The organism is Colwellia sp. MB3u-55 (assembly GCF_014076785.1).
Lineage (GTDB): Bacteria > Pseudomonadota > Gammaproteobacteria > Enterobacterales > Alteromonadaceae > Colwellia_A.
Map to the genome: position 1 here is coordinate 173,014 of NZ_JACGUS010000122.1, position 115,343 is coordinate 288,356.

The window sequence follows — 115,343 nt, forward strand, 5'->3', positions numbered from 1 at the left end:
AATCGTTCTTTGGAGCCTAAATTTAAACTAGTCACCACTTTCAAGCCATTTACTGAGTTGCCCCCTACTTGAAGCTTTTTTAATAGCCAAGCAACAATAACGATAGCAACGAGTACCGCCAATAATGAAACTATCATGCTACCGGCATCAATATTACCCATAACATGTCGTCCTACTTCGACGGTCGCCGGTGCTGTTTGCGCTATAACGGGAGCGTCGTCTTTTTCAACGACGGTTGTTGCGACGATACTTTCTTGAGCATGGCCCAAAAAAGTAAGTAAGCTTAACAAGCTCAAAAGTAAAAAACGCATCAGTATTACTTCAACTTTTTAATACGTTCAATTTGACTAATAACATCGGTTAATCGAATACCAAACTTATCGTTTACCACAACAACTTCACCATGGGCAATTAACGTACCATTGACTAACACATCGAGGGATTCACCCGCAACTCGGTCAAGCTCAACAACAGAGCCTTGGTTTAACTGTAATAAATTACGAATACTAATATGACTACGTCCAACTTCCATTGAAATAGTCACAGGAATATCTAAAATTGCATCAAGTTTACGTTTTTCATCACCCGTTATTGGTGCATCTTCTTCAAGCTCTTCTAACTCAACAGTTTCGGCTTTGGCTGCAGCTTTGGCTTGTTCATCCATCGCTTCATCCCACATGCCTAAATCATCGTCTTTATCACTCATGCCATTGGCCTCAAATTTATTTTCTTGTTTACTGCTGCTTTAATAAAATTATTAATAATCGAAATCGTCTTCTAAAAGATGTAATTCAGCGTCGCTATCTAAGCGCTTACCTCCTTTAGTTAATATCGTTAATTCGTTTTTCACTGATTCAGGACGTTTAATTTTTTCAGATATTTTAATCGCAACATTATCGCGACTACGGCCTAGTTTTGCTCTAAACGACGGTAAACCTTCAATTAATACCGTAATATGTTCTGGCATCTCAATAGGAATAATATCGCCCTTCTCTAAGTCCATAATCTTTTGTAAAGGTAGGTCTACAGAGATAAATTTAGTGGTTAATTCAACGGGAACGTCCATTATTTCATCGCGTAGGGCTTTCGACCATCGCATGTCGGTATCTTCTTTATCACTTTGCACACCGGCATCAAGTAGCTCACGGATAGGTTCGAGCATTGAGTAAGGCAAAGCAATGTGAAAATCACCACCACCACCATCAAGTTCAATATGAAAAGAGCTGATCACTACCACTTCGGTAGGACTAACAATATTGGCCATCGACGGGTTAACTTCAGAATCTAAATACTCAAAAGAAACATCCATCACGGGTGACCAAGCTTCTTTGTAATCTTCAAAAATTAACTTTAACAGCATTTGAATAATACGACGCTCTGTTGGCGTAAATTCACGACCTTCAATCTTTGCATGGTAGCGACCATCGCCACCAAAAAAATTATCGACTAAAATAAAGACTAGCCGCGCTTCCATAGTAATTAATGCGGTGCCTTTTAATGGGCGAAAACGTACCATATTTAAGCTTGTGGGCACGAATAAGGTATGAACATATTCGCCAAACTTGATCATCTGAATACCATTAATTGATACTTCAGCAGTGCGGCGCATCATATTAAATAAACTGATACGCATATGGCGCGCAAAACGTTCGTTAACCATTTCCAGTGTTGGCATCCGGCCACGAACAATGCGATCTTGTGATGAAAAGTCATAGTCAGACGTGCTGCCAGCTTCACGGGCAAAGTCTTCAACTAGCTCCTCTTCTTCAACGTCATCAACACCGTGTAATAGCGCATCAATTTCGTCTTGAGATAATAAATCACTCACTGAATAGTCTCTTTAATTAAATGCATTGTTTTATCGCATAGCCTTATTGCATTACAAAACCGGTAAATAATACTTTTTCAACCACATTGCTACCTTCAACTTCTTTCATAATTTTATGAACTTCTACTAAAGATTTCTGTTTCAATGAGGTTTTTCCGGCACTGGTTGCTAAATCATCGGCATTTGATTGAGAAAAAGTCGCCAGTAAAGTACTTTCAATTAATGGTACATGCTTCTTTGCAGCTTCTTCATTATCAGCGCCGCGAACTAATAACTGCACTCTAATTTCTACAAATCTGTCGCGGGCAGCACCGGGAACATTAAAGCGAAAAGGTCTTGGCATAGGTACATAAAGCGCAGAGCCTGTAATGGCAGTAACACTTTCAGCGGCTTCGGTTTCAGTGGCACTATCACCGTCTAGCTCAGCATCAAGTTGCTCTTGAGAAACAGCATCATCTCCAGCCAGAAAAAAATAAGCCGCTCCACCGCCAACAGCCAATATTACAACAGCAGCAATGATAATGATCATCTTCTTTCTTTTGCCTTTACCGTCTAATTCTAATTCTTTACCTTCGCCTTTATCATCAGCCATCATCAAGCCTTTATTATCTATTTAAATGTTAAAATTACTTTCGGTCAACTATATCGTTGAATGGTCAGCGAGCCAATGAGTTTTGTCATTTATGCGTAGTAATCTATACCAGTTGACGAACCTTTAACCAAATGCAGCGTTTGAGTATCACTTAAATCTAAAAATTCATTCTCGTTACCGTTACCGTTACCTTGGCGACCTTCACCGAGTTCTTCTTCATTCTTTTGTTTACTTTGCTGTTCGACATTCGCATCACCGACATTCACGCCACTTTCAGCAAGCATCTCTCTTAATCGCCCTAAATTTTGATCGAACACTTCTTTAGCCTGCTGATTTTGAACAGTAAAATTAACAACCGCTTGCTCATTTTGCAGATTTATTTTTACGTTCACATTCCCTAATTCTTGTGGATCAAGACGAATTTCAACCTGCTGAAGCTTTTGGTTCATCATCACCATGACTTTATCATTCAATGCGCCAGTAAAGTCTTTACGGTATACCGATAAGGCTTCATTTTGTAACGCTGTCACTTGCTTGGCATTGGTTGCTGATTGGGCTGTCGATTGCACATGGTCACTGGTTAATTTGGTGATCATCTCCTCCGCAGAAGCCGTAGATTTGGTTACTTCATTATTGGCTCGATGCATATCTCTATTAAGAGTATTCTCAATACTTGTGCTTATTTGTTTCTTATCAAATATTTCATTAATGGTTTTTTCTTTGACTTGAGCGTCATTGTTAGCCACTTTATCAAGCTGAGTTAAGCTTTGTGGCTGCTTTTGGTTTTGTTGCTCTGCAGATTGATCTTTAGCTAGCTCTTTAAATTGTTCACCGGCATTTAAATTTTGTGTTTCAAGGGTTTTCTGGTTTATCTGATTAACCGCACGACTATTATTTGCGTTTTTTTCCTGAGCTTGTTTTTCACCTGGAACAGCTACACTTGAAAAAACAATATTATCCGTATTGACCTTCTCAGCATCAATTGCTATTTCGTTAACCAAGCTTTCATTTTTAAGGGTTACAGGTAATACCGCTCCAGCCAACTCTTTATCGACCGACGTTTTACTATTGCTGATACTTTGATTACTATTGTCAGGAATTACAGCTTTGTCCTGATTGGCGTTAAGTGCAGCTTTAATTTGTTCAAGTTCAGTATCCGTGGGCGCTTTTTCCATATCCGCTAATAGCGCTTCAAGATCACTTAAAGGCATCGCCTGTTTCGATACATTATTGGTTTTATCTACAATAGGCTCTGCTTTTAACGACGTTTCGCTTTGAGCAGGAGGAACGGTTTGAGTGGAAAGTTGGCTATTAATATTCGTTGTTTTTAGTGAGGGATCTTGCCCTTCACTGTTTGTTTTTTTCTCCAATAATGCGGATAAGACTAATTCAGCTTCCCCTTGCACAACTTTATCAACAACGACTTTGGGTTCGCTAACTAGGTCAACTTTCTTTGATGGCATTTCACTGTTAACCTTTACTGGAACGGTTAATGATTTAGCTAACTCCGGCGCAACGCTATCTTTTGCTAAGATATTATCACTGGTCGCTACATTTTCTTGGCTATTGCCACCAAGCACTTGCCTTAACATTGCTGCTAACTGTGTTTTTTCTTGTTGATGACTACCAGCCACAACTATTGATGGTTTTTCATTAAGTTGTGATGGTATCACACCATCATTTTTCACCGTATCATTTAATAGTTGTTGTGACGCAGATAACAACGACATTAATTGCTCGGTACTCTTATCTGTATTTTCAGGTGCGGTGGAATTAGTATCAAGATTACTTAATCCGCTAGCTTTGTGTTCCGGTGTCTCTTCTTGGCTATTTTCTACTCGAACATTTTTTTTACGTGTCGCTGTATCATCATAAGGTAATCTTTGTGAAGCTTCGCTTTGGTTAATTTCTGTATTAACGTTCTCATCAGAAACTCCACCCATTTCCTTTTCTTTTGGTTGAACATCCGTTTTTGAAAATTTTTCTTGGGATGCTTTCTTTTCAGCATTAATTTCGCTAGCAAGTTTCATGTTATTGCCACTTGCCTGTTGCTTTTTGCCGCTTTGTTGACTTTGATAATGCTGGTCAACCATTTGTGCAAAATCTTTAGATGAATTTTTGGATGTGCTAATCGCTCCTGACTGAACAGGGCTAAAGTCCTTACTTGGCGAGATATCTATGGCTAATGGAGTAACTTGCGGCATAGTAAACCTTTTTATTTCAATGGTAAATTTGAGCTATATTTACAATGATGACAACGTCGTTTATTGCGAATACTTTTTATATTAGTTAAATAAGCAAGTATTGTTCCACTTAGAAATTACAATTTAATTCACTTTATCCCCGCATTTTACGACGGACAAATTGTTGAGTAGCAATTTCATCAAACATTTTTTGTTCTTGCTTGTTAGCGATAAGAGTCAGCGCTTGTGTTTTTTTATCAAGCAATAGTTCTACCGCTTGAATTTTTTGTCGCTGCGCTAGCCAGAGCTGTTTGCTCTTCTCCACCATCGCCTTACTCTGCATAATCGCAATATCAACTTGCCCAGCAGCATAATCGAGCTTAGCAATAAAGGCATGAAAATGACTAAACGTCGCGCTATCAATACCCACCATAGAGCGAGCATTCAAACGTTTCATATATTCAAGACGATAGTCACTGACACTTTGTAAACGTTCAAGATTTTGTTGGTATTCAAATTCAGCAGTTTGCAGTGCTTGCGCTGCTTTTTTTTCTTTATCCTGTTCATAGCGATGTAAGGTATTCAGTTGCTTTAATGGCATAACGTCCTCCTAAATAATGCTAAACAGCTAATAAATTTTTCGAAAATAGTGTTAACGTTATTATGTTTAGGCATTTTGCTGGCCTTGTTTTGCTTGCGCGTGTGCTTGCGCTGCAGAAAGTATTTCTTGAAGTTGCGTTAAGCTTTGATCGTAAGGAATAATTTCCAACATTTTTTGTTGCAGGAAGAACTTGATCACCGGCATTAAATCAATGGATTGATCAATGCGAGGATCATTACCACGGCTATAAGCGCCAATAGCAATCAAATCTTTATTTTGCTGGTAGAGTGAGTAGACTTGCTTTAGTTGCCGAGCAAGTTGTTGATGCTCATCACTGGTCACCATCGGCATAACACGGCTAATCGAGCCTTCAATATCAACAGCGGGGTAATGCCCTGAATCGGCTAAGGCACGAGATAAAACAATATGTCCATCTAAAATAGCACGCGCCGCATCAGCAATCGGATCTTGTAAATCATCACCTTCGGTTAATACGGTGAAAAATGCGGTAATTGATCCCTGACCATCGCCACCATTACCGGCTCGTTCAACCAGTTGGGGTAACTTTGAAAAGACCGAGGGCGGATAACCTTTGGTTGCCGGTGGTTCACCAACAGCCAGTGCTATTTCTCGTTGCGCTTGGGCATAACGCGTTAGCGAGTCAACCAGTAACAAGACATTCAGACCTTGATCACGAAAGTACTCAGCAATTTGTACGGCAGTTTCACAGCCTTTTAAACGCATTAATGGCGAATTATCGGCAGGCGCCGCAACAACAACTGAACGCGCTCGCCCTTCTTCACCTAAAATTTCTTCGATAAACTCTTTAACTTCTCGACCACGTTCGCCAATGAGCCCCACAACGATAACATCAGCAGTTGTGCCACGTGTCATCATACCTAACAAGACACTTTTACCAACACCTGAGCCAGCAAATAAGCCCATACGCTGACCAATACCAACCGTTAAAAAACTATTAATAGCGCGTACACCAACATCAAGTGGTTCAGTAATACCACGCCTTGATAACGGATTAATCGGCTTATTGTTTATTTGATAATTGCCTGAGTTCTTGATTGGCCCTTTGCCATCGAGTGGTTTACCAACACCGTCAACGACACGGCCGAGTAAATCCATTGAAAAGGGTAAGCGAGCTTTAGTTGTTAGTGGCACAACGCGTGCACCCGGTAAAACGCCTTGTAAGCTTTGCTCTGGCATTAGAAAAGTTATGTCTTTGGAGAAACCAACAATTTCAGCGATTAAATCGCCTTGCGCCGTTTCGACTAAACATTGGCTGCCAACTGCCGCTTTTACGCCAACAGCTTCAAGCGTTAATCCAACTACTCGGACTAAACGCCCAGCAACAGAGACTTTATGCGGGTGCACAAACTCTTGGCAGTTTTTTAGTCTTTCATTAAGGCGAGAAATATCAACCATAGCGGTATTTTGACTCTTTTGTACAAGAAATTACTGATGTAGTGCATCTTGCAAAAACGAGTCCAATACTTCTTTTATTCGAGATTTAACACTAAGGTCAATATTAGAGGTGCTATTTTCAATTTGACAACTACCCGGAACTAATTGCGGAGCAGCGAGTAAACGCCAACCTTGCTCTTGCACATGTTTAGCGCCAAATTGCTTTTCAACACGCTTAATATCGTTGGGGTGTAATAAAATTTGCGTTTGTGCTTCTTGGCTAGGTAACGCTTTTATACCTGCAGAAATCGCAGCAATAATAATATTAGGATTAGTTTTAGCTTCTTCTAAGGTAATCGCTTCAGTGAGTTCTACCACAAGATGAAGTAATTGTTGTTCAACATTTTTTTCGACATCGAGTAATGGCTTATGAAGCTGTTCAGTAAGTGACGCCCATGCAGCTGATTGTTCATCGATACTTTCTTTTGCTTCAGCTAAGCCAGTTTCAAGGCCTTCTTGGTGACCGAGTACCACACCTTCTTCATGGCCAGAGACTTTACCTTCTTCATAACCTTTCGCAAAACCTTCTTCCTTGCCTTGATTAAGGCCTTCATCAAATGCAGCTTGACGAATATTTTCAATATCTTCTGCCGTTAATGGCGCGATTTCTTCTTCAACAAAATCTTCAGGGGGCTCGAAACGCCAAGCGACTTTCTTTCCCATAGCATTGGTTGTTTCATCTTTAATTTTATTTTCAGATTCAACTGTCGGCAATGACCAAACATCGGTTTCTTGTTCGGCATTATGTTTAATAACTTCAGCATTCGATTTATTTAATAATTTCATAATATTTTATAACAGTAAGTTTTGACTGACCTAAAAATATAAGGTTTATAAGAACTCATCACCACCACCAGCGCCACCAAGCATAATTTCTCCAGCGTCAGATAATCGTCGAGCAACAGATAATATTTCTTTTTGTGCGGCTTCAACTTCACTAATACGCACAGGTCCCATAGCTTCAAGGTCATCTACCAGCATTTCAGCGGCACGTTTGGACATATTAGCCATAATTTTTTCTTTCAGCACATCATCTGCGCCTTTAATTGCTTTCATCAACGCATCTTGTTGTACTTCACGTAATATCGCTTGAATACCACGGTCGTCTACATCGGCAAGGTTTTCGAAAACAAACATCAAGTCTTGAATTTGTTGACTCATCTCTTCGTCATGTTCACGAATTGAATCCATTAGCATACCTTCAACATTGGTATCCAAATAGTTCATAATGTCAGCTGCTGCTTTCAAACCGCCCATTTTAGCGGCTTGTGCACCTGCTTGACCGGCAAACTGTTTTTCCATAATTTCATTAAGTTCTTGTAATGCTGCCGGTTGAACTTCTTCAAGGTTGGCAATACGCATCATTAAATCTAAACGCACTTTTTCGGCAAACTGGCTCATAATTTCAGCCGATTGATCAGGGTCTAAATAGGAAAGTACAATGGTTTGAATTTGAGGATGCTCGTTACGAATAATATTAGCTACTTGTTTTGAGTCCATCCATTTCAATGAATCTAAACCTTTTGCACCGCCTCCCATGACAATTTGATCAATTAAATTACCGGCTTTGTCTTCACCTAATGCTGCAGTTAATGCCTTGCGAACGAATTCTTCACTTTGGAAGCCAATGGTACTGAAGTTTTGTATTTCATGGATAAAGAGCTTATGAACAGCGGTAATTTTTTCTTGGGTGAAATCTTCCATGGCAGCCATAACCATGCCCACTTGTTGAACCTGCTTAGGCTCTAAGTGTTTTAATATTTGCGCGGCATCTTCTTCAGATAAACTTAGTAATAATATCGCAGCTTTCTCTGCACCATCTAGTTTGTCAACGTCAAACCCCTTAGGTGCAGGGGCTAACTCTTGCATTTCATCACTCATCTTCGTTCAACCAACTTTTAACCACTTGAGAGGAAAGTTCAGGCTCATTAGCAACAAGCGCTCGAACAGCTTTTAGTATATCTTCATCGCGATGTAAATCAGGTAATTGTAAACTACCATCAGGTGCAAAACCTACTGCCGCCGCATCAAAATCTGATGTTAGCATATCCATGGTTTCATCACCCAAATCAATGTGGCTATCAAGTGATTTATCACCGTAATCATCAGGTGTTTGATCAGGGTTAATAAGACGTTTAAGCATAGGTTTAACAACGGCAAGTATCAATACAATAATAACTAATGCGCCCATACCTAATTTGAAAAACTTTAATATATCCGGATTCTCATAGAAAGGAACTTTAGGAGCATCCTCAATAATTTGACGAGAAAATGGTAAGGTAACGACTTCTAATACATCACCACGTTGTAAATTAAAACCAATACTCCCTTGTAATAAGCGACGAATATTTGACATTTCTTCAACAGATCTCGGTGAATCGGTAATGACGCCTTCAGCATCAGCAGTTGCCAAGTAATCAAGTGCAACAGAAACGCTTACTCGACGAACGACACCAGCTTGCTGCTTGGTATGGCTAATGGCTTCGTCTAATTCATAATTTTTTGTTGATTCAAGGTGTTTACGACCAGGCATTGATCTTTGTTGTGCACCACCATTAGCATTTTCTGGAATATTTGAATCAAGTGGTGGTTGATTGCTTAATGCTCCTGGAATACCACCCAGTAAACCACCGATAGTGCTGTCTTCCACTTTCATTTCACTACGCAATGCTGGTAAATCTGAATTATAACGACGCTGCATTTCTTCACTTGAGGTGAAATCCATAGTCACATTAACTTGTGCGGTGTAGCTCCCTAAGCCAACGACAGGGATGAGTATGCTATCTATTTTGTTTAAATATTCATTTTCTCTTTTTTTCTCCATTTCAAATTCTTTGCGTGAGCGAGAAGAAACAGAGGTTTGTGAACCAGAATTAAGTAAACGACCATTTTGATCTGTCACTGTAACTCGGTTAGGCTCCATCCCCTGAACGGCAGAAGCAATAATATCAACAACAGAGTCAACTTCTTCTTCAGATAACATCCGCCCTTTACGCATAGTTAATACCACAGTGCCCGATGGGCTGCGGGTACGTTTAGCAAAAATATTTTCACGGGGTATCGCCAGTAAGACTTTTGCTCTAGAGATAGATTGCAGTTCTTCAATGGTGCGAGCCAATTGCTGCTCACGAGAAAACTTGAGACGTTCTGTTTCAAGGCGCTGACTGACACCAAAACCCATATCCTGCATAATAATTTCACTACCTTCTGTTGGTTCATCAGATAAACCTTCACGGGCCAGTAAAATTTTAATTTCTTGATATTGATCACTTTGTACTGAAATAGTGTTGTTTGCTTGACGATAATCCACTTGGTTAGCGTCTAGAAAGTCCATTGTTTTGATTAATTGTTCGGTAGGTTGTTTGGCAAGAAATCTATATTCGGCTTGATTGGCCCACATAATAACAAAAACAGCAATAGCTAAACATATTGCCAATGCCATAATTAAGGTGACTTGGCGTAATAAGTCGACATTACCCATAGCAGAAGCAAAGCCTGATTTTTGCTCATCAGCCATATTATCAACACCATCACTTGCCATTAGCCCGGTGCCGCCATCGCCAGCAACCATTGAATTATTATCAGCCACTTAATTTCTCCACTACCACTTGATTTTATTACGAAATACTATCTATTTTATACAAAGGTATTGTTAAACTGGCATATTCATTATTTCTTTATATGCTTCAACAAACTTATTACGTACTTGTACGGTGGCATCAAAAGCAATACCGGCTTTAGCGGAAGCAACCATGGTGTCAGCAAGCGTAACGCTACGGTCGCCCATTTCAAAAGCTATTTTCTTTGCTCCAGACTCTTTTTGAATATCATTGACATTATTCACCGCATCTTTAAGCATATCGCCAAAATTACTGGTCGACTTGTTTAGCGCTGGAATAGCGCTGTCTTCCATGCCAAGGTTATTGCCCATTTTTTCAAATGAAGCCCCCTGCAACGAAGAGTTTCCAAGCGACATACTTTGCATTTGTGCGTATAAAGAATTGGTATCGATATTCATGAGCTACTCACTTGTGTCAATTTTTTGCTACTAAGCCTATAAATAACGGTTTAAGTAACGATATAACGATGATATTGCAAGCATGGTGCCAGTATGAGAATTAAAGAATTATCGAGGCTGTGGAAGGTTTAATCAGTGGAAACTGCAGATAGCAGTAAAGCCAATATTTTAAATGAAAATATTGGCTTTATAGGAATATTACCGTTTTTAGCGATTGTTAGGCTGGTATTTGAATGCCCGAATCACGCATTCTTGCTATTTTATAGCGTAGCGTTCTTGGGCTAATGCCTAATCGTTCAGCAACATCTTTACGGCTACCTTGGCAAGCGGTGAGGGTATCAAGAATAATTTGATGCTCTTGTATTTTTAATTCATTACCAAGCATGTCTTCGCTATTATTTTCTAACGCCACATCAGTAATAATTTCACTGTCGAAATTTTCAATTAACAAGTCACCAGCATTAATAATCTGGTCGCTATGCAAAATAATGGCTCGTTGAATAACATTGTCTAATTCACGAACATTGCCTGGCCAATCGTAACTCATCAGTTTATTTCTCGCCGAAGCGGTTAGTTCTGGAATAGCCATGTTGTTCGCTAACGATGCTTGAGTAATTAAATGTTTGGCTAATGGCACAATATCATCTCTGCGTTTATTTAATGCTAACCACGTTAATGGAAAGACATTTAAACGGTAGTAGAGATCTTCACGGAAGATACCATCTTTTACAGCCACTCTTAAATCACGGTTGCTGGTTGCGATAACACGAACATCAAGCTTAATAGTTTTACGACCCCCTAAGCGTTCAACTTCTCGCTCTTGTAAGACCCGTAAAATTTTTGCTTGTAAGCCGAGATCCATTTCTGTGATCTCATCTAATAAAATGGTACCGCCCTGTGCTTGTTCAAATTTACCCGGGCACGCTTGAATGGCTCCGGTAAAGGCACCTTTTTCATAACCAAATAAAGTCGCTTCCAGCATGTTCTCTGGAATTGCAGCACAATTTATAGCAACAAAGGGCTTATCACTTCGGTTCGAGTGATAATGAACGTATTGTGCTAATACTTCCTTACCAGAACCACTGGGGCCAAGCACCATAACAGAAGCATCGGTGGTCGCGACTTTCTTTGCTAACGCCAATAGTTCAATACTTTGTGCGTCGGCAACCACAGGTTCATAGCGACTAGTCACATTCAATGGCACATATTGGTTGACCATATTGAGCAGCACTTCTGGTGCAAAAGGTTTTGCCATATAGTTACAGGCCCCATCACGCATCGCTTGAACAGCATCATGAATCGTACCGTATGCCGTCATCATCAGCACAGGTAAATTTGGCCAGTTTCTTTTAATACTATTGAGTAGTGTTAAGCCCGACATACCATCCATTTGCACGTCACTAACGACGAGATCAACACTTTGTTCTTTAAGCGTGAGTAAAGCATCTTCACCTGATTGAGCTTCAATACATTGATAACCTGATAACTTTAAAGTATCCATCAGGGCTTCACGTAATCCTGCATCATCTTCAACAACTAATATTTTACTTTGATTCATTAGTGTTCTCCCCGTTAACATTGTTTGTGTCTAGAATAGGTAAGTGAATACAAAAGTGCGCGCCCTCTCCTGGCTTACTCACTAAGCGAACGTCGCCTTGATGAGCCTTAGCAACTGACTTTACCACCGCTAAACCTAAGCCGGTTCCCTGTGCCCTTGATGTATAAAAAGGTTCAAAGATTTTATTGGCAAGCTCTTCACTAATACCTTGACCATTATCTTGTACACTAATATAAGCGTATTCATTTTGGCAGTAGGTGGTAATAGAGATCTCCGCACCCTGCTTAATAACTTGTAAACTGTTGTGAATTAAGTTTTCAATAGCACCGCTTAACGCACGTTTATTACCTAAGATTTGGCAATCATCATCACAAAGCTTAATGTTTACTTTCGCTTTGGCCTGAACAATTAATGCTTCTACGGCGTTAACTGAATGGGTAATCAATTTATTAATTGAAAGTGGTTCAACAACTTTTTGCTTGCCACTTTTTGAAAACAACAACATATCGTTAACTTGTTGTTCTAGGTCGTGCAAGCGCGCCATTAATTTGTCTTGAAAGCTACTTCGATCGTCTGAAGAAAGCTTTTTATTTTTTAAATTTGCGCCATATAACATAGCAGCAGAAAGCGGTGTGCGAATTTGATGAGCAAGCTTTGAAACCAAATGACCTAATGACGATAAACGCTGCATATGGCTAAGCTTATCTTGTAATAAACGCGTTTCGGTCAAATCAGTGATCATAATTAACTGGCCAGGTTGATCACCTAAAGCAGTAATTTCTAATTTAACTCGGCGGCCGTCTTTTAATGACACTTCATGCCAATCGTCGGCACGAGGTTTAAACGAGCGTTTAATAACATCAAACCAAGCTTGACCAAGAATCGGTTCATCGAGTAACAAACTAGCAATTTTATTGGTTTTAATAACAATACCGTTACCATCAAGCATTATCATCCCGGTCGGCATAACATCAATAATTTGCTCAAGTTGATTAGACTTTTGACGAAGTAACGATAGCTCGCCACGGTATGCTTCACTTTCTAACGTATCGCTATGGGCAAATGACTGCGGAGTAAAAGCAAACTTAGCTTTATGAAACAGATTATCGTCCACACAATGAATGGGTGTAGACAATTTAGAAGATGCTGATGAATGTGAAACTGCAACGGCCATATACTTTACTCAATTTAGAAATACCAACTGAATAAAGCATTAACTATGCCAAAGAGGTTTTTTATTAATTTACATGATGTTAGAAGCTATTTTTAGAACAATTCTTGCCGTCAAAGATTTGGCTTTACTGTCTAAAAGCATTCAATTCAGCCAAAGATAAAGACGCTAACCCTTGCGATACTTTCCAGTACAACGGCTGTTGTGATAACGGATATAACATTCAATATCTATGATTAACCTAGGATATTAGTTAATGTTTTTTTGTAAGTTATACTTACGCATTTTTTCAACTAATGTGGTTCGACGCATCCCTAATAATTCTGCCGAGCGTGCAACAACCCAATCATTTTTTTCAAGTGCTTGGTTTATCATCGACACTTCAAGGTCCGCTAAGTATTCTTTTAAATTCAAGCCATCGTTTGGCAAAACATCAACCACAGATGCTTCATCTGGTTGGTCATCAAAACTGCTGGTATCTTCTTCGTCATCATAATCAAAGCCAGAAAATAGCTCATTTATCGCATCACGTTCTTGCAACTCATCAGGGTATTCAGGTTGATACTCTTCAACATCGATATGACGATACTTTGCCGGTAATTCACTGACATTAACCACTTGCTCAGCAAACATAATGATCATACGTTCAATTAAGTTAGATAATTCTCGAACATTACCTGCCCAAGCATGTAATTTTAAAGATTCAATCGCTTGCTCAGTAAAACGAACACTTTGTCCTTGCTCTGCTTCAAAACGAGAAATAAGTTCTTTAATCAATAATGGAATATCTTCTTTTCTATCACGTAATGCCGGTGTTTCAATAGGAAAAACATTAAGACGATAGAATAAATCTTCGCGGAATGTGCCTGCGGTGATCATATCTTCTAAGTGCTGATGGGTTGCAGCAATAATACGAACATTGGTTTTAATACTCTTAGCGCCACCGACACGCTCAAAAGTACGTTCTTGCAGAACACGAAGTAGCTTCACTTGCATGGGTTGAGGCATATCACCTATTTCATCAAGAAATAACGTGCCCCCCTCGGCCATTTCAAAACGCCCTTTACGAGTAGAAATAGCGCCCGTAAAGGCACCTTTTTCATGACCAAATAATTCACTTTCCAATAATTCACCGGGTATAGCGCCACAGTTAACCGGAACAAAAGGCCCCTTAGCGCGGTCAGATAAATTATGAATATTACGTGCGACAACTTCTTTACCCGTACCTGACTCACCTAAAACCAAGACACTGGCTTGCGTACAAGCAACTTGTTCAATTAAAAAGCGCACTTGTAACATAGGTTCACTGGCGCCCACCAAAGAGCGGAATAACAAATTAGGGCCGTTGTGGTTTCGCTTTGAGGGTAATTGGTTATGGTATTGATGACAGTGGTGTACTTGCTCAGTAAGCTGAGCATAATTTAAAGGCACCGCTAAACTGCCTAAAACATTAACAGCACCACTTAATAAAGTAGCGTCGAGTACATCATGAAGGATAAAAGGTGTTTCAGGGTGTTTTTTAACAAAACCGACCAGTAAATCACTGACCTTGCCACACAAAACCACCGTAAGAATATTATCAGTTTCTTTAAAATACTGCTCAATATCATCTTCAGGACACACATGAAAATGTTCACCGACAAATGATAATACGGTCGCTATTTGATCGCGTCTGGCAATGTCGTTATCAACGACAAGTACATGTTTTTGACCCTGCATATATCTAAAAAAACCATATTTTTGTTATCTATAATTTTATTCTAGCGAGATATTCTAAACAAGCAACAAAAGATTGACGCTAATTGGTCATTAATTTGACAAAAAATAAGAGATATATAATTTAATAATAAAAATAGTAATGAAACTAGCGAAAAACCATAAGAATCAATAAAAAATAATTGATACGCTATTGTGTCTTATTGTAACTAGGCACATAATTTGCTTATTAAAATATATATTATTAGCAAGTCATTCGTTTACCGTGGCTATTAAAAATAAGCTAGAATTTGTGGGGATAAATATGACAACTATGTTTGATAATAAGAGTATTCTTATTACTGGCGGTACAGGTTCGTTTGGCAAGCTTTATGTTAAGACATTACTTGAACGATATAACCCTAAAAAAATCATAATCTATTCAAGAGATGAGTTGAAGCAGTCTGAAATGCAACAAGTTTTCAATCAACCTTGTATGCGTTACTTTATTGGCGATGTAAGAGATGGGAACCGCTTAAGAAGAGCAATGAAAGGGGTTGACTTAGTCATTCATGCAGCTGCATTAAAACAAGTTCCTGCCGCTGAATATAACCCCATGGAATGTATTAAAACAAATATTAATGGTGCTGAAAATGTCATTGAAGCGGCTCTTGATAATGATGTAGAAAGGGTTATTGCTCTATCCACCGACAAAGCCGCGAATCCGATAAGTCTTTATGGTGCAACGAAATTAGCTTCTGATAAGTTATTCGTTGCAGCGAATAACATGAGTGGCGGTCACAAAACATTATTTTCAGTAGTACGTTACGGTAATGTTGTTGGTTCTCGTGGCTCAGTGGTTCCCTTTTTTCAAAAGCTTGTTAACGAAAAAGCCCCCATCACGGTTACCCATGAAGAAATGACTCGTTTTTGGATCACTCTGCAACAAGGTGTAGACTTTGTTTTGAAGAACTTTGAACGCATGCTCGGTGGCGAAGTTTTCGTTCCTAAAATCCCTTCAATGCGAGTGATGGATTTAGCAAAGGCGATGGCGCCTAGATCAACTATCGATATTATTGGCATTCGTCCCGGTGAAAAGTTACATGAAATAATGTGTCCTGCCGACGATTGTTACCATACTTATGAATATGATGACCACTTTGTTATTGCTCCAAGTATCAGCTTTTCAAGTAGAAGTAATGACTTTACACACAATGCCTTAAATGAAACGGGGGCAGTTGTTGAACCTGGGTTTGAATATAATTCAAAAAATAACAAGCACTTCTTAACCGAAAAAGAACTTATCAGTTTTAATCATATGGCTGAAGAATGATCCCTTACGGTAAACAAAAAATCAGCCAAGAAGACATCGATAGCGTTATTAGTGTTCTTTCTTCTGACTTTTTAACTCAGGGCCCTCAGGTCCCTTTATTTGAAAAAAAGCTAGCCAATTATTGTCAGACTGACTTTGCCTGTGCGGTAAATAGCGCAACGTCTGCATTGCATATAGCTTGCCTTGCATTAGAGGTTCAAGCTAATGATATAGTTTGGACTTCGCCGATTTCCTTTGTAGCTTCGGCTAATTGTGCGCTTTATTGCGGAGCATCTATTGATTTTGTCGATATAGATATTACTACCGGAAATATTTGTGTATTGGCTTTAAGAGCAAAGCTAGAGCAAGCTAAAATTACCCATACACTTCCGAAAGTAATTATCCCTGTGCACTTGGCTGGACAGTCATGTTTGATGCAAGAAATTAAAACATTGAGCCAACAATATAATTTTGCCATTATTGAAGATGCTTCACATGCAATTGGTGCGTATTATCAAAATAAAGCCGTTGGAAATTGCCAGTATTCTGACATTAGTATTTTTAGTTTTCATCCAGTAAAAATTATTACCAGTGCAGAAGGAGGCATGGCATTAACCAATAACCCAGAATTAATTGAAAAGTTACGTTTATACCGGAGCCACGGTGTTACTGCTGATCCACAGCAATTTAAAGGTGAAAGCCACGGTCCTTGGTATTACCAACAAATAGCTCTCGGCTATAACTACCGAATGACAGAGCTGCAAGCTGCGCTTGGTGTTAGTCAATTAACTCAATTAGATGTTTTTGTTAAACAACGAAACACCTTGGCACATGTATATGACCAAGCTTTCGCTCAAACCGACCTAACACCATTAACACCAACCGCAGATAACTATTCCGCTTATCATTTATATATAGTTTTACTTCCACAAGCTGATACAAAACAACACCATAAAATGATCACACGATTAAGAGCCGCAAAAATTTTTGCTCATGTTCATTACATTCCTATTCATACTCAGCCTTATTATCAAGAGTTAGGTTTTAACTGGGGGGATTTCCCTATCGCTGAAGATTATTACCATCGTGCTATATCGCTCCCCTTATACCCAGAACTAACGCGTGAAGATCAACAATATGTTATTGATACTGTAATAAATTTATTATGAAACTCGCCTTAGGTACAGTTCAATTCGGTATCGATTACGGTATAAGTAACCGACAAGGGAAAGTAGTCCTCCACGAAGTAGAAAACATCTTATCTTTGGCGAGAGCTCATGGTATTACCACCCTAGACACGGCGGCCGCTTATGGTGATAGTGAGCAAGCTATTGGTACATTAAATGCTAGTAGCGGCTTTTCCATTGTTACGAAAATTCCCACTTTAGCAAAGGTCACGTCGACCATAAGTGATTTGCTAGAAATCAGTTTAGCCCATCTTAAAACTAAGCAAGTACAAGCTTTGATGTTTCACAGCGCTAAGGATTTATTAGGAGCAAAGGGTGAACATTATTATCAGCAAGCGAGCATATTAAAACAGCAAGGAAAAATTAATCAGCTTGGCGTGTCTGTGTATAACCCTAAACAATTGGATAAACTGATGCAAAAATTTGATCTTGATATCGTTCAAGTGCCATTAAACTGCATGGACCAACGCTTTACTAACACTGAACTTCGCCAACAATTACAAACAAAAAAGATTGAAGTACATGTTCGCTCTGTTTTTTTACAAGGCTTGTTACTGATGCCATTACCTGAACTTGCCCCTTACTTTCAGCCATTCCACCCTCAGTTAAATAGTTTTCATGCTTTATGTAAACAATTAAATTGCCAGGCGTTAACGTTAGCTTTATCAATTATTCATCAAAATCCATTTATTAATAAGGCAGTCATAGGTTGTTGTTCAACACAACAACTTGAACAAATTATTGAGCATTATTATTTAGCAAAGAAACTCAGTAAAACGCACAAAAATGCCATTGCACAACTATCCTGTAGCAACGAAGCATTAATTAATCCGAGCAACTGGTCGATACAATATAAGTAACTATTTATCCATAAAAGTAATGAACCAAAATGACAGTTAATATAATTTTACAAGCAAGAATGAACTCTAGCCGTTTACCTGGAAAAGTATTAATGCCTATTTTAGGGCAACCTATACTAGCACTTCAAATTGCACGTTTAGCTAAAGTAACTCAAGTGAACAAACTTATTATTGCCACCAGCACAGAGCCAAGTGACGATGCGATTGATCGTTTATGCGATACACTCAACATCGCGTGTTTTAGGGGAAATTTAAACAACGTACTTGACAGGTATTACCAAGCTAGTCTGCTTTATCCGAGTGAACATATCGTTAGGATCACCGGTGACTGTCCATTAATTGACGCCCAAGTTATTGATCATGTTATTTTAGCGCATTTAACTGGCGGCTTTGATTACACCAACAATTGTGAACCAGCCACTTTCCCTGATGGCTTAGATGTTGAAGTGATGACAAAAAAAACATTGAAATCTTCGTGGTTACAAGCCGTTAAACCTTCTGAATTAGAACATGTCACCCTCTTTATTAGAAACCATCCAGAGCAATTTAGTTGTGGCTCATACCTACATGAATGTGATCTTTCAGCACATAGATGGACAGTTGATGAACAAGAAGATTTTGAATTAGTTGAAAGAATATATAATGACCTATACCCAAAAAACAACAATTTTAGTTTCCAAGATATATTAAAATACTTAGCAAAACACCCTGCTTTATTGAAAATAAACCAGGATTTCACCCGCAATCAAGGGTTATTAACATCACTCAAAAATGATAAAGAGCAAGGTTATGCCTAGAAAATACGAACAATCAAATACATGGTTAACTCGCGCTGAAAAAACTATTCCTTTAGGATCACAAACCTTCAGCAAGAGTCAGATTTCTTACCCTAAAGGTGTTTCTCCTCTCTTTATTAAACGCGGCCAAGATTGCCAAGTATGGGATGCTGATGATAATCAATATACTGATTTTGTCAGCGGTTTACTTTCAGTATCATTAGGCTATTGCAACGAGACTGTTGATAATGCCGTTATTAAGCAAATAAAATCTGGCGTAACTTTTTCTTTACCACATCAACTTGAAATGCAAGTTGCTGAAAAACTGGTTGAGTTAATTCCCTGTGCTGATATGGTACGATTTGGTAAAAATGGTAGTGATGCAACCTCTGCAGCCATCAGACTTGCTCGCGCTTATACTGGTAAAGAACATATTGCGGTATGTGGTTATCACGGCTGGCAAGACTGGTACATAGGTTCAACAACGCGAAGTTTAGGCGTACCAGAAAGCACTAAGTCGTTAACGCACACTTTTAAATATAATGATATTTCATCACTAGAACAAATATTCAGACAGCAAGAAAACAAAATAGCCGTGGTTATTTTAGAGCCGATGAATACTCACTTTCCTCAAGATAATTTTTTACAAAAAGTAAAAGAGCTATGTAAGAAACAAGGTGCGGTATTAATTTTTGATGAAACCATCACCGGATTTCGTTTCTCGATGGGCGGTGCGCAGGAGTTATTTGATGTAACGCCAGATTTAGCGACGTTTGGCAAAGGAATGGCCAATGGTTATCCTATTTCTGCGGTGGTCGGTCGAAAAGATATAATGATGCTTATGGAAGATATCTTTTTCTCGGGTACATTTGCAGGTGAAACCTTGTCGTTAGCCGCAACACAAGCAACGTTAAACTTTATGGAACAACATAATGTGATTGCACATTTAACGGCCATGGGAGAAAAGTTACAAGCAGGTTTAGAAAAAATAATTGACGACATGCAAGCCCAAAAATGGCTAAGCTTAAGCGGTCACCCTGTTTGGTCATTTTTAAACATAGCTGAACAAGGCCGTTATAGCGCCATCGAATTAAAATCATTATTTTTGCAAGAAATGGCGAGAAGAGGAATTTTGCTAGGTGGAGGACATAACTTAAGTTACGCCCATAAATCAGCTGATATTGACAAGCTATTATTAGCTTATAAAGCCGTGTTACCTATTTTAGCCAACACCATTAAAAAAAATAATTTTGATAGTGTTTTTAAAGGTGAGTTATTACAACCTGTATTTAAGGTGCGTTAAGTATGACTCCCTTAATTTTAAAATATAACAAGCTGAGTAAATAAAGTACTTATGCATATTGCTTTTCGTGTTGATAGCTCAACTATTATTGGATACGGCCACGTGATGAGGTGTTTAACCTTAGCGCACGCACTTGTATACGAGTTAAAAACGATACCACAAAAAAATGTTGATGATAATTTATTAATCAGTTTTCTCTGTCGTGATCATCAAGGTCATATCAATCAGTTAATCCTAGATTCCGATTTTAACCTGCTGCAACTGCCACCTGTTGAACAAAAAATTAATCAGCAATGCAGTGATAGCTGGCTAGGTGCTACTTTTGAGCAAGATGCTCAACAATGCATTACCCAAGTTAAACAATTACCCAAAATTGAATTATTCATCGTTGATCATTATGCGATTGATCATAAATGGCATAGCTTAATGAAGCCTTATTACCAAAAACTGTTAGTGATAGATGACTTAGCAAACCGTTCCCTCGCCTGTGATTTTTTACTAGACCAAACGTATAATCGTAGTAAGGCAGAATACCAAGCGTTAGTGCCAAGCCAGTGCCAATTTTTAGTAGGGCAAGACTATATTTTACTTAGAGATGAATTTTCATTATTAAAGGATCAAGCACTGCTCCGACGAAAAAAACGTATTGATGAATATAACAACGAACTAACACCAACTAATATTCTTATTACGATGGGGGGTAGTGATCCCGATAATTTATCACAATTAGCTTTGCTCGCTGTAGGTGAGCTTATTGAAGCACTACCTAAAATCACCGTTAATCTGGTGATATCAAGTCAATCAATACATGTAGACTCCTTAACAACGTTTTGTAATGAACATTCTTGGATCTATTTAATAGTTAATAGTCAAAATATGGCCGAATTGATGCTATCAGCTGATATAGCTATAGGGGCAAGTGGAGGGACCGCTTGGGAGCGCTGTTGCTTAGGTTTACCTTGTTTAACGACGGTTAATGCTGAAAACCAAAAGGTAATCGCAAATAATTTAGCCCAAGCGGGTGCAACTATTAACTTAGGTTGGTATAAAAACATTACGATTCATACTATCGTTTCAGCCTTAAATAGTTTACTTAATGATACAAGTGCCTATGAAAAAATGAGTGATTGCTGTTTTGAAGTATGCGATGGCAAAGGTGCAGCTAGAGTTGCAGCTAAACTTGTAGAAAAAACAACCAAACACCTTATAGTTATCCCCAAAGAGATAATATTTCATGCAGCAAAAGCAGATGATTGTGAATTAATATACGGTTGGCAATCCAATAAAAACATTAGAAAATACTTTATAAATCCAAAAACACCAAGCTGGCTAGAGCACATGCAGTGGTATAATACCTGCTTGCTAGATCCAAACAGAATACTCTACTTACTCCACAATGATCAGGGTAGTAGCGTTGGTTTATTACGACTCGATCAATTAACAAAAAATAAGTGCAATACGGATATACCGACATACGAAATATCTATTATCATTGCTCCCGATCACCAGGGTAAAGGTCTGGCAGTAAGTACCTTAACAAACCTAAGTCAACTTAAACAAAATGCAACCTATATGGCCACAATACACAATAAAAATATTCAATCACAAAAAGCCTTTACCAAAGCCGGATTTAAAAAAGTTTCTCCGTCATCTTATCAGCTGAATGTAATCAACTTTCGATCTGATAATATCAAAAAACTAGGGCCTAATAATTAAATGAAAATATTAATGAGTGCTGCTGGCTCGTCGGCAGCGACAGAAATAATAAGGCATATTAAACGTCTAGGTCATTATGTTATTGGTATTGATGCAAATCACCACAGTGCCCCCCTCGCTATAAATATTTGTGATGAGTTTTATTTATCACCATTGTGTAAATCTAACGATTTCATTCCATTTATTAACAGTCTTGTTAATAAATTTGACTTGTATATTCCATTTATTGACGAAGAATTAATTTTGTTATGTCAACATCCTGACTTACTAAAAACCGCCTTTGATAAAATATTATTAAACCCCCAAGAGACGGTGTTAACTTGCACAAGTAAAATAAATTTCCAGCAACAGTGCCGAGTGTATGGTTTGCCCGTGGCTCCATTAACAACGTCTGCCCCCGCCATATTTAAACCTAATTATGGGCGAGGTAGTAAAGGTATTTTTTATATTGAAGATAATGAATTGATTCCTTACTTTTTAAAACAAGATGGCGTTATTCAAAACGTTATTGAAGGTGTTGAATATACTATCGATGTACTTACTGATAATGACTCAAAATGGGTCTTTGGTGTTGCAAGAAAAAGGCTTGAAACTGCAGGGGTGTCTAGGGTTGGCGAAGTTGAACAGAATGAAACAGTACTTTCGCTAGCAAAAGAGTGTTGTGCTACTTTCAATTTTATAGGGCCCATTAATATACAGATCATGCTTGATAAAAATAACATACCACACTTAATAGAAATAAATCCTCGTCTGTCAGGTAGTTTAATATTTTCTACTTTAGCGGGTTTTGATATTATCGATTTAGCTCTTAAATTATGGTCAAAAGAAACAATCAATATTCCTCACCCTGATGAAATAAAAAATAAAAAATTCATTCGTTATTGGCAAGAATACTCATGTTAGCTGAACAGTTATTTGAACAATTAGCGGAATTTGAGGAAATAATCTTCGATTTAGATAATACACTTTACCAACAAAAAGACTTTGACCGTGGTGCTTTTGAAGATATAACTGCCGCATTAAAAAAAGAAAGCCAGCTAACACTTGACGGTATGGAAGACTTTTTAATGACTCATAAAAAATTTAAAGGTAATAAATACAATAAATTATTTAATGATACTTTAGACAAATACCACTTATCTCAGTCCTTACTACCTATAATGCTTACAAATTACTTTTCGCATAATGGGCGCTATATAAACAAAGAAAGTGGTTTAATGCCTTTAATAAAAAAACACCTCGTCAACAATAGAATATTTGTGGTGACCAATGGACCAATAATGGTACAGGAAACTAAAGTTAGGCGTTTAGCGTTAGAAGAGTACGCCACTATTGTTATCTGTTCATCTAAAGAGCCTCAGCAATTAAAGCCTAATAGCTATGCTTTCGATGAACTATCTAAAAAAAACTATTTCATTAAACCAGTAATGGTTGGTGATGATCACTCTACCGACGGTTTATTTGCCACTAATGTAAATATCCCTTTTATTCACTTTGATATAACCCAAGATGACAAATGAATATAAATAATTTTAAAATTTCTAAACAAAACAAGCCCTTTATCATCGCTGAAATGTCAAACAATCACCTGTGTGACCTTTCAATAGCCAAAAAAATCATTGAAAAAGCAGCAGAGTGTGGCGCTGATGCAATAAAAATTCAAACGTATACCGCTGACTCTCTAACGATTGAGTGCGATAAACCAGAATTCATCATTCAAGATCCATTATGGAAGGGGCAAAGCTATTATCAATTATATAAAGATATAGCTATGCCAATGGAATGGACTTCGATTCTTTTTGAACATGCTAAAAAGCATAACATTATTATCTTTAGCTCTCCTTTCGATGAAGAATCGGTTCGCTTATTAGAAACAGTCAATTGCCCTCTCTATAAAATAGCCTCTTTTGAAATTCAAGACTTCGCTTTATTAAAAGCGGTAGCGCAAACAGGTAAGCCTGTCATTATGTCGACCGGTATTGCAACACTTGACGAAATAAGAAAAAGTGTTAGTTTTTTAAAAGAACATGGGTGTTCGGATGTTGCTATTCTTCACTGTATAAGTTCATACCCTTGTAGTTTCGAACAAATGAATTTATTAGCAATAAAAGAGTTAGCGTCACTTGATTTACTTTACGGCTTATCTGATCACAGCTTAACGAACATTCCTGCTATTGCCGCCGTAGCAATGGGAGCAACGATTATAGAAAAGCACTTTACCTTAGACCGTGCATTAGGAGGGCCAGATGCAGCGTTTTCAATCAACCCAGAAGAGTTGACATCTCTGGTCAATGAAACTGAATCTACTTGGCTGGCTTTAGGTAATAAAAATATATTTAATGACACTAAAAGGCCAGGAAAACATCATGGTAGATCTATTTATGTCACTAACCCCATGAAAGCTGGCGATACTCTATCAGAAAAAAACACTCGTATCATTCGACCAGGTTTTGGTTTGTCTCCAATATATTACGATGAAATTTTAGGTAAAAAAGTACGTACTGATATCTCTTTTGGTAGTGCTTTAACATGGGAACATATTCATGAGTAAAATAATAATTGCTATTGTCGCGCATCCCGATGATGAAGCAATAGGCTGTGGCGGCACTCTGGCAAAACACAAAGAACGTGGTGATAAAATTCATATCATCTATATGACAGATGGGGTATCCGCCCGAATTAATTCAGAAGATACAGACGTTAGTATTCGTAATGAGATGGCGCATGCCGCTGGAGCATTTTTAACTGCAAAGCAATATTTTTTTAATTACCCTGATAACAGAATGGATCAAGAACCACTAATCGACATTGTTCAATCCATTGAGTCTATTTTAGTACAGGTATTACCTGATATTATTTACACACATCATTTTGGCGACTTGAATGTAGATCACCAAATAGTACATCAAGCAGTCATTACCGCGAATAGGCCACAGCCAGGTACAAAAGTGGCTAGCATTTATACATTTGAAGTTAACTCGAGTACTGAATGGGGAATAAAAAGCACAGCAAATAATTTTTTACCAACCAGTTTTATTAACATTGCAGAGCAATTAGCAGATAAAAATAGACTATTAGATATCTATGCAAAAGAAATGAGACCCTATCCTCACACTCGTTCTAAAGAAGCTATAACAGCATTAGCGGTGGTAAGAGGGACAAGTGTTGGCGTAAGTTATGCCGAAGCATTTATGCTTATCAGAGAACTTAACTAACCCTGAGTTTAAGAATGAATATAATGCACTACTCACATATAAATAAAGGTTCATTATGAATTGTCCAGTTTGTCATTCTGAAAACAACAAACATTATCTTACGTTAGATAATAGCCCTGTTTATCAACATCCCGTTCCTGACCCTAGCGTTATTCCACCTCCCTACTCCGTTAGCTTAAATTACCTCAGATGCATTGATTGCTCACACGTTTATCAGCAAGAAAATTACCAAAATATATTAGAAAAAATATACTCTTATCATTATTACACCCCACCTCCAAGTGATCTGGGTACAACATTAAGAGACGATTTCCTCCTGTTTTTGCAAACACTGCACTTAGACAAAGAAAGTATATTTTCAATATTAGAGATTGGATCCTCTAGTGGTGAAATGCTTACCACATTAAAAACTGAATTCTCAGCAAAATATGCCGATGGCTTTGAACCAAATATTGAATCTGCTGAAGCAGCTAAAGAGAAAGGGCTAAGAGTCTTTACTCATTTTTTTACAAATGACTCGGTAAAGGTATTAAATGAAAGTTATGACTTAGTATATTCACGCCATGTCATAGAACATATTTTTGATTTCGAAGATTTTTTTAAAGCGACAAATATGGTCAGCCATGCCAATACACGATTGCTCATTGAAACACCTAGCCTTGACTGGGCAATACACAATAGTTCAACCATCGCTTTTCACATTGAGCATATTCATGTTTTTTCAGAATACTCTTTAGTAAAGCTAGCGAATAAATTTGGTTGGCATAAAGAGTCAAGCACCATTACTGATGCTGGCAATCTCATCGCGTCATTTACTAAGTACAACGTAATGGCTAAACAGCCGGTTTTTACTATACATATTGAAAATATGCAAAAGAGAAATAAGGCCGTTTCGATACATATTAGTAAGATATCAAGAAATAAAAAAACGATTTTATGGGGCGCTGGAACTTGTGGTATTTCACTCATTTCTAATGCTAATATCAACCCAGCTTACCTCATCGATGGCAATCCAGATAAAGCAGGTAAATATTTTTGTGGCTTTGACAAAGCTGTATTATTTGCTCCGACAGTAATTAAAGAATTAATAGAAAAAGGTGAGGATATTAATATGCTTGTTATCATATCATCTTCATTTTATTTCGAAATAAATGAAATTTTACAAACACTAGGCTGGAGAGGTGATGTATATATTCCTGAAATATTTTAAAATATATAATGTTAAATTTTATGTATCCTTTGATTAGTCAGGTAAAAGTACAGATTATATGCTCAACTTCTGGATTAGATCAGGAAGATGATAAGGATACTATGAATTATCTACAGTACAATAATAGCTATGAGTGGCGGCATAACAATTGCATTTAACACTCGAACTGAAGAAGTATTACTTGAATGTAAATTATCAGTAATTAAGTACTTATAATGAACACTTATTTATCAAGTTTACAAAGTAATCTAACTAGCTAACATTACTTTTTTATTGATAAGTCCATTAGGTCTGAAAAAACACTCTATTTATATTTCACTTTGGGCTTAAAGCATATATGGGTATAGAAGGTTTTCTATTTATAGACAGAGCTCCTAGTAAAGGTGAGCGTATTCTTGGTGTTCGAACATTTATGTTGAACTAACTTCTGTAAATTATTACATAATAAATCTAGGTTAAATTGTATGACTAAGCATGTATTAGTAGTTGGTGGTGGGATAGTTGGTATTACAACTGCTTATTTTAAAGCCTTGAAAGGTTATAACGTAACTTTGGTTGAAGCATCAGATGAAATTGGTGGCTTACTTAAAAGTAGTCCTTCACATTTTGGTAGCTTTGATTATGGTGTTCATATTGCGAGTCGCACAGGCGAGCCAGAGCTAGATCATTTTTTATTTGGGAATAATAATGAACATCTACATTCATTCGACACTCAACAGGCAGGTAGTTTTTTTAACAATCAGCTTACTGATTTCTCTCCTTTTCTAAACCTTAACTCTTTAGATCAGCAACAAGCAAAAATTGCTGGCTATGAGCTTATCAAAGCGCCGACATTAACTGATTTTGATGATTTAGAGACCGCATTAAAAACACTATATGGTGAAACTGCCTACCAACACGCCTTCCTTCCTTATGTTAGAGCTACTCTCGGCACAGAGCCGTCAGAGCTTCCTGCTAATTACATAAACTTTTTTGATATGTATCGTGTCGTTGCCTTTGATGAACAAACCACCTGTGCATTAAAGCATGTTGACTATATAAACGAGAGACTTGGTTTTCAAAAAGCAACGCCTGGAGTGGAAAAGTATTATCCAAAAGAGGGAGGAATTGCGAGTTGGACAAAAGGACTTTTTCAACAAATTCTTTCCGCTGGAGTCAAGGTTTTACTTAATACTACCGTAACGTCTATTGACTATAAAAACGATAAAATACGTGTTTATTATGGTGATTGTGATCAATCCGTTGATGAACTAATTTGGACTATACCTTCCGCGCTATTGCCTCACTACCTTCCTATTACTAGCGTTATTAAAAAGCCTACATTTAGAAAAACTGTATTGTTTGATTTTGTTTATGAACTCCCCGTGTTGACGAGCTGTAAATATATTAATAATTTCTCATCAACCCATGTATCGACTAGACTCACTTGCTATCAAAATTTGTTACCCAAGAGTGAGTTTTATGCGATTACCGTAGAAGTGCTTGTGGATGAAATAAAAGATAATGTGCAGTTATTGGCTAAAGTATCGGCTGAATTGAGCGAGATGGGGTTAATTGAACAAACGAATACCTGCATTTTTAGCCAATACCGTGCTATTAATGAAGGTTTTCCGATTATGACTAAAGAAAATGATAAATTACTCAGGCAACTAAATTTAGAGATATCAACCAAGTACCCCAATATTAAATTATTAGGGCGTAGTTCATCAAAAGGTTTCTTTATGTCAGAGTTATTGATTGATGCTTATATGAGTTGTCAGTGAGTATATAAATAAAAATTTTATTCAAAAGTTAAAATGGCATTTGCTTCAATATGTATTTCATTACTAAAGCCCTCTTTAAAAAAACCGATGGAATTTTCTTTTTTTGTCGGCATGTGTGTTTCAAATAAATGATGGCGATTTCCTAAAAAGTATCGCTTAACACCCAGTGCTTTCATATATTCAATGGCTTTAAGTTGAATAACATGACCCAATGGTAAGTCAAACAAACTTCTGTCATAAACACCAACACTGTATGAAACTTGTAATGGGCTGATATTAAAAAGCGCCATACCAACTAAGTTTTCATTATCATCATGCAACGTAATACAAAATGCTTCATGATTATTAATCATGGCTTGTATCATTATCCAGGTAGTGATCGGGCGAGTATCCTTACCAGAGGTCTTGATGTGAAACGCTCTAAACTGAGCTAGTAATGTATCTGGCATCTGCGTATGTAATTCGCACTGCCATAATTTTAACCCCTTATTAATTAGTGAGCGATAACTTTTTCTAAACGTTTTTTTTATATCATCAATTGAACCAGTAATATCGGCAATTAAGTATTGCTGATAGTCAATATCTTTAATGACAGGTAAAAAAGTACGCTGCCATAAAATATCTACAGTAGGGCTGTATGACAATTTAATGCATTGATTACTCTTTAAACTGAAGGTTTTTAATAATAAAAAGCATTGTTGATAGATTTTTTTAATTGTCTTTTTGCTTGCACCACACGTAAAGAGTGGCGGGATAATATTTTTACAGTTACTTTGCAAAGTCATAACATTATCCACTGAATATAATGTTAATGGCCAAATGGCTACAGGTACATTATTTTCGTAAATTATAAAAGAGCAATCTTGTGCGGTTAATAGATAGGCGTTGTGATAACCGATTATTGAAACCAAGTATTCAGACGATGCGTAGTCACTCAGTGAAAAGACTCTTTGCCAATCAGTCGCGCCATCTTCTAAATACACTATATTTGAAAAGGTCTTATTGGCCAATGTTTTAAATGAAGTGCTATTATTTACCATTATTCTGACCAGTCTGCCTGACAATGGCAGGGTAATAGCCAAACTTTTTCACAGCTTTGGTGTTGATAATTATAATAGGTTCGTTGCTGTTCAATAACATTAAAAGGCACTAACGAGTATAATTCTTCCTCCGTATATTTTGATTTCGAAATAATAATATTGGACGGTAATCGTTTGCTTGAGTTTTCAATCGTTAATGCTAACTCTGGAAATACCTGGCTAATATGAGCTACATTTGTTTGTATTTTTTTTGAAGAACTTTCAACTAAAGCTTGGATGCTTTCTTCTATTATTGGTACTAGCGTTGGTTTTGCTTGCAGAGTAGCCTCTTGAAATGAAGGTGTATTAATAGGTTCGATAGACGAACCTATATCCTGCTCCATCCTAGTCCGTTGCTTGATTAATTTTTGATAATCAGTATCTTGTTGACAAATAACGATAGCACCTACTGATACAGGGCAAATTTTAGGTAACGAAATAAGACAAAAAGGGGCATTATTTGGAAATAATTCATTCTGTTCGTTGGTAAGAATAAGCGAATCCACTGCATCTTCCACTAATACATTTTGATATATTTGATTATTTACCTGTGTTTTATGACCCCATTGATGATAGATAACTTGCCGATCAGAATGTTGCGGAAAAATCGTTGTGGGGGTGCTTTGCTGCGATATCGCTGAAAGTACACAATGTGATGAAAAAGGTTGTACAAAAGTTAACTGCGGCCTTGATAGGTCTCGAACAGCAGATATAGCCATAATACTGACTCTAGCTCGGGAAAAATAAACGACTCTATATGGCGCATATAAAGCAGAAAAATATTGCTCTATTTCGGTTAGTACCGCTTGGTCACTGATAACCGTTGTACTATTAATATCAGTCTGGGGCCACATCCAAATTTTTTTCATTACCACTTCCTAACAAGTATATCTTCACGTGTATTAGAAAAAGGAAGCTGTTTATTTTGTGGTACCAGATAGGTTTCGTAGCCCATCTGACGATACCTCATCATTAGCATCATCACTAATGAATCATCTAAACTACCGGCTTCAAATTGGTTCCAATTGACTTCAGGAATAGACTCTTCACCACTCCAGTCTTTATGAAATGCTTTTCCTTCCTCTGACGACAAAAAACGTTTCTTTTTGGTTGCATTAGGTAAGTCAGCAAGTAATAAAGTACCACCATTGTTTAAAAGTTTGACTAAAGAATCTGCAAACATAATAAAGTCACTTTCGAGGTAAACACAGTGAAATACACTATAAACAATTATGGCATCTGCTTTATTTTGATAAGCCTCTACAAAAGGTTTATCGGGGAATTGTGTATTTATTTTAGTGACATTATCTAAATCAGGTAATAGGGATAACATCTCTTCACTATCAACCAGCACCAAATTATTATTGTGCTGTTGGCTGTTCTTAATGAGTTTTTTTACTGGGTCTGAACAACCGCAACCAATATCAATAATAAGCGTATTTTCTTGAGTAAGAGCGGGTAGTTTTGAGCAAATATCGTCAAAAATATTAAGTTCATCGTCACTCTGCTTCAAATAGCGCCCACATTTTTCGGTGTTGGTTAAGCTGCTATCCGCCGCTTTTTCTTTATAATAATCAAAATACTTCACAGTTTTTCCTATTATCAAGTTATATTTACAAGTGAAAATCACACTAAGTTTACAGTAAGATATTTAGCGATACTAGATGTAAGCGCTCAAATTATTGATCGCTGGAACGAGTATGTAACCATGTGATATAACAGTAACCGACTATATTCTCACTTAGGGTATAAAGCCCTAATAATTTGTAGTGATAATTAATAAATTAGATAGCTTAACTAGGGTGATTGATTTAGCTGATCACATAAATCGTAGATAATTAGCAATTTATAATCAGCCAACGTGTAATCAATGAAGAAATGAACGGTACTATTATCGCTTATACTTTACACCAACAAATTTATTTATAGAAGTAATGACGAATGTCGGATATAAATCAAAGAGTGAATTATGAAAATTTTAGATTGTACCTTACGTGATGGTGGTTATTATAATAACTGGGATTTTCCCTCAGAGGTTGCTGAAGCTTATTTTCAAGCTGTAGCAAAAGCGAAAATTGATTATGTCGAATTAGGTTTAAGAAACTTCCCTAAAGATGATTTTTTGGGCGCATATGCTTATACAACTGAAGATTACCTTAATACACTTCGATTACCGACTGGTCCTGTTTATGGTGTTATGGTTGATGCTAAAACTATATTAGCCAGCTCATTAAATATGGCCGAAGCTATTGATATATTATTTGTTACTGCTTCAGAAAGTAAAATTGGTTTAGTACGAGTTGCCGCTCACTTTGATGAAGTTGAACAATGTGGCCCTATAGTAAAGTACCTAAAGCAATTAGGTTATCTGGTAAGTTTGAACCTAATGCAAGCAGGAGGTAAGGCTTCAAATATTGTTGCAGATAAAGCACGTCAAGCTAACGAATGGGGTGTATTAGATGTTCTGTATTTTGCTGATTCTTTGGGGAATATGGACGGGGATGAAGTTGAACGAATTGTTAGTGCACTTCGTCAAGAATGGACTGGGCCTATTGGGATCCATACTCATAATAATATGGGCAAAGGATTAGACAATACATTAAAGGCGCATCGCTTAGGTGTAACGTGGTTAGATACCACCATTACCGGCATGGGACGTGGTGCGGGTAATACTCAAACAGAATGTTTATTAGCGGTTTTAGATACATCCAACTCCCCCTATAACCCGAAACCTATCTATGAGTTAGTTATTCGTTATTTTGAATCCATGCAAAAAAACTATGGCTGGGGAAGTAACTTACTCTATTTTTTAGGTGCTCAGAATGATGTTCACCCAACTTACATTCAAAATTTACTCTCAAATACACATTATGGTACCGATGAAATAATTGGTGCCATTGACTATTTAAGTAAATTAGAGGGCACAACTTCTTATAACGGTGCAGAGCTAAATTCAGCCTTATCATTTAATTTCAGCAAAAATAAAGTATCGGGGACAACCGCTGTAAACTCACTATTCAATGACATACATGTCATGGTGATTACCAATGGGCCGAACACTGAAAAGTACGCTGACGCGATTGAATTATATATACGAAATCAAAAACCTACGGTTATTTCAATTAATATTTCGGCTGCTATTTCAGCGGATTTGATTGACTACTATGCCCTATCGCATAATTCAAAATATTTAGCGGATTTAAGTCGTTATACCGAGCTAAACAAACCACTCATATTACCAAAACATCGTTTTTCAGAATCTGAATTAGCGCTGATTAGTCATTGTGAGATCATTGATTATGGCTTGGACGTTAATAAAGATGAGCTATCCGCTAAAAAAACACATGCCGTAATACCTTTCGACATTACCGCTGCCTATATCTTCGCAATGTTAGTAGAGTCGAAGCCTAGTTCCATAAAAGTTGTTGGCTTTGATGGTTATGAAAAAAATGATCCGCGCCAGCAAGAAATGCTCACAATATTTGGCTTATATACTGAAATATACATCCACAATCCTATTATCTCCTTAACGCCAACGAGTTACCCTATTAACAAAGGTTCTATTTATGCACCAAATATCTGATTATGATATTTATATCTTTGATTGTGACGGCGTAATATTAAACTCTAATCAGTTGAAAATTGACGCGATGGAGACAGCGCTTAGCACGCATTTCACTAAAAAATCAGAAATAGATAATTGTATTCATTACTTTACGAATAATTTTGGTAAGTCTAGGTTTCATCATATCGATGTATTTTTGTTAAAATACTTAACGGTAGTAGACGAAGATCTACAGCATTATCGTCAATCACTGCTGAGTTCATACGCTTCAATGTGTAAGAAACTCTATTTAAACGCTGATATAACACCAGGGTTTTTGAACTTTATAAATGGGCTACAGGGTAAGAAATTTATCGCCAGTGGTTCTGAACAAGAAGAGCTTAGAATTGTATTTAAACAACGTCAGCTCGACATTCTGTTTGATGGTATTTATGGTTCTCCAACGTCTAAATCAGAAAATATAAAGAACATATTACAATCATCCCCAAGCAGTACGAGTAATAGTCAGGGTAAGAATCATGCCATTATGTTTGGTGATGCTGTTTCAGACTTACAAGCCTCTATTACTAATAATATAGAGTTTATTGCTTATTTACCTTTTTCTAATGTAAAACAAAAACTTAATTTATTGTCCATTGAACATGGGTTCTCTTCATATAACTCATGGTCAGAAATCATCTAGTATTTGTAATAAGGTTTTTTATGAAGTATGCAGTCGTTATCCCCGCTCGTTATCAGTCAGGTAGATTTCCAGGTAAACCGCTTATTGATTTATTAGGGAAACCTATGATTCAGCATGTATGGGAGCTATGCTGTAAAGCCGTTGGCAGTGAACATGTCTATATTGCCACGGACAGTGAGTTGATTAAAAATAAAGCTGAATATTTTGGTGCTAAAGTGATTATGACTTCGGATACGTGTATGACAGGTACTGATCGTTTAGCAGAGGCCAATAAAACACTCGATTGTGACTTTATTATTAACGTTCAAGGCGATGAACCGTTAATAAAGCCTGCCGATATAAATACACTCATTCAAGCTTATCTAGCGACTCCACATACGGTTATCAATGCGATGTGCGCTATAAAGGATGAAGCTGAATTTCGTTCATTCAACGTACCTAAAGTTGTTACCAGTAAATCTGGACGCCTACTTTATATGAGTCGTTCACCGATACCTATCACTAAAAGCAACGATTATCACTTTGGCTATAAACAAGTGTGTATTTATGTTTTCTCAAAAGTACATCTTGAATTTTTTTCTTTACACACTGAAAAAACACCTACAGAACAAGTTGAGGATATTGAGATTTTACGGTTCTTAGAAAATGATATCCCAGTACAAATGATTGAAGTAAAAACATCTAGCGCTGCCGTTGACGTGCCTGCTGATGTTGCTAAAGTGATTACTTTATTGTCAGTGAAGTGATTTTTCGTTACAGACATCTATATGTTGTCATTGAAGAATAAAACAATACATTCAATACATAATTTATATACAGGGCAAAATATTAATCAATATGACCATCAAAACCTAACTTCATAATGGGATATACTTAGGTAATTCATACTTTAGAATATCGACTAAATAGACATGGTCACGACGTTGCTGAGCATCATACATAATAGGTATTATTTTCGATAAATTAGCTACCGTACTACTGTCAAGTGAAGAAGATAGTCGTAATAGTTCACCAAATACGGTATCCAAACATTTATTTGCTTCACCTTCTTTAGCATGGAGTAATAATAAGGTTGCTTCATCAATTAAATTAGATAATTTTTCTGTGTTAACTAACGTTTCTCCCATGAAGTAGCTCCTTTAATTGATGTCCCTTTAATTAGTGCGCCTTTACTACTACCATTATAAAAATCGACACCTTTAGTTAACGCTATATAGTCTTCCAAATCACGTAGGTAACCTCGATAACATAACAAGGTTGGTACTCTTTCATTTTCGCCATTAATAACCCAGTGTTTGGTCTGCTCTGCCGTTTGTTGAGACGTAACTTCTTCAGGAGAATTTTTATAGGGCGTATGTATTTTGTTTCCAGGAAAGGAAAAATCAGCACCTAAGAGTAATACTTTCTTTGCCCCCATTTTTACAGAGAGGTCAATACTCGGATGAATAACACTGCCACAACAATATAATCGACCCCTTGGGTATAATTCATTGACCGTATTATATAATTGGCTCATTGAGTACGCTGTATATTTTGGTCCTTGCCAAAAGGACAATAAATCACTTTTTACGACTGGAAAATAAACTAATGGTGTATTTATAAAAATATCACCATCCAAACCGTCAAAAGATCCTTTGTCATTAGCATCAATCGATACAATAATATCAGGTATTACCCCCGCTTTTACCAAGGATTTAACCGCGGTATCTACCCCTATAATGGTAAATTTTTTTCTGGTAGCAGATTGTTTTAACCAGTTAATATGCACGGCTAAGCTAGGCCCTGCAGCACAAACAATATAATCAGTTTTAGAAGAAGTATTCAGATCGGTTGAAAAGAGTTCACTTACATCTTTTTCTTTGGCTATGCAGTCAATATTACCCATAATTTTTTGTTGTAATGCAGTATTTAATATACCTTGAGACTGCTCAATATAATCATTATCAAGCGCTAAACACAGACGATCCCTAATATGAGCACTGCTATTTGTTGATAATTCTAATTCAGCAGGTAAAGCAATAAAGGGGGTTTCAACTTTATTCGTGTCTTGAGGTAGGCTTAAGTTAATGCGTGGATCCGAGAGCCATTCTTTATGATCAAAATAAGTAAGGCTTGCTTTAAATAACGATAAGTTAAAAACCATCACATTTAACCGTTTCAGGTGAGTACTTTCAAGCAGTGTGCTTTGAACGACACCTAACCCTGTACCGTAAAGTGTAACATTAGGTGTGTTAATAGGCAGCTGACTAATTTGTAATCTAGCCTCTTCACTTTGGTTATAACTGCTGGCAACTTGTATTTTGTCAAATACAAGTGAAAGTTCTTCATCTTTTACTAACTCTATTTGACTTACATCAAAATGACTTCTTGTTAATTTCTGCGCTATTTCTGGCCATTGCCGACTTATAATCGCTAAGTTATCTATAAAAAAATCCAAAACATTCCCTACTTATTTATTGTTCCTTAGCTTAACTATCCATTTACCATCTTTTATATAATGGGCTTGTTCAGCATTTTCTTTATAATGACTTGACGCTTTTCCAATAAACTTGCAATAAAAACCCAAGCCCTTATTAAAGTTTTCAATCGCTATTTCTATATTGGCGGAGCTATAAAGTAATTGCGTTAACACAACCTGCATATGCATGACGGTACCTATTAACAAAGAGTGTGCATGCTCCGTTAATGCTTCCATGACCACGGTATTATTTATTAACAGTGCGGTTGCTTCATTAAAGGTATTAACGGGTTCACTGTTTAGGATAACTAACCTTTGGCACACACCTTCAAAATATTCATAATCTAAATCAGTAACTAATCGTTCGAATAATATATCATCATCAACATATCCACTTATCTGGTGAATACTTTCAATAACTTGTGTTTTATCAATCGGTAGGCTTTTATCTAAAACCCCTTCAAGTTGATCCACGTTCATGGGTACACTACCTTTAATAGCGGCACCATCACTTAAATTAATACAGTGTAAATCATCAAACGCTAGTATTTGTCGGCTTAAAGCGCTATTGGATTGATAAAAAAACGAATCACAAATAAATTTACCACCAAAATTTCCGTCCACTTCGATAGCCTTCTCAATATCTACAGGGTATAAATCTAAGTCTTGTTCGTCAGCATTATAATACATGCTTTTTTTGCTATGATGATTACCACCTTGTTTATGCCCTAAATCGATACCAAATAAATGAAACGATTTAAACCCCAAATTATAGCCCATCACTAAGGCGGTATTCGCCACGGTTGGATTGATATAGTGATACGCTTTAAATAATGTCGCGCCCACTTCATCGCGTAATAATAATGACGAAGAGGGTTCATTGGCTTTTGCAGCCATAATTGAACGTTTAAACATTGAGAAAACAGCTGGGTGTACTGTTGTTGGCGCAAGAAGTACGATACTGTCTAAAAATTCGCTAGGACAAGACAACTCTACTTTTTCAGCGACAGGGAATGTTCTTTCTTGTTCACAATGAAAATCAGGGGTTATTCCATATTTATATAATGCGCTTAACGCACTACCACAGCTGATAATAATGGCTTTATTTTGCAACGCCTTAATAGTATCAATACCTTGGTCTAATGACGGTCCATTACCGACAATAAATACAGGTAAATGGGTATAGTCTAAATTATTAACAGCACACTTCTTAAGCAGAGGTACTTTATTTTTAATATTTCCAAGCGTATGCCCAATGGCCATTACGGCATCATCAAAAAAGCCCCAACCATGTCCCATTTCTAAATATCGGCGATTAAATTCACCTAATAGTGTATCTATTTCATCTGATTTGTAATGGATATAGCCCGCTACATTGGCCATTTGATATCGACCATTCATGGCTGACTTTTTCATCACGTCATCAAAAAACGCTTCTTTTTGAGGACCCAATGATAAATGAAGTTGACATCCATTTTGATCAAAGGTAGTCAATACAAATTGCCAATTGATACTAAACAAAGAGAGAAAAAACAGATCTAAATCAGGCTCAATAATATATATACATGCAATATTATAGTTTCGGGCAAACATTTCTAGGTGATAACCAGCGCCAACACCAAATATAATAAGAGAGCTTAATTGATTTGTTGTACTTCTGCTCTGCTGTGTTTCACCATCATTCTTTTTAGGTAATAAGGCTAACATTGCATCGAGATAATCGACGTGAATAAAGTCAGCCTCATTTTCAGATAATACATTAAAATTAAATTTCTTGATATTAGGAGATAGGGTAAATTTATCAAATTGCAATTGTGTAGATAACACAGAAGGATAAGAGTAAAAAGGTTGTCCAGTTTCTACATTTATAGCATTTACAAAACCATCAGTTGCATCAACGATATATTTTTCAGGGATATAATCTTTAAAAAATTTATAAATTTGAGGGTGATACTTTTCAAATGCCAATAAATTACTTTGATACCGAGACATTAAATTTTCATCAGAAGATACAAGTAAAGACATTTTATCTGCTAATTTTTGCAAAGCAGCTTCATGTTCTTGTATATGTGAGGAATTTTTTTTAAGTTCTTCTATCTCTTGTTCAAGAGAGGCAATACGGTCAAATATTTCATTTTCATTTTCATTTTCATTTTTCAAAGTATTATTCTCAAGTAAGTTTTTTATAATGAAGAATCGCTTTTTTAGCTCTAACCTGTTTAATTGAATCTTTTTTACTTTGTTCTCTTAATTTTATAATTTTGCAACAATTAGCCTCATCTTGCTGCTGAATCCATTGTATTAATTCAGTAAAGTTGGAGGATAATGCATCATGATTATTTTGAGAAGATTCTTGGTAGATTATTTTTAACTTTTCCAATAAAGCATGACGTTCTACAAGCACACTGAGACACTGTTCTATTTCTTCACATAGAACTAAACTAGCAGCTTTAAGAGTTAATAAACGGATCTCTTCACTAAGTTGGGTGAACACAAAAACTAACTTATCTAACTTGAACTTTTGATTTCAGTAGAGTGTGCCCTTCTTCTTTATCACTTTCAGGAATATTTTTCCATGCATCAGCTAATGGTTTTAATAAATCAACAACTTCATCAATAATACCACAATCTAATGATACGCTTACTTGAGTTAAACGATCGATACAATAAGCATATAGCTCATTAAAATTTGTTGAAATTTCAGGCTCTGATTCCATATCTAAAGAATCTTGTAATGAACGTAATATACTCATAGCTTTATTGAGTTCTTTTGACTTGACCTCAAGTTCTTTACGATTAATGGCACCTTTAGCAATTGAAACACTCTTAAAAATCCCATCAAATAGCATTGAAATAATGCTATGAGGATCTGCAGAATTAATAGCACTGACCACATTTATATTTTGATATGTTCTTATATTATTACGCATACTCTCACCTTTATATTATGTTCTTTAGCGATATTACTCTGCATATACAGATAGTAACTGTCAATTAAGCCCTAGTTATTATCTGGTAAAGCAAGCGCTGATGTTAGAAAAGCACCTGTGGCGTTATATTGAGAAACTGTCGCATCTAAAAAGCTAAATTGATTTCTTAACGTTTCTTCATACGATCGTAAACGAGCTTGTAATTCACTAAATTCATCAGCAATACCACTAACGCGTTCATTTAAAATAGTTACTCTTTGTGTCAAAACACCATCGCTACCAATATAACCATCGATCATATCGGCCATTTGTGTGGCGATACCTGTAGGTGATGCAAAAAGCTCGCCAAGTTCAGTTAACTTATTCTCTAAGGTATTATCTAGCCTTTGCTGGCCGCTGCCAAAATTTTCATAACTAAACGTAGACTTCTCAAGTTTACCATCTCGGTTGAGCTCTAAACCTATATCACTCAAGCTTTCAATTGACCCCGTCAAGCCACTTACCGCTTGTATCACTGTGTCCGCTAACTCTCGTTTAACTTGTCTAACATTAGGATCAAAAGCTAATCGTCCTTGCTTAGCAGCACCTAAACCAATCAACTCATCTGCAAGTGCATTATAACCACTAATAAACTCCTCAATCAGTGCGTTTGCGTTTTCTTTATCTTGGGAAATAGAAAGCTCTGCAGGCTCTCCAGCTACTGTCAATTCTTTGACAGTAATAGTAATATCTTCAATAGTATTCTTAAATTCATTCGTACTACTTGTCACCGTAGTACCGGGTGAAGTATCAGAAGCGTCAATAACAATTCTAGCATCTTGAGCGATACGCTCTACCGAGTTGTTCGTTGATATACTATCAAGAGAAGCATCAGAGCTTGTTACCGACAAGGCGTTTGCAGCACCCGTAACTTGAGAGTCAAAGACTAAAAAAGACCCTGAACTACCATTAATTATATTGGCAGTAACACCAAAGTTTTCACTTTGCGCATTTATTTTGTCACGAATTGCAGAGAGGCTGTCTGCGCTTTCAATAGCCACATCAAAGCTATCTGTACCATTACCAAATGTTAATGTACCTGTGCCCACAAAGTCAGCAGAGCTGGTAAAGTTCTGTGAATGCAAACGTGTACCAGTCGCTAACTGTTCAACATCAATAGTGAAATCGCCATTACTGGCAGAGCCATTACTGGTTAAGTCAATAGCACTAGTTGAGGAAGTAATAATTTGTTTATTAAATGCATCACTTTTGGTTAACTTTGATAAGGTGTCATTAAATGTAGACATTGCAGATTTGAAGCTACCAACCCCTGAAAGTTCAAGCCCTAAGCGTTCTTCTTTTTCTTGTAGCCTTAATTCCTGAGGAATAGCTTCGGCATTAATGTAAGCCTCAACAATGCTCTCTAACTGCAAGCCTGAGCCTATACCTAAACTAGTAATATTAGCCATTATATATTCCTCAATGTTCAAACCTTTAATCTACTAATAGAACTTCTCAGATGAAGCCATTAGTGCTTTATACGTGACTATCGATAATCAAACCCGAAATGTTTTCAACTTCCTGATGAAGTTCTTTGATTCGTTCAGCCATTGAAATAATTTTTTCACTGGGAAACTGATTAATTACCTCATTTGTTTCTTTGTCAATCATAGTAATCACCATCTTTCCTGCGTTATTATCTCGAGAAAAAGCAACTTGTTTTAGTGTACTGTTAATAAATGAAGAAACAACTTCAATTGCTTCTTCGACCTCTGTATTAGATATTTCCTCTTTTACTTCTATTGATTGTGATTTTTGAACAATAGACTTTTTATCTTGTTCAGACTTACTTGTTTGTTCAATCAAATTATCATTTTGTTTAGCAGCATTACCTTGCTCTAAAGGCTGAGCGACAAAGCTATTTTCCACCTTAGCAGGAATTGCACTAATATTATGATTCATAACATTCACCATATCCATACTGTCTAAATTAAAAAGCAATAAAGGGCACTTACTAGTAAGAGCCCTTTAATTATGCCATTAATTATTTAACCTCGTTATTATTACAGTAATGATAACGCTATTTGTGGCTGTTGGTTAGCTTGGGCTAACATTGAGCTTGACGCCTGTTGCAACACACTATTTTTCGCTAGAATCGCCGATTCTGCAGCATAATCGGTGTCTTCAATACGTGAACGAGATGCTGCTACATTTTGCGCGGTATTATCATTAGAACGAATAGCCGAACTAAAGCGGTTTTGCTTAGCACCTAAGTCAGCACGAGAGGATGTGGTAGTTGCTAATGCTGTATCCATCAAAGTAATCGCTGCTTGAGCATTGACAGCACTATCTATACCACCAGTGGTTAAACCAGAGAAATCCGTATCCATTGATACAGAAATAACTTGGTTAGCATCAGCGCCTACTTGAAATTCTGCAGAGTAAGTACCGTCTAGTAAAGCTACCCCACCAAAACTTGTTTGGCTGGCAATACGTACAATTTCATTTTCTAACTCTGTATATTCATTATTAAGTGCTGTTCTGTCAGCGGTACTGTTCGAGCCATTCGAGGATTGGACAGCCAACGTACGCATGCGCTGTAAAGTATTCGTTACTTCATCTAAGGCACCTTCAGCAGTTTGCGCTAATGAAATACCATCGTTAGCATTTCGAGAGCCTTGATTTAAGCCATTCACTTGTGCAGTTAAACGACTAGATATTTGAAGGCCAGCAGCATCATCTTTTGCGCTATTAATACGTTTACCTGAAGATAAGCGCTCGTATGAGGTACCTAAGTCATTTGTAGCTTTTGACAATTGGCGTTGTGAATTTAATGATGCGATATTACTATTTACTGATAAAGCCATTGTAAACTCCTGAGTGTATACACTCTTATATATTAATTTATATTAAAAGTTACTCTAAATTTTTATCAGTAACTTGTCGTACAATTGTTATCGGGTCTACATAAAATAACTTTAACCTTTTTTGTAAGTAAATTAGAAAAAAACCAACCTAAACCCATTACCTTTTGAATTTAAATGATATTTTATAAAAAAAATTATGAAATATATTTAAATATCTAATAAGTCAGCTATTATCCCCTTACAAAGCTGTATGTGACATGGGGGATAATCAAACCTTAATGTTATAACAACTTAATGCAGGTTTTGCATTATAACTTAAAAGGAATTTAACAAAATCATCTTCAAACACCTCACACATACAAGTATCTTATAAGTCGACACTACCTTGGAGTACTTCAATTTACTAGCTTGTATTTCAATAAAATCACACACTACAACTTGAAAGTATAACTTTTCTTCGTAATCAATTAATACTTTTGACTAAAAGAACGTTTAGATACTCTTTTTAACTATGTGCTAAACTCATTTTATAGCTTTATTAGATAATTCACCACTACCGCTGTGCCAAGTTACGGTTAGCTGTGTACCTATAATTTCCTATCTCTTTATTCACATTCTACTGTTAGCTGTTGAGCATTTTCCATTTTAATTACATATCCCTTAGCTAAGTTGACTCTATTCTTTTTTAAATTAACATGTTTAATAACTTTGCTAGGCATAAAAAAAACCTCAACGAGGCTTTAATATTTACTCATCAGGCTAAGTTTATTGTAATAAGCTTAACGCAATTTGTGGCTGTTGATTAGCCTGGGCTAGCATTGAACTCGATGCTTGCTGCAATACACTATTCTTTGCCAGTATAGCAGATTCTTTAGCATAATCAGTATCTTGAATTCTTGAACGTGACGCTGACACATTTTGTGCGGTATTATCATTTGAGCGAATAGCAGAGCTAAAACGGTTTTGCTTAGCACCTAAATCTGCTCGAGACCCAGTAGCCGCTGCTAAAGCGACATCCATATTTCCAATAGCTATTTGAGAATTTGCGGCTGAATCTACTGATCCCCCTGTACCAATACCAGAAAAATCGGTTGAAATTGAAACAGAGATAACTTGGTTAGCATCAGCACCTACTTGAAATGATGCCGAATATGTACCATCTAACAAATTAACCCCACCAAAACTTGTTTGACTCGAAATACGTATTAACTCATTCTCTAGCTCAGTAAATTCTGTATTTAAGGCTACTCTGTCCGCCGTACTATTAGATCCATTCGCTGACTGAACAGCTAGCGTTCGCATACGCTGTAAGGTATTAGTAAACTCATCTAACGCGCCTTCAGCCGTTTGTGCTAATGAAATACCATCATTTGCATTTCTTGATGCTTGATTCAAACCATTTATTTGTGCAGTTAAACGGCTTGATATTTGTAAACCAGCTGCGTCATCTTTTGCACTGTTAATGCGTTTACCTGAAGACAACCTTTCATACGAGGTACCTAAATCATTGGTTGAATTTGCCAACTGACGCTGGGAATTCAACGATGCGATATTACTATTAACGACTAAAGCCATTGTTATCATCTCCTAATGTAAGCGTATAGTTCTTTGCCGATAACAACATCTTTAAGAACCGTACTGTATATTTTTTGACACATCAATAATAAAGCATATTGTATGCCAACACTTTTAAATGTAATTAAATAACGATAAGTCCTTCATTTTCACAAACATTTGCTGAGCGGCCTGAAGTGCTACTTGAGATTGCTCAAAAGTAGATATCGCTTTAGCAAAATCTAAATCTTCAATATTTGATTCTCCCTTTGATAAAACAAGCTCGTTATCAAGGTGATGCTCTTTCTGTTGTTCAATAAGGGACCGTCGAACACCGGCATCAACTTGACGTGATGTCATATGATTAAGAGCATTATCTAATTGTGATAATATCTCTTGATAATCAACCGCACGTTGAGTCTCACTCGTACTCCCACTTTGATTCATCCAATCAGTAGCAGCTTTAATGGTGTCAAAAATACTAATATTTTCTTCTGGTGATAAGGTAAATTGGTCATTGGGCAATGGGTTGCCGCTTATTTGAACTTCAACACCGTTAAAGGCAATTTCTTGCCCAGCTATATACGGAGCAGTAGGATAGACCGTATTATTATTGCCATCAGTTACAGTTAAATCGTTAGGCAAAGAAAAAGTAAAGGTGTAACCCGGAGGATTATTAACGTCGTCATACTGGCCAGGAGTAGCGATTACAGCTTGTGAAACATGGATACCCGAAGTGTTCGTCGTATAACTTGGAGTAAAGTCTCCTATTGAATTAGGTACATCCATAAAGGCCTCATCTCCCGCTTGATTTGTTGCTACCATCACGTTTCTAGAAATTTGAACTTCTCGAACGCCACTATCACCTAAGTAATTAACGCTTTTGTCAGGTTGCATAGCAAAGGGTTCTTTATCAGTTTGAAAACCAGCAAAGATATAACTACCTGTTTCATCTTTACTATTGGCAATATTAAGTAATTGTGATTGACTATTACTCGCTAATTCAGCCAAAGCATTTAGGTCGCTATCTGATAACGTGCCATTATTCGCTTGAATAAAAAGCTGTTTAAGCTCTTGCATTAATCCTTCTGCATTAAGAAAAGATACTTCTTGAGAGCTGTTTCTATTTTCGGCTTGGGTAATATTGCGTTGATACTTTTCAATATTCTGTAAACCTTCCTTATAACCGGCTAATGTACCAAAATATACCGCATCATCTTTTGCAGTTAGAATTCGCTTTCCACTTGAAATATATCCTATTTGTTCATTTACATCAGACGATTTATTAGTGATTTGCTGAGTATTTTGAAAATAAAATTGAGCTGTAGATACACGCATATATAACTCCTACCTAGACGCTTGTAGCAAGGTATCGAAAATGGTATTAGCAATTGAAATGATTCGTGATGATGCTTGATAAGCTTGTTGAAATCGCATCAAATTTGCTGCTTCTTCATCAAGGTTTACACCAGAAATCTGTTGGTTTCTGTTATAAGCTTGAGTATGTAAAGCTTCAGCAGTTTCTGACACTAATTCAGCTGAACTTGCTTTAGCTCCGACATCAGATGTTGAAATAGCTAAACTTTGACTGAAAGTTTCTTGGCCAGAATTTAAGACTCCCTTTTCTTGAGTCAGCGCCATAAAAGTGGCATTAGCTCCATTACCTAAACCAAAAGCATCGCCAACGGTAAATTCTTCTGGTGCTAATGCACCTTGACCTTTTGGCTGACCTGTAATTTCAATTTGAAATGCAGCGGGTGATGCAGAAGGAGGCATTCCAATAACAGCACTATTACCCGCTAAAAAAGTGCCCGAGGCAATTGCACCAGCAACTGATGGGGGAGTTGGTGGAGGAGATAAAGGGTCAGCGTCATAAACACGATAAGAAAAAACACCAGCAGAGCTTTCATAAACATCAACTAATAATCCCTTATTGGTTGTATCAGCGAATGTTCTTGCGGTAACAGGATCGGTAACGTTAACAATACTAATTTTACCATCACTGACATTATTATCGGAAACAGCCACACCTACAGAGGTACTAGCGGCAATGTTTTTACCATCATTTAGCGTTACGGCCATTAATGAAGCACTATTTTTTGTCAGTCTGATGAGGTAACTATCATCAATGGCAGGTGTTCCTGATAATTCTGTAAATTCAAAACCATAATCAGGATTTGACGTTGTATAAGTGCCAGAGCCTGGTGCTCCAAGATTTTGTAAACTACCATCATTCATATTTGTCATGATGTAATTTGTACCATCAAATCGAACTTCGAATTCATCCGTTGGTATTTTAGAAATGTCGGTAATATTGACACTGGCAGACAAACTTCCAGCATTCGTTGAAGGTGAAAGTACACGCCCGGCTTGTAAAGCAGTGGAATTTATATCGGTAAAGATATTAAGTCCCTGTTGAGCATTTAAATCTAAGCCTCCGGATTGTGATTGATTTAAAGTCTCTGAAATAGCCATAGCCATTCGATCAACTTCACGTCTTAGTTGCGATAAATGCTCATCTCTAAGCTCAAATTTAGCTGCCAACGAACCTCCGAGAACAGAACCATTAAGCGCAACTGAACTATTAGCTCCAACAATTCTAAGCTCTGTAGCTTTAGAATCAGGATCTCCTGAAACAACACTTAATGATAAAGGTGTTATTCCCGCAACTAAAGTCGCGCCATTACCAATCATTACTGTCATAACACCATTGGCATCAACGATTGTATTAACAGAAGTATACTCTCCAAGTTCATCGACCAGTTGATCACGTTTATCAAGCAAATCATTTGGTTGACCATGCAAAGTTAAATCTTGGCTTTGTAATATTTGCTCATTAATTTTTGCCAACTCACCTGAAATTTTCGAAATAGCATTCGCCATTTGTACTATTTCACCATTCGCTGATTTTTCTAATTGTTCAATATTGTCATTTAATGTATTAAAGTCACTTGCTAAAACACCTGCTTGATTTAACGCAATACTACGTAGACCTATATCACTTGGGTTATCAGCAATACTATTCATTGTTTGGTAAAACTTTTCGATTGAGCCATTAATTGCAGCACCCGAAAAAGACATAATTTCGTTAAGTTGATCTAAGTCTTTATGCAAGGTATCTGCATTACCTAAATTACTTTGATTACTAAGTTGCTCTTTATAAGTAAATTGATTGTAGATGCGTGAAATGTCTTGAACATAAGTGCCTGAACCAACAAAGTTACCCCCACTGTATAATCCAACCGAGGAGTTTTGTTCTGCGCGTTGTCGGTTATAACCTTCGGTATTAACATTGGAAATATTATGACCCGTTGTCGCCAGCTGCTGCTGTGCGGCAAGTAAACCACTAACACCTGTGTTATATAAGTTAACCGACATGACTTCACTCCTAACCTAACCAAAACTCAATGCATTTATATGCTGAGCGCTTATTTACTTATTTAGTAAACTGGTTACGGTTCGTAGTGTTCCCTTAATTTTTTCTGCGTATTTGGGATCCGTCGCATAACCAGCACTCTGTAGGTTATGCAGGAAGTGTTCCACATCGCCAGCTTTGTCTAATGCATTTTTATAGCGTTCGCTGTTTGAGAGAAACTGCATGTAATCATTAACGCTGTCACTAATGGTTTCATAAACGCGAAAGGGTTCACGTTTTTTAACCATAGCACCTTGCTCAAATTCAAGGGTTTCCTTATTAATTTTGTCGCCATCCCAGCGTTTATCGGCTTTAATGTTAAACAAGTTATTAGAGCTTTGACCACTTTCTGTTTTGATGATTTTTTGTCCCCAGCCAGTTTCTAATGCGGCTTGAGCTATAACAACTTCAAAGGGAATATTTAACTTTTCTTCAACGCGTTTAGCATCTTCGGTTAATGCCATAACAAAGTCTTTAGGTTGCTGATACTGAGGCTCTTGCATGGCAAGCATTTCATAAACCGACGGTTTGTTATCTAACGAATTTGCCGTGTTAGACGAAGAAGGCGCTCGTTGTGGCATATCAAATAATGCTTGTCGATTATTAGTTGAACGATCACCTGAGTCATTAGTTTGACGATCCTCGGCCGAAATAAGGATCCCTGTGTCGACAATTGACTTGCCTTTATTATTATCTTCGCTGAGTAAGCCGTTGCTTTTACTGAAGCGATTATCACTTTGTAAAAATGACTGCGGGGTAAAACTTTCAGTGTCACCACCTAGCTGGCGAACGATTAAGTCTGATAAACCTAAAGAGCCGTTATTTGATAATTCTAATGACATTTGTTGGTCATGCATATCACGATAAAATTTTGTACTTTCTGAATTAAAGGGACTATCTGACTCTAAAACGTCTTGTGCTTTACGCATACTTTTCATCAACATTTGCATGAAAATCGCTTCAAACTGCTTAGCCGCTGTTTGTAAAGCCGCATCTTTTGAGCCTTTATCAGTTTCTTTAGACTGTTGGCGAATAGAATTCAAGCCATTGATGTCTAAAAAATTCTGAGAATTAGCGGTCACAGATGCTTGCGGTGCCAATGAAGTTAGTGAAGATTGAGTCGGTGTAATCATAAGCTTTATTGATCATTAAATAATGATCAATTCTCCTCGTAATGCGCCCGCTTGTGATAGTGCTTCAAGAATTGCCATAACATCACCAGGGCCGGCACCAATTTCATTAATCGCTCGAACGAGTGTGTCTAAACTTACCCCCGGATTAAAAACAAACATCCGGTTATCATCTTTATTAACGTTAACAATAGATTGATTCGTTACCGCCGTATTGCCATCAGCAAAAGCATTAGGCTGTGACACATCTCGTGTTTCATTAATCGTTACCGTAATACCACCATGAGTAATAGCCGCAGGCAATAAGCGCACATCAGAACCGATCACGATAGTACCGGTACGGGAGTTAACAATAACTTTCGCCGCCGGACGTGAAGGTTCGAATTCTAAATTTTCTAAGGCAGCCAAAAAGCTGACTCGTTGGCTCGCATCTCTCGGTGCATTAACTTGAATAGAGGTTGCATCAATAGCGCGAGCAATAAAAGTGGCGGGGTCGTTAATGTTAGCAAACTCGCTATTAATGACTCGCTCTAAACTTCTCGCACTACTGAAATCAGAATCTCTAAGATTAAAGGTAATATAATCGCCAGAAGTAAATGGTGAAATAACTTCACGTTCAACCATAGCACCATTAGCAATACGGCCTACGGTTGGTGTATTAACAATAACTTTTGAGCCATCTAAACCTTCAGCACCTAAACCGCTAACGACTAAACTGCCTTGAGCAACGGCATAAGCATTACCATCAATACCCATGAGAATAGTTTGTATTAATGTTCCACCACGTAAGCTTTGCGCACTGCCCATTGAAGAAACTGTAATATCAATTTTTTGGCCAGGTTTAGTAAATGCGGGTAACTCAGCATGAACTGCAACCGCAGCAACATTTTTAATTTTTGGTTTTAAATTAGCCGGCATAGTAATACCAAAATTACTTAACATGGTTTTGAAACTTTGCTCGGTAAATGGACTTTGTTCGCCTGTTCCAGGTAAACCCACCACTAAACCATAACCTATCAATTGATTACTTCGGACACCAGCAACATCGGCTAAATCTTTAATTCGCTGTGCAGAGCTCATCGAACTAAACAAAAATGTTAGCACCAAGATAGTAACTTTCATACTTCTGAAAAAAGTGTTCATAATAATACCTATTGAAAGTTTATGTTCAATTAACCCTAAAGGGGCCACCAAGAGCTCGTAAAGAAACTTGATAACCAACCTTGTTCTTGTACATCAGCAAAAGTCCCAGTACCTGCATATTCAATGCGCGCATTAGCGATTTTACCAGAAACAATGGTGTTACTAGAGCTAATATCTTGTGCGCGAATAACACCGGTTAAGCGAATAAATTCGTCACCGTTATTTAAAGTCATCCATTTTTCACCACGGATCATCAAATTGCCATTGGGCAAAACACGCAAAACATGTACAGAAATATGACCGTTTAAGCTATTACCTTGGTTAGACTTTGAATCACCACTAAAGTCAGAGCCTTGGTTATAGCCAAATTGAATGGCATTATTTTTAAAGTTTACTGCAGCGCCGCCTAAACCAATAATAGGATCTAAACTGGCACTATTTTCTTTACTCAACTCTGTTTTAGCATTTTTCTGTGCTTGTGTACTTTCACTTAACGTCACTGAAATAATGTCACCAACACGATGAGCTTTTGAGTCAGAATAAATATTATTAACGTAGTTAGCTCTAAACAGTGAACCCGTCGGGATAATAGAGGCTTCTTCCATTTCGGGTAAAATCGGCGCAAAGTCAGGATCGTCAGGTAACGTTTTGGCCTGTTCAACACTGGCACAACCCGTTATTGATAAAAAGAAGATAACTAAGACTAAGTGAATTTTCATAAGAGATTCCTTAACGCTATAACTGCTGATTAATATAACTAAGCATTTCATCAACTGCTGAAATTACTTTTGAGTTCATTTCATATACCCGTTGACTTTCAATCAAGTTAACAAGTTCTTCGGTGGTATTTACATTCGAGGTTTCTAGCGCGCCTTGCACTATCATGCCAAAACCTTCTAAACCTGGAACCCCTTCTTGTGGAGCACCACTAACCGCTGTTTGAATGTATAAATTTTGCCCTATTGGCTGCAAACCGGTCGGGTTAACAAAGTTAACTGTATTAATTTGACCGATAACAGCAGGATCAGGTTGCCCCTGAAGAGTTACAGAGACTTCACCATCTTGAGAAACAATAATACTCAACGCATCAGGCGGAATAGTTATTTGTGGTTGAATTAAATAACCCGCGCCCGGTGTAACCATATTGCCCTCTTCATCCATGGTAAATTGACCATTTCTTGAATATGACGATGTACCGTCAGGGAGTTGCACTTCAAAAAAACCTTCACCTTGGATCATTAGATCTAAAGCGTTATCGGTAGTTTGCATATCACCTTGGGTATGAATTTTTTGCGTAGCCACCACTTTTGTACCCGCGCCAAGCATTAAGCCTGAAGGCATCTCTGTATCTTGTGCAGAGCGACCACCTGGCTGATTAATCGTTTGATAGAGTAAATCTTCAAATACGGCACGACTTTTCTTAAAACCTATAGTACTGGCGTTAGCTAAATTATTAGAAATTACCGCAATATCTTTTGTTTGCGCATCTAACCCTGTTTTACTTATCCATAATGCTGGGTTCATAAATCACCTCAAAAATTATTTATTTAAATTAGAAAGCACGTAATAAAGATGCTGAACTTGCATCAACTTCTTCGGCTGTTTTCATGAGTTTTAATTGCATTTCAAACTGACGTTGCAAAGAAATCATCGCGGTCATCTCCCCAATAGGGTTTACGTTACTTGCTTCAAGCATGCCGTTTTCGACTTTGACATTGACGTCAGCATTCTCATTTAGTCCATCTTTTCGACGAAACAAGCCATCAGCACCTTTTGCTAACTCTTGCACCCTCGGGTTAACCATTTTTAGACGACCCACTTCTTCTTGAAGAGAACTAGGTGCTCCTTCAGGCTGAACCATGATGGTGCCATCTTTACTGATATGAATATTATTGACTGGTAGAGGTATAAATATCGGGCCAGTATCTCCTAAGACAAGCTCACCTTTAGAGGTTTCTAAAGCACCTTCTTCGTTGAGTCTAAATTGGCCATCACGTGTATAACCTTCAGTACCATTTTCAGCTTGAACAGCAAACCAACCCGGCCCTTGAATGGCAAGATCTAAATCTCGAGAAGTTTGCATCAAAGAACCACTGTCAAAGTTTTGGCTGGCATTTTCTGTCATGGCAAACACACGAGAAGGCAAGCCTTCGCCAAAAGCTTGCATTGAACGCGCCTGTGCTAAATCGGCTTTAAAACCCGTAGTCTTAGCGTTAGCAAGGTTGTTAGCATTAACGGCAAGCGAATGCATATTTTGTTTCGCACCGCTCATTGCGATATAAAGCATTTTGTCCATAACAGATCTCTAAAATTGTATCTTACAATGAGAAATGCAATAACAGTGCCAGAAGAAATATGACAAGAAAAGGAAGATGAAAAAGTAATCATTTTATCATCAACAAAAAGGAGACTACTAACGTTTTAAAAGACAAGTAGTTAAAGACTGTCCGCTGCTCGGGCATTGACATGTAAAAAAGTATTAATGCGATGAAATCATGGATGCCTAAGAATGGCTATGTTTCGCTCTAAATCTATACCGTTCACCCTGAATATAAAAAGAGATAAAACATTTTACGTTTTATCTCTTTTATTTATCATAGACGACATTATTTTAAAAATTTATTTATCGAATCTGTAAAATAGTTTGGTTTAGCTGGTTATCAACTTCTAGTGCTCGAGAGTTAGCCTGAAAATTTCGCTGTGCTGAAATTAAGTCGATTAATTCTGTGGTTAAGTTAACGTTTGATTGCTCTAATGCCGATGAATTAATAGTACCAAAAGTACCTGAACCCGCCTCACCAGCCAATGCTTCACCAGAACTAATACTTTCTTTCCATGAAGTATTACCGATTTGTGTTAAGCCCTGTTCATTCGCAAAGTTTACTAAAGCAATTCGTGATAATGGTTCTGAAGTACCATTACTGTATGTCGCTCGAATTAAACCATCACTACCAATATCTATACCCGTTAATCGACCAACCGCTAAGCCATCTTGCTCAAGCGAAGTCACTTCAAAGTTTGAAGCAAACTGCGTAGGTTCATTTGGATTAGGGCCAAGAGGGTCTAGATTGAAATTAATTTTCACAGTTTGAGTTGGATCAGCACCATTTGATAATATCGTTGCTCCAAGTGGAACTGTAACAGCACCACCGTCACCTGGCATAGGTAATTGTGCAACGAAATCACCTGAAGAATCAAAGTACATACGCATACCAGTAACACCGCCACCTGCTGATAATGGACCTGAATTACCACCACCTTGTGGATTTAATATTGGTGTTCCAGGGGGTTCTGTTGGATTTGGATCTGTCTGTCCACCTGGATCAGCCAAGTCTACGGGTATACCATCAACGCCAGCAAACATCATCCACTGATTAGCATTAGTCGAAGGGTTATCTTTAATAAAGTAATAAGTCATTATATGACTATCACCTAATGAATCAAAAATAGTCACCGAAGTTGAATGGTTAAAAGTCAACGGATCCTCGGGATCAAAGTTACCTGGCGCACTACTAATCCAATCACCACCAGCAGGTAAGTTCATTCTTACATCTACTTCACTGGTTTTCTGAGGAGCACCAGAGGCAGTAGGGATACGAATAGGCTCCGCTGTACTTAAACTTACTGACGCAGAGGTGCCGTCAGGGTTAACTGGGAAACCTAATAAATGCTCACCCGCAGAGTTAACAACAAAATTACTGTCGTTTAATTTAAACTGACCTGCCCGGGTATATGACGTTTCCAAAGAGTCAAGTTCAGGTACTGTTGCATAAAAACCATTACCCGTAACGGCTAAATCTAACGCGTTATTAGTAAACTGAATACTACCTTGCTGAAACTGCTGAGCGACATCTGCCGTCAAAACACCGTCACCCACTTTTGTTTTACCCGAAGCAAGTAATGATGCCGCATACACATCAACAAATTCCGCACGCGACTCTTTAAAGCCGGTGGTATTAACGTTAGCGATGTTATTTGATGTAACATCCAAATCTTTTTGAGCAGCGTTTAATCCGCTCAACGCTATATTAAATGACATAATTGCACCTCATATAAAAAACTGTTTATCTTAATTATTTCTAATTTTCGAGTATTCACTCTTCATTGAAATAACAGTGGCTTAAATTTATTTAGTTCGAAAAACTATTAATTTAACCTTCTGATACTTCCACCACATCTGCTAGTGCCATGGAACTGCCACCATTAAGATTTAATAAAATATTTCCACCTGCACCGGCTAACGTCACACTATCAACTTTACGATAGGTCATCGCTTGTAATTCTGATGCTTCACCTTCCACTAATCCTGCAATTCTAAAACGATAAGCACCTTGTGGAGCGGACTCGCCATTTGTCATCTTGCCGTCCCAATTAAAGGTAAACTCACCTGCAGCCACACTGCCAACAGGGACTGTTTGAATAAGTTCTCCAGCGGTGTTTTCAACATAAATATTTACATTACTTGCCGCTTTATCCGTGACCATTTTGCCTTTAACGGCTTCACCTTCAGCCATACCAAAAACATTATCATCAACTAAAACGCTGCGACCCACTAACGAGGAGGCCTGTAATGCTTGACTCGATGACATGGATGCAGCAAATGAGGTAAATTGTTCATTTAGTGTTGCCACACCGTCAGTCGTTGAAAACGCGGTCATTTGCGAAATCATTTCATTATTTTCAACGGGCTTAGTTGGATCTTGATGAGAAAGCTCTTTGGTCAGTAACGCAAAGAAATCTTCTTGCGTTAACATACCATTGCCATTATCCGTCTTTGTAACATCTTCCTTTTGCCAGCGCATGCCATCTAAAGGTTTACTTCCGCTTACTGTTTCCATATTTTATCCCACCTTTAATTGTTACTTGCCAAGCTGTAAGGTTTTATTCAGCATATTTTTTGCTGATTCAGCCAATTGAACATTTGTTTGATATGAACGTGATGCTGAAATCATATTGGTCATTTCTTCAATCACGTTTACATTGGGTTTATAAATGAAACCATCTTTATCTGCCATTGGGTGTCCCGGAGAGTGCTGAATATTTAAAGGCTGATCGCTTTCAACAATGCCTAAAACTTTGACACCTACGCCTGAGTCATCTTGTCCTGCGGCAGCTTTTTGCATCTCTGCGGCAAAAACCGGATGCCGTGCTCGATAGGTTGCATCAACACTACTGCTAACGCTATCAGCATTAGCAATGTTACTTGCGGTGGTATTTAAGCGAACAGATTGAGCGCTCATACCCGTGCCAGATATAGTAAATACGTTAAATAGGCTCATAATTATTGCCCTGCTCCGGTGATGGCTTTTTTCAAGCCTTGAATCCTGCCAGTAAGAAATTGAATACTGGCTTGATACTGCATTGAGTTTTCTAGATACAAGTTTCGTTCCACTTGTGCATCTACTGTATTACCATCGCCAGTATCTGGTTGATCGGGTGTTCTAAATTGCACACCATTATTGGTTGCAATGCGAACATCAAAATGCTTTTCGTGGGTTCGTGACATACCTGATTGTTGCTTTTGAGAGGCTTGCGCTAAGGCAGACTTAAAGTCCATGCCCTTGGCTTTATAGCCGGGTGTATCTGCATTAGCAATATTACTAGCAATAACTTCTGCACGTTTAGAACGAACAGCAAGTGTTTGTGGGTGAATGCCCAGTGCTTTTTCAAAAGTGATAGCCATAGTGTTACCTCCAAATCAATGAAGATAACTATACAATTTCTATGCCAACGGGGATTTGAGTGGAGTATATTAAGTCTTTTTCTGGTAAATGATACCGGGATTACAGCGAACCATATCAAAGTTTTGGTTTAAACCCGTCAAGGATTCTGAGGCGCCAAGAAAGAGATAGCCGTTAGGGTTTAGCACGCCTTCAATTTGAGATATTATTTGCTTTTTAATTTCTGGTGCAAAGTAAATCAGTACGTTACGGCAAAAAACAATATCAAACTTACCCATTAAACTATAACTATTTAGGAGATTTAGTTGCCTAAAGCTAACCATTTTCTTAATCGAGTCTTTGATTTTCGACATACCTTTATCGCCATTTTCAAAAAACATTCTTTTACGTTCGGCTGATAAACCTCGTGACAACGCTAAATTGTCATAATGGCCATACTTACAATGCTCAAGCATAGTATTGGAGATATCAGTGCCAATAATTTGAACACCTCCCGAAAATGCAGCAGGATTACTTTGCTTAAATTCTTGAACTGCCATCGCAATAGAATAAGGTTCTTGACCTGAAGAACTTGCTGCTGACCAAATTTTCAAAGGCGTTCTTTTATTTTTAAACTCAGGAAGTAAGCGTTTTTTCAATAGTTCAAAGGGGTACTCATCACGAAACCATAAGGTTTCATTAGTCGTCATAGCGTCGATAACCGCGGCACGTAACTGCCTTTCAATTGGACTGAGAGTACGAGTGACTAAATCACCTAATGTGGTAACATCAAATTTTGCCATTAAAGGGGCTAAACGGCTTTTCACTAGGTATTGTTTATTTTCACCTAAGACAATGCCACATTGTTTCTCTAGGAAGACTCTAAACTGATGATAACTGCTATCATCAAGCTGTCGGATTGACACTTCTATATTCCGCCTTAAATTATTATTATCATTTATTAACGATAGAATACGCTAAAAACAATGGGTTAATTAGCATTATTTTCTAGTTCATCTTTCTTTAACCATTTTTTTACTGCTATGGCTAATTCATCAGGATGAAACTTTGGAATAAAATCTTCTGCACCTACTTTAGCAACCATAGCATTATTAAAAACTCCGCTTAGCGAAGTATGTAAAATAACCGGCATAGCTTTCAATCGGTCATTATTTTTAATCTCAGCGGTTAAGGTGTAACCATCCATTTCAGGCATTTCTATGTCAGAGATAAGTAAAGCGACTTTTTCAGTAATGGATGAATGACACTCGGCTTCTATAGCGAGTAATTGATCTAAAGCGTCTTGGCCATTTTTAGCTAACAACATTGTTAAGCCTAAAGGTTCTAAAGCTCTTCTCACTTGATTTCTAGCTACGGTTGAATCATCCGCGATCATAATGACTCGCTCGCCAAGACTCACTCCAACACTCGCATCAACAACATCTTCACTTAAATCTGTTGAAATAGGATTAATTTCATTTAAAATTTTCTCTACATCTAAAATAGAGACCATTTTTTTGTCTATTTCTGTAACAGCGGTCAAATAGCTCGATTTACCAGCGCCTTCTGGAGGAGGCATAATATCTTTCCAGCTTAACGTGACGATTCTCTCAACACCGCCTACTAAAAAGCCCTGCACACTGCGATTGTATTCTGCAATAATGACAAAAGAATTTTCATCTGGCACTATTTCTGGGCCACCTGTCGATTTGCTCAAATCGATCACTGAAATGGTTTGGCCACGAATATGGGCAACACCTTTAATAAAAGCGTCTTGTCCTGGCAGTAAGGTTAAGCGCGGACAAGGCATAACTTCACGTACTTTAAAAACATTAATACCAAAACGTTGCGGTCCGACTAAACGAAAAAGTAATAATTCAAGTCTATTCTGTCCAACCAACTGAGTGCGTTGATTTACTGAGTCTAAAATTCCTGCCATACAAACCTCATTTTACTTAATTCACAAAAAGGCACACTTCTTGATTGTGCTTATAGATATATGTTGAACGTTCAATTTTTTGACGTTTAGTGCGTATTCGTCTGCTTCTAATTATTGTTACACTAATACATAAATTAAGCATAGACGAGTATTTTAATTTCCCTAGCAAATAGTTGACAAATTTATGAGCATATTCAAGATATTTATCATTCTTTCGCTAATCTCAGCGTTTTTTTCAAATATAGCCTTTGCCCAAACGATGGACAGACAGCAAATTCAAGATTTTGTTACACAATTTATAAAAAATAATACACCATTGCCAAAGCAAGGAAAGATAAACGTTTCAGTCTCTACTTTAGATCCCAGAATTATTATTCAACCTTGTTTAACACCTTTAATCGCAAATATACCTGAAAATCATAATGGTAGAAACGTAAATGTTAAAATAAATTGCGACGACCCATCGTCTTGGTATCTTTATATTCCTGCAAAAATTCAAGTGGTCATACCGGTAGTTGTTGCAAAAAGTATCATTAGTAAGGGCAGTAGAGTTGATAGTTCAAATGTCACCATTGAATATCGCGATAAATATAGAATTCGTGGTGAGAGCTTAGATGATACCAGAATCGTTATTGGTACCCGAGCTAAAAGAAAGTTGAGGGCGGGTGTCATTCTAACTAAAAAAAATATTTGTTTTGTTTGCAAAGGCAGCCATGTCACGCTTATTGCGCAATCGAATACGTTGACAATAAAGACCTCCGGCATAGCCCTTGAAGACGGGGGGCTTGGCGAGCAAATAGCGGTTGAAAATGAAGGCAGTGGTAGAACGGTAACAGGGCGAGTATCGGCTATCAACGAAGTGATAATTAATTTATAATAATGGTTAAGTTATTAGGCTGCTTGCCGATAACAAGATAGTGAATATCAACCCGTTATCTATAGGATAGTATTATGGCTATAAATATCAATAACTTGTCAAATAACAGTCAAGTAAAGCAAAAGCTTGATCAACAAGTACAAGTCAAACAGCAAGCCACACAAAATGCAGCAAGTAGTGAACAAGGAAGATCTGTAGGTAAAGATTCAGTCTCTTTAACACCACAAGCTCAACAGTTAAATGAGTTACAAAAGAAAGCGAATGACGCACCAGCCGTTGATCAGAAAAAAATCGATCAACTCAAAAAAGCCATTGCAAATGGTGAGTATAAAGTTGATCCTGAAAAGCTTGCTGCCAGTATAGCAAATTTCGAATTTAAACTAGGCTAACAGTTTACTGTTAACCTAATCACAGGAGTTACACCTGATGACAGCGTTAGCAGCAGAGCAATTAATTGCTCAACAGTTACATAACCTACAGCAGCTTGATGAGCTGCTCAGCGTTGAAAAAGAAGTCTTACAAAAACAAAGCCCACAAGCATTAACTGCCGTTACCGAGCAAAAAGAGGCTTTGCTAAAAGCCATACAGCAACTTGATGAACAAAACGCTCAAAATATTATTTTGAAAAACGAAGTTAAATCAGGTATTCATCAGCAAGAGATTGCTGAAATTGAAGCTATTTTACTGCGTTGTAAAGACAAAAATCAGGTTAACGGTCAAATCATACAGCAATCTTCACTTGCCGCTGAACGCATGAAAAACTCCTTGCTTGAGAATCATAACCGCTCATCAATGACCTACAATAGTAAGGGAAAGAAAAGTGGTGGCCTTAGCAGTTTAGGCATTAAAGCTTAGTAAAAACAACACGCTAATTAACAAAAAAAGCCTCAACTTAATAATAAGCTGAGGCTTTTTTACAGAAAAAACTAAAACGACTTTATTAAACTAGTTTAGCTTGGCCGCTCATCTCCCCTTTGGCAACTACGATAGCTGAGCGTAAACTTGTCATTAATGATGAGTAAGCTAAGCAAGCCTAACCAAATAGTTTCCCTAGTTTTTCTTTTGCTTTATCTTTGAGCTTATCTTTTTGTTTATCTTCAAACTCTTTCTTTTTCGCTGCGACGATATCTGAGTTAATCAGCTCATCTAATGCTTTATCACTATCTCCGATGAGTGCTTCAACATCCATTAGAGACTCAGCTTCCTTATTACTTACCCCTAAAGCTTGAGTAAGCTTAGTGCTTAACCCTGCTTTAATGTCAGATTTGAAGCTTGTTAATTTAGTTGATACCTGCTGCACCATTGAATCTTTTAATTGGTTATCAAGTGGCGATGATATAGATAACGTCGGAGCCGTTATTTTACCTTTTGCAGTTATGGTTAATGCCAACGACTTAAGAGACTGAACTGTGTCAATAAAGAGTGTACTTAACTTCGAAGTGCCAGCACCACTATATTGAGTGTTAGCCAGGTTAAGTTTATTTTCACTGTCAATTTGGTCATCGATGAATGAAAAAGCCCCCTTACCTGATAATAAGCCACTGTTAAGATCTAAAGTAAAAGCACTTGATTTTTGTAGTGAAACATCTTTTAAGTTGACGTCGACAAGTTGCCACTGCCCCTTACCTACTAAAACATCTTGCTTATCTAGTGAGAAAGCTAACCCTAAGGTTAATTTCCCCAAGCCCTGTACGTTGTCGCTTTTAACGTTAATAACACTATTATTACCTCGTACCCAGTGCTGATGCGTCAATTCTTTGCCGCTAATTGCAAATTCACCTTGTGGCAATATTAAAGAAAAATTTGCTTGTTCAATAAGTACATCAGGCAAAGGTTTTTCATCATTAAACTGCACATAACGACCTTGATCGCTAGCTACTGGTGCTTCTTTATCAACTTTTGAAGATTTAATTAACGGTGCTATATTTCGATAAACGGTATCAGCATAGCCAAAGTATTCTCTTGCTTGCTCACCAAACAACAAGTGAGCAAAATCAGCACCATCGACACTATCAAGTTGGTACTTGCTCTCAATGTTTTTCCAATCGGCGCTTGGCGCATCTTTTAAAGCTTTAGTTTGTTCACTTAATAATGTTTTTGAAGCGCTAACTTGCTGCTTTGCTTTTTTCATGACCGCTTGGTCAGCTTCAAACTTTGTTTTTAGCACGGTAAAATTTTTATTAAGCTTTTCAAGATCGGCTAAACTTTCTATCTTAATATTAGCAAGTTGCTCTACTTGCTTTTTATAGTCTGCTAACGCGTCTTTAGTTGGGAGTGTTTCATAAGCAGCTTGCAGCTTTATCTTTTCGATTTGATAACTTTGCTCTAAAGCTTTGCCACGCTTGACTGTTAGCAAATCACTATTATTAAGTAAATCTTCAGCTTTAGGTAGGCTAACATCAAGTTTAGGCAACATTGAATCACCTAAGCCGTCACTGCCATTTTCAGTATCGTCACCAAGTCTATAGACTTCACCGACCGACTGCCTAGGCTGATTGATTCTTAACTCAGCAACATTTAACTCGCTAATATATAACTTACCAAATAAATATTGCCAAACATCAACACCGGCAGAGGCTTGTGAAAAACTCACCAAATTATGGCTAGGTTTTTCAGGATCGGTTGCTTGGAAACCTTCAATACTCAGTGTTAAGGGTAAATAGTTAATTTCAACTTCGTTAACATTAACTTCAGCACCTAAATACCATTCACCTGATTTTTCTATACCTTTCTTAACTAAAGCGTCAGCAAATAAATAAATAAAAGCGATCAATAATCCCATAACCACAAAAAAACCGACTAGCCCTTTCCAACGAATAAAACGACTCATTACAACTCTCCTTGGCCAGAAACGTGGCTATAAATACAGTAGAACTTTGATGCTTTTAATGCCTTAACAATACGGAACTTCTCAAAGAAGGCTTTAATATGTAGTCGATACTTTTCAATTAAAAAGTTACTCAGATAATATAACGGCACTGCTAATAAACAGCCAAGCACCAAAGCACCCAACGTATAAGTATGGTGGAGGTGGCCTATTTTAAATAACGAAGACTGATATAAAGCATCAAATAAAGGGTGTAATGACTTTGCTGTTAGTAATGACTCACCAACAGTAACGATCAATGATGATAACAAATAACTTAACCCTTTAAAGAATCCCCAAGCGACTATAAAACCACCGATATTGACTCTTAAAAATAAAACCACGAATATAAAAGCAATATTATGCAAGGTAAGCAGTGGCGATAGTCCAACGATAAAACCTAACGCTATGGCCAATGATATTTGCCGAGTAGAGCTTTCTGAGTTCAGTGCATTGAACAGTTTAGCGAGTAATGTAAGCATTCCTTTTCCTTTTTTGTGTTCTCTTACTATCTATTTACCACTTAAAGCTTAGTGGGTTAAGTATAACTAAGTAAATAAACTAAAGCAGGCTTATACATTAGCGCTACTATTGCGTTTCTTTACGGGTATAAACAAAATCATTACCTTGACTCATTTCTTCACTATATTGATAGCCAGCAACATCAAAGGATTTAAGTTGTTCAACCTCTGTTAAGCGATGTTCAATAATATAACGTGCCATTAAACCTCGTGCTTTTTTGGCAAAGAAACTGATCATTTTAAATTGACCATTTTTCCAATCTTTAAATGCTGGAGTAATTATTTCACCTTGAAGCTTTTTTTTATTTACTGATTTAAAATATTCATTAGAGGCAAGGTTAATTAACACTTTATCACCCTGCTGGGCCAATGCTTCATTGACATGGTCAGTAATAATGTCTCCCCAAAACTGATACAAGTTGCTGCCACGATCATTCGCTAACCTTGAGCCCATTTCTAAGCGGTAGGCTTGCATTAAATCAAGAGGTTTGAGTAAACCGTATAATCCTGACAAAATTCTCATGTGTTTTTGTGCGAAATCAAAATCATCTTCATTAAATGTTTTGGCGTCTAATCCGGTATAAACATCACCATTAAACGCTAATACCGCTGGGCGAGCATTATCAACAGTAAAAGGCATTGACCATTCACCAAATCGAGCAGCGTTTAACCCAGCAAGTTTATCACTAATGCCCATTAAGGTTGATATCTCTGCAGGTGTTAATTTTTGGCAATGGTCAATTAAATCTTTACTGTGCGCTAAAAGCTCAGGTTGAGAAAATTTATTAGTGGGTAATGGTGACTCAAAGTCTAAGTTTTTAGCTGGAGAAACAACAAGTAGCATAACGGTCCCGTTTAATACAATATCAAAATATATAACCCATATAATACAATAAATCCGCTAAACATGAAGATAAATGATAAGCCAATTACCGTCATAGTTAAAAAAATGTCGAACATACTTGCTATATATTGAAAATTTGTTACAAATATAGTCATATTAGGCATTACATCAAAGGTTTATCACTTTTTCAGCCATTTATGTTGTAATAATTCTCCAATTTTAAGTTTTTCGTAAAAAGGTAAAGGACATGACTAACCAGCTTTCTCAATTAAAAAAAATGACTACAGTAGTTGCTGACACCGGTGATATTGAAGCAATCGCAAATTTTCAACCACAAGATGCAACCACAAACCCATCGCTATTATTAAAAGCAGCATCACTTGAAGGTTATCAACATTTACTTACCGAAGCGGTAACATGGGCAAAGGCACAGTCATCAAATACAGAACAACAAGTTATTGATGCCGCTGATAAACTATCAGTATTAATTGGCTTAGAAATTTTAAAAACAGTACCAGGTCGTATTTCAACAGAAGTAGATTCACGTTTATCTTTTGATACTCAAGCTTCAATTGCCAAAGCGCATAAGCTTATGGCGATGTATAAAGAAGCAGGCATTAATAACGATCGTATCCTTATTAAACTGGCATCAACTTGGGAAGGTATTAAAGCGGCAGAGCAACTAGAAAAGGTTGGTATTAACTGTAACCTAACTTTATTGTTTAGTTTTGCTCAAGCACAAGCTTGTGCCGAATCAGGGGTTTATTTAATCTCACCTTTTGTTGGCCGGATCTTAGATTGGTACAAAAAGGATAGCGGTAAAAGTGAATACGCAGCGGATGAAGACCCTGGTGTGATCTCGGTAACTAGCATTTATAACTATTACAAAGGTAAAGGTTATAAAACGGTGGTGATGGGAGCAAGCTTTAGAAACATAGATGAGATACGTCAACTTGCCGGATGTGATCGTTTAACGATAAGTCCAAACCTGTTAGACGAATTATCGAAGTGTAGTGACCCGCTTGAGCAAAAATTATTTAGTGAGCAACCTAAATTAGCCGCTCAAGAAAAATTATCAGAAAGTAGTTATCGTTGGGCAATGAATGAAGATGCTATGGCCACAGAAAAGCTTGCTGAAGGGATCAGAAATTTTACCCTTGACCAGATAAAATTAGAAAAACAGCTTGCTGAGTTACTTTAATAGCTATTTTTCATACGGTTAGTTTAAAATAAAACCTAAAAACAGTTACTTTATCACCAAGTATTATCGGAGTTTATTGCTTTAATTATTTGCTTATCATCTTGAATGTGTTATTAAAAAGGTGCTGTTAAATAAAAAGGAGTGTTCTATGGATAAACTTGAACAAGTAATGGGCTCGTTTGGTAAAAGACCTAAGTCCTCAGAAAGCACTAATAAGAAAAGAAAATGGCGTGAAATAGAACTTATAAAAGAAAGATTCCAATTAGAAAAAGAGCTAAAAGCCTACGAAGACTCGTTAGAATTTATGCTGGAAGATTTCTAGTTTTATTTCAAATGAAAAAACCCAGTTTTTAACTGGGTTTTTTATTGCTTGAAATACCATAAATGTAAAAGCTAAACTTGCTCCAGAACATACCCCGTAGGTTTAACACCAAAAAACGCCTTTATCTGTTCAACAAGCAAGTAGTTAACCGGCACTAAAATCAAGGTAATAAAATAGGCTAAAAAAAATGCCAAACTTAGTTAACTCAGCTAATATTCCCATCCAAATAGGGATATTACCAGGTATTCGCCCTGCTCTTTTTTCACTCTATGAAGCGAAAAAAATACCTAATGATTCATCCGCTTGTTTTGTACTCATCATTATTAAGTTCTAGTAATATCAAGGGCAATATTTATAACATAATGTCTATTAAAAATAGTTTGATATAAAACTTGAATTTAGTGAGGTGATAATCATTTAATTGAAAATAATTTTTCTATTAGAACAAAAAAAAGCCCACAATTGCTTATGGGCTTTTTCGTCTCAATAAAGAGAAATATGGTGCCTTGACCCGGAATCGAACCAGGGACACGAGGATTTTCAATCCTCTGCTCTACCGACTGAGCTATCAAGGCAGTTTGAAATTCTAAAGAATATCAAAGTGGCGCTATAGTATAGGGTAATAGTGGTTCAGGCAAGCATTACCTAATCACTTTTTAATTATATAGTGGTTACCACTGAAAGTTTACAAATTCAGGAGTTTAAATAAAAAAACCAACATCAATGTTGGTTTTTTAAAAGTAAAATTTCTAAGCGTGCCTAGGTGAAGATTGCCACCATTCCCCAGAAGAAAATGATAGATAAACCTGCACCAACCGGTAAGGTAACAACCCAAGAGACAACAATATTACGCACAACCGTTAAGTTAATTGCGGCAATACCACGAGCCATACCTACACCTAACACAGCACCGACTAATGTTTGTGTGGTTGAGATAGGTAAACCTGTACCTGAAGCGATAACAACTGTACATGCTGCTGCTAGTTCAGCGGCAAAACCACGGCTTGGCGTTAAATGTGTAATGCCATTACCTATGGTTGCAATAACTCTGTGACCAAATAATGCAAGACCAGCAACAATACCAAAACCACCTAGTGGTAAAATCCACCATGCGATAGCTGACTTAGCTGCAATTTGACCGTCATTACCAACAATACTTACTACCGCAGCTAGTGGACCAATCGCATTAGCAACATCATTTGAACCATGAGCAAATGCCATTGCACAGGCAGTAACGATCATTAATACCGCAAATACTTTTTCTACGTTGGCATAATGTGTTTTCTTCGCAGCACTTTCATCAAATTCTAAACGGTTTATGAATATTTTACCTATAATAGCGACAATAACTGCGGCAATAATTGCATAGACATAACCCTCAACAGAGCCGATGTCTAAGCCTAAATGCTTCAAACCTTTCTTAATAGTGACTAAAGCAAGTACGAAGCCCGCTAAAAACATGTAAAAAGGTACCCAACGTTTAGCTTGAGTTAATGGATTATCTGTATCAAAAATTAATTTTTGTGCACTGTTAAAAATAATAAATGCAATAATACCTGAGATAAGTGGCGTAATTATCCAGCTACCTACTATACCGATAACCTTAGCCCATTCAACAGCATCAACACTAACACCAACGGCAGCAAAACCAACAATGGCGCCAACAATTGAGTGTGTTGTAGATACTGGCCAACCTAAAATAGAAGCAATAAGTAACCAAGTAGCAGCAGCAAATAATGCTGAAATCATACCAAAAACAAGTAATTCCGGACTATCAACAAAGTAAGAAGCATCAATAATACCCTTACGAATAGTTGAAGTAACTTCACCACCCGCTAAATATGCACCAGCAAATTCAAAAATCATCGCGATGATAATAGCTTGTTTAATCGTTAGCGCTTTAGAGCCAACTGATGTACCCATTGCGTTAGCCACATCGTTTGCACCAATGCCCCACGCCATAAAGAAACCAACAACGCCGGCAATAATGACCAACATAGGGCCATGTGTTAATAATATATCCATGAATAAGCCTTATTTTCTAGCCAGTAAAATTTCTAAACGAGCACCAACACGTTCGGCTAAATCGGCTAAATCACCTATCCATTCAATAATTTGATATAAAAACATTACATCAATAGGATTTAAGTCATTCTCAATCGCCAATAAGTCGCTACGCAATTTAATTTGCATGCCGTCTGTATCATCTTCTATTTCATCTAATTGGTTAATCATCTTCTCAACCAATGCGACTTCTCGACCACGAAAACCTGTTTCTAATAAGTCGTCTAATTCATTAATCGCGTCAGCTGCTTTTTCTGCGGCTTCAATATTTCGAGCAACATACGCCACAAAAGAATCTTGTAGTGTTTCTGGTATTATCAGTTTGCGTCCTAAAATACGTCCGGCAATATCTTTTGCTTTATTAGCAATTTTGTCTTGTTGTGAAAGTAACTCTAACAAATCAGCACGATCAACAGGCATAAATAAGCCACCCGGAAGTTCAAGGCGTATTTCGCGTTTTAATTTGTCTGCGTCGCGTTCATATTTTGAGATTTTACTGCGAAGTTTCCCTGCTTTTGACCAATCTTGTTCAGCACAAGCAGCAAAGAAAGGAGTTAGTTGATTACAACACTTAGTGACCAATCGAATGTGTTTTTCTAATGGTTTAATAGGTGATTTTGCAAAGACACCTAGTATTGAATTTCTAGCCATAATTTATTCCCAGAGCCAAATTGCTCTTTGTTATTATTCGTCGCGGATATTAACCCATTTAACACGATCTTCAAGCGTTTTATCACGATCACCTGACAATTCCTGTGCTTTTAACTAGATATAGCTATGATTTGTCGAAACATAACAGGTATATAGAAAGTTATTTAAACGTAGCGGCTTTTTTCAAATTTACAAAGATTTAATATCTTCCGCTGTTGTGTGGCGAACATCTTTTCCTTTGACAAAATAGATAATGTATTCGCAAATATTTTGACAACGGTCACCAATACGTTCTAAAGCACGAGCTGACCAGATAACACTCATTATTTGTGGGATAGAACGCGGGTCTTCCATCATGTAAGTCATTAATTGGCGCATTAGCGCCTCGTATTCACGATCAATCTTCTCGTCATTGCCATGAGTTAAAACAGCTGAGTCGACATCCATACGTGTAAAAGCATCAAGAGTTGCTTGTAAAAATTCTAAAACCTTACGACCTAAATTATCTAAATTAAGTAATAGCGCTTTTTGCTCTCCAGAGAAGTTTTCGAGTGCTACCCGAGCAATTTTCTGTGCTTCGTCGCCGATACGCTCTAAATCAGCAATTGTTTTTACAATAGCCATAATTAAACGTAAATCGCCAGCAGCTGGCTGACGCTTAGCTATGATGCGTGTACATTCATCGTCAATACTGACTTCTAGGGCATTAATTTTATAATCGTTCGCTAAGACATTTTTTGCCAAGACTTCATCCGCATCATAAACAGCCGTGAGTGAATCGCTTAATTGTTTTTCAACCAAACCACCCATATGCATGACATGGTTGATGACGTTTTCTAAATCTTCGTTAAATTGGCCTGATATATGACGACCAAGATTGATGTTATCCATTGTTTTTCCTTGTTATTCTATAATAAAAGTAGAATATTAATCGTCTCTATTAACCGTAACGGCCAGTAATATAATCTTCAGTTTTCTTTTTTGTTGGCGTAGTAAACAGCGTATTAGTATCGCTGTATTCAATTAAGTCACCCATGTACATAAATGCTGTTTGATCTGAAACACGAGCGGCTTGTTGCATATTATGAGTAACGATGACCACAGTAAACTGCTTTTTTAAGTCATTAATCAATTCTTCAATCGTCAACGTTGAAATAGGGTCAAGTGCCGATGTAGGCTCATCAAGTAATAAAACTTCTGGCTTAATCGCAATAGCGCGAGCAATCACTAAACGTTGTTGTTGACCGCCAGAAAGTCCCAGTGCACTATCGTGCAAACGGTCTTTTACTTCATTCCACAATGCTGCACTTCGCAGCGCAACTTCTGCAGCTTCATCTAATACACGGCGATTATTTTCGCCCATAATACGTAAACCATAGACAACATTTTCATAAATGCTTTTAGGAAATGGATTAGGTCGTTGAAAAACCATACCTACTTGACGACGCAGCGCTGCAACATCAACATGTTTTCCATAAATATTTTCGCCATGAAGATTAATTTCACCTTCAATCTTACATATATCAACCAAATCATTCATACGGTTAATACAACGTAACAACGTAGATTTACCACAACCACTGGGACCAATAAACGCGGTAACTTGTCCTTTAGGAATAGACATGCTGATATTTTGAAGTGCTTGTTTATCACCATAATATAAGTTCAAATTTTTAATTTCTAACGCCACTTGTTCTGGCGATAAATTGTTAAGATCAAGTTTAACTTTTGGATCTAGTGTTCTTGGGATGACTGAAATCATAGTTTTCTCTTTCAATGCTTAAATTTTGTTCGTGACTGTTAAAACTTTTTTACTTTATATTTTAGGTCATTCTTATTTCAGTATATTTAACTAAAATAAGAAGAGTATTCTTCAATAAAGTTAATGCTCTAACATGCGATATTTTTCTCTTAAACGGTTACGTATGGTAACCGCTGTCATATTCAGTGAGACAATAATTGTCACCAATAAAAATGCAGTTGCAAAAACTAATGGTCTTGCCGCTTCAACGTTAGGACTTTGGAAACCTACATCATAAATATGAAAACCTAAATGCATAAACTTACGGTCTAAATGTAAATATGGGAAGTTACCATCAAGTGGTAAATTTGGTGCCATTTTTACAACTCCAACCAGCATCAGTGGTGCAACTTCACCGGCCGCACGCGCAATAGCTAAAATAATACCCGTCATAATTGCCGGACTAGCAATTGGTAGAATAATACGCCATAACGTTTCTGCTTTGGTTGCACCTAGCGCTAAAGAACCGTGACGCATAGCTGACGGAATGCGTGATAGACCTTCTTCGGTTGAAACAATAACAACAGGTAATGTTAGTATCGCTAAAGTAATAGCCGACCACATAACACCTGGCGTACCAAAAGTTGGGCTAGGTAATGTCTCGGCATAAAACAGCTGATCTAAACTACCACCCACCATGTAAACAAAGAAACCTAAGCCAAAGACCCCATAAACGATTGATGGAACACCTGCCAAGTTAATAACGGAGATACGAAGTAGTTTAGTCAGGGCATTTTTACCCGCATATTCATGTAAGTAAATAGCCGCTATAACGCCCATAGGAGAAACAATAACCGTCATCAGTAAAACCATTAAGACAGTACCAAATATTGCAGGAAATACTCCCCCTTCGGTATTTGCTTCTCGAGGATCATCAATTAAGAAACTGCCTATTTGCTGAATAAATACCGCAGCTCGACCAACAATAGATAGTCTATTGTTATAAGTAACTTTGAGTATTTCTGCAAAATTTATCTCTATAACCTCCCCCCCCATAGCGCGTACCACAAGTTGATCACGAGATACTTTGTCACGGATAGCCATTAACTTTTTTTCTAGTACTTGATAATCTGCGTTATAACGGGCAACTTCTGCATCAATTTCTTGCTCACGCTCAACGGTTAAAGTCTCATCAAGTTTATGTTTACGCTTTTTCAGCCGCAAGCGTTCTATTTGATAATTAATAGCGCCGATATCAACTTTTTGTAATTCATCCATTTTGTCTTGAAAGTTATCAACACGTTCAAGCAATTCAGACATTTTTTCTAGGCCTACAAGCTGACCATCTAAGATAATCCCTTCAATGAAACCATAAAAATTACCATTGGTGCGACGCTCAACCACCACAACATCTTCAGGCATGGTTGTTTTGTTAATAAGTGGCATTAACAACCAACGAAAGTCTAGATTAACTAATTCACGGTTACCCGTTTTCACCAAAATTCGCTCAATGGTTTCTTTAGTCGGATCTAAACCTAAATTTAAATGCGATAACTGCCTGCTTGGCAGGCTTTCACGATCGTATATCTCACCAATAACAGTAACTACTTGGCCTTTTTCGTTAACCGTCTCAAATTGATAAATGTCTGCAGGCCAAAAGTAGGATAAACCACGTGAAGCAATTAACCACAATAAACCTAGAACTGAAATTAAACTGATACTTACTCCGCCAGCAGACAACCACACCCACGGAGAACCAGATTTAAACCAACTATTCATAAACTCAGTTCCTTAACTATAACGAGCTGTATTTTTCACGTAAGCGCTGACGTATCAGCTCAGCAAACGTGTTAAAAATAAAAGTGAAAACAAATAAAACAAAAGCAGCTAAAAATAGAATTCGATAATGCGAACTCCCTACCTCGGACTCTGGCATTTCTACAGCAATATTTGCTGCTAAGGTACGCATACCTTGAAAAATACTCCAATCTAAAATTGGGGTATTACCCGTAGCCATCAGCACTATCATAGTTTCGCCTACTGCACGGCCCAAGCCCATCATCACTGCCGAAAAAATACCTGGACTAGCGGTTAACAAAACAACTTTCGCAAGCGTTTGCCATTGTGTAGCACCCAAAGCAAGTGAACCACTGGTTAAATGCTTAGGTACACTAAATATTGCATCTTCTGCCATAGAAAAAATGGTTGGTATAACAGCGAATCCCATCGCTAAACCAACTACTAATGAATTACGTTGGTCAAAGTCAATACCAAGGTCGTTAGTAATATACTGACGAACATCACCACCAAAGAACAAGGTTTCAAAGAAAGGAGATAACAAAAATGCACTACCACCGGCAATCAATAAGACAGGAAGAAGTATGATCGGCGCCCATGTTTCAGGAATAATATTTTTCATATCTTTAGGCAGTTTATGCCAAGCAAATGCAGTTACAAAAACTGAAAGCGGTAACATAATTAATAGCATTGCGATTGCTGGCAAATAATTTTCTATTATTGGCGCTAACCATAAACCCGCCAAGAACCCTAAAATAACTGTTGGCAATGCTTCCATTAATTCAATTGTTGGCTTAACTTTTCTCCGCATACCGGGAGTCATAAAGTAAGCCGTGTAAATCGCAGCACTTAACGCAATAGGTACAGCAAATAACATCGCGTACATGGCTGCTTTCATAGTACCAAATGTAATGGGAACTAAAGAAAACTTACCTTCGAAATCATCTGAACCGGAAGTTGACTGCCAAATATACTCTGGCTCTGGGTAACCTTCGTACCAGACTTCTTCCCACAAAGCACTCCAAGTCACTTCGGGATGTTCATTTTCAACACTGAATATTTTTAGCTGGTTTTCGTCAATCACAACTAAACCATCAGCACGAGGCGAAATTGCAAATACGCTAGGTTCGGCAGTTGTTAGTTGACCACGCCATAAATCAGCCTCACTGGTGGTATAAAAAACCCCCATATTTCCTGATGTCGTTAAAGTATAGAAACTTTTACGAAATTGTTCAGTATGAATTTGGGTAACGGCTTCTGTGTCACTAACGTTAAAAGTACGAACATTTTTAAATTGACGACCATCGTCAGTAGCCACTTCAAACCATTGTGTAACTTCACCCGCACTGCTACCTAATAAGATTGAGCTACTACCAGAAAGTAATGCCATTGCAGTAACATGGTGGGGTTTGGTTCTAGTTTGTTCTAAAGACGGAATAATTGTGGCTTTAAGTTTAACCTCATCTTCATCACTAAGATCAAAAACAAAAACTTGGTCATCACTACGAACAAAAGCTAAACCCATATCAGGAGTGACCAAGATTTCGTTAACATGATTAGCAGGAAAATCAATTTCTTGATAAATAGTTTCGTAAGCGCTGTCGTAAGTAAAGTCATCTTCAGCAATTAAGCTAGTCTTAATTAAACGCTGATCTTGCGTAAACGCAACAAAAACTGCTTTTTCATCATTCATACCAAATGAAAGTTCAGTAAGAACTTCGCCACTTTCGTCAACGGCTATCGACTTTTCTCCTAAAGGATAAGTAACACTTGGAATAATTTCTCGTGTACCTGAGTCAAAATTAGAAAAGAATTTAGCGGCAATAAGCTGCATGTCGCCGTCACTATCAATGAGCAGTTTCTTTTCTATACCAGAATTAACCACATTAATTAAGGTTTTATCATAACTCAATAATTTTTCACTAAGTACTAACGTACCTTTTTCATGAGCAGCACTTTTGACAAGCTGATAAAAGTTAATATCACCTTGCTCAGTAATTTGAAAAGCGATTTCTTTTAGTTCATCAATACCCGCAGATAACGTGGGTGCCGAGGTACTGATTTCAAATTGACCAACAGGGTCTATTGTTGCCGACTCAAAAATAGGTTTTATCACATACAGTAAATATAGAAAGATCAGCACAAGTGTAAATAAAACACTTATACCGCCTATTGTTATTAACCATTGTGCTAATGTATTTTTCAACTGGCGTGGGCCAGTCGATTTTAATGCAATTGCCACTTAAACACCTTCAATTATGGAGACTTTAGTACAATATGAATTATAAGACAGTTGTGTGACACTTTTGTGACAACCAACAATTAGTTTTATATAAATCACTAAAGAGCTAGTTTGACTAGAAGATGATTGTTAACTAACAAAGTTTTGTTTATCGTGACGATCAAACAAAAAATCAAATATTAGGAGAGAATGATGAGCTTAAGTAAAATTATGTCGACAAACTTAATTACCTTAGAACTTGACGATGATTTAAGTAAAGCAAAAGCAATATTTGACCTACACCGTATTCACCACATTTTGATACTTTGTGATAAACAGCTTGTCGGGGTGGTCACCGATAGAGATATATACAAGCATTTAAGTCCAACAATTGGCACTAAAAACGAAACGCCCCGTGACCATTCAATGTTACAAAAGAAGTTACACCTCATCATGAACAGAGACCTAACGACAGCCAAAGCAGAAGTCAGTTTGAATGACGCAGTATTAATGTTTCATGACAACCACCTTTCATGCCTGCCGATTGTAAATGATGAAATGCAACCCATTGGTATTATCAGTTGGCGTGATATTTTAAAAGTTATTGCGCGACAATACCGTAACAAGTTAGCCACTAATAAATAACGACTGACATAAAACGACTTATGCTTTATTTCACTTTAGCGTTTTAACTGAAGAAGCAATTTTAGTGCTGTGCATTAACGTTAATTATCTTTAAAATAGTTATTTATCCTCACGATATTTCATGGGTTATGCTTTAACAAAGGAATCAATATGTACTTTACTATCACCCCATCTCCTTACGGCGATATTGCATTAACCGCTAATGACCAAGGGCTAACTGCACTTGCTTTTCAAGATGGCGCTTTACCGCTGATTATTGATGAAAGTTACATAGAGAGCCCTACTCACTTTACCCGGGTGGTTCAACAGCTTGCAGAATATTTTTCTGGTCATCGTACTGTCTTTGACTTGACACTTGCACCACAAGGTACACCGTTTCAGCAAAAAGTATGGCAAGCATTGCTGACTGTCAAACAAGGTGAGACAAAAAGCTATTTATGGATAGCAAAAAAAATTAATAATGAAAAGGCCGTAAGAGCAGTTGGCGCAGCAAACGGAAAAAACCCAATCGCTTTAATTATCCCTTGCCATCGTGTCATAGGCGCCAATGGAAAATTAACAGGATATGCTGGCGGTTTAGCTTTAAAAGCAAAGTTACTTATGCATGAACAAGCCCAATTCACCGTTTAATTGCTATATTGCTTAACAAAAAAGCAAAGTGACTCATCGAGGAAAAGCCACAATATAGCGTTTAATTGCTATATTGCTTAGCAAAAAAGCAAAGTGACTCGCCGAGGAAAAACCACAATATAGCGTTTAATTAACCTAACATAGAGCTCAGAAGACAGGCGGCTTAATTTTTGCTGATATCCGAGTTATAAAATAAAAATAAGCTTTAGCCAAATTCAATTTGACTGATAAGATGCTCGCAATGTTTTTATAGAATAAATCAGTCATGAGTATAGATATTTTATTTTTTTTTGCTGTTGCCGTAATATTGTGGATGGCATGGTTATTAGTTAAAGCAAAACGTTTCACTAAATTTAAGCTACAGATAGAAAAAGAGTTAAAGCCAAAAGTTATTGCCGATATTTTAGCCGAATTAGAAGAAAGCAGAAGTGAGGTTTTCCCAAATAACGAAATTCATCAACAGGCAACGATTTATTATTGGTCGCAGTATAAAGTGCGTATTTTGCAAGCCGCCTTGCAACGAGAAATCATTAGTACGCAGTGGTTAAAAGACACCGGCAACTTACGTAATAGCCAGCATCTTTTTCACGTTGAACAAGAATACTTAAATTAATTGTTCATTCTATATTAATCTTGGCGTTTAAATTGAATATCCCAAACGCCATGGCCTAAGTTATGACCACGGTTTTCAAATTTCGTTAATGGCCGAGAATCAGGACGTGGCACAAAGTCGCCATCGGTGGCTAAGTTTTTATAGCCCGGCGCTGAGATCATATCTTCAATCATGCATTCTGCGTAATTTTCCCAGTCAGTAGCCATATGAAAAACACCACCCACCTTTAGCTTTTGACGAATAGTTTCGACAAATTCTAACGAAACAATTCGACGTTTATGATGCTTCTTTTTATGCCAAGGATCAGGAAAAAACAATTGCACAGTCGTTAATGAACCATTAGGAATACAGTCAGCAAGTACTTCTATCGCATCGTGTTCAAAAACCTTTAAATTATTAACGCCTTCTTCATCTGCTAATGAAATACAAGCGCCAACACCCGGACGATGCACTTCAACACCAACAAAATTTAGTTCTGGGGCATTTTTTGCCATTTCAACTAAAGATTTACCCATGCCAAAACCAATTTCTAAGATAATAGGATTGCTGTTATTAAATAAGTGAGCAAAGTCAATCATTCCATCGAGGTGGTTTAAGCCCATTGTTGGCCAAAATTGCTCCAATGCATTCGCTTGTCCTTTTGTTAATCGCCCTTCGCGCTTAACAAAACTACGTACTTTGCGAATATACTTGCCTTCTTTTTCAGCTTCTTCAATGCTTTTGTGGGTGTTTTCAGTTTTATCTACCATATATTTCTTCAATATAATCCAAGTTTTATTCTAAATAAATGTGCTTTAAACAAAGCGGTCAAAATTTTCTGAGTCTGCACTTATTGTACATAAGTAACGGCACTGAAAAATGCTTACAATGCCGGGTAAAGTTCATTTATGATGAATAAAGTTATTCAGCCCACCAAACATCGTAAAGATCACTAACAGCTACTGCTGTAGCGCCATTTTCATTCAACCAAGATTCTACAGCGGTGCGGTGTTCATCGGTACACTTACCGATATTTTGAGTACAAACGATACCATGCCATAAAACATCGCCTTCGCCACCAAAACCTAAACCATTAGGTTGAATAACTTCATTAAAAAAGTTATTCAAAAAAGTATCAACCGTATCATTGTCTGTACCGTCAGCTAATTTAAAAGCGACGTCAAAACCTAATTCTTGGTATTCATCAACACGTAATTTTTTACGTAAACGGCGGTTACGGTTTTTAGCATTTAATTTCATTTTAATTCCTTAAATCTTAGCAAGTATATTTCGAGTAATAATCTCGAGATTAATATGGACGAGAGCATAATGGCATTATAAATTTTTGCAATAAAAAATGCACATTTATTCGCGCCCGTTTATTAGGTAAACTAAGTCGCTATGACAAATAAAACTCAAATATCACTGAAATCAGCACAGTTTTTTGCCACGCAAACACTCGACTGGTATCAAGCCCAAGGCAGAAAGCACTTACCTTGGCAGCACAATAAAACCCCATACCGTGTATGGATCTCTGAAATAATGTTGCAACAAACACAAGTAGCAACGGTTATTCCGTACTATCATCGTTTTATGGACAGTTTTCCAACAATTACCGATTTAGCTAATGCCGATGAAGATAACGTTTTACATCACTGGACAGGATTAGGTTATTACGCTCGAGCTCGTAATTTACATAAAACAGCAAAAATAATTACTCAGCAATACCAAGGTACTTTTCCTGAGGACATTGAACAAGTTATTGCTCTACCAGGTATTGGTCGTTCAACGGCTGGTGCAATTTTAAGTTTGGCATTGAATAAGCATCACGCTATTTTAGATGGTAATGTAAAACGGGTATTAGCTCGTTGTTATATGGTTGAAGGCCATAATGGTCAGAGTAAGTATGAAAAAGCGTTATGGCCGATTGCAGAGGTATTAACGCCCAAAGAAGGTGTTGCTCAGTTTAATCAAGCGATGATGGATCTAGGCGCACTTATTTGTACGCGCAGTAAACCTAAATGCGATCTTTGCCCGTTAAGTGAAAGTTGTTTAGCTTTTTCACTGAATGAACAAAGTAGTTACCCACAAAAAAAACCAAAGAAAACCATTCCAGAAAAACAAACTATTATGGTGATACCTCGTATTAACCAGCAAGTATTATTAGAGAAACGGCCGCCAAGTGGCATATGGGGAGGTTTATGGTGTTTTTTAGAGGTCGAGCACGAAGAAGAGATTGCCGCATTATTAGTGAAGCTCCATTTGAAACAAACGTCCGTTGTACCTTTGGCAAAATTTCGCCATACCTTTAGTCACTTCCATTTAGATATATCACCAGTAGTGATTGATTGTGAACAATTACCAGCAAAAGAAATCAACGAAAACAACCAACAACAGTGGTATAATTTAGCCACAACTGCATCGGTTGGCTTAGCAGCATCAACTCAAAAATTGATCAGCTTATTAAAACCATGATATTTATATATCAATACCACTTTAAGATACAGATGAATATTAAAGTGGTAAAAGTATAAATGCACAGACCAACTTACAACCTAGAACAAGAGAATTAACTTATGAGCCGTATTATATTTTGCCAAAATTTAAAAAAAGATGCTGAAGGACTAGGATTTCAACTTTATCCTGGAGAAGTCGGTAAACGTATTTTTGATAATATCAGTCAAGAAGCATTTAAAAACTGGCAACAAAAACAAACCATGCTTATTAATGAGAAAAAAATGAACATGATGGAGCCAAATGACCGTGCTTTTTTAGAAACGGCTATGGTTGCTTATCTTTTTGAAGGAAAAGAACCAGAAATTGAAGGTTACGTTCCACCGAAAAAGTAAGGGTTCAACAACTTTTTTTATTAAGAATTTGATTAAATGGTGATTTTACGCTGACTATTCCGCCAATAAGCAGAAAAAACAAGCAAACAAACATTTATTTAAAAAAAAGGGTTGACGAACAAATCGAAAAACAGTTTAATACGCCCCGTCTTCAAGGCAAAGCCGAAAAGACAGCAGATTAGACACTGCCTCGATAGCTCAGTCGGTAGAGCAGAGGATTGAAAATCCTCGTGTCCCTGGTTCGATTCCGGGTCGAGGCACCATCTATTCAACCTATTTGAATATTTGTTGCTTACTTTTTAATATAGAAATAGTGTAGAAACATTTGTTCGGTGCCAAGATAGATAGTTCAATAGAATAAATTTATCGCACACATCTTTGTGTGCCGACTTAGCTCAGTTGGTAGAGCAACTGACTTGTAATCAGTAGGTCGCCAGTTCGACTCCGGCAGTCGGCACCATCCATTCCGAAAGGAAGGAAAAAAACCTTAACAGCAATGTTAAGGTTTTTTTTCGTCTTAAGAAAAGTAAAACCACCTACTGATAAACTCAGTCACTCTTAACATGCGGCAATTCGACTCCGGCAGTCAGCAACCTTTCTTCCATTCCGAAAGGAAGGAAAGAAACCTTAACAGCAATGTTAAGGTTTCTTTTCGTCTTAAGAAAAGTAAAACCACCTACTGATAAACTCAGTCACTCTTAACGGGCTGCAGTTTAACTCCGGCAGTCAGCAACCTTTCTTCCATTCCAAAAGGAAGGAAAGAAACCTTAACAGCAATGTTAAGGTTTTTTTCGTCTGAAATTTGTCGGTCGATACTTTGAAATTAAATACTCGAAAGTTAGAACTAACAGCTACTGATAAATGCAGTCACTCTTAACGTGCAGCAGTTCGACTCCGGCAGTCAGCAACCTTACTTCCATTCCGAAAGGAAGGAAAAAAACCTTAACAGCAATGTTAAGGTTTTTTTTCGTCTTAAGAAAAGTAAAACCACCTACTGATATGGTAAAAAGTACCTGTAATCTTGTTTTTTCCTGTAATTCATCAATCACTAGCTATATTCGATTGTGTAAAATTAGGCTACCCTGTTAACTGTTGTGACCATAAATAGACTGTCGACTCACGGTCATCAGCAATTAATAACAATTAACATATTTTCTACTTGGGTTAAAAAAGTAACTATGGCAAGGGAGCCTAAGTGCGATTTCTTAAATTTATCTTAATTGCTGTTATCACCTTACTGATTATTTTCACTATCACTTACAGTGCTAGAGTTTCAGTTATCAATTACCTTGTAAAAACACAATTCAATTCAGACAAAATAGCGCTGACTTGCCTAAATGTAAGCCTTACCAGTAATATGGCCATTAGAGTCAACAAGGCATGTTTACAGACCCCAAAGGCTAATATTCAAATTGTCAGTATGACTATACAATGGCAACTATCCCCTACCCTTAATATAACGGATATTGATATAGGGTTGGCAGAGATTAAAGGTACAGATCATTTATTCTCCAAAAAAGATGATGCTATCTTAAACAAAGAGCAAGAAAATCAAAACTTAAGCCAATTGCTTTCAACAAGCTTACAAACTTATGCACAACAGATTAAGCAGTTTAATTTACCGGCAAAAATAAATGTCACTAAACTTTCCTATTCACCGTTTACGCTTAGCAATAAAACTGAGACAAAATATATTGCTAATTTATCAACACTAGCTAATAACTTGTCTTTTACACTAACAACATCCGAAAGCGTAGCGTTTATTGAGGCTAAGCTAACCCGAGAGAAAGAAGGTTTTTCCATTGCGATCTCAAGTAAATTAAGTTTACTCAAAAGCTTTTTAAGCGCCCATCGATTACCTATTACCGCAGCATTAACAAACAACTTAGCAGCTAGCGAGATCACAGGGGATATCAACACACAGATAAAGTATCATGCGAACGCTATTAGCCTGCAAAATCAAATAAGCAATATCTCTATAATTTCTGAAAACGGCATAGACAACAGCGGCCCATTTAAACTATTAGGCGCGCTGAACTTCGATGGTCGATTTGATTTAAACCCCACAGAAACGACCCATGATATTTCCGCTAAAGACAAGATAACCGTCGCGTTAACCTTTGTTGGAAAAAATGAAATATTAGTGGAGTATAGTCAGCCACAGTTGTTAGCGAAGTTAACCCAAACAGGGCTATCACCAACGATGATGTCAATACTTAAAGAGAATCCGTTGACGCACGTAACCATAAAACCGCAAGGTAATGCCCGATTAACACTGAACGATAGTAAGGGCTACCTTAGTCATCTTGAAATAAGCGTCATTAGCGGCGCACGACCTCACCAAGTAAAAATTGATAATATTACTTTTGCCTTACCTACCCCACAAACACCTTATGCATTAGCAGTAGAGCATTTTATTATTGATAGTCAGCTGAAGTTGGCCAACATAGCCAAATACACTCCTGCGCCTATTGCTTTACACTTAATTGGCTCACTAAATAAAACCGAGCAAACAACAACGATTAATTTAACAGCAGACTCTTCAATCACCTTAAATAATATTGTGGTGCTTAAACAAATGACTGAGGGCAAAGATAATAATCAATCGCCCCATAAAATCACCACAAAAATGTCCACTGCACAAAAACCTCAAACACTGTTAAGTCTAAAAAAATTAACAACAAAGTTAACGGGTAGCTTAACGCTGTTAGGGGACAACAATCTAAGTATTAAACTAAAAGTTGGTAATCACGCTTCACAGCTGAATATTCCTAACAAACTAAAAATAACTTCGTTTAATGTTTTTAGTGAAATCAACGGCAGCTTTGACGATATTCAGCTTAATGCTCAAGCCAGTGCTGACGGAGTAAACCTAGGCAGTATTTTTTTTACTGGCCCAGTCAAGTCACCTAATCTAGTTATTACCGCCAAAAATTTACAACTCACCAACTTATTATCGTTAAATATCCAATTGCCGACTGAAGTTGAATTGATTGATGGCCTATTAGATTATAATATTTCGGGTCAAATAAACGCTTTAAACAATATTGAAAACACACCATTTAACGTTTCGCTGGCAATTACCTCACTCAGTGGTGAAATCAATGGCATTTGGTTGCAAGAGCTCAATTGGCAACAACATTTTTCCTTACTCGCAGGAAAAATAACGACTCTGCCTAATGCTAAAGAAAACCTAACCGTTGAATTAATTGAAACGGTTACCCCTATTTCAAAGCTATCAATTAACACTAACTGGACATTCGATAAAAGCTTTCAGCTTTCAGCCAACAAACTTAAGGCGAATGTTTTAGGGGGCAGCTTCTTTATTCCAAATATACAATGGCCTGTCGAACATGGGCATTCAGTTAATGTTCAGCTTAATAGTATAGACTTAGAGCAAGTATTAGCATTAGATGAAAAACAAGGTATTGTTGTAACGGGTAACATATCAGGCCAACTTCCCGTTACTTTTGATGGTGATAAATATATTATTGAAAAAGGTGAACTGCATAATACTAGCAATGGACTGATACAGGTCATTGATAACCCAGCCGTAACAGAGCTTAAAGCAAACAACAGTCAACTAAAACTGGCGTTTGATGCACTGCAAAACTTGCATTATCATCAGCTTTCCTCCGCAGTTACAATGGCAGACGACGGTTACATGCAGTTAAACACAGTAATAAAAGGTCGCAATCCAGATATTGATAACGATGTTAATTTAAATCTGAATTTGAGTTATGACTTACTTGGTTTACTTGAATCATTATCAATAACTCAACGTTTTGAAGAAAGCCTTATCAAAGGTTTACAAAAAAAGAAGGAGTAAGTATGAGTAAAATACTAATCGTGCTATTCACTGTTTTCATTATCAGTGCCTGTACACATAAGATAGAAGTTAGTGCAAAAGAACCGATCACCATTAATTTAAATTTGAAAATTGATCATGAAATAAAGGTGAAGGTAGATAAAGAACTAGACGACATATTTAGTGCTGAAAGCGACATATTTTAGGGAAAAACCATGAAAAATTTAACAAAGAAATTCATAATAAAAATAAGCTGTGCTCTATTGGTCTCTACTATAGCCTTTTCAGCTTGGGCTATTTCACTCGACGATGCAAAACAACAAGGTTTAGTTGGTGAAATGTCTAATGGTTACTTAGGTCTTATTATTGATAGCCCAGACGCGAAAAGCCTAGTCACCAGTGTTAACGAAAAGCGCAAAAGTATTTATATGAATTTAGCACGCACCAATAAAATCACCATGCAACAAGTCACCGCTTTAGCGGGTAAAAAAGCTTATGATAAAACTCAACCAAGCCACTTTATCCAAAATAGCGCGGGGCAATGGGTTAAAAAATAAAGTCTAGTAACTGCACCTAAAGCGAACAGCACGAGCGCATAGAGTGAACAAACCAAGATTATGATTTATAAGGACGTTACCAAAAACCACCAAAAAAGATGCTGTTACTGATGGTATTTAAGTATAAGCATAGCCTTCTCTAGAAAGAAACGAAACCTTAACAACAATGTTAAGGTTTCGTTTCGATATAAAAATAAAAAGCACAGACACTCACTTCAATTCAAATATCATAGATATTTTAATAACTGATCTGCTGTCGTCAGTCATATCGATTTTTAGTCATATGAAAGTGTGCTAAAAAGCACAGACACTCACTTTAATTCAAACAACAGAAATATTTTAATAACTGATCTTCTGTCGTCAGTCATATCGATTTTTAGTCATATGAAAGTGTGCTAAAACAGTTTTTCAACTTTATATTTCTTAAATCATCGATATTTTGGCAATTTTGTCCGCAGGAAGCACCTGATTAACAATCTGAAGATATTTTGATGGATTAACTATTTAAGAAAATAGTTGTTTGCAATGACTCAAATTTTGTCGTCGCTTTAACTGTTGATGCTGACAGTAATTACTCAGTGCAATTTCATGACCAATGGCACCATGGAACTGGGTATTAAACTCAGTGGTGATTATCAACCAATTTTCAGCCGATATATTTAATCGATTAAGTATTGCAGGTTGGTTTTCTTCTATGAAACCAGATGTACCTTCTCTAATGCATCTACCTGTTAACTCAATTAATTTAAGATAATCTTTGAGTTCAAAAGGTAAACCTTTTGGCATACCCTTTATTGGATTGCCAATAAAGGGTAATAGCGTGCTAGGCTGCTTGCTTTTTTCTGCCTGTTCACATCGAAGTTTAATACTTGTATGTTCTGAATTTTCTGGTGTTTGTGCAGCATTAGCTCGAATAGGGTTTAAATCAACATATGCCATACAAGATGCAAGAGCAGCTTCGTCTAATAGCGCTTGTGATTTAAATCTACCTTCCCAGAATCTACCTTTGCAGTCATCTTCTTGATTAGCGGCCCTAGCAATACCCTCATTGATATAACCCATAAACCAACTAATTTTCATCAGACGTTTTCGATAAACCTTAGCGGTTGACTTAACTATATCAAGTAATGGTTTTGCTAAGGCTTCACCTTGACAATATTGCTTGGTCAGTAAGGTACCTTTGTATAAAGTATGCCAACGTTCAAGAACTTCTATCATGCTCCATTGCTTAGCTTTTGCCTCATCAATAAATACGACTACATGATAATGGTTACTCATTACCGCATAAGCACAGACATCGATAGCGAATACTTGCGTAAGAAAATGAAGTTTGTCTTCTACCCAGCCTCGACGGTGTTCATAGCTTTGGCCTGAATATTTATCTTCACCACATAAGAAAGCCCGTCGAACACAACGAGCTACACAATGATAATAAGGGGTGTCTTCTAAACTAATTTGTTGCTTCCTTGGCGTTGCCATCATTCATCCTAAATAACATAGCTACGTTATTTTAGCTTAGTGCAAAGACTGTTATTGTTCAATTTTAAGTGAGTGTCTGCTTAGGTCTTTTTTAACTTTTTAAAAGAGTGTCTGCTTAGGTCTTGAAGTGAGTGTCTTTGTCCTGATTTTTTTTAATATGCTTGTATAAGTTGATTTTTTGGTATAAAAATCACAATAATCGTCTTTTTGCACTCTACGATGAGAGAAAAGTATGATTAATACCAAAATTAATTAGGAATTTAAATGGAAGCAAATAGTGTTACCGTCCGTCATTTAACATTGCAAGATATGACAGAGCTTCGCAAGGCGAGTGAATCAGTTTACCTTAATAAAGAATTAGCAACGTGGAATGAACCCACGGTTAAAGCCTTATTAACTAAATTTCCAGATGGGCAAATCTGTGTAGTTGTTGATGGCATTGTTGTCGGTTGTGCCTTCTCATTAATAATTGAATATGCTGATTTTGGCGATGAACATACTTATTCTGAAATCACTAGCAATATGACCTTTGATAATCATGATCCTAAAGGCGACTCTTTATATGGAATAGAGGTCTTTATTCATCCTGATTATCGCGGCTTACGATTAGCTAGGCGCTTGTACGATGCTCGTAAGGAGCTTTGTGAAAACTTGAATTTACGCGCTATTGTAGCCGGTGGTCGTATGCCAAACTATGCGCAACATTCAGATAAAATGAGCGCTAAACAGTATATTGAAAAAGTAAAAATCAAAGAATTATATGATCCGGTATTAAGTTTTCAGCTCGCCAATGATTTTTATGTCCGCAAGTTACTAACCGGTTACCTATCGGGTGATAGCGAATCAATGGAGTATGCCACGTTACTTGAATGGCCGAATATCTTTTATACTAAATCGGTAAAACTTATCAATGCTCCGCGCTCAGAGGTTCGTTTAGGTTTAGTGCAATGGCAAATGCGTTCGATGAAAAGTATTGATGATTTATTTGAACAAATGGAATTTTATGTCGATGCAGTATCCGATTATAAAAGTGATTTTGTGCTGTTTCCTGAATTGTTCAATGCACCTTTGATGGCAGAATTTAACCATTTACGTTTAACAGAGAGTATTCGCAGGCTATCGGAATATACCGAACAAATTCGTGATAAATTTATCGAATTTGCGATAAGTTACAATATTAATATTATTACCGGTAGCATGCCTTTTTTTGTTGATGGCAGTCTTTATAACTCAGGCTTTTTGTGCCGCCGTGATGGTTCATGGGAACGTTATGATAAAATTCATTTAACGCCAGCAGAAGTGCGCAGTTGGTCTATGGTCGGTGGTAAAAATCTCAAGGTGTTTGATACTGACTGCGGCAAAATTGGTATCATGATTTGTTATGATGTTGAATTTCCAGAGTACTCTAGAATACTTGCCGACCAGGGAATGAATATCTTGTTTGTGCCTTTCTTAACAGACACCCAGAATGGCTACACACGTGTGCGTCACTGTGCAATGGCAAGAGCGATTGAAAATGAATGTTATGTTGCCATAGCTGGCGCGGTAGGTAATTTGCCAAAAGTAAATAATATGGATATTCAATATGCCCAATCTGCGGTATTTACACCGTCTGATTTTGCTTTTCCAACAACGGGTATCAAAGCAGAAGCAACACCTAACTCAGAAATGACTGTTATTGTAGACGTAAATCTAGATTTATTGAAACAGTTACATAGTCACGGTGCTGTACATACCATGCGTGATAGACGCCATGATTTGTATAGTATTACCCAACATAAAAAAGATTAGTTGGTCATTTTTATAAGCAATTAAATATATTTACCTGCTCATAATCTGCGGGGTCAACGCACTAAAATCGAATATCAAAATCAGTGCACTTGCCCCGCAAATTAAATTCCCCCTATCAATTTGTGCACTAATTCAGGTCTCAAGTTGAATTATCAACAGGTCTCAAGTTGAATTATCAACAGCACTCATCAATAATAATTGTTACCTATCATTATTTATTTTGTTGGACATTAAGCGGCTGTTAAATTCTAATTCGCCTTAGTTACCCATGAAGAATTGCCATTCTATTGTTAAGTAGGATAAGTAAAGGAAAATCAATGAACAAAGATAATCTTGCTCACGCTCGCGCGCACTATAACGTACGTCATTGGAGTCAGGGCTATTTCGGTATTAATGATGCTGGAAATGTATATGTTGCGCCAAAGTTTGAGCGTCAGGATCACACAGTAGATTTAATCAATATCGCTAAAATGATTGAAGATAAAGGCTTAACACTGCCTGCATTAGTGCGTTTCCCGCAAATAATTCATCATCGCATTCACAGTCTATGTGAAGCCTTTAATAAGGCGATAGAAGATTATGATTATCAGGAAAAATATTTATTAGTTTATCCTATTAAAGTCAATCAACAGCGTGAAGTTGTTGATGAAATTTTGGCGAGCCAAAATAATAAAGAGTCCACACAACTTGGCCTTGAAGCAGGCAGTAAAGCAGAATTATTAGCTGTTTTAGCTATGGCTCAAAAGGTTTCATCGGTTATTGTTTGTAACGGCTATAAAGACCGAGAATATGTGCGCTTAGCGTTAATTGGCGAAAAATTAGGTCATAAGGTTCATATCGTTTTAGAAAAAATGTCTGAATTAGAAATGATTTTAACCGAAGCAAAGAAACTCAATGTTGAACCTCGCTTAGGGATCCGTGTTCGTTTAGCCTCTCAAGGCAAAGGTAAATGGCAAGCCAGTGGCGGTGAAAAATCAAAGTTTGGTTTATCAGCTTCGCAAGTACTTAATGTTGTAAAAGTCCTTAAAGCAGAAAACATGCTGGACGCCTTAAAACTTGTGCATTTTCACTTAGGCTCACAAATAGCCAATATAAGAGATGTAAGATTAGGTGTTAGTGAGGCGGCACGTTTTTATTGCGAACTGCGCAACCTAGGCGCAGGTATTTTATGCATGGATGTTGGTGGCGGTTTGGCCATTGACTATGATGGTACACGAAGCCAATCTCATAACTCAATGAATTACAGCGTTGCTGAGTACGCGAATAACATCGTCCATACTATTGGTGATATTTGTAAAAGTTATCATCAACCTATGCCGATGATTATTTCGGAATCAGGCAGAGCATTAACCGCACATCATGCAGTACTTATTTCTAATGTTATTGGCACTGAGTCTTACGAACCAGAAAATATAATAGCGCCTACGCCTGATGAATCTATTTTATTAAGTAATATGTGGCGTTCGTTAACGCAACTAAATGACCGTAATGATGATCGCGCCTTAATTGAAATTTATCATGATACTCAAAGTGATTTAGCTGAAGTACACAACCAGTTTTCGATGGGGTTATTAAATTTAACCCAACGCGCTTGGGCTGAACAAATTAATTTACGTGTTTGTTATGAATTAAATCAATTAATGGATGGAAAAAATCGTTTTCATCGCCCAATAATGGATGATTTAACCGAAAAACTTGCTGATAAATTTTTTGTTAATTTTTCTTTATTTCAATCACTACCCGATGCATGGGGCATTGATCAGGTTTTTCCTGTTTTACCCTTAAGTAACTTAGAAAAATCACATGAAAAACGAGCGGTATTATTAGATATTACTTGTGATTCCGATGGTACTATTGACCATTATGTTGACGGACAAGGTATTGAAAGCACATTACCAGTACCGGCATGGACAGAAGATGAACCTTATTTACTTGGTTTTTTCTTAGTGGGTGCTTATCAAGAAATTTTGGGTGATATGCATAATTTATTCGGTGACACTCACAGTGCTGTGGTCTTCATCAATGACGACGGTGAAGCAGAAATCACTGAAATTAATGAAGGCGATACGGTAGAAGATATGCTGAACTACGTGCATTTAGATGCCGAATTATTTAAAAAAACCTATGCCGAGCTTATTGATGCTAGATTATCAAAAAGTGAAGGTGAAGAAATTTTTAAAGAGTTAGTTGATGGCTTACAAGGCTACACCTACCTTGAAGATTTATAGAGATTAAGTACAATGAAAAATATTTTCAATCAAGTTGATGAGTCAATTTACTCAAATGCAATGACATTTTTACGTCAGCCTTTAGTGCAAAATCCCATTGAGTCGGCTGCTGATATTGTTGTTTTAGGCTTACCCTATGACATGGCCACCACCGGGCGCTCAGGCGCTCGAATGGGCCCTACTGCTATTAGGCAAGCTTCAATTAATTTGGCTTGGGAAGGTAAGCGATTTCCTTGGCCTTTTAGCTTATTAAAACACTGTAAAATCATTGATGCTGGCGACTTGGTTTTTTCTCCAGGAGACTCTGCACATTTTTGTACGCAAGTTGAAACGGCTGTAGGTCAGTTACTTGATGCAGACAAAACGGTTTTATCGCTAGGCGGCGATCATTTTGTTACTTTGCCAATACTACGTGCTTATGCGAAAAAATTTGGCACTATGGCACTGATACATTTCGATGCGCATACTGATACTTATAGCAATGGTAGTTGTTATGACCATGGCACTATGTTTTATCATGCGCCTAAAGAAAACCTCATAGATAGAGATAAATCTATTCAGGTCGGTATTCGCACAAATTACAAAGAGCAAGACCATGGTTTTTCTGTCATTAATGCCATGCAAGCTAATGATATGAGTGTCAGTGAGATCACCGCATTAATTAAAGCTAGGGTTGGCGATACGCCAGTTTACTTAACCTTTGATATTGATTGTTTAGATCCCGCCTTTGCTCCTGGTACAGGTACGCCAGTATGTGGCGGTTTAACCACAGATAAAGTGTTGAAGATATTGAGAGGTTTAGTAGGTATTAATCTGATTGGCATGGACGTAGTTGAAGTCGCTCCTTCTTATGATCACAGTGAAGTTACTGCGTTAGCCGCTGCAACAATAGCGTTAGAATTAGCACATATTTGGACCGCTAAGCATAAGCTTGTATAACAAAGCAGGTAAGTTATTTTTACGCAATAACTTACCTGTTTACTAAGTTAAAGCCAACATTAAAAAAGTGAATGTTAACAATAAAGATTGGCGAGTTAATTCGCCAAAATTTTCAACTCTTGAACAAGAAAAAAAACAATCTCAATACCAATTAACACGATAATAGTCCATTCTAAAAATGATGAATGTTGATGCTTTTGTTCAGCCGCTAACATTTCAAATAGTTCATGTATAGTCGAAAGCTTTTTAGATAATAATTCGACGCGTTGATGAATATCCATATAACGCGCCATACGTTCGTAAGTCGCTTCATATTCAGGGTATTCCCAAATAAAGTCTGGGGTATCAAGTAATCCATAATGTAAAATAATATCGCTTTTAGTACTCAGTAGCGTACCTCTAATTTTAGCTATTTCTTTTTGGCTAATCGATATTTTACCCAGTTTAGACAACTCTTCAGAAATATGAGAATAATCCATTATTTTATTTTGTGCTTGAAGTTCAAATTCCATCAATTTGTTTGATTGCGCCAACGCATGGCTTATCGCAAGACGTGTCAACGGATCGTTATCCGGTAGTACTATGGTATCTTTTTTAATGATCAGTTCATTAGAAAAAGTAAAGCATAAATGTTCTTCAATATTTTCAATATAGAGGGTGTTATCACTCTTAAGTCGATTGATTAATGCTTGGCGTTCACCTGTGGCTACTGCCCAAAAAACCACTACACCATAGTCAAATATCCAATACTCTCCTGTTGCCACGATTATTTGTACGGCGTCTCTGTAACGAGTACCGCCTTCATAAAAGCGTTTATCTATATTCGATTTTTCTGATAAAAAATTATCGCCAAAATTATAAACTGATAATTTATCGTTGCTAAAAATGACTTCATTACCTGCCATTAAGTTACTCATGATTACTCTTATAAGTGGTTGTCTGATTTTTATTCGATTTAAAATACATTAAAAAATTTAGTCGCTATTGATCAACAAAAAAGTTGTTTTGATGAACAGTAACTAACTAAATTTGCTAGATTCTGCGCCGTTAATAGAAATACTCAATATCAATTTTTTAATCAGTCTGATAAAAAAATTGATATCGTTTAGTTGTTTAACGCCGCATATAATGGCGACAATGTTTGCTATATTTTAGTTAATGTTTTTAGCTTAAAAAATAAAATAGGGCTTAAACTAACCGGAAGACAAAAACGTAATGAATATCTGCTGGGAGTTTTACAAGAATGGTTAAAAGATGTAGTGATTTTTTTGTTTGTAAAAAGAGGATGTTCTTTATAGGTTAAACTAACAGCAACAATCTGGTTGTTACTGTACGTTATGATAAATTAAATGTGAGCGTTTACTTGCAGCGAAAGTAAATAGAAATAAGCATTAATCTTTAACTTATTTAAGTCTTCCCCTAGTGCCTCTGATTTCATTTTTGCTCATTTTTTTTAAAATTTCGTTTTCAATATCAATTCCTTGCCAATGGGAAATATCAAGCACTCTTAGGATAATATCGGCAAGCTCTTCGCCAAAGGCATCACTAGGTTTTTCGTGCCGACATTCATTAATAGCCTCACCGACTTCTGATGCAACAAGGGCTAATGCTTCTAGCGTTGTTTTATTATGCCAACCCATTTTTTCTACCCAAAGATAGTTCTTCTCTGCTATTTCGTTAATCTTCATTTTTTTCACTTATTTTGTTTACGTTTGTTTTTTATCGTACATATTTAGTACTTATAGTTGCCAACTCGCATCTGGTCGCCAATTGTTGATCCATGCTGGCACATCAAACGGTGGCATAGGTTTGGCTATACCATAACCTTGTGCCAAATTACAGCCTAGTTGCAACAGCGCCTTACCATGTTCAATCGTTTCAACACCTTCAGCAATAACTTCACGTTTAAATGATTTAGCCAAAGCGATAACACCTTCAACAATGGCAAAATCATCGGTATCGATCAGCATATCTCGAACAAAGCTTTGATCTATCTTAATTAAGTCTGCGGGTAGTCGTCTCAAGTAAGTCAAGGAGGAATACCCCGTGCCAAAATCATCTAAGGCAAAGCTTACGCCTAATGCAATACACTCCAGCATGGTTGTTGAAACATGATGGACATCATCTAAGGCACTGGTTTCCAATACCTCTAGTTCTAAATAGCAAAGTTTAACATTAGGGTGCGCTGCTAATAAAGTTGTTAATCGCTGAGTAAAGTCAGGCTGCTGTAATTGAACCGCGGCAATATTTACACTAATGCTAGCCGGAAGGTCGAGGCCCATTTTTTGCCATTGGCTTATTTGTGTTAGTGCGGTATCAATAACCCATTCGCCCAATTCGATACTCATCGGATTATTTTCAATAATAGGCAAAAAGTCGAGGGGATTTAATAATCCTCTACTGGGATGTTGCCAGCGGATAAGGGCTTCAACACCAATCACTTTGCCTGTTTTCATATTAACCTTAGGCTGATAATAAAGCACAAATTGCTGGTTATCGAGTGCACTGCGAATGGCCTCAAGGCTTTCCTGTTGTGTTTTAACCGCATCATCTTACGCAGTATCAAATAGATGATAACGATTTTCACCTGATTCTTTCGCCACATACATGGCTTGGTCAGCATGGCGCATAAGTTGGTTAGCATCAACGCTGTCTTGTGGATAAAGAGTTACGCCTATACTGGTTGATACATTTAACACGACGTTACTAACGGTCACTGGCTCAAATGCGGCTAATAACAAGCGATCTAATATCGGCTCACAGTCTTCAACCTTTGTTAAATTAGTTAATACCACAACAAATTCATCACCACCAATACGAGCTAAAGTATCACCTTCGCGAAGTGCCGCTTTCATGCGTATGGAAATTTCAACTAGCAGTTCATCCCCCACATTATGGCCATGCTCATCATTAACAAGTTTAAAGCCGTCTAAATCTAAAAAAACCACAGCGAGTGTTTGCATATTTCGGCTACATTGCAACATAGATTGAGATAATCGGTCGGCCAGTAGCACCCGATTTGGTAAGTTGGTCAGTACGTCATAATGGGCAATATGCTCTAACTGACTTTGATGTTCTTTCATTGGAGTGATGTCGGTAAATAACGCAACATAGTACTTATTTGACCATTAACATCTTTAACCGAACTAATATTAAGCATTTCAGCATAAATTTCACCGTTTTTACGACTGTTCCATATTTCACCAGACCAAGCCCCTTTAGTCTGCAGCACTTGCAAAATCTCGCTATAAAACTCGGCGGGGTGTATTCCTGATTGTAAAAAATTCGGCTTCTGTCCAATCACCTCAACAGCGCTATAACCGATTGAAGTGACAAAGGTATTATTGACATTAATAATGGTCCCTTTGGCGTCGGTTATCATGATGCCTTCACCGGCATGAGTAAAAACACTGGCAGCGAGTTTTAATTCTTCTTCGGCTAGTTTTCGTTTGGTAATATCATTAATGACCCCGACGATAAAATAGTCACCTTTACCATCTATGAATCGATTCTTTCAGTTAATATAGCTCTAGTATCTGAGCCATTAATCGTAAGGGTTTATTCACTTAAAGTCGCTTCCCCTTTATCTAGTACTAACCTATCAATTGCTAAAAAATGATCACGCTCGCTATGAGGTACTGTTTCAGCGAGTGTTTTTCCGATGATTTCGTTTCTAGTTAAGTTAAAAATCTGGCAAAAAGCATCGTTAACGAGTAACAATCGACATTCATTATCCTTTACGAATATAGGATCGTCGTGATTATTAAAAACCACATCGAGATACATCTCTATATCATGGGGGTTTACCTCGAATTGCTCTAGCGCAGTAGTATTTTGATCCTGTTCAAACACCATTTAACATAGTTCCTTGTTGGACAATTCAAGCAAAAAGTATTCAATAACACTACTGGAAGTTGCAAGTAATACACTTTACTATACGTTTATTTTATATCGATATTGGAGAGTTCGCCTGCCTAAATATTGCACTTGAGACTTTTTAGGCAACCTTGATTGTTTCAAGGCAAAGTGTTTTAAATATAAGGTTAGGCTAAAAGGATGTCAAGTGCGCAGATACTCGCCAGTTTATTGACTGGCCAGCGGTTGATCCCTTAGTAAAGTAAAGATTTCTTTATTAAAAAATAATTATGTTAATACAGAGAATAATTCGAGCTATTTTTCTGCGAACGAGGTTAAGTGCTTAGCGACCTTAGCGAACAGGTCTATCTTGAACAACAATAAAAAATCACAACCAGCTGATTCACTGTTATCCTTGTGCAGACAATATATTTAAAGCAAATAGCTATTTTATTAGCTTTGCTTATAACCTTGTTCGGCTATTAACAAGGTTATAAGCTTAATACCCAAATTCATCTGATAAAAAAACACTGATGATTACCATCAGTGTTTTTTATAAAAAGTTAACAACCTAAACAATCATTACGCTTATTGCTTAAGGCGTCTTACTGCTAATCCCATTATACCTAAGGCAAAAATAGCTAAACTGGTCGGCTCTGGTACTTTATTCATTACGACATTATCCATTATACCATAAAGATTATTGGTACTTAACATCGATATGCTAATTTTATCTACCATAACCCCCTTCAAATTAGACGCTTCTTCAGTTGATAACTGACCATTCCATTGTGAGGTAGTCGTCGTATATGCGTCAATTCCTTGAAGTACGTTATCTAGAAAACCCTTCACAATGAAACGGTCACCCTGATTGTAGAGTGAAGCGATATCAAACGTTTCAAAAGTAAATAAGCCGTTAGTTGAGAAAAACCAATTTGATGGTACCTGTGAACCACCATCAGAAAAAGCGGTTTTACCAGTATAAAATTCTGGGTTTACAATCTTAGTATCTTCCCCAATAGCACTAATATAAAAGCCGTTGTCGAAACCTTCTGTAAAATCACCTATAGCTAAGCTTTCAAAATCGATGGTAATTAGTGATGCCGATGCGACATTAACTAAACAACTACACGCGAAGATAAAGCTTGTGACACTGGCTGTTATAAATTTAGTTTTCATTTGATATTCCTATTTATTCTCAAAAAATAATATTAATGAGTAATGCTAAAAAAGATAATTCATCAATGTGTTGCGCTAATAAAAAGCTAATCTGGTACTGGTATATATTGTAATAATAGTGGGTAATTAAAGCCTATCTGATGTTACCCGATAGGCTTTAATTGCCTTGATACTCAGTCTATAGGTAGTTATTAAAAAAACGTGTCGCGGCTACTGCGTAATCAGCGCGGCTAACTCGTGTTTCACCGTTAAAGGTCGCCGTTATAGTAGGGACTAAATCGTTAGCACCCTGTTGAACGTCAAACCTTGCGCCTAATATCCCTAATTGCAAGGCTCGTTGTACGTAACCTTTCATTTCTTGTGGAATATCAGCTTGGTCTGCTATCACTATCAGTTGCTCGCCATAAAGAGCTTTAATGTCACCGGTAAAGTTTTCTACATCCGATTGCAAAGCCAGTGACTGTACAAAAGAATAAGCTAACTCATTACGATTAACTGAGCCTTGTGGGTTAAAATGAGTACCATTAGTCAACATTACCGCATGTTGATCTTGTGCACCATTTCGTAAAGCGGCACCCTTTTCACTAACCGCATTAATAGCAGCAGTGTAAGTAGTATTTCCTGTAACATCAGCAAATGTGGTTGTTGTTGCCAAATTTGATTGACGAATACCAGCACCTAAGCTTAAAAAATCAGCTAGGTCTTGACGGGTAAGGTTATTATCTGGTTCGAAACCTAGCGCATTTGCATCGACTAATTCTTCACTAACTGCGAATTCAATAAACGCTTTAGCAGGGTGGTTAGTCAAGTCATCAAGACCAAGATAACCGTCAGTTTTTATAATCTTAACTGTTACGTCAATATCACCAGGTACTGCATAACCATTGGTTAATCCAGTAGGGTCAAGCGCAACACCGGAAAGACTACCAATACCACCTGCTTTAAGTATCCAATCACCCGCTTCAGCTGGCGCTGTCACTGCAATGTTTTGACCTAAAACAGGTAAAGCAATACTTGACCCGTAACGTTTGCCCGAAGGACTAGTCAAGGTAAGTGCTACCGTATTATCATCAATGTTTGCTCGAACCATCACCATAGAAGCTTCAGCATTGACGGTCACAACAACACCTTTATTATCACCAACAGGACTAAACGGCACAGACATATCATCTTCTGACTGCACTGAGGTTAACGCTTTAGCATTAAAATCACGGTTGATTTTAGTTGTTTTGCCAAAGGCTAAACTTTTATCGACAATTGATTGTACTGCCGCGTAGGCATTGACATAACCTGCGCCTGCTTCCCACGTTTCTCTTCCTGGCATATTGGTTGCGGTTTCTTGCAATATTGACTTCACTTCACGCCACGTTAGGCTAGGGTTAGCTTCTAACATCAAAGCAACAACACCAGCAACATGTGGAGCCGACATCGACGTACCACTCATAGAAGTATAATAAGGTACGTGATTAGCTTCCATCACGTCGCTATCATCGGCAACACTCAAGGCACTTAAGCTAGATAATGAAGCACGGGTTGAAATAATATCAACACCTGGGGCAGTAACAGTAGGACGGTCTTCCCACTGAAAGAGCTCACCACCAACCGTAACTTCACCACCTTTACCTTTAACACCTCGTGAACTAAAGTCAGCTAATTTACCGTCTTTATCACCCGCTGCTACGGTAATGACCCAAGGCGCTTTTTTGAAGTTACCAGTGATTGTCGCTTCGCCACTACCCGAGTTACCCGCAGAGAAAACGACAATAATACCCGCATCTGATAACGTTTTAGTGACAACATTGGTTGGATGGTCAGGGTTAAAGTCAGTACCTGTATCACTTGTACTACCAAAAGAGTTTGAAATAACGCGAATATTATAATCAAATTGATGCGTCTTAGCGTAATCAAAACCACCAATAGTGTCTAAAATAAATAAACCAGCACCTGAGCCATAACCAATAATTTTTGCGCCAGGAGCAACACCTTGATATTCACCCCTGGACATCGCACCGTTGCCGCCAATAATGCCCGCAACATGAGAGCCATGACCACCAGCAATATCACTGTTTGCGATATCTTCTTGGTAAGTTATGGGTAAAATATCTGATAACGATTTTAGGTTAGTTTGTGCCAATACGTTTTGAACAACGTGGTTAGGAAATTTAATGTCGCTGTGCGTGCCATCAACACCCGAGTCATTAACCACAACCCCGATACCACGTCCAGAATATGGCATACCGTTACTACGTAACGATTTATCATCACGTAAGCGGTCAACACCGGTAATTTGTGTTGCTCTATTATTTTCTAATGACAATGGTGCGTTGTAGTAAACAGAGCGTACTTTATTTGATTTATAAATAGCTTCTATTTGCGCCTTTGTTGCCGTTATACCGACAATAGGAAACTGCTTAAAGCTTACGCCACCAATAACACCCGTCGATTCAATAACGTTTAGCTGTTGTGCATTAATAGCTCCTTTACCTTCGAAAGTAACGATGACGTTAAAAACTTCATGTACTTCAGCAGTCGCCATCAAACCTTTCAGTTCAGGTCCGATAGATTTAGCGGCAATATTTAGCGACATGAAAGTTAAGCCTGCACCGATAAGGCCAGCGATTAATATTTTATTTTTTAATTGTGTTTTTAGCATTGGAATAACCCTTATATGTTTTGATACATCGAGCATGCCAAACATTAAGCTTTAAAATAATCAGGTAAAACCCCTACAAGGAAGAGGTTAATATACCTTGTTTATAGCAGTAGGTTGTTTTTGGCCGCATAACGGACCAATTCAGCAGCGTTGGCAACGCTCAATTTATCTAGCACTTTACCGCGATGGTTTTCTGCTGTTTTAACACTTATATCTAATGAACGAGCAATTTCTTTGGTGGTTTTACCTTCAATGATTAAATGAAAGACTTCACGTTCACGATTAGTTAGGTTTTTGTAGGGGTCTTGCCAATTTTCTGCTGGTTTGTTGTATTGTGATGCCAACACACTTGCCGCGTATTGGCTGTAATAGGTTTTCCCCGCAGCTAGTGCTTTTACCGCATCGATGAGCTCGTCACTCGCACTGTCTTTTAATAAATAACCAGAAGCACCCGCTCTAACCATATGAATGACGTACTCTTGTTCTTCATGCATAGTTAGCACTAACACTTTTGTGCCTGGCAGTTGGCCATTTAGGCGTTTAACCGCTTCCATACCGTTCAATCCTGGCATGCTAATATCGATAACGATAACGGTGGGTTTTAATTCCAGCGCTTTGCTCACTGCTTCAAGTCCGTCTGCTGCTTCAGCAACCACCTGAATATCATCATCTTTACTTAATAAACTGACCAGTCCATGACGTAAAATAGTATGATCATCTGCAATAAGAACACGGATCATCGGCCATTCCTCCCCGTTACCAATATCTTTATTTCACAGCCTTGTCCTGGCTGCGAAATTATTGTTAATTGACCACCGAAGGCACTTATTCTATCGCGCATTGCGCCTAAGCCAAAACCCTCAGGACTCGCTTCTTGATCTGCTTTCATTCCTATACCGTCATCTTTTATTTTAATCATTAAAAGATTGTCAGTCGCAATTAAGTTGAGAATAATTTTTTGTGCTTGTGCATGCTTAATCGCGTTGGTCAGCGCTTCTTGTATTACTCGAAACGCTAGGGTTTGAGTATCACTATCTAAAATACTGTCAACTTGATGATGAAATTCAATCGTCGCTTTTTCTGGGTCCGCCATAATACGCACTAACCAATCAAGGGCAGGAATAAGCCCAAGGTCATCTAAAATTCTGGGGCGCATTAAACGAGAAATCACGCGAGTGTCTGATAAGGCTTGACGTGCAAGATCGATACTCTCATCAAGCGCTATACTCTCGTCTCCTTTTTTAACTTGCTGCAGTTGATTAATCAAAGCCGTTAGCAGTTGTCCTACTCCATCATGTAATTCTCGAGCGATATGCTTGCGTTCATCTTCTTGCACTCGCCAAACGCGTTTTGCCAAACCACGCATTTGCTCATTACCCGAATAAAGCTGTTGTGATATTTGTTTTTGCTTTTCATTAAGTTGATTAACCATTTTAGCAATATTGGCATTATTGGCATTATTGGTCATGGCGTGATAACTCCATTAATGAATCATTTAATTCAAAATAGTCTTGAGTTTCTATGAATTTACCAGAGAATTCTGGAGGTAAATTAACCTTAAGATGCATCAGCTTTTTAGTCACTTTTTTATAATATTTTGTTGGGTCTTGTTGATTGACAATCGCCAATTGAGCACGTAAACGATCAAATTGAAAACTGCGCCAATAATCGCCCATTTTTCTTAATAAAATATCGGCTGACCTTAGTGTGGCTTTTAAATCAAACCAAGCTCCTGCAAAATATTGTTGTACGGCTAAAAGCTCTAAATATTCAATATACTGATATTGTTGCAGGCTAAAATCAACGTTAGCTAGTGGGGTCAAATAAACGCTGATATCTTTGTTGCCTTGGTGTAGAGACTGTCTTGCCTGATAAATTAATTGGCGAATATAAATAGATTGATGAGCATGATCTAAAACCCTATTATTTTTATTTTCAATAACCGCTGTCAATAAACTCCCTACCGTCTGACTTTTTAAGAACTGAAATTTACTCATATGTTCTTTATTGCCATGATGCGAAACTATATCGTTTATGTTGGCTAAGTGCTTAGCCGCTTGCTCTTGGTCGCCCAGCTGTAATGACCAATCGGCTAACCATAGACCAAATTCAGCCATAGCTCTAACGTCATTAGCTTTAACAGCCGCTTGATAAGTCACCGTTAACTCTTCAATGCTCGCATAAAAATTACCTTGTAAAAAAGCGAGTTTTGTTAGGTAGCTACGTGAAACGATCGACTCTTCGGTAATATTGAGTTTTTCAGCATCGGTTAAAGTGTTGTTAAACAGGTGATAGGCATTGCGCCAGTTTCCCTTAGCGAGTTCCATCTGCCCCAAGTTTTGTCGTACATGGATAATGCCAATGGGAAATTGTACTTGCTGATATAGCTGCTCTGATTGACGCCAATAAACCAAGGCATGTTCTGGGTCAAGCAACATAAAATAAGTGAAGCCAATATTATTCATACTCTCTGCTTGGAGCATTAAGTTATTGAGTTCAACTCGAATATTTAACGCATGGCGATAATTTTCTAAGGCTGTTTGATACGAAGCTTGCTCTTCAGCCAATTTTCCTAGCTCATTATAAGTATTCGAAAGGCCCTCTTGATCGTCTAACTTCTGATAGATAGCTAAACTTTCTGTTAGGTATTGTTCCGTCTGCTGGTATTCGCCAACCGCTAAATGCATAGCGGCTAAGTTAGTCATAGTGGTCGCTGCATCGGCTAAGTTAGTTAGTTGTCTTCTAATTTTTAACGATTGTTGATAATAATCAAAGGCAAGTTCTGTTTCTCCTAACTGTTCATAAACAACACCAAAGGCATTTAGCGCCTCACCTTCTTGAACACGATTTTTTAGTTTTTTAGCGGTGATCAGTGCCTTAACAAAATATTCATTTAACGCTTTTTCAAAATCACCTTGTAAAAATGCCACTCTACCTAACATAAACCATGCACTAGGATGGTTTGGATCAATTTTTACCACTTCTTGTAATAAGACTTCCATTTTTTTATGTTGTTCAATTAAAAAATAGAACTCTGATAGCATCATCTTAAGTTCAGTGTTGTAAGGAAATGCATTCACTAAGCTTAAATAATCAGCTTGAGCTTGTTCGACTTTACCCGCTAAATCATTTAAGCGTGCACTCGCTAGTTTCGCCGTATAAGAATTAGTGGCGCTTAATGCTATCGCTTGGCTATAAGCCTGTTCGGCTTCCATGAATAAACCTATCGTCAGGTTTAATTCACCTTGTTGCAGCCAAGCTTGCGCAGCAGTAGGTTCTCTCACTAATATTTGGCTTAACACTTGCTGCGCCTGCTCAAAGTCACCCTTTAAAATAAGTGTTTTAATAGGAAATAAATCAACTAAAGGGTTTTCTTCAATCTCAATGGTTTTTTCGGCATTCACTTCTATGTCTAAACGCTGCCTAAATTTATCAACAAAATGTCGAGTCACTTCTTGCCAATCTTTCTTGTCATAAGGAGCTTTTATTAAGGTTTCGCGTTGAATATTAAAACCATCAACAGATACCAACTGAAACTGAATATCTTTAGCCTCAGAACCGGCAATAAAGGTTTGTGGGCTAATAAGCACGTCAATCTGCAGTAAGTCAGATATCAACTCCATATTAGCGTCATCAATGGGAGGTGTAATACCCAGTTGTGCTAATAGCTGGCTTAATCTCGATTGTTCAATCACCCTTAAGTTCTTAATATCGGTTAATTGGTAATTCAAATAGTTAGCAAAAGTTTGATCAAATGCGCCCTCTTGTGTCTGCAAAGGCAATATCGCCACCGCGTAATGATCGACCGCATTGGCTTTAATCGGTGTTTGACGATTCATAAACAAAACCACTGCGATGATAAAAAATACCATCATCGACATAACCGTCACTATTAACCGCTTTTTGCTGATAGGTTTATTATCTTTTTCTGCTAATAAACTAATATATTGATTCTGCGCATGGCTAATATTAGTGGGTCGGGATGCGGGATGCGGAGAAATGAGTGTTAATGACCATGACTTTAGAAAGGTAAACTCTTCTTTAACGGCCTTAAATTTAGGTTTATCTAACAACTTAGTCTGTAAAATTTCATCGACCGAGTGGCCACTAAATGGTAAACCGTGACAACATAATTGAAAGATCACTACACCTGCGGCATACAAATCAGTGGTTAAGTTTATTTTACCGGTTTGTAAATACTCAGGTGGCGCATAATAAGGTGTCCCTGAAACACTGTCAGCGTTACTTTCTTTATTAAAAGCAGACAAGCCAAAATCAGCAATAAAGAGCCGACCTGACTCATCTAACATGATATTTTCAGGCTTAATATCTTTATGAGTAACGCCCGCTTTTTCAGCAAAGGCTAAGCCATCTAATAATTGCTCAATAATTTGAAAAGTTTGTTCAGTTGTGAGTGAATTTGATGCAATAGCTTCTTCTAGACTGCTACCCGAAATCCAATCCATGGTTAAAAAGTGAACATCTTCATCTTGGTAGTATTCATGAACGCGGATAATATTGGGGTGACTTAATTGACGAACCAATAATAATTCTTTTTTAAAATCAGCAATGGTTTGCTTATCTTGACTCAGCGATGTGTTGAGGACTTTAATGGCGATAACGGTATCGAGCTGCTTATCATAGGCGCGGTAAACAAAACCATAACGGCCTTGTCCTTGCAGACTTTCAATTTCAAAACGACCAACAAGACACTCTCCAGCATCAAGCGGCTTAGATAAGGGTATTATTTGAGTCGCATTTAGCTGATCATCATCGCTATGTATTAACTTGGGTGATTTCGAATCGCTCATACAGCCTTTTTACTAATAATATAGTATTAGTGGCACAAATTAAGCAAACTACAGTCTTTTTCGCTAGATGTCCATATCGAGTTCTCATTAAGAATTAGTTGCAATGAATCAATAGATTGTTGCAGCAACATCGCCTGAACGGTTGCTTCGAGTTGTTGGCTCATACTGCTTAAGATTTCTATATCCAACTCGGTCAGCACTTTATCAGACATTTTGCTGTCGGTATAAATAATTCCCACCACTTTATGCTCATAAAACAGTGGGATGCAGGCTAAAGCAGCAATTTTTTTCAGTTCAATGCTTTTACGAGCACTTAACAGTTCATGGCATGAAACATCCATGGCAACCACGTTTTGTCCGCTTTCAAAACAACGTGTTATCGCGCCAACACTGCCTTCAAACTCTGATAGTTTAAAATCATTTCGCTGCATACCATGGGCAATACTCACATTAAGTGAAGCTAACGTATCGCCAAGTAAGACGATACCGCGTTGAGTGCCCGTTAACATGATAATATTTTGCAATTGTTCAGAGAGATTTTGTTTTAAATGCTCGGTCAACGGTATTGAAGTAGGTGTTTGGCTACTCGACAACCGCCATGCATTGTGAGTAATTATCGCATCAACTTGTTTTGACGACTTAGTTTCAAAAAGACAATCGAGTTCGCCAATAGAAATAATCGCGTCATCTTTTAAAGTAGAATGGGTAATGGCTATACCATTAACTTTAGTGCCATTACGACTGCGCTCATCATCGAGTTGCCAAATTTCGTTTAAATGGGCAACTTTAGCATGCTGGCGAGAAACTGTTGGGTGATCAAGCAACAACTCACATTCGTGAGAACGCCCTAAACGGTAACCATTATCTTCATAAAGAAAACTTTCTATCGCTGGTTGGTCCGGATAACAAATTGTAATTTTAGCTGGCATAAGATCACCCTTAATTGAACACTATTTTGTCGATGCTATTTGATTAATCGCAAGCTGAACCGTAAGGTGTTGGCATAAGCCATAAGCTCGCCAGCAACATTATGAATATCTCGACTTGAACGCCAAACATCAGGAATATTTATACCTTTATTATCATTAATACGGCGATTAAAGTCATTAAGCTTACTACTCGCCATATGGTAATTGTTCGACAAAATAAGTTGGTTAATTTCATTTACATCTTGCAGTAACATTGAAAAAACCGCTGCATTTATTTTGGATGAAAAATCATTAAGTGCGGTTTGTAAATCGTTAAATTTTTGGTTAACAACAACCAACGGAGCCCGTAAATCGGCAACAATAATAAATTGTGAGAAACGCCCTGTTGAACCACGTGTTCTATAGCTACCGGCACCCATAGTCATAGTGATATCTTTAAACTCACCATTAAGTGGCGCTTTAAAGAATCGCAGCGGTGTACCCGCGGTATATTCTAAATTATGCGTATGTAAATCAACCGATGCTAATCCTGAAAATGAAAAACCACTGTTCGCCAAAGGCTCAATGGTAATCATCATTGGAAATGCTGCAGAGGGAGAGATATTTAAGCCATCGGGTAAACGGTCAATAAAATCTAATGAGGTAACGTCAATAATTTCTGCCGTTAGTCCTAAACTCTCTTTCGTTAAACCAACTGCATTTTCAAATTGTAGAGTCATATCGGCAGAAATATTGCCTGGTAAATGAATAACCGCCTCGACCTTATTACCTTGTACGTTGACTGACACCGATTCAGAAGCGAATGAGATTGTACTGACCAACATAGCTGTTGATGTTAGTACTAAAGTAAGTAGCTTTTTTATATGCAACATATTTTGTCCTCTGGGTAGTAACCTGACAATGTCATCAGATTATTTTTTACACTGTTCTAACTAGAACCTACGTTGATCTACGTCAATTAGCAAGTTCTATGGTGCTTTTACTAACAACAAAACCAAGCCTAGTAAGGTTGGTTTTGTTATCGATGTTAATTATATAAATGTTAATTGTTAACAGTTATTTACGTAAATATCCATCATATAATCGACTAATGATAATGGCATAATCTCCACGCTTAACAACGCTGGCTGGTTCAAAGTATGCAACAACAGTTGGCGATAGGTCATAAGGTCCTTGTTCAATCGCGAAACGAACCCCGATTAATGACATATCTATTGCAGCCTGCACATAACTTTTTAGCGCTTCATTAATATCGCTTGAGTCCCTAATAGCAATACGTTCACCGTTATATTCAACGGTTATCTCACTACTAAAGTCTTTAACTTGTCTTTCTAATCCGAGTGCCTGTACCAGTGAATAAGCTAACTCTTGTTTATTCACCTTAGCGTGTGGTTGAAAACTATCACCATTAGAGATCATCACCGGTGCTTGGTTTTGTACTCGATCTTTAAGTGCTGAGCCAGTTTCCGTGACGGCATCAACAAAAGGTGCGTGTTTTGCGTTAACATCTGTAAAGACGGTTTTATTATCATTTAAGAAGCCACGGTGCTGCCTAATTGACATACCCATGACTAAATATTGCGCCAGCTCTTTACGTCTTAACTTAGCATCAGGACGATAAGATTGATCGTTTTTACTATCAACTAAACGCTCACTGACCGCAAATTCAATTGCTTTTTCTGCAGGATGTCCGGCAATGTCGTTTAACCCCTCGTAGCCACCTGAGGTTAAAATCGAAATATCACCTTCGATATATTCAGGAATACCAGGACCATTAGTGGTACCTGTTGGATCAGCTTGTACACCTGATAAAGAAGTGATGCCAAAGGCAGATAGTTTCCATTTCCCGGTTTGTGCTGGTGCAGAAACTCGCATGGTGCTACTTAGCACAGGCGTTGTTAAGTTACCAAAATAGACGGTACCGTCTGGAGCTTCCAATTTAAGTTTAACCAGATTGGCCAATGTTTCAGACGAAGCACTTATCCATGCGGCATCATCTTGAACGTTAAATAGATGGACTTCAGGTTCACCTACTGGGGTAAATAAAACGCTAAATGGCTCAGGTGCTTCATCATCAATAATAATCGCATTGGCATTAAATGTATTGAGATTGTTCACCGTTGCACTGTTTTGTTCGTTATAACCTAGGGCTCCAGCAACTGCTGCATATGCATTGACATGACCCGCGCCCACTTCCCAAGATTGGTAACCGGGCATATTAGTAGCGGTTTCTTGAAGAATAGTTTTTATTTGTAAATTGGTTAAATTGGGATTAGCTTCCCACATCAAGGCAATAATACCGGCAACATGAGGCGCTGCCATCGAAGTGCCTGAAATTCTTGTGTAAAATGGTAAGTATTCGTTTTCAATCACGCCAATATCATCGGCACCGCCATTAGAAGCGATATTGGTTTTAGCACGAGTCGAAATAATATCAACGCCTGGGGCAACAATAGTCACTTCATTGATATAAGTCCAAGCTGAACCGTCTGGCATACTAAAATTACCGTTTTCACCACGTTTACCACGCGATGAAAAATCGATTAAATCGCCTTGCTTGGTACTTGCACCAACAGAGATACCCCATGGAATTTGAGCATATGGATTATGCGTGTCTTCGCCTGAACCACTATTACCGGCAGCAAATACCGACATAATACCCATTCTGTGAGCTTTATAAGACGCTAAAGATATTGGACCTGCAGAGTCATATTTACCACTAGAGCCCCAAGAGTTACTCATCACTCGAATGGGCGAGTTAAAATCCCAAACGTGGGTAATAGCATAATCATAGCCGCCCAGCGCATCTAAAATAGAAAGACCCGCGCCCGAGCCATAACCAATAATATCAGCGCCAGGCGCCGCACCTTGGTATTTGCCGCCAGACTGAGTCCCCCAACCGCCGACAGTACCGGCACAATGTGTTCCATGACCAACATTTAAGTCAGTGTTACGTTGACCTTCTAGCCACATACCGTCAAAACCTGTTAAGGAAAGCGCTTGAGCATGGGTAACGCCTTGCACATTTTCAATCACTTTAACGCCATATTCTAAATCATCTAATGTTGCATCGATACCTGAATCATTAACAATAACGGTAACGCCCTTACCCGTGTATTTCATGCCATTGTTACTATCGAATGTGCTAGATTGCAGTTTTTCTACACCTGTTATCTGACGTGCTTCAGCATTATAATATTCTAATGAACGGTTAGCGAATATCGAACGAACACCTGGCATTGCCGCTAAGTGATTAATCTGACTGGCGTTTGCCATCACACCAACAATAGGTAGTGATTTAAACTGTACACCTTGAGTTAAACCAAGGTTTAATAAGCTTTGCAACTGGGTAGTTGTTAATGCATCAAGTTGATCATAGGAAACAACAACCATAGCACTGTCCGTTACTGTCATATTTTGTAATTGTTGCTCTAATTGAGAACCAATTACTGCAGCTGCGGTTGCACTTAGGCTGATACCTGCGATTGACATGGTTAATGCCATGTTCTTTATTGTTGCCTTCATACTTTATATCTACCCGTCTTTAAAAGTGTATTTTATTTACGCTATTATTTGACTAGATTTTGGCAAATAAGACCATCGGGAACAGCCCCTACTTTATATAGGGGAAAACCCCTAGTCGTTAATTTTCCAGATAAGTCATTAAGGAGATTTAAGCGGCGTTCTGTTTTAGCACAGCCATTTTATTCACCCTCTTAATCCATACGCTAATAAATGGCTTTGGTACTTTTAAACACCAAGCCACTACATCTGAAATAACATCACTTGAGACTTAATCAAGCGGACCGTTCAGTCATCATTTTTCTGGTGACCTAAGCTCAAATCAATCCCACTAATGACTCAACCATAAAGCGCTCATCTAACTAATCTCTCGCAACAACAATCGTTTTTTTAAGGATTGTACTTGTAAGGAAGGTAATACCATTACTGTTTTATTGACTGCTTGTTAAAGGTATATGCCTAATATCAGCGCTCATTTATGATGCATTGATTACTTACTCTGTTTTTGCACTCTATGTGTGCGTAATCGTCATTGTGTTGTGCACTAAAAGTCATCCGCGCAAGAGAAATAACAATAAAAGCTTTTAAAACAATGTGATAGATAAAGTAATAATGATGGCACTACCTTTGCTCTACGTAACTCAATCAATGATGAGTATTAAATAAACCTGCTTATTTAATTGACTCAATTTTAGGAGTGGTACATGAGCGGTCAAGAAGGTCTCAATATATTTTCATTCAAAGGTAAGATGAAAGCATTACATATGAGTTGGATAGCGTTTTTCATTACGTTTGCTGTTTGGTTTAACTTTGCTCCCTTGGTCTCAGTTATTGCTGATTCATTAGGGCTAACAAAAGCTGAAATAAAAACATTAATGTTATTAAACGTAGCGTTAACTATTCCAGCACGTGTTGTCATTGGTATGCTCACCGATAAATACGGTCCGCGCTTAACATTCGCGGTTTTGCTTGGTGTCTGTAGTATCCCTTGTTTTATGTTTGCGCTTGCAGATACGTTTGAACAAGCGGCACTTTCGCGCTTCTTAATAGGTTTTATTGGTGCGGGTTTTGTTATTGGAATCCGTATGGTTTCTGAATGGTTCCCCGCTAACGAATTAGGGACGGCTGAAGGCATTTATGGGGGTTGGGGTAACTTTGGTTCAGCCGCTGCTGCCATGTCACTACCTACACTAGCATTAGCCTTTGGTGGTGAAGATGGCTGGAGATACGCCGTTGCTTTTACCGGTGTATTAAGCTTGGTTTTCAGTGTTGTCTGGTATCAAAACGTAACGGATACACCTAAGGGTTCAACGTATTTCAAACCTAAACAAACAGGTGCAATGGAAGTGACCTCAACGGGCGACTTCTTCTTATTACTCGTTATGAAAATTCCTATGTATGGCGCTTTAGCTTTACTCACCTGGAAATTATCACCTGCCGGTGTCAGTTTATTAACAGAACAAAGTGCCGTCATTGCCTACATTAGCTTAGTGGTTTTGTTTGCCATTGAATTAAAACAAACCATTAAAGTAAACGGTCACTTATTTTCAAAACCGGTCGAAGAAATTCATCGTTACGAATTCAAGCAAGTGGCTGTGTTAAATGTGCTTTATTTTGCAACTTTCGGTTCTGAGTTGGCCGTTGTTTCGATGTTACCATTATTCTTCGCTGAAACATTCGAATTAAGCATGGTGTACGCAGCGATGTTAGCCTCTACTTATGCATTTATGAATTTAATGTCTCGTCCTGGTGGTGGTTGGCTATCAGACAAGTTTGGCCGAAAGAAAACCTTATTAATTTTAACAGCAGGTTTAGCTGTGGGTTATTTTTCCATGTCTGAAATCACCGGAGAATGGCCATTAGCCCTAGCAGTAGTAACAGCTATGGCTTGTTCTTTTTTCGTGCAAGCGGGTGAAGGAGCTGTATTTGCAGCAGTCCCCTTAATTAAACGTCGTTTAACGGGACAAATTGCCGGTATGACAGGCGCTTACGGTAACGTGGGTGCGGTGGTTTACTTAACCGTATTAACTATGGTTGATTACTCGACTTTCTTTATGGTGATTGCCGCTACCGCTGTGGTAGGCTTTATTACATTACTCTTTATGGTAGAGCCAAAAGGCACAATGACTGAGGTACGTGAAGATGGCACAGTTGAATTAATTAATGTCGGTCACTAAGCTAACATGACTGTTATCAATACAGACAAGCAAACGCTCCAAAGCACGGTTGTAGATTTACAACTATGCTTTGGTGGTTTTTCTCATAAAGGTTTAAAGGCAGAAAACCAAGACGCTTTTGCTGCTATTGTGCCAAAAAAGCTTGAATTACGCGCTAAAGGCGCGGTTGTGGCGATAGCAGATGGAGTATCGAGCGCAAGTAAAGCCGCTGAAGCTTCACAACTTGCGGTCACTCAATTTATTCAAGAGTATCTTGCTACGCCCGAAACATGGTCTACACAGAAATCTGCCGCTAAAGTATTAAGCAGTTTAAATAACTGGTTGTATTCACAAAGCGGATTTGTTGATGCTCTAGTTAATCAAGACTCGCCTCAATGGCTAACGACTTTTTCAGCGCTTATTGCTAAATCAAACACCGGTTATATTTTTCATGTTGGCGATACCCGTATAACAAAATATCGCCAGCAACAATTAGAAATTATAACCCGTGATCATAATCGTAAACAAATAGGGCAACAGGATTTATTAACACGCGCATTAGGTGCTGATAGCCATTTAGAAGTTGATGTTTATCAAGTCGATTTACAGGCAGGAGATTTATTCATGCTAAGTTGTGATGGTATTCATGACTTTGTTAGTAAAGCTGCTTTTAAAACACTCTTTGATTCATTGCCGTTATCACCCAATAAGTCTGACTTAGAAGCTCTTTCTGAAAAAATTGTTGCCACCGCACTTGAGCGCGGTAGTCATGACAATGTAACCTGCTTACTGGTTTATATTGACGCGATACCGAATCGGAAACTGGCAGAAATTGAACGCGACCTGAGTTCAAAAGCGATCCCTCCGGCATTAAAAGTTGGTCAAAAGCTTGATAATTACCTCGTTAAAAAAATAATACACGCCAGTATTCGTTCACACTTGTATTTAGTCGTCGATGTTAAAACAGATAAGCCTTATGTGTTAAAAGCACCCTCTGCTAACTTTTCAGATGACGCCTTTTATTTACAAGGTTTTATGCGGGAAGCTTGGGTGGGAGAACGCATTAAACACGTTAATGTCATGCGTGTATTATCTGCTAAAAAAGACAGCCAGTTTTTATACCATGTATGTGAATACATTAAAGGTCAAACCCTGGGTGAATGGTTACATGACAACCCTAAACCTAGCATTGCGCAGGTCCGCGATATAATGAAACAAGTGATCGGCGCATTACGATCATTTCAACGTTTAGATTTAGTTCACCGCGACTTAAAGCCCGACAATATTATGATCGATGAATATGGTCAAATTAAATTGATTGATTACGGCACCGTATTTGTCGCTTCACTTGATGAAAACCAAGAAACAATAAAAGAACAAGTGCCACACGGTTCATTAAATTACATTGCGCCTGAAACCTTATTGCATATGCAAGCTGATTATCAAAGTGACCTATTCTCATTGGGGGTTATTTGTTATGAAATGTTATCTGGTGAACTTCCTTACAAACCAATGCAACGTGCTGAAGTCACCATTAAAAATTATAACGACATACAATATCGTAGCATTAAACAGTTTCGACCAGAGCTGCCCTTGTGGTTAGATTTAAGCCTTCAAAAAGCAACAGCTGCAGACCCAAGACAGCGCTATAGAGCCTTTTCAGAATTTTTTAGTGATTTAAATAAACCGAGTTCATCTGCCGTTGAAGAATACAAAAACCAACCCTTGTTAAAGCGTGATCCTATCTTTTTTTGGCAATTAGTATCAACCTTATTGTTTATTGCCTTGATGGTATCTTTAATTAATTAACCCGTTCCCCTTTGCACTTACCGCTGATGATTATGGTGCACACCTCTGGTGCGTTGATGCCTTCACTGCAGTGCAAAATCGCTGTTACAACTCACACCTAAATAACTATCTGACTGAATTTATTGAGAAAACTACTTGGTTCGTTTATTGCTAATAACAAATCATTATCTAATTCTGCTAATACAGCAGTAATTTAAAGAAGTAGGGTTCCAAAAATGAGTACACAACCTCAGAAGATCGTCGTCGTTGGTAATGGCATGGTTGGCCATCACTTTGTTGATGAAATGGCGAAACATGCCGGCTATGAAATTACCGTTCTATCAGCTGAAGACCGTTTAGCTTATGACCGCGTTCACTTATCAGAGTACTTTTCTGGAAAAACTGCTGATGATTTAGCCATGACTACGCCAGCATATTACAACGAAATAGGCGTTAATTTTTTTACCAACGCAAAAGTCACTGATATTGATAAAGCTGCAAAAACTGTTACGACTGAGTCGGGTGACATTTTCGCTTACGATAAATTAGTTATGGCGACAGGATCATACCCCTTTGTTCCCCCTATTCCAGGTAAAGAACGTGACCATTGTTTGGTTTATCGTACTATTCAAGATTTAGAAGACATTCAAGCGTCAGCTAAAGCGGGTAAAGTTGGTGTGGTTGTTGGTGGGGGGTTATTAGGTTTAGAAGCCGCTAACGCCCTTAAAGAACTAGGCCTGCAGACACACGTTGTAGAGTTTGCCCCACAATTGATGGGTGTGCAATTAGACAAAGACGGCGGCGCTTTATTGCGTTCAATGATCGAAGGCATTGGTGTTCAGGTACATACACAAAAAGCCACCAATGAAATTGTCGACGGTGAAGAATGTGTTCACCGAATGAATTTTGCCGATGGAACACATTTAGAAACTGACGTCATCTTATTCTCAGCCGGTATTCGCCCCTATGATAATTTAGCACGTGAATTTGATTTAGCGGTTGGCGAGCGAGGCGGCATTGTGGTTGATAACAACTGTAAAACCTCTAACGAAAATATTTACGCTATTGGTGAGTGTGCTTTGTGGAATAACTTTATTTTTGGCTTAGTGGCGCCAGGTTACACTATGGCTAAAGTGGCCGCAGATAACATTATTGGCGGTGAACAGCAGTTCACTGGTGCAGATATGAGCACTAAATTAAAATTAATGGGTATGGATGTGGGATCGATCGGCGATGCTCATGGCCGTACTCAAGGTTGTAAAAGCTACGTCTATTCAAACCAACCTGACCAAATTTATAAAAAAATAGTGGTCAGTGCCAATGGTAAAGAATTAATAGGTGCGGTTTTAGTGGGTGATACCAGTGAATACGATACCTTATTGCAATACGCCTTAAATGGTATTGAATTACCAGAAAATCCTGACGGTTTAATTTTACCCAGCTCAGGCGAAAAACCCACCTTAGGCGTAGATGCTTTACCTAATACCGCAACTATCTGTTCATGTTTGAATGTCACCAAAGGCGATATTATCGCTGCTATTAATTGTGGCGCCGTTGATGTCGGTGAAGTAAAGTCTTCAACGAAAGCAGGAACAGGCTGTGGTGGTTGTGCCGCCTTATTGAAAAAAGTAACAGATCACGAATTAGAAAAACGTGGGGTAGAAATTAGCACTGACCTTTGCGAACACTTTGCTTACAGCCGTGTTGAGTTATTTCACATTGTGCAAGCAGAACAAATTAAAACCTTTGACCTGTTATTAGAAAAACACGGTTCAGGTCTAGGCTGTGAAATTTGTAAGCCAGCAGCAGCGTCTGTTCTCGCTTCGGTGTGGAACGATTACATATTAAAACCCGACCATGTATCACTGCAAGACACCAACGATGTCTTTCTAGGTAATATGCAAAAAGATGGTACTTATTCTGTCGTTCCCCGTATGCCAGGCGGTGAAGTAACCCCAGATAAGTTAATTGTTATTGGTGAAGTCGCTAAAGAATATAACCTCTATACCAAAGTAACAGGCGGCCAACGTATCGACTTATTCGGCGCACGTGTTGACCAATTACCGGCGATATGGAAACGCTTAATTGATGCAGGTATGGAAACTGGTCATGCCTATGGTAAATCGTTACGTACGGTTAAATCTTGTGTTGGCAGCACTTGGTGTCGTTACGGCCAACAAGACAGCATGGCAATGGCCATTTTCTTAGAAGATCGCTACAAGGGCTTGCGTTCTCCTCATAAAATTAAGTTTGCGGTTTCGGGCTGTACACGCGAGTGTGCTGAAGCACAAAGTAAAGACATTGGTATTATTGCTACTGAAAACGGCTGGAACTTATACGTCAGTGGCAATGGCGGCATGAAGCCTCGCCATGGCGACTTATTCGCGACTGATTTAGATGATGAAACCTTAGTGAAATATATCGATCGTTACTTAATGTTTTATGTGCGCACAGCAGATCGTTTAACCCGTACTTCTGTCTGGTTAGAAAACCTAGAAGGCGGCTTAGCCTACATGCAGAAAATAGTTAAGGACGATCACTTAGGGATTAATGCTGAATTAGAAAAGCAAATGCAAAATGTCGTTGATACCTATCAATGTGAGTGGAAAACAACCATCGAAAGTGAAGAGCAATTAAAGCGTTTTCGTCAGTTTGTTAACTCTGACACTGTCGATGGCAACATCGAATTCGTTACTGAGCGTGATCAAATTAGACCCGCTCAAGGTGATGAGAAAAAATATGGCGTTCAAATTCAAGCCGTTGATTTAACACCTTCATAAATACGTTTACGAATAAGGAAAATAAAATGACAACAGAAAATAGCTGGCAAACCATTTGCTCAACCAGTGATTTAATTAAAAATTCAGGTGTTTGTGCATTATTAGCAAACAAAGAACAAGTGGCTTTATTCCAAGTAGGCAAGGACACCGTTTATGCTATTTCTAACTTTGATCCCTTTGGTCAAGCAAACGTTTTATACCGTGGTTTAATTGGTGAAACTAAAGGTAATATTTACGTTGCTTCACCCTTATTAAAACAGCGCTTTGTTTTAAATTCAGGAGCCTGTTTAGATGATGATACCTTAGCGATTAAAACCTATGAAACACGCGTTACTGATGGAAAGTTAGAAATATTTGGTTAAGGATTTTATCCTTTATTTTCATAAAAATCCTAGCAAAGTCAACAATGCTGGGATTTATATTTTTTTACCATTCATCATTAAATTTAAGCCTAATATGACTCACTTAGCATCGGCTACAAAAATGTCAGCATACGCGAAGATTAGTTATCCCAATCCTACATGCTAACGTGTTTAAAACAGTTAATACTGGAAGAGGTTATTTTGGTGCATCTCTGCATCAAAAACTAATAAAAACGAGTATAGAAAACAAAAGTAAAAACTTAACCAATTGATATTAAATAAATTAAACTTCTGGTGTGAATTATGCTTTAATATTCTAAATATACTTAATTCTTGATTTTAATTTGAATAAATTGAAAAATAAAACCTTGTCTTTGCCTAATAAAAATACCATACATCAGGATGTTCCTTCAGGATTAAAAGTATTGCTTGCCGAAATAAACCATGCAAAAGCAAAGGTATTAATGAGCGTACTGATAAATGAGCAATATGATATCTATCATGTTGCTCATTCTGGCGTACCTTTATTAAGAGATGTTAAACAGCTAAACCCAGACGTTATCATTATTGATATAGAATCTCCAAACAGAGATATGCTTGAAAACCTTAATAAAATTTCTCAATTCGCCCCTAAACCTATCGTAGTTTTTTCAGAACAACAATGTGCCAATACTACCATTAATCAGATGGTCAAATCAGGGGTTAGTGCTTATGTGGTAGGGGAAGTTAACCAAACAAGAGTGAAGTCAATTATTGATGTGGCTATTGCGAGATTTGAGCTTTTTCAAGGACTAAAACAAGAACTTGCTGACACTAAACAAAAATTGTCTAGTCAGAAAAGTATCGATAAAGCTAAACGTTGGTTAATGGAAACAAAACAACTGTCTGAAATAGATGCGTATCACTTCATTCGAAAAATAGCGATGGATAACAGCCAAAAAATGGATGATGTTGCCAAAAATATCCTTTCTGTTGCTAGCATTTTTTAGATATTTAAAGACGTGTTAAAAAATTGTAGAGAATATCAATTATGCTTAATATTGAAAAAAAAAATATAACCCTTGGCTTTATGCCATTAACAGATAGTGCCCCCTTAGTCATTGCTCATGAAATGGGATTTTACGAAAAATGGGGGCTTAACGTAAACCTAACCAAACAAAATTCTTGGGCCACATTAAGAGATAAATTGCATAGCGGAGTTATTGACGCCGCCCAAATGTTAGCCCCTATGCCCATTGCCTGTAACTTAGGTTTACACGGACAAAAGTCAACCGTGATTGCCCCAATGATATTGAGCCGTAACGGTAATGGCATCACGTTATCGACTAAACTCTACCAAAAAATATTATTACAACACAATACCAATGAGATCAGTATGCCATTTTCGGCCAATATATTGAGACATGAAATAGAGCAACGAAAAAAAGAAGGTAATAAATTAACCTTCGCTGTCGTTTTTCCTTATAGCTGTCATCATTATCAACTTATTGAATGGCTAAAGAATAGTGATATCGATCCATCAGACATTAATTTATTAATTGTACCTCCTTCAAACATGGTGCCTTCTATGCATTCAGGGGATCTTGATGGATTTTGTGTCGGTAGTCCTTGGAATGCTAAAGCGGTTCGAGAAGGTGTTGGCATCACAGGTGTTACTTCTTCTGACTTATGGGAAGATTCACCTGAGAAGGTGCTTGGATTAATGTCTGATTGGCAAGTTAAGCACCCAGAAACAACATTTGCCTTAATATCTGCTTTATATGAAGCATGCCAATGGCTTGAAAATATTCCCAATCGCTTTGAAGCAGCGAGGTTATTGAGTCGTGCAAAGTATTTAGACACACATATCGACGTAATTGCGCCTTCATTAATGGGAAGTTGCCTAACCCTTAACAATACATCACCACGTAAAGTAGAAAGTTATCAACAATTTTCGACATTAGGTGATCCCACATTCAATAGGCCAGCACATCATTACGTTGAAAACATTGCCAAATTAATGCAAGCGTGTGGGCACATAAACAGACAACAAATAACGGATCTAGACATTGCTTCGATCTACAGGGAAGATATTTATCAAGCTGCTATATACAAGAATAAGTAGAGCCTTTATTAAAATGGAGTATCTGCCTGCAGCTCTATAGACACCAAAATAGTGCAAATACTTATCACTGTTGGAGCAAAGTATTTAATCATAAACACATAAAACAAAGTAAACCACTGATTTTAAATACAATTAATAAATGGCACTAATTGTGCTTTATAGTTAATAGCGTTTTCATGTTCATTCAATCAACAGCGGTTGTTTTAACGATAAAGTGAAAATTGACTCAAAACTTATTTCGTTAAAACTAATCGCACTGCAACGACGTAGTCATTGTTAGTTTGGCATTGAAGCCCACAGTACTCGGATTGTATCCGAAGTACTGTGGGCTTTTTTATTTGGAGAAAGGTATGTTGAAAACAACTTTAAAAAATGAATATAAAAAATTATGCCGTACTGTAATTGCAGGACTATGTATTTCTGGCTCCCTACTGACTTCGTCTTTACAAGCAGCAGAGCTAGGCTACCCAGAAAAAGAAGAACTTAAATTTGGCTTTATTAAATTAACTGACATGGCCCCCATCGCGATTGCTTATGAAAAAGGCTTTTTTGAAGATGAAGGACTATACGTCACGATTGAATCACAAGCGAACTGGAAAGTATTGCTTGATGGCGTTATAGATGGTCGTTTAGATGGTGCTCACATGCTTGCTGGCCAACCCATTGCAGCAACGATTGGTTACGGGACTAAAGCTGAAATCATTACACCTTTTTCAATGGACTTAAATGGCAATGCGATTACTGTTTCTAATGAAATTTGGAAGCAAATGAAGGTCAATATTCCTAAGCAAGCCGATGGAAGACCTGTTCATCCGATTAAAGCGGATGCCTTAAAACCTGTTGTAGAAAAGTATCTTGATGAAGGTAAACCTTTCAACATGGGTATGGTGTTTCCAGTGTCGACACATAACTACGAGTTACGCTATTGGTTAGCGGCTGGTGATATTCATCCTGGATTTTACGCTCCTCATAAAGGTGATACATCAGGAAAGATTGACGCACAAGTGCTGTTGTCAGTAACCCCTCCTCCACAAATGCCAGCCACAATGGAAGCCGGCACTATTTATGGTTATTGTGTAGGTGAACCTTGGAACCAACAAGCCGTATTTAAAGGCATTGGTGTGCCGGTCGTTACCGATTATGAAATTTGGAAGAACAACCCAGAAAAAGTATTTGGTATTACTAAAGCCTTTGCTGAAACATACCCAAATACCACCATTCGTTTAACACGCGCACTAATTCGTGCCGCTAAATGGTTAGACGACAACAATAATGCTAATCGTCCAGAAGCAGTGAAAATTTTATCTCAGTCAAACTATGTTGGTGCTGATTACGACGTTATCGCAAACAGCATGACAGGGACTTTCGAGTACGAAAAAGGTGATGTCCGTTCAGTACCTGACTTCAACGTATTCTTTCGCTACAACGCCACTTACCCTTACTACTCTGATGCTATTTGGTATTTAACACAAATGCGTCGTTGGGGACAAATTAGCGATGACAAACCTGATAGTTGGTACAAAGATATTGCCGCACAAGTTTATCGTCCTGATATTTACATGGCTGCAGCGCAATCATTAGTTGATGACAAGTTATTGTCTAAAAGCGACTTTTCAGACTTAGTCGGTGAAGACGGTTTCCGTACTCCTCAAAAACACTTTATTGACAACATTGTTTATGACGGTACTCAACCAAACGCTTATATAAACAAGTTTA

The 115,343-nt window shown here is 37.6% G+C and carries 100 protein-coding genes, 3 tRNA genes and 1 pseudogene (2 of these 104 only partly in view); 41 read left to right on the forward strand and 63 right to left on the reverse strand.

Annotated features, from left to right (window positions below; all coding sequences use genetic code 11):
* The 14 genes from fliO to H4J66_RS17020 all read right to left on the reverse strand — a co-directional run.
* Positions 1–311 carry the 5' portion of a flagellar biosynthetic protein FliO gene (fliO, locus tag H4J66_RS16955; protein ID WP_182176133.1) on the reverse strand. 184 nt of this gene lie to the left of the window's left edge, so the window shows 311 of its 495 coding nt (coding positions 1–311); the start codon lies at positions 309–311; its stop codon lies off the left edge, out of view.
* A 5-nt stretch (positions 312–316) separates the two neighbouring features.
* On the reverse strand, positions 317–706 hold the full coding sequence (gene fliN / locus H4J66_RS16960; protein ID WP_182176134.1) for a flagellar motor switch protein FliN: 390 nt from the start codon (positions 704–706) through the stop codon (positions 317–319).
* A gap of 51 nt (positions 707–757) precedes the next feature.
* Entirely contained in the window at positions 758–1,828 is a 1,071-nt protein-coding gene (gene fliM / locus H4J66_RS16965) for a flagellar motor switch protein FliM (protein ID WP_146799119.1), read from the reverse strand.
* Positions 1,829–1,871: 43 nt separating this feature from the next.
* Positions 1,872–2,420: a flagellar basal body-associated protein FliL gene (gene fliL / locus H4J66_RS16970; protein WP_182176135.1), complete on the reverse strand. Its 549-nt coding sequence runs from the start codon at positions 2,418–2,420 to the stop codon at positions 1,872–1,874.
* 89 nt (positions 2,421–2,509) lie between these two features.
* Complete coding sequence (locus H4J66_RS16975) at positions 2,510–4,624, reverse strand: flagellar hook-length control protein FliK (RefSeq protein ID WP_182176136.1); 2,115 nt, start codon at positions 4,622–4,624, stop codon at positions 2,510–2,512.
* 133 nt (positions 4,625–4,757) lie between these two features.
* On the reverse strand, positions 4,758–5,204 hold the full coding sequence (fliJ, locus tag H4J66_RS16980; protein WP_070374629.1) for a flagellar export protein FliJ: 447 nt from the start codon (positions 5,202–5,204) through the stop codon (positions 4,758–4,760).
* A 66-nt stretch (positions 5,205–5,270) separates the two neighbouring features.
* Complete coding sequence (fliI, locus tag H4J66_RS16985; RefSeq protein ID WP_070374630.1) at positions 5,271–6,641, reverse strand: flagellar protein export ATPase FliI; 1,371 nt, start codon at positions 6,639–6,641, stop codon at positions 5,271–5,273.
* Positions 6,642–6,671: 30 nt separating this feature from the next.
* Positions 6,672–7,466 carry a flagellar assembly protein FliH gene (fliH, locus tag H4J66_RS16990; protein WP_182176137.1) on the reverse strand — a complete coding sequence of 265 codons (795 nt, stop codon included), beginning with the start codon at positions 7,464–7,466 and terminating at the stop codon, positions 6,672–6,674.
* A gap of 45 nt (positions 7,467–7,511) precedes the next feature.
* Entirely contained in the window at positions 7,512–8,561 is a 1,050-nt protein-coding gene (gene fliG / locus H4J66_RS16995; RefSeq protein WP_182176138.1) for a flagellar motor switch protein FliG, read from the reverse strand.
* Positions 8,554–10,251 carry a flagellar basal-body MS-ring/collar protein FliF gene (gene fliF / locus H4J66_RS17000; RefSeq protein ID WP_182176522.1) on the reverse strand — a complete coding sequence of 566 codons (1,698 nt, stop codon included), beginning with the start codon at positions 10,249–10,251 and terminating at the stop codon, positions 8,554–8,556. Before fliF ends, fliG begins: the two co-directional genes overlap by 8 nt.
* A gap of 81 nt (positions 10,252–10,332) precedes the next feature.
* Positions 10,333–10,698 carry a flagellar hook-basal body complex protein FliE gene (gene fliE, locus H4J66_RS17005; protein WP_182176139.1) on the reverse strand — a complete coding sequence of 122 codons (366 nt, stop codon included), beginning with the start codon at positions 10,696–10,698 and terminating at the stop codon, positions 10,333–10,335.
* A 217-nt stretch (positions 10,699–10,915) separates the two neighbouring features.
* Positions 10,916–12,256 (reverse strand): sigma-54 dependent transcriptional regulator, encoded by a 1,341-nt coding sequence (locus tag H4J66_RS17010; protein ID WP_182176140.1) that lies wholly within the window; start codon positions 12,254–12,256, stop codon positions 10,916–10,918.
* Positions 12,243–13,430: a PAS domain-containing sensor histidine kinase gene (locus H4J66_RS17015; RefSeq protein ID WP_182176141.1), complete on the reverse strand. Its 1,188-nt coding sequence runs from the start codon at positions 13,428–13,430 to the stop codon at positions 12,243–12,245. The genes H4J66_RS17010 and H4J66_RS17015 overlap by 14 nt, the downstream gene beginning before the upstream one ends.
* A gap of 246 nt (positions 13,431–13,676) precedes the next feature.
* On the reverse strand, positions 13,677–15,146 hold the full coding sequence (locus tag H4J66_RS17020; RefSeq protein WP_182176142.1) for a sigma-54 dependent transcriptional regulator: 1,470 nt from the start codon (positions 15,144–15,146) through the stop codon (positions 13,677–13,679).
* Between the two features lie 310 nt (positions 15,147–15,456).
* Here H4J66_RS17020 and pseB point away from each other — a divergent pair, with 310 nt between their 5' ends.
* The 12 genes from pseB (at position 15,457) to H4J66_RS17080 (ending at position 28,464) form a co-directional block, all read left to right on the forward strand.
* Positions 15,457–16,455 carry a UDP-N-acetylglucosamine 4,6-dehydratase (inverting) gene (gene pseB, locus H4J66_RS17025; protein ID WP_182176523.1) on the forward strand — a complete coding sequence of 333 codons (999 nt, stop codon included), beginning with the start codon at positions 15,457–15,459 and terminating at the stop codon, positions 16,453–16,455.
* Positions 16,452–17,603: a UDP-4-amino-4,6-dideoxy-N-acetyl-beta-L-altrosamine transaminase gene (gene pseC, locus H4J66_RS17030; protein WP_182176143.1), complete on the forward strand. Its 1,152-nt coding sequence runs from the start codon at positions 16,452–16,454 to the stop codon at positions 17,601–17,603. The genes pseB and pseC overlap by 4 nt, the downstream gene beginning before the upstream one ends.
* Complete coding sequence (locus H4J66_RS17035) at positions 17,600–18,481, forward strand: aldo/keto reductase (protein WP_182176144.1); 882 nt, start codon at positions 17,600–17,602, stop codon at positions 18,479–18,481. The genes pseC and H4J66_RS17035 overlap by 4 nt, the downstream gene beginning before the upstream one ends.
* Positions 18,482–18,510: 29 nt before the next feature.
* The gene (locus H4J66_RS17040) at positions 18,511–19,278 is read left to right on the forward strand and encodes a cytidylyltransferase domain-containing protein (RefSeq protein WP_182176145.1); all 768 of its coding nucleotides are present in this window, start codon (positions 18,511–18,513) and stop codon (positions 19,276–19,278) included.
* The gene (locus tag H4J66_RS17045) at positions 19,271–20,560 is read left to right on the forward strand and encodes an aminotransferase class III-fold pyridoxal phosphate-dependent enzyme (protein ID WP_182176146.1); all 1,290 of its coding nucleotides are present in this window, start codon (positions 19,271–19,273) and stop codon (positions 20,558–20,560) included. Before H4J66_RS17040 ends, H4J66_RS17045 begins: the two co-directional genes overlap by 8 nt.
* Positions 20,561–20,611: 51 nt before the next feature.
* On the forward strand, positions 20,612–22,276 hold the full coding sequence (gene pseG / locus H4J66_RS17050; protein ID WP_182176147.1) for a UDP-2,4-diacetamido-2,4,6-trideoxy-beta-L-altropyranose hydrolase: 1,665 nt from the start codon (positions 20,612–20,614) through the stop codon (positions 22,274–22,276).
* The gene (locus tag H4J66_RS17055) at positions 22,277–23,179 is read left to right on the forward strand and encodes an ATP-grasp domain-containing protein (RefSeq protein ID WP_182176148.1); all 903 of its coding nucleotides are present in this window, start codon (positions 22,277–22,279) and stop codon (positions 23,177–23,179) included.
* A complete protein-coding gene (locus tag H4J66_RS17060) occupies positions 23,173–23,796 on the forward strand; it encodes an HAD family hydrolase (protein ID WP_182176149.1) in 624 nt (207 codons plus the stop codon). Before H4J66_RS17055 ends, H4J66_RS17060 begins: the two co-directional genes overlap by 7 nt.
* Positions 23,793–24,827 carry a pseudaminic acid synthase gene (gene pseI / locus H4J66_RS17065; protein ID WP_182176150.1) on the forward strand — a complete coding sequence of 345 codons (1,035 nt, stop codon included), beginning with the start codon at positions 23,793–23,795 and terminating at the stop codon, positions 24,825–24,827. The genes H4J66_RS17060 and pseI overlap by 4 nt, the downstream gene beginning before the upstream one ends.
* Positions 24,820–25,491, forward strand: a complete 672-nt coding sequence (locus H4J66_RS17070; protein WP_182176151.1) for a PIG-L deacetylase family protein — start codon at positions 24,820–24,822, stop codon at positions 25,489–25,491. Before pseI ends, H4J66_RS17070 begins: the two co-directional genes overlap by 8 nt.
* 55 nt (positions 25,492–25,546) lie before the next feature.
* Positions 25,547–26,701 carry a class I SAM-dependent methyltransferase gene (locus tag H4J66_RS17075; RefSeq protein ID WP_182176152.1) on the forward strand — a complete coding sequence of 385 codons (1,155 nt, stop codon included), beginning with the start codon at positions 25,547–25,549 and terminating at the stop codon, positions 26,699–26,701.
* Between the two features lie 464 nt (positions 26,702–27,165).
* The gene (locus H4J66_RS17080) at positions 27,166–28,464 is read left to right on the forward strand and encodes an FAD-dependent oxidoreductase (protein ID WP_182176153.1); all 1,299 of its coding nucleotides are present in this window, start codon (positions 27,166–27,168) and stop codon (positions 28,462–28,464) included.
* Positions 28,465–28,481: 17 nt separating this feature from the next.
* Here H4J66_RS17080 and H4J66_RS17085 read toward each other — a convergent pair whose 3' ends face one another.
* From H4J66_RS17085 to H4J66_RS17095, 3 genes are read right to left on the reverse strand one after another with little or no spacing between them, the layout of a single operon-like run.
* Positions 28,482–29,504 carry a hypothetical protein gene (locus tag H4J66_RS17085; RefSeq protein WP_182176154.1) on the reverse strand — a complete coding sequence of 341 codons (1,023 nt, stop codon included), beginning with the start codon at positions 29,502–29,504 and terminating at the stop codon, positions 28,482–28,484.
* Positions 29,504–30,412 carry a hypothetical protein gene (locus H4J66_RS17090; RefSeq protein WP_182176155.1) on the reverse strand — a complete coding sequence of 303 codons (909 nt, stop codon included), beginning with the start codon at positions 30,410–30,412 and terminating at the stop codon, positions 29,504–29,506. Before H4J66_RS17090 ends, H4J66_RS17085 begins: the two co-directional genes overlap by 1 nt.
* A complete protein-coding gene (locus H4J66_RS17095) occupies positions 30,412–31,131 on the reverse strand; it encodes an SAM-dependent methyltransferase (RefSeq protein ID WP_182176156.1) in 720 nt (239 codons plus the stop codon). The genes H4J66_RS17090 and H4J66_RS17095 overlap by 1 nt, the downstream gene beginning before the upstream one ends.
* 381 nt (positions 31,132–31,512) lie before the next feature.
* Between H4J66_RS17095 and H4J66_RS17100 the strand changes: the two genes are divergently transcribed.
* Genes H4J66_RS17100 through H4J66_RS17110 form a run of 3 tightly spaced genes read left to right on the forward strand, consistent with a single transcriptional unit; the run spans position 31,513 to position 34,536 of the window.
* Positions 31,513–33,126, forward strand: coding sequence for an aldolase catalytic domain-containing protein (locus H4J66_RS17100; RefSeq protein ID WP_182176157.1), 1,614 nt, complete (start codon positions 31,513–31,515; stop codon positions 33,124–33,126).
* Positions 33,110–33,790, forward strand: coding sequence for an HAD family hydrolase (locus H4J66_RS17105; RefSeq protein ID WP_182176158.1), 681 nt, complete (start codon positions 33,110–33,112; stop codon positions 33,788–33,790). Before H4J66_RS17100 ends, H4J66_RS17105 begins: the two co-directional genes overlap by 17 nt.
* A 20-nt stretch (positions 33,791–33,810) precedes the next feature.
* A complete protein-coding gene (locus tag H4J66_RS17110; RefSeq protein WP_182176159.1) occupies positions 33,811–34,536 on the forward strand; it encodes a 3-deoxy-manno-octulosonate cytidylyltransferase in 726 nt (241 codons plus the stop codon).
* A 111-nt stretch (positions 34,537–34,647) separates the two neighbouring features.
* Here the strand turns inward: H4J66_RS17110 and H4J66_RS17115 are convergent, their stop codons facing one another.
* From H4J66_RS17115 to H4J66_RS17220, 22 genes are all read right to left on the reverse strand, one after another.
* Positions 34,648–34,917, reverse strand: a complete 270-nt coding sequence (locus H4J66_RS17115; RefSeq protein ID WP_182176160.1) for a hypothetical protein — start codon at positions 34,915–34,917, stop codon at positions 34,648–34,650.
* Positions 34,902–36,227: a motility associated factor glycosyltransferase family protein gene (locus tag H4J66_RS17120; RefSeq protein ID WP_182176161.1), complete on the reverse strand. Its 1,326-nt coding sequence runs from the start codon at positions 36,225–36,227 to the stop codon at positions 34,902–34,904. Before H4J66_RS17120 ends, H4J66_RS17115 begins: the two co-directional genes overlap by 16 nt.
* A gap of 12 nt (positions 36,228–36,239) precedes the next feature.
* A complete protein-coding gene (locus tag H4J66_RS17125; protein WP_182176162.1) occupies positions 36,240–38,408 on the reverse strand; it encodes a 6-hydroxymethylpterin diphosphokinase MptE-like protein in 2,169 nt (722 codons plus the stop codon).
* Positions 38,409–38,418: 10 nt separating this feature from the next.
* The gene (locus H4J66_RS17130) at positions 38,419–38,742 is read right to left on the reverse strand and encodes a hypothetical protein (protein WP_182176163.1); all 324 of its coding nucleotides are present in this window, start codon (positions 38,740–38,742) and stop codon (positions 38,419–38,421) included.
* Between the two features lie 10 nt (positions 38,743–38,752).
* Positions 38,753–39,178, reverse strand: coding sequence for a flagellar export chaperone FliS (gene fliS, locus H4J66_RS17135; protein ID WP_182176164.1), 426 nt, complete (start codon positions 39,176–39,178; stop codon positions 38,753–38,755).
* 71 nt (positions 39,179–39,249) lie between these two features.
* Positions 39,250–40,626: a flagellar filament capping protein FliD gene (fliD, locus tag H4J66_RS17140; RefSeq protein ID WP_182176165.1), complete on the reverse strand. Its 1,377-nt coding sequence runs from the start codon at positions 40,624–40,626 to the stop codon at positions 39,250–39,252.
* Positions 40,627–40,693: 67 nt separating this feature from the next.
* Positions 40,694–41,119, reverse strand: a complete 426-nt coding sequence (locus tag H4J66_RS17145) for a flagellar protein FlaG (protein ID WP_182176166.1) — start codon at positions 41,117–41,119, stop codon at positions 40,694–40,696.
* 101 nt (positions 41,120–41,220) lie between these two features.
* On the reverse strand, positions 41,221–42,024 hold the full coding sequence (locus H4J66_RS17150; RefSeq protein ID WP_182176167.1) for a flagellin: 804 nt from the start codon (positions 42,022–42,024) through the stop codon (positions 41,221–41,223).
* 765 nt (positions 42,025–42,789) lie between these two features.
* Complete coding sequence (locus tag H4J66_RS17155) at positions 42,790–43,599, reverse strand: flagellin (protein WP_182176168.1); 810 nt, start codon at positions 43,597–43,599, stop codon at positions 42,790–42,792.
* A 114-nt stretch (positions 43,600–43,713) separates the two neighbouring features.
* Positions 43,714–44,916, reverse strand: a complete 1,203-nt coding sequence (flgL, locus tag H4J66_RS17160) for a flagellar hook-associated protein FlgL (RefSeq protein ID WP_182176169.1) — start codon at positions 44,914–44,916, stop codon at positions 43,714–43,716.
* Between the two features lie 9 nt (positions 44,917–44,925).
* Positions 44,926–46,956, reverse strand: a complete 2,031-nt coding sequence (gene flgK / locus H4J66_RS17165) for a flagellar hook-associated protein FlgK (RefSeq protein WP_182176170.1) — start codon at positions 46,954–46,956, stop codon at positions 44,926–44,928.
* Positions 46,957–47,010: 54 nt separating this feature from the next.
* Positions 47,011–48,126 carry a flagellar assembly peptidoglycan hydrolase FlgJ gene (gene flgJ, locus H4J66_RS17170; RefSeq protein ID WP_182176171.1) on the reverse strand — a complete coding sequence of 372 codons (1,116 nt, stop codon included), beginning with the start codon at positions 48,124–48,126 and terminating at the stop codon, positions 47,011–47,013.
* A gap of 15 nt (positions 48,127–48,141) precedes the next feature.
* Positions 48,142–49,266 (reverse strand): flagellar basal body P-ring protein FlgI, encoded by a 1,125-nt coding sequence (locus tag H4J66_RS17175; RefSeq protein WP_404842767.1) that lies wholly within the window; start codon positions 49,264–49,266, stop codon positions 48,142–48,144.
* A 35-nt stretch (positions 49,267–49,301) separates the two neighbouring features.
* A complete protein-coding gene (flgH, locus tag H4J66_RS17180) occupies positions 49,302–49,985 on the reverse strand; it encodes a flagellar basal body L-ring protein FlgH (RefSeq protein WP_070374648.1) in 684 nt (227 codons plus the stop codon).
* A gap of 16 nt (positions 49,986–50,001) precedes the next feature.
* Positions 50,002–50,790 carry a flagellar basal-body rod protein FlgG gene (flgG, locus tag H4J66_RS17185; protein ID WP_070374649.1) on the reverse strand — a complete coding sequence of 263 codons (789 nt, stop codon included), beginning with the start codon at positions 50,788–50,790 and terminating at the stop codon, positions 50,002–50,004.
* 28 nt (positions 50,791–50,818) lie between these two features.
* A complete protein-coding gene (flgF, locus tag H4J66_RS17190) occupies positions 50,819–51,562 on the reverse strand; it encodes a flagellar basal-body rod protein FlgF (protein ID WP_146799142.1) in 744 nt (247 codons plus the stop codon).
* 327 nt (positions 51,563–51,889) lie between these two features.
* Positions 51,890–53,305: a flagellar hook protein FlgE gene (gene flgE, locus H4J66_RS17195; protein ID WP_182176172.1), complete on the reverse strand. Its 1,416-nt coding sequence runs from the start codon at positions 53,303–53,305 to the stop codon at positions 51,890–51,892.
* A gap of 112 nt (positions 53,306–53,417) precedes the next feature.
* On the reverse strand, positions 53,418–54,104 hold the full coding sequence (locus tag H4J66_RS17200; RefSeq protein ID WP_182176173.1) for a flagellar hook assembly protein FlgD: 687 nt from the start codon (positions 54,102–54,104) through the stop codon (positions 53,418–53,420).
* Positions 54,105–54,125: 21 nt separating this feature from the next.
* Positions 54,126–54,545, reverse strand: coding sequence for a flagellar basal body rod protein FlgC (gene flgC / locus H4J66_RS17205; protein WP_070374653.1), 420 nt, complete (start codon positions 54,543–54,545; stop codon positions 54,126–54,128).
* A gap of 2 nt (positions 54,546–54,547) precedes the next feature.
* Positions 54,548–54,949 (reverse strand): flagellar basal body rod protein FlgB, encoded by a 402-nt coding sequence (gene flgB, locus H4J66_RS17210; RefSeq protein WP_182176174.1) that lies wholly within the window; start codon positions 54,947–54,949, stop codon positions 54,548–54,550.
* 69 nt (positions 54,950–55,018) lie between these two features.
* Entirely contained in the window at positions 55,019–55,852 is an 834-nt protein-coding gene (locus H4J66_RS17215; RefSeq protein ID WP_182176175.1) for a protein-glutamate O-methyltransferase CheR, read from the reverse strand.
* 65 nt (positions 55,853–55,917) lie between these two features.
* Positions 55,918–56,865, reverse strand: coding sequence for a chemotaxis protein (locus H4J66_RS17220; RefSeq protein ID WP_182176176.1), 948 nt, complete (start codon positions 56,863–56,865; stop codon positions 55,918–55,920).
* 184 nt (positions 56,866–57,049) lie between these two features.
* Between H4J66_RS17220 and flgA the strand changes: the two genes are divergently transcribed.
* The 3 genes from flgA to flgN all read left to right on the forward strand — a co-directional run bounded on the left by flgA (position 57,050) and on the right by flgN (position 58,597).
* Complete coding sequence (gene flgA / locus H4J66_RS17225; protein ID WP_182176177.1) at positions 57,050–57,742, forward strand: flagellar basal body P-ring formation chaperone FlgA; 693 nt, start codon at positions 57,050–57,052, stop codon at positions 57,740–57,742.
* 74 nt (positions 57,743–57,816) lie between these two features.
* On the forward strand, positions 57,817–58,131 hold the full coding sequence (gene flgM, locus H4J66_RS17230; RefSeq protein WP_070374658.1) for a flagellar biosynthesis anti-sigma factor FlgM: 315 nt from the start codon (positions 57,817–57,819) through the stop codon (positions 58,129–58,131).
* Between the two features lie 37 nt (positions 58,132–58,168).
* Positions 58,169–58,597 (forward strand): flagellar export chaperone FlgN, encoded by a 429-nt coding sequence (flgN, locus tag H4J66_RS17235; protein ID WP_182176178.1) that lies wholly within the window; start codon positions 58,169–58,171, stop codon positions 58,595–58,597.
* A gap of 178 nt (positions 58,598–58,775) precedes the next feature.
* On the opposite strand, the gene H4J66_RS17240 is transcribed toward flgN, so the two are convergent.
* The 3 genes from H4J66_RS17240 to yaaA form a co-directional block, all read right to left on the reverse strand.
* A complete protein-coding gene (locus H4J66_RS17240) occupies positions 58,776–60,572 on the reverse strand; it encodes a TIGR03545 family protein (RefSeq protein ID WP_182176179.1) in 1,797 nt (598 codons plus the stop codon).
* Positions 60,572–61,090 carry a TIGR03546 family protein gene (locus H4J66_RS17245; RefSeq protein ID WP_182176180.1) on the reverse strand — a complete coding sequence of 173 codons (519 nt, stop codon included), beginning with the start codon at positions 61,088–61,090 and terminating at the stop codon, positions 60,572–60,574. Before H4J66_RS17245 ends, H4J66_RS17240 begins: the two co-directional genes overlap by 1 nt.
* Before the next feature lie 106 nt (positions 61,091–61,196).
* The gene (gene yaaA / locus H4J66_RS17250) at positions 61,197–61,973 is read right to left on the reverse strand and encodes a peroxide stress protein YaaA (protein ID WP_182176181.1); all 777 of its coding nucleotides are present in this window, start codon (positions 61,971–61,973) and stop codon (positions 61,197–61,199) included.
* A 247-nt stretch (positions 61,974–62,220) separates the two neighbouring features.
* On the opposite strand from yaaA, the gene tal reads away from it, so the two are divergent.
* The 3 genes from tal to H4J66_RS17265 all read left to right on the forward strand — a co-directional run bounded on the left by tal (position 62,221) and on the right by H4J66_RS17265 (position 63,830).
* The gene (tal, locus tag H4J66_RS17255; protein WP_182176182.1) at positions 62,221–63,174 is read left to right on the forward strand and encodes a transaldolase; all 954 of its coding nucleotides are present in this window, start codon (positions 62,221–62,223) and stop codon (positions 63,172–63,174) included.
* Positions 63,175–63,322: 148 nt separating this feature from the next.
* On the forward strand, positions 63,323–63,496 hold the full coding sequence (locus H4J66_RS17260) for a DUF3545 family protein (RefSeq protein ID WP_083277925.1): 174 nt from the start codon (positions 63,323–63,325) through the stop codon (positions 63,494–63,496).
* Positions 63,497–63,683: 187 nt separating this feature from the next.
* Positions 63,684–63,830 carry a hypothetical protein gene (locus H4J66_RS17265; protein WP_182176183.1) on the forward strand — a complete coding sequence of 49 codons (147 nt, stop codon included), beginning with the start codon at positions 63,684–63,686 and terminating at the stop codon, positions 63,828–63,830.
* A gap of 165 nt (positions 63,831–63,995) precedes the next feature.
* Here H4J66_RS17265 and H4J66_RS17270 read toward each other — a convergent pair.
* The 7 genes from H4J66_RS17270 to H4J66_RS17300 form a co-directional block, all read right to left on the reverse strand.
* Positions 63,996–64,071 (reverse strand) — tRNA-Phe (locus H4J66_RS17270).
* A 184-nt stretch (positions 64,072–64,255) separates the two neighbouring features.
* Positions 64,256–65,521 carry an inorganic phosphate transporter gene (locus tag H4J66_RS17275; RefSeq protein WP_182176184.1) on the reverse strand — a complete coding sequence of 422 codons (1,266 nt, stop codon included), beginning with the start codon at positions 65,519–65,521 and terminating at the stop codon, positions 64,256–64,258.
* 9 nt (positions 65,522–65,530) lie between these two features.
* Complete coding sequence (locus H4J66_RS17280; RefSeq protein ID WP_146799161.1) at positions 65,531–66,211, reverse strand: TIGR00153 family protein; 681 nt, start codon at positions 66,209–66,211, stop codon at positions 65,531–65,533.
* 189 nt (positions 66,212–66,400) lie between these two features.
* Positions 66,401–67,102 carry a phosphate signaling complex protein PhoU gene (gene phoU, locus H4J66_RS17285; RefSeq protein ID WP_182176185.1) on the reverse strand — a complete coding sequence of 234 codons (702 nt, stop codon included), beginning with the start codon at positions 67,100–67,102 and terminating at the stop codon, positions 66,401–66,403.
* Positions 67,103–67,151: 49 nt separating this feature from the next.
* Positions 67,152–67,973, reverse strand: a complete 822-nt coding sequence (gene pstB, locus H4J66_RS17290) for a phosphate ABC transporter ATP-binding protein PstB (protein WP_182176186.1) — start codon at positions 67,971–67,973, stop codon at positions 67,152–67,154.
* Positions 67,974–68,093: 120 nt separating this feature from the next.
* A complete protein-coding gene (gene pstA / locus H4J66_RS17295) occupies positions 68,094–69,731 on the reverse strand; it encodes a phosphate ABC transporter permease PstA (protein WP_182176187.1) in 1,638 nt (545 codons plus the stop codon).
* Between the two features lie 16 nt (positions 69,732–69,747).
* Positions 69,748–71,991, reverse strand: a complete 2,244-nt coding sequence (locus H4J66_RS17300) for an ABC transporter permease subunit (protein WP_182176188.1) — start codon at positions 71,989–71,991, stop codon at positions 69,748–69,750.
* Between the two features lie 189 nt (positions 71,992–72,180).
* Between H4J66_RS17300 and H4J66_RS17305 the strand changes: the two genes are divergently transcribed.
* The 3 genes from H4J66_RS17305 (at position 72,181) to H4J66_RS17315 (ending at position 73,858) form a co-directional block, all read left to right on the forward strand.
* Positions 72,181–72,615, forward strand: a complete 435-nt coding sequence (locus tag H4J66_RS17305) for a CBS domain-containing protein (protein WP_182176189.1) — start codon at positions 72,181–72,183, stop codon at positions 72,613–72,615.
* A 150-nt stretch (positions 72,616–72,765) separates the two neighbouring features.
* Complete coding sequence (locus H4J66_RS17310) at positions 72,766–73,245, forward strand: methylated-DNA--[protein]-cysteine S-methyltransferase (protein ID WP_182176190.1); 480 nt, start codon at positions 72,766–72,768, stop codon at positions 73,243–73,245.
* Positions 73,246–73,510: 265 nt separating this feature from the next.
* Positions 73,511–73,858, forward strand: coding sequence for a hypothetical protein (locus H4J66_RS17315; protein ID WP_220463339.1), 348 nt, complete (start codon positions 73,511–73,513; stop codon positions 73,856–73,858).
* A gap of 14 nt (positions 73,859–73,872) precedes the next feature.
* Here H4J66_RS17315 and trmB read toward each other — a convergent pair whose 3' ends face one another.
* Both trmB and H4J66_RS17325 read right to left on the reverse strand, forming a co-directional pair.
* Complete coding sequence (gene trmB, locus H4J66_RS17320) at positions 73,873–74,607, reverse strand: tRNA (guanosine(46)-N7)-methyltransferase TrmB (RefSeq protein WP_182176191.1); 735 nt, start codon at positions 74,605–74,607, stop codon at positions 73,873–73,875.
* Between the two features lie 151 nt (positions 74,608–74,758).
* On the reverse strand, positions 74,759–75,097 hold the full coding sequence (locus H4J66_RS17325) for a 50S ribosome-binding protein YggL (RefSeq protein WP_182176192.1): 339 nt from the start codon (positions 75,095–75,097) through the stop codon (positions 74,759–74,761).
* Positions 75,098–75,238: 141 nt separating this feature from the next.
* On the opposite strand from H4J66_RS17325, the gene mutY reads away from it, so the two are divergent.
* The 7 genes from mutY to H4J66_RS17360 all read left to right on the forward strand — a co-directional run bounded on the left by mutY (position 75,239) and on the right by H4J66_RS17360 (position 81,051).
* Positions 75,239–76,312, forward strand: coding sequence for an A/G-specific adenine glycosylase (gene mutY, locus H4J66_RS17330; RefSeq protein ID WP_182176193.1), 1,074 nt, complete (start codon positions 75,239–75,241; stop codon positions 76,310–76,312).
* 101 nt (positions 76,313–76,413) lie between these two features.
* Entirely contained in the window at positions 76,414–76,686 is a 273-nt protein-coding gene (locus H4J66_RS17335) for an oxidative damage protection protein (RefSeq protein ID WP_070374680.1), read from the forward strand.
* 187 nt (positions 76,687–76,873) lie between these two features.
* Positions 76,874–76,949, forward strand: a tRNA-Phe gene (locus H4J66_RS17340).
* Positions 76,950–77,070: 121 nt separating this feature from the next.
* Positions 77,071–77,146, forward strand: a tRNA-Thr gene (locus H4J66_RS17345).
* Positions 77,147–77,881: 735 nt separating this feature from the next.
* Positions 77,882–80,515: a YdbH domain-containing protein gene (locus H4J66_RS20680; protein ID WP_182176194.1), complete on the forward strand. Its 2,634-nt coding sequence runs from the start codon at positions 77,882–77,884 to the stop codon at positions 80,513–80,515.
* Positions 80,516–80,517: 2 nt separating this feature from the next.
* On the forward strand, positions 80,518–80,700 hold the full coding sequence (locus H4J66_RS17355) for a YnbE family lipoprotein (RefSeq protein WP_070374683.1): 183 nt from the start codon (positions 80,518–80,520) through the stop codon (positions 80,698–80,700).
* Between the two features lie 9 nt (positions 80,701–80,709).
* Positions 80,710–81,051: a YdbL family protein gene (locus H4J66_RS17360; protein ID WP_182176195.1), complete on the forward strand. Its 342-nt coding sequence runs from the start codon at positions 80,710–80,712 to the stop codon at positions 81,049–81,051.
* A gap of 504 nt (positions 81,052–81,555) precedes the next feature.
* Here H4J66_RS17360 and H4J66_RS17365 read toward each other — a convergent pair.
* Entirely contained in the window at positions 81,556–82,530 is a 975-nt protein-coding gene (locus tag H4J66_RS17365; RefSeq protein WP_182176196.1) for a transposase, read from the reverse strand.
* Positions 82,531–82,794: 264 nt separating this feature from the next.
* Between H4J66_RS17365 and H4J66_RS17370 the strand changes: the two genes are divergently transcribed.
* The 3 genes from H4J66_RS17370 (at position 82,795) to speB (ending at position 87,488) form a co-directional block, all read left to right on the forward strand.
* Positions 82,795–84,321, forward strand: coding sequence for a carbon-nitrogen hydrolase family protein (locus H4J66_RS17370; RefSeq protein WP_182176197.1), 1,527 nt, complete (start codon positions 82,795–82,797; stop codon positions 84,319–84,321).
* Positions 84,322–84,638: 317 nt separating this feature from the next.
* Positions 84,639–86,549, forward strand: coding sequence for a biosynthetic arginine decarboxylase (speA, locus tag H4J66_RS17375; protein WP_182176198.1), 1,911 nt, complete (start codon positions 84,639–84,641; stop codon positions 86,547–86,549).
* Between the two features lie 12 nt (positions 86,550–86,561).
* Entirely contained in the window at positions 86,562–87,488 is a 927-nt protein-coding gene (gene speB, locus H4J66_RS17380) for an agmatinase (protein ID WP_182176199.1), read from the forward strand.
* A gap of 95 nt (positions 87,489–87,583) precedes the next feature.
* Here the strand turns inward: speB and H4J66_RS17385 are convergent, their stop codons facing one another.
* From H4J66_RS17385 to H4J66_RS17440, 11 genes and pseudogenes are all read right to left on the reverse strand, one after another.
* Positions 87,584–88,405 (reverse strand): RMD1 family protein, encoded by an 822-nt coding sequence (locus H4J66_RS17385; protein ID WP_259369166.1) that lies wholly within the window; start codon positions 88,403–88,405, stop codon positions 87,584–87,586.
* A gap of 486 nt (positions 88,406–88,891) precedes the next feature.
* The gene (locus tag H4J66_RS17390; RefSeq protein ID WP_070374689.1) at positions 88,892–89,176 is read right to left on the reverse strand and encodes a MazG nucleotide pyrophosphohydrolase domain-containing protein; all 285 of its coding nucleotides are present in this window, start codon (positions 89,174–89,176) and stop codon (positions 88,892–88,894) included.
* 51 nt (positions 89,177–89,227) lie between these two features.
* Positions 89,228–91,343: pseudogene (locus H4J66_RS17395) on the reverse strand (putative bifunctional diguanylate cyclase/phosphodiesterase).
* A gap of 588 nt (positions 91,344–91,931) precedes the next feature.
* Complete coding sequence (locus H4J66_RS17405) at positions 91,932–92,522, reverse strand: PEP-CTERM sorting domain-containing protein (protein WP_182176201.1); 591 nt, start codon at positions 92,520–92,522, stop codon at positions 91,932–91,934.
* Between the two features lie 178 nt (positions 92,523–92,700).
* The gene (locus H4J66_RS17410) at positions 92,701–95,175 is read right to left on the reverse strand and encodes a S8 family serine peptidase (protein ID WP_182176202.1); all 2,475 of its coding nucleotides are present in this window, start codon (positions 95,173–95,175) and stop codon (positions 92,701–92,703) included.
* Between the two features lie 101 nt (positions 95,176–95,276).
* Positions 95,277–95,915 (reverse strand): response regulator transcription factor, encoded by a 639-nt coding sequence (locus H4J66_RS17415; protein ID WP_070374702.1) that lies wholly within the window; start codon positions 95,913–95,915, stop codon positions 95,277–95,279.
* Positions 95,912–96,643 carry a sensor histidine kinase gene (locus H4J66_RS17420; protein WP_182176203.1) on the reverse strand — a complete coding sequence of 244 codons (732 nt, stop codon included), beginning with the start codon at positions 96,641–96,643 and terminating at the stop codon, positions 95,912–95,914. The genes H4J66_RS17415 and H4J66_RS17420 overlap by 4 nt, the downstream gene beginning before the upstream one ends.
* Complete coding sequence (locus H4J66_RS17425) at positions 96,633–99,986, reverse strand: serine/threonine-protein kinase (RefSeq protein WP_182176204.1); 3,354 nt, start codon at positions 99,984–99,986, stop codon at positions 96,633–96,635. The genes H4J66_RS17420 and H4J66_RS17425 overlap by 11 nt, the downstream gene beginning before the upstream one ends.
* Before the next feature lie 26 nt (positions 99,987–100,012).
* Positions 100,013–100,915: an FHA domain-containing protein gene (locus tag H4J66_RS17430; RefSeq protein WP_182176205.1), complete on the reverse strand. Its 903-nt coding sequence runs from the start codon at positions 100,913–100,915 to the stop codon at positions 100,013–100,015.
* 35 nt (positions 100,916–100,950) lie between these two features.
* Entirely contained in the window at positions 100,951–101,787 is an 837-nt protein-coding gene (locus tag H4J66_RS17435; RefSeq protein WP_182176206.1) for a DUF6689 family protein, read from the reverse strand.
* Positions 101,788–101,971: 184 nt separating this feature from the next.
* Entirely contained in the window at positions 101,972–104,440 is a 2,469-nt protein-coding gene (locus H4J66_RS17440) for a S8 family serine peptidase (RefSeq protein ID WP_182176207.1), read from the reverse strand.
* Between the two features lie 701 nt (positions 104,441–105,141).
* Here H4J66_RS17440 and H4J66_RS17445 point away from each other — a divergent pair.
* The 7 genes from H4J66_RS17445 to H4J66_RS17475 all read left to right on the forward strand — a co-directional run.
* Positions 105,142–106,614 (forward strand): NarK family nitrate/nitrite MFS transporter, encoded by a 1,473-nt coding sequence (locus tag H4J66_RS17445; protein ID WP_182176208.1) that lies wholly within the window; start codon positions 105,142–105,144, stop codon positions 106,612–106,614.
* A gap of 6 nt (positions 106,615–106,620) precedes the next feature.
* Positions 106,621–108,402, forward strand: coding sequence for a bifunctional protein-serine/threonine kinase/phosphatase (locus tag H4J66_RS17450; RefSeq protein ID WP_182176209.1), 1,782 nt, complete (start codon positions 106,621–106,623; stop codon positions 108,400–108,402).
* A 215-nt stretch (positions 108,403–108,617) separates the two neighbouring features.
* Positions 108,618–111,161, forward strand: coding sequence for a nitrite reductase large subunit NirB (nirB, locus tag H4J66_RS17455; RefSeq protein ID WP_182176210.1), 2,544 nt, complete (start codon positions 108,618–108,620; stop codon positions 111,159–111,161).
* 26 nt (positions 111,162–111,187) lie between these two features.
* Positions 111,188–111,523 carry a nitrite reductase small subunit NirD gene (gene nirD, locus H4J66_RS17460; RefSeq protein ID WP_182176211.1) on the forward strand — a complete coding sequence of 112 codons (336 nt, stop codon included), beginning with the start codon at positions 111,188–111,190 and terminating at the stop codon, positions 111,521–111,523.
* A gap of 344 nt (positions 111,524–111,867) precedes the next feature.
* Positions 111,868–112,512: an ANTAR domain-containing response regulator gene (locus H4J66_RS17465; RefSeq protein ID WP_220463340.1), complete on the forward strand. Its 645-nt coding sequence runs from the start codon at positions 111,868–111,870 to the stop codon at positions 112,510–112,512.
* 41 nt (positions 112,513–112,553) lie between these two features.
* Complete coding sequence (locus tag H4J66_RS17470; RefSeq protein ID WP_182176212.1) at positions 112,554–113,627, forward strand: CmpA/NrtA family ABC transporter substrate-binding protein; 1,074 nt, start codon at positions 112,554–112,556, stop codon at positions 113,625–113,627.
* Positions 113,628–113,977: 350 nt separating this feature from the next.
* Positions 113,978–115,343, forward strand: the 5' portion of a protein-coding gene (locus H4J66_RS17475) for a CmpA/NrtA family ABC transporter substrate-binding protein (RefSeq protein ID WP_220463341.1). The gene runs 32 nt beyond the window's last position; only the first 1,366 of its 1,398 coding nucleotides appear in the window; it begins with the start codon at positions 113,978–113,980; its stop codon lies off the right edge, out of view.

What these genes read in the sequence shown, in the direction of transcription:
- H4J66_RS17010 (WP_182176140.1), bottom strand. Translation starts at nt 12,256, where the DNA reads ATGAATCAAAGTAAAATATTAGTTGTTGAAGATGATGCAGGATTACGT.
- H4J66_RS17115 (WP_182176160.1), bottom strand. Translation starts at nt 34,917, where the DNA reads ATGGGAGAAACGTTAGTTAACACAGAAAAATTATCTAATTTAATTGAT.
- fliL (WP_182176135.1), bottom strand. Translation starts at nt 2,420, where the DNA reads ATGGCTGATGATAAAGGCGAAGGTAAAGAATTAGAATTAGACGGTAAA.
- fliG (WP_182176138.1), bottom strand. Translation starts at nt 8,561, where the DNA reads ATGAGTGATGAAATGCAAGAGTTAGCCCCTGCACCTAAGGGGTTTGAC.
- pseC (WP_182176143.1), top strand. Translation starts at nt 16,452, where the DNA reads ATGATCCCTTACGGTAAACAAAAAATCAGCCAAGAAGACATCGATAGC.
- H4J66_RS17420 (WP_182176203.1), bottom strand. Translation starts at nt 96,643, where the DNA reads ATGACCAATAATGCCAATAATGCCAATATTGCTAAAATGGTTAATCAA.
- H4J66_RS17150 (WP_182176167.1), bottom strand. Translation starts at nt 42,024, where the DNA reads ATGGCTTTATCAGTAAATAGTAATATCGCATCATTAAATTCACAACGC.
- H4J66_RS17410 (WP_182176202.1), bottom strand. Translation starts at nt 95,175, where the DNA reads ATGCTAAAAACACAATTAAAAAATAAAATATTAATCGCTGGCCTTATC.
- flgF (WP_146799142.1), bottom strand. Translation starts at nt 51,562, where the DNA reads ATGGACAAAATGCTTTATATCGCAATGAGCGGTGCGAAACAAAATATG.
- H4J66_RS17245 (WP_182176180.1), bottom strand. Translation starts at nt 61,090, where the DNA reads ATGCTTACATTACTCGCTAAACTGTTCAATGCACTGAACTCAGAAAGC.
- speB (WP_182176199.1), top strand. Translation starts at nt 86,562, where the DNA reads ATGAAAAATATTTTCAATCAAGTTGATGAGTCAATTTACTCAAATGCA.
- flgH (WP_070374648.1), bottom strand. Translation starts at nt 49,985, where the DNA reads ATGAAAATTCACTTAGTCTTAGTTATCTTCTTTTTATCAATAACGGGT.
- H4J66_RS17405 (WP_182176201.1), bottom strand. Translation starts at nt 92,522, where the DNA reads ATGAAAACTAAATTTATAACAGCCAGTGTCACAAGCTTTATCTTCGCG.
- H4J66_RS17020 (WP_182176142.1), bottom strand. Translation starts at nt 15,146, where the DNA reads ATGCAGGGTCAAAAACATGTACTTGTCGTTGATAACGACATTGCCAGA.
- H4J66_RS17385 (WP_259369166.1), bottom strand. Translation starts at nt 88,405, where the DNA reads ATGAGTAACTTAATGGCAGGTAATGAAGTCATTTTTAGCAACGATAAA.
- fliD (WP_182176165.1), bottom strand. Translation starts at nt 40,626, where the DNA reads ATGGCTAATATTACTAGTTTAGGTATAGGCTCAGGCTTGCAGTTAGAG.
- fliF (WP_182176522.1), bottom strand. Translation starts at nt 10,251, where the DNA reads ATGGTTGCTGGCGATGGCGGCACCGGGCTAATGGCAAGTGATGGTGTT.
- H4J66_RS17035 (WP_182176144.1), top strand. Translation starts at nt 17,600, where the DNA reads ATGAAACTCGCCTTAGGTACAGTTCAATTCGGTATCGATTACGGTATA.
- nirD (WP_182176211.1), top strand. Translation starts at nt 111,188, where the DNA reads ATGACAACAGAAAATAGCTGGCAAACCATTTGCTCAACCAGTGATTTA.
- flgJ (WP_182176171.1), bottom strand. Translation starts at nt 48,126, where the DNA reads ATGATTACACCGACTCAATCTTCACTAACTTCATTGGCACCGCAAGCA.
- phoU (WP_182176185.1), bottom strand. Translation starts at nt 67,102, where the DNA reads ATGGATAACATCAATCTTGGTCGTCATATATCAGGCCAATTTAACGAA.
- fliN (WP_182176134.1), bottom strand. Translation starts at nt 706, where the DNA reads ATGAGTGATAAAGACGATGATTTAGGCATGTGGGATGAAGCGATGGAT.
- H4J66_RS17370 (WP_182176197.1), top strand. Translation starts at nt 82,795, where the DNA reads ATGGAAGCAAATAGTGTTACCGTCCGTCATTTAACATTGCAAGATATG.
- H4J66_RS17355 (WP_070374683.1), top strand. Translation starts at nt 80,518, where the DNA reads ATGAGTAAAATACTAATCGTGCTATTCACTGTTTTCATTATCAGTGCC.
- pseB (WP_182176523.1), top strand. Translation starts at nt 15,457, where the DNA reads ATGTTTGATAATAAGAGTATTCTTATTACTGGCGGTACAGGTTCGTTT.
- nirB (WP_182176210.1), top strand. Translation starts at nt 108,618, where the DNA reads ATGAGTACACAACCTCAGAAGATCGTCGTCGTTGGTAATGGCATGGTT.
- flgE (WP_182176172.1), bottom strand. Translation starts at nt 53,305, where the DNA reads ATGTCATTTAATATAGCGTTGAGCGGATTAAACGCTGCTCAAAAAGAT.
- H4J66_RS17060 (WP_182176149.1), top strand. Translation starts at nt 23,173, where the DNA reads ATGTTAGCTGAACAGTTATTTGAACAATTAGCGGAATTTGAGGAAATA.
- H4J66_RS17260 (WP_083277925.1), top strand. Translation starts at nt 63,323, where the DNA reads ATGGATAAACTTGAACAAGTAATGGGCTCGTTTGGTAAAAGACCTAAG.
- H4J66_RS17445 (WP_182176208.1), top strand. Translation starts at nt 105,142, where the DNA reads ATGAGCGGTCAAGAAGGTCTCAATATATTTTCATTCAAAGGTAAGATG.
- pstA (WP_182176187.1), bottom strand. Translation starts at nt 69,731, where the DNA reads ATGAATAGTTGGTTTAAATCTGGTTCTCCGTGGGTGTGGTTGTCTGCT.
- H4J66_RS17470 (WP_182176212.1), top strand. Translation starts at nt 112,554, where the DNA reads ATGCTTAATATTGAAAAAAAAAATATAACCCTTGGCTTTATGCCATTA.
- flgC (WP_070374653.1), bottom strand. Translation starts at nt 54,545, where the DNA reads ATGAGCCTATTTAACGTATTTACTATATCTGGCACGGGTATGAGCGCT.
- H4J66_RS17450 (WP_182176209.1), top strand. Translation starts at nt 106,621, where the DNA reads ATGACTGTTATCAATACAGACAAGCAAACGCTCCAAAGCACGGTTGTA.
- H4J66_RS16975 (WP_182176136.1), bottom strand. Translation starts at nt 4,624, where the DNA reads ATGCCGCAAGTTACTCCATTAGCCATAGATATCTCGCCAAGTAAGGAC.
- H4J66_RS17435 (WP_182176206.1), bottom strand. Translation starts at nt 101,787, where the DNA reads ATGTTGCATATAAAAAAGCTACTTACTTTAGTACTAACATCAACAGCT.
- H4J66_RS17090 (WP_182176155.1), bottom strand. Translation starts at nt 30,412, where the DNA reads ATGAAAAAAATTTGGATGTGGCCCCAGACTGATATTAATAGTACAACG.
- fliJ (WP_070374629.1), bottom strand. Translation starts at nt 5,204, where the DNA reads ATGCCATTAAAGCAACTGAATACCTTACATCGCTATGAACAGGATAAA.
- H4J66_RS17275 (WP_182176184.1), bottom strand. Translation starts at nt 65,521, where the DNA reads ATGGATATATTATTAACACATGGCCCTATGTTGGTCATTATTGCCGGC.
- H4J66_RS17220 (WP_182176176.1), bottom strand. Translation starts at nt 56,865, where the DNA reads ATGGCAGGAATTTTAGACTCAGTAAATCAACGCACTCAGTTGGTTGGA.
- flgK (WP_182176170.1), bottom strand. Translation starts at nt 46,956, where the DNA reads ATGTCGGTTAACTTATATAACACAGGTGTTAGTGGTTTACTTGCCGCA.
- fliI (WP_070374630.1), bottom strand. Translation starts at nt 6,641, where the DNA reads ATGGTTGATATTTCTCGCCTTAATGAAAGACTAAAAAACTGCCAAGAG.
- H4J66_RS17425 (WP_182176204.1), bottom strand. Translation starts at nt 99,986, where the DNA reads ATGAGCGATTCGAAATCACCCAAGTTAATACATAGCGATGATGATCAG.
- H4J66_RS17085 (WP_182176154.1), bottom strand. Translation starts at nt 29,504, where the DNA reads ATGGTAAATAATAGCACTTCATTTAAAACATTGGCCAATAAGACCTTT.
- pseG (WP_182176147.1), top strand. Translation starts at nt 20,612, where the DNA reads ATGCATATTGCTTTTCGTGTTGATAGCTCAACTATTATTGGATACGGC.
- H4J66_RS17200 (WP_182176173.1), bottom strand. Translation starts at nt 54,104, where the DNA reads ATGGAAACAGTAAGCGGAAGTAAACCTTTAGATGGCATGCGCTGGCAA.
- H4J66_RS17155 (WP_182176168.1), bottom strand. Translation starts at nt 43,599, where the DNA reads ATGGCTTTAGTCGTTAATAGTAATATCGCATCGTTGAATTCCCAGCGT.
- mutY (WP_182176193.1), top strand. Translation starts at nt 75,239, where the DNA reads ATGACAAATAAAACTCAAATATCACTGAAATCAGCACAGTTTTTTGCC.
- yaaA (WP_182176181.1), bottom strand. Translation starts at nt 61,973, where the DNA reads ATGCTACTTGTTGTTTCTCCAGCTAAAAACTTAGACTTTGAGTCACCA.
- H4J66_RS17360 (WP_182176195.1), top strand. Translation starts at nt 80,710, where the DNA reads ATGAAAAATTTAACAAAGAAATTCATAATAAAAATAAGCTGTGCTCTA.
- H4J66_RS17280 (WP_146799161.1), bottom strand. Translation starts at nt 66,211, where the DNA reads ATGGCTAGAAATTCAATACTAGGTGTCTTTGCAAAATCACCTATTAAA.
- fliH (WP_182176137.1), bottom strand. Translation starts at nt 7,466, where the DNA reads ATGAAATTATTAAATAAATCGAATGCTGAAGTTATTAAACATAATGCC.
- H4J66_RS17175 (WP_404842767.1), bottom strand. Translation starts at nt 49,266, where the DNA reads ATGAACACTTTTTTCAGAAGTATGAAAGTTACTATCTTGGTGCTAACA.
- flgN (WP_182176178.1), top strand. Translation starts at nt 58,169, where the DNA reads ATGACAGCGTTAGCAGCAGAGCAATTAATTGCTCAACAGTTACATAAC.
- flgM (WP_070374658.1), top strand. Translation starts at nt 57,817, where the DNA reads ATGGCTATAAATATCAATAACTTGTCAAATAACAGTCAAGTAAAGCAA.
- flgA (WP_182176177.1), top strand. Translation starts at nt 57,050, where the DNA reads ATGAGCATATTCAAGATATTTATCATTCTTTCGCTAATCTCAGCGTTT.
- H4J66_RS17055 (WP_182176148.1), top strand. Translation starts at nt 22,277, where the DNA reads ATGAAAATATTAATGAGTGCTGCTGGCTCGTCGGCAGCGACAGAAATA.
- H4J66_RS17310 (WP_182176190.1), top strand. Translation starts at nt 72,766, where the DNA reads ATGTACTTTACTATCACCCCATCTCCTTACGGCGATATTGCATTAACC.
- H4J66_RS17015 (WP_182176141.1), bottom strand. Translation starts at nt 13,430, where the DNA reads ATGGCCGTTGCAGTTTCACATTCATCAGCATCTTCTAAATTGTCTACA.
- H4J66_RS17105 (WP_182176158.1), top strand. Translation starts at nt 33,110, where the DNA reads ATGCACCAAATATCTGATTATGATATTTATATCTTTGATTGTGACGGC.
- H4J66_RS17040 (WP_182176145.1), top strand. Translation starts at nt 18,511, where the DNA reads ATGACAGTTAATATAATTTTACAAGCAAGAATGAACTCTAGCCGTTTA.
- flgB (WP_182176174.1), bottom strand. Translation starts at nt 54,949, where the DNA reads ATGGCTATCACTTTTGAAAAAGCACTGGGCATTCACCCACAAACACTT.
- fliE (WP_182176139.1), bottom strand. Translation starts at nt 10,698, where the DNA reads ATGAATATCGATACCAATTCTTTATACGCACAAATGCAAAGTATGTCG.
- fliS (WP_182176164.1), bottom strand. Translation starts at nt 39,178, where the DNA reads ATGCGTAATAATATAAGAACATATCAAAATATAAATGTGGTCAGTGCT.
- H4J66_RS17315 (WP_220463339.1), top strand. Translation starts at nt 73,511, where the DNA reads ATGAGTATAGATATTTTATTTTTTTTTGCTGTTGCCGTAATATTGTGG.
- tal (WP_182176182.1), top strand. Translation starts at nt 62,221, where the DNA reads ATGACTAACCAGCTTTCTCAATTAAAAAAAATGACTACAGTAGTTGCT.
- trmB (WP_182176191.1), bottom strand. Translation starts at nt 74,607, where the DNA reads ATGGTAGATAAAACTGAAAACACCCACAAAAGCATTGAAGAAGCTGAA.
- flgG (WP_070374649.1), bottom strand. Translation starts at nt 50,790, where the DNA reads ATGAACCCAGCATTATGGATAAGTAAAACAGGGTTAGATGCGCAAACA.
- H4J66_RS17390 (WP_070374689.1), bottom strand. Translation starts at nt 89,176, where the DNA reads ATGAAGATTAACGAAATAGCAGAGAAGAACTATCTTTGGGTAGAAAAA.
- H4J66_RS17325 (WP_182176192.1), bottom strand. Translation starts at nt 75,097, where the DNA reads ATGAAATTAAATGCTAAAAACCGTAACCGCCGTTTACGTAAAAAATTA.
- H4J66_RS17305 (WP_182176189.1), top strand. Translation starts at nt 72,181, where the DNA reads ATGATGAGCTTAAGTAAAATTATGTCGACAAACTTAATTACCTTAGAA.
- H4J66_RS17080 (WP_182176153.1), top strand. Translation starts at nt 27,166, where the DNA reads ATGACTAAGCATGTATTAGTAGTTGGTGGTGGGATAGTTGGTATTACA.
- H4J66_RS17440 (WP_182176207.1), bottom strand. Translation starts at nt 104,440, where the DNA reads ATGAAGGCAACAATAAAGAACATGGCATTAACCATGTCAATCGCAGGT.
- pstB (WP_182176186.1), bottom strand. Translation starts at nt 67,973, where the DNA reads ATGATTTCAGTCATCCCAAGAACACTAGATCCAAAAGTTAAACTTGAT.
- speA (WP_182176198.1), top strand. Translation starts at nt 84,639, where the DNA reads ATGAACAAAGATAATCTTGCTCACGCTCGCGCGCACTATAACGTACGT.
- H4J66_RS17415 (WP_070374702.1), bottom strand. Translation starts at nt 95,915, where the DNA reads ATGATCCGTGTTCTTATTGCAGATGATCATACTATTTTACGTCATGGA.
- flgL (WP_182176169.1), bottom strand. Translation starts at nt 44,916, where the DNA reads ATGCGTGTATCTACAGCTCAATTTTATTTTCAAAATACTCAGCAAATC.
- H4J66_RS17100 (WP_182176157.1), top strand. Translation starts at nt 31,513, where the DNA reads ATGAAAATTTTAGATTGTACCTTACGTGATGGTGGTTATTATAATAAC.
- H4J66_RS17070 (WP_182176151.1), top strand. Translation starts at nt 24,820, where the DNA reads ATGAGTAAAATAATAATTGCTATTGTCGCGCATCCCGATGATGAAGCA.
- pseI (WP_182176150.1), top strand. Translation starts at nt 23,793, where the DNA reads ATGAATATAAATAATTTTAAAATTTCTAAACAAAACAAGCCCTTTATC.
- H4J66_RS17365 (WP_182176196.1), bottom strand. Translation starts at nt 82,530, where the DNA reads ATGGCAACGCCAAGGAAGCAACAAATTAGTTTAGAAGACACCCCTTAT.
- H4J66_RS17045 (WP_182176146.1), top strand. Translation starts at nt 19,271, where the DNA reads ATGCCTAGAAAATACGAACAATCAAATACATGGTTAACTCGCGCTGAA.
- H4J66_RS17240 (WP_182176179.1), bottom strand. Translation starts at nt 60,572, where the DNA reads ATGAGTCGTTTTATTCGTTGGAAAGGGCTAGTCGGTTTTTTTGTGGTT.
- H4J66_RS17075 (WP_182176152.1), top strand. Translation starts at nt 25,547, where the DNA reads ATGAATTGTCCAGTTTGTCATTCTGAAAACAACAAACATTATCTTACG.
- H4J66_RS17110 (WP_182176159.1), top strand. Translation starts at nt 33,811, where the DNA reads ATGAAGTATGCAGTCGTTATCCCCGCTCGTTATCAGTCAGGTAGATTT.
- H4J66_RS17335 (WP_070374680.1), top strand. Translation starts at nt 76,414, where the DNA reads ATGAGCCGTATTATATTTTGCCAAAATTTAAAAAAAGATGCTGAAGGA.
- H4J66_RS17265 (WP_182176183.1), top strand. Translation starts at nt 63,684, where the DNA reads ATGCCAAACTTAGTTAACTCAGCTAATATTCCCATCCAAATAGGGATA.
- H4J66_RS17430 (WP_182176205.1), bottom strand. Translation starts at nt 100,915, where the DNA reads ATGCCAGCTAAAATTACAATTTGTTATCCGGACCAACCAGCGATAGAA.
- H4J66_RS17145 (WP_182176166.1), bottom strand. Translation starts at nt 41,119, where the DNA reads ATGAATCATAATATTAGTGCAATTCCTGCTAAGGTGGAAAATAGCTTT.